Consider the following 115,343-nt stretch of genomic DNA (forward strand, 5'->3'; position numbering starts at 1 on the left):
CTCCGATCTTCGCAAAGGCTTAGACCCTTCGGCTGAGAGCTTGACCCCGTATTCAGACTCGATCTTATCCTTTAAGATTGCTTCCTCGCCACGAGAAGCCAGTTCCCGGGCTTCAAGTCGTAGGAGGAACTCCTTTCGAACCTTAAATCCATGAAAAATGGAGAAAATACAGCCAAGAAACAGACTAGTCATCATGAGATCGTACGGCAAGGTATCCTCTTGTAACATTTCTGAGAATAATAAAATAAACGGAATAGAATAAATGAGGCCCCATAAGGCCCACCGCTTATTTTTAGCTCTGCTGGCAATATAGAAAAAGGCGACCCAGTTAAACATTAATGAGAAGGTCAATAAAATCCACCACGATTGCATGATTTTCCAAACTAATCCTTTACGGGCCACTCCCATACCGTTATCCCTCCGATTAAAATCAACCATACGTATTATTGTATGATTCGCTTGGCACCGATTGATCCAACACCAAGATTTTGTTAACCCATTCAACTACTAATGCTTAGTGTAAGCACGATCGAGTTATCTTCCAGTACTTCTTCGCTTTCGATGGTCATGTTTTTTTCAGCGACGCGTCCCTTCAGCTTTTCATACACAATAGACTGCAAGCATCGCTTATAATCATCATCTACATCGGATAAGTACTCAAATATTTTACGTAAATCCGGCGCATTACGAACCTCGACATGGAAAGGACCGTCTTGGGCTTGAATAAATATCAAATGTGAATTCTCAACCTTACATTCGATACTTGATCCCCGATGAATCGGATTGACGCCAAATTCCTTAAGTGTCCGGAACAAAAGTTCGCCATCGCGAAAGTTGGTCGGAAATGTGGGTGCGGGTTTAATGGATTCGGTCAATCTTGGCTCTTGATCCAGCTCTTGCAACGGCATAAAAATGTTTCGACCAGCGACCTCGTTGATTTCAGCCATGAACCCCTCAATTTTTGGTTTAGAGTCCGACTTTCCGAAGATTGCCGTCCACTTACCGTCAACCAAGTCCCAAAAGATAAACTGATTTTCACCGTCAATATGTGTCTTTATACTACCGCCCAATCTTTCAGCATCGTAGCCTGCTTTGCGAACCGTTTGAACCAGTTCAAGTTCATTTTCAAAGGTTGTAGGGACTTTCTCCTGCATCGATTCAACCCATTTGTTGAAATTATTCTTTTCCATCACGAGTCGCAGCGTAAGTGCAACAGGTATAAGCGCAAGAGAAACAGACATTTAGGATCCTCCTTCTAGTTAACCTTATTCTGCACGTTCTGTTGCTGAAGAATTTCTAATTGTTCATTCTCGTAATATTCAGCCGTAAAATGGGAATCTACAATTTCCGCGTCGAGTAATTGTTCCAAAACCTCAGCGTAATCCATACATGATTTTCCTTTAACACCCATAACATCTGCTTTGATCTGCCCGTCAGCAAAGATTTGTATTCTAATGCTTTTCTTTGACATAGATCTGCTCCTTATCTAAGTCTACTATTTAAAAATCAACAGCTCTGCCGCCACGTTCGAAACGAATATCTTCTTCCTCCGGTTTCGGGATCTTAACTTCTGTTACCTCTTGTTTATATTCCATCCGATCTTCACGGGGCGTGGCTGCTACAGCACGAACATTGGCCCAATCTCGGATACTCTGAATTTGTTCGGCTTGAGTGATGGAGAGCGGTACCATCGTAAGAATCGATTTCTTAAAATCTTCAAGTTTAATGCTTCGATCCTCTGAAAAGGCCTCAAACAGGGAAGCGATAACAACTTGTTCCAACTCTGCACCTACGTAGCCCTCGGTTAACTCTGCTAGAAGATGAAGAATATCCTCGCTTAGTTCAAAATCACCGATGACCTTTGGGTTCTTCAGGCGTTTGCTAATATGTAGACGAAAAATATCCATTCGTTCTTTTTTGGTCGGAAGATCAACGAAAAAGATTTCATCAAATCGGCCTTTGCGCAGCATCTCAGCCGGGAGGGAGTGAATATTGTTGGCCGTAGCGATGACGAATACCGGGTTTGTCTTTTCCTGCATCCAGGTCAGGAATGTACCAAATATACGACTCGATGTACCGCTGTCTCCTCCGGTAGACATACCGCTAAATCCTTTTTCAATTTCATCAATCCACAGAATAGCAGGAGAGATGGCTTCCACCGTCTTGATGGCCTTGCGCATGTTTTCTTCACTGCTGCCGACAATTCCACTGAATATCTTACCTAAGTCTAATCGCAAAAGCGGCAATTGCCACATAGCACTTATGGCTTTTGCAATCAGACTCTTTCCGCATCCCGGCACACCGGTGATCAAGACTCCTTTAGGGGCGGGAAGACCGTATTGCGCCGCGGAATCAAGCCACGACTTGTTGCGTTTCATCAACCATCGTTTCAGGTTTTCCAAACCTCCGACATCTTCGATCTTCAGGTCCGTTTTTACAAATTCAAGAATCTCGGATTTCTTTATGATTTGTCGCTTTTCCTCTAGGATGACTTCAACATCCCCGCAGTCTAATTTTCCGTCCTCAACCATTGCACGCGCAAAAGCGTTCTCTGCTTCATGTAGTGTAAGACCTAGAGCGGCCTTAGCGAGTCGTTCCTCATCTTCCCGGGTAAGATCCATAGTAATTCTGCCACTACTTCTATTGGCCTCAATCATTTCTCCAAGCACACTTTTGATTTCCGAAAAAGAAGGCAGATCAAAATCAACAATCGTAATCTCCTTCTGAAGTTCTGTGGGAAGCACTAAATTGGGGCTCACGATAATGACATTTTTTTGATTAGCACCTTGCTTCAATGAAGGCAGTAAGTCTCGGATTTTCCGAATTACCTGATAGTCGGCCTGCCTACCACCAGCACCAAAGTAAATGTGAAAATCCTTTAAAATAAAGACTGCCGGCTGATCATAAGACTCGATGAAATCCAGGCATTTTAACGGAGCCTTGGAATCCTCCTTACCTTTCTGGCCTTCCTCCGCCAAACCGTTGGTTACACTCCAAGTAAGTACTTTTCGAACGGTTTTGATCAAACCTTCATTCGTTACGACAGAACGTATAACTGATAAAGCGCGCTCCTCTTCCCAGGTTGGTATGTATAGGAATGGAAACCGAGCCCGCATTAAATTGGCAAGGAGTGTCTTGAACTCCAGAATAGATGAGTCCCCCATATAGTAAGCTACCTCCGATTGTTAGAAATAATTAACAATGAATATTATGTTAATATTCGACAATAAGTAAAATTATCCCTCTAACAGTTGCTCCAAAAGTAAATAACTAGATCAAATAACGAACTTTCACCAACACATTTGAGTACATATTTAATAGCACCTAAAGAAGTCGATTTTAAAATAAACGCTCTCTTCCTAATGAATATGGTTAATAGATGATGTATCTCAAAAAAATACAAGCAATCAATCCATGTATTAGGAGGAAACAGACGATGGACCAATTCACAAAACAATATATTAACGGCACCTGGAAACTAGGTTCAAGCGAGAAAAGTATCGAAAACCTCAATCCTTATACAGGAGAACAAATATTAACGATTCAATCTGCGAATAGAAAGGACCTAGATGAAGCCTTTCAAGCAGCCAAAGAAGCACAGCCTAAATGGGCGGATATGATAATAGGTGAAAAACAAGAACTTTTTCAAAAACTTGTAGATGTGATGGTAGCCGAGAAAGACACGATTATCGATTGGCTGGTAAAGGAATCGGGAAGCACTCGTATTAAGGCCAATATTGAATTTGATGCCGCATTAGGGATTGCGAAGGAGTCTATTTCTTTCATAACTCGAATGGCTGGCAGCATCCTCCCTTCCTTATTCCCGAATAAGGAAAATCGAGTATATCGGTTACCTAAAGGGGTTATAGGGGTGATCGGCCCTTGGAATTTCCCTTTCCATTTAACCATGCGTTCCGTTGCACCAGCATTAGCGACAGGAAACAGTGTTGTGATTAAACCAGCTTCAGATACACCTGTAACATCAGGGCTCATCTTTGGAATGCTATTTGAAAAAGCAGGCTTTCCTCAAGGTCTTGTGAATGTTGTTGTTGGAAAAGGTAGTGAAATTGGAGATGAATTTGTTGTTCATCCTATTCCGAAACTCATTTCTTTCACAGGTTCAACTGAAGTCGGCAGACGCATTGGTGAAAATGCAGGTCGAAATTTAAAAGACGTTGCACTTGAACTAGGCGGGAATAACGCAATGGTCGTTTTAAAGGACGCCAATATAGAGCAGGCAGCAAAAGCAGCTGTATTCGGTAAATTTCTTCATCAAGGACAAATTTGTATGGCAATAAATCGAATTATTGTGGATAAAGAGGTCCATGATGACTTCGTTAACGAATTCGCAAAGTTGGTAGGTCAATTAAAATATGGAGATCCGTCTGATCCGTCAACATTCGTAGGACCCGTTATCAATAAAGCACAAATCGAAAGAATTCAGAAAGATTTGAATGACAGTATAGAGCAAGGGGCAGAGCTCATATATGGAGGAAAAGTAGAAGGATGTTTGATGCAGCCGACTGTTTTAAAAAATGTAAAGAATGATATGCCAATCGCCCAAAATGAAATTTTCGGTCCAGTCGCTGCGATTATTAAAGCAGAACATGAACATGAAGCGATCGAAATTGCCAACGATTCGCCATACGGCTTAAGTGGTTCCATTTTTACAGAAGACCGTCATCACGGGGCCGAGTTAGCCATGAAAATAGATACAGGTATGATCCATGTAAACGACCAATCTGTAAACGATGAAGCTCACGTTCCATTTGGGGGTGAAAAAGAGTCTGGGTTAGGACGTTTCAATGGAGAATGGGCGATAAACAAATTCACAACTGTTAAGTGGATCGGGGTGCAAAGCGGATACCGCGAATATCCAATATTCTAAGGTTTAAGTAAGTAAAAAAAGGAGTGTCTCGAGTTCCAAATTGGAACTTTGAGGCACTCCCTTTTTTTGCAAATCCGCTCCTAGAGCGGTTCAATTAATCTACTAACAGTGAATTGGCAATCAATAAGTCAAACTTACGAATATCTACGCCTTTTTGCAATTTCACTTTAATGTGACCTGCCCGTGTCCACAACTCGACCTCAGCAGAGGTATCAAGAAATCCACCTGCATTCTCCGTAGACCACATATTAATAGAGGAATAGGGAATTGAGTATATCTCAACTTTTTTGCCTGTAATACCTTGAGAATCCCTAACAATCAATCTTTTGTTCGTAAAAATAGCAGAATCGCGAATGGTTTTATAAGCTGCTACCGCCACTTCTCCCGCCACCAGTAATGCATTTACATCTTGTGGGATAGGACACTCACTCACTAAAGTCCATTCTAGTATTCCTTGAGTTGCTGCCATCTTCCTAGCCTCCTAATGAAATTAAATGACCAATAAAATTATTCGCCATTTGAACCTTTTTCCCTCCATCGAAAGCTAGGTAAAATCTGTTAGTAACGCTTTAATCTCCCATTCATTTCCTTTAACTATTCCATAATTTGTGTTTTATTAAGATTACTATAATACCTAGCTGAAGGAGATTTCTAGATGAAGCAACTATTGAATATCATCCCGGATAATTGGAAAAGGACTGGAATTGTCACGATCGGTGGTCTACTCATAGGAGCCGGATTTGCCGATTGCCTGATTGCCATGAACCCGCCCGATTTAAATCAAATCGCTAGAGGGTTAACGGTCTTTAGTGCTGGACTGACCATTCTAGTCATCATGGATAACTCCAAAACTCAAAAGGAGACCGAGAAAATTCAAAAAGAAACGCAGCTTCGATTGAAAAAAATAGAGGACAAGCTAGATGCCATTCATCAATCTCAGCAAATAACGAATACACAATATCTTGAAATCAAAGAGCTGATGCAACAATCCAGTTCGTAGATATCATCAACTAACAGCAGATGTGTACCCATTGTTTCCTATATAAAAAGCAGCCACCCGCAAAGGGAGGCTGCTTTAAGCATTTAATACACCCGGATTTCCACCAGCTCCGCGCAAGGAGCGCCGTTCGTTTCTTCGATGACGACGCGCAGCGCATCGGCCAAGATCGGATCCTTCAGATGGATGCGATTGCTTCTTCGCCGGTTATCCACTGTAGAAGCCACGGTACTCCACTGCCCTTGGATCTGGGCCTCGATCCGGTACGACTTCACCAGTTCCGGAATAATATCGAATGGCGTTCGATGATGGTGAAGGTTGATCAGATCTTCATTCACGTCGTCATTCCACGTCAGAAGGATTTCATTCATGGCGATGTCCTTCTCCCACGTCAACTGCAGCCAAGCCTCGTGCTCCGGACCGATTGGCTCGGATGCCCACAGATTTGGACCTCCGAACGGCCGCTTGTATCCTCCGACTGCCTTCTCCGGCACATAAGATTCGGTCGTGCCCTTGACCTTAAAGCAGAACGGCTGGCGGATAAGCGCCTTCATGCTCCAGGCCACGATAGGCTGATTCTCGTCGTGGTCCTCCAGATCGGCTGAAGCGTTAGGGATGGCGCCTTTCTCGAAAGCGAGAACGCCCGTAAGCGGTTCGGCTGCCCGGTACAAGCTGACGGCCGGATTTTCACGAATGATGACAAAGGCATTCTGCGGTACATCTGGCACCCAGGCAAGCGGCAGGGATACCCACTGCGCTTTACCCTTGGTGACAGAAATTTCCGATTCAGCCACCTTCGAATGTGGCACGTAGTTCTCCAGTCGTCCGGTATCCCATAACTCCACGGTAAGCTGAGTATCCTCGGTCACGTCTATAAGCAGCTCAAGGCCATCAAACGATGGTTCCACCGGGAACAGCAGTGCGGCATCCCTGCTTAGCTGAACGGCCGAATCCGGCTGATCGACGGCGATGATGCGGCGAACTGATGATGCCGTTACCCTCGCCGACTGGGACAAATCCTGCTCGTCTTCATGCCGCAGGCCGATGATCGAGGCATCCTGGCGCAGCAGTGTCTGCTGCAGCTCTTGCAGATGCGAGCGGTAGATATCGCGCGGCAATGCGTCTTTCGCCGCGCACAGCGAAGCGGCGGTACCGGCCGCTTCTCCCATGACCGCGCAAGTGGCCATAACTCGCGTCGTTCCAAACGCCACATGGGTAGCGCTGACGTTCCGGCCGGCGAACAGCAGGTTTCCGACGTTAACCGAGTACAGGCAGCGGTACGGAATATGATAATTGCCGTCCGCATGCGTATGCTTGGAACCGCTGGCATCGGCATACATCCCTTGCGGCGGGTGCAGGTCGATGGACCAGCCGCCAAAGGCGATGCGGTCCGGGAATGGCTCCTGTGCAATAATGTCGTTCTGGTTCAGCACATAGTCGCCAACGAAACGACGGTACTCCCTTTTTCCCGGGATGGAACCGACCCATTCCAGAGTCATGGTATCAGCTTCGAACCTCCCGGAATTTTTGATATAATCCCAAATGCCGTAAATGACCGACCACAGCTCGTCCCGGATTACTTCATTGTCATGGACTGTATCCAGTTCGCCGCCCCACTCAATCCACCAATAATGGCAACCCGAGTCGCCGCTGCGGATGACCCGCTTGATTGGGATCTGCGTCTGCGTGATGTCCTTCGCGAAGGATGGCGGTACGAATCGGACGGGGTGCCCCGCATCCTTCGTGTAGAACAGGAGTGTGCTGCCCAGGGTGATATTGTCCGCTTCCTCAGGTGCCCACTCTTCCCCGTATTCATGAGCGGCTTCCCGCCCAAGCCGGTACTGGGCACCCGCCAAGAAGCCAACAAGACCATCGCCAGTACAATCTAGGAAGACGGGGCTTTCCAAGCGGATACGCCGCTCGGAGCCCATCATCCAACCGGTTACTGACCGGATCATCCGGTTCTCCTCCGAGCCTTCCGCCTCGACTTCGTGCACATCCGTATTCAGCAGCAGCGTAATGTTTGGCTCCGCCTTTACTGCTTCCAAGATAACCAAATCCCACAGGTACGGATTTCCGTCCGGATTGCGGTACTGATTCTCAAGCAACAACTCACCCATAATGCCGGTCTCCCGGGCATATCGGTTGATGCCGTGCGCGGTCGCTCCGCACACCCACACCCGTACTTCGCTACTCGAATTGCCGCCCAGGACGGGGCGGTTGTTCACGAGCACGACCTTACTCCCAAGCCTTGCCGCCGCAATGGCTGCGCAGACGCCTGCCAGCCCGCCGCCAATCACGGTCACATCACTTTGTATTGTCTCCGTTCTCATGCTACTCACCCTTTCACTGCAGAATTAGTCAGACCTTGAATAATGTATCGCTGGCCGATCGCGAACACGATTATCATCGGGATAATTCCCGCGGATGCTGCGGCCATCATGCCGTTATAGTCCACCATGTTTTCCAGAATGAAGTTCTGAAGCCCCAGTGGAATGGTGTACAAATTCTCGTCGATCAAGAAGACCAGCGCGTTCTCGTAATCGTTCCAATGCCAAGAGAAATCGATGATGGCCAAGGTGGCCAGCGCCGGTTTGGCTAGAGGCAGAATGAGCCGGAAGAAGATCCGGAAATGACCGGCTCCATCAATGAAAGCCGACTCGGAAATCTCTTGGGGAATAGACAGGAAGAACTGGCGCAGCATAAACACGCCAAAAATCGTAAACATAGCGGGCAGGATAAGCGCCCAATGCGTATTGTAGATACCGGCCCACTCAAACATGATGAACTTGGGCACGAACAGCACCTGCGGCGGAATCATCATCATGGATAAGTAAAGCATGAACAGCCCGTTTCTCCCCTTAAATTCAATGCGGGCAAAGCCGTACGCCGCAAAAGCGGACAAGAATGTAGCTCCGACCATGCCGATCAAGGAAATTTTCAGGGAGTTCAGGTAATAGGTTCCGAAGCTCTTTGGTCCGGACCATACCTTGATATGATGCTCCCATGTCGGATTCGAGGGAATCCATTCGATAGGGTATTTAAATACCTCGGCCGGGGTTTTCAGGGACGTGCTAATCATCCATAAGAAGGGCATGATCATCACGATGGCCAGCGCCAGCATAACTATTGACGCAAGCAGCCTGCCCGGCGTGCCGGCGATCAGTCGTTTATTGAGTTTCATGATGCTTCAGGCCTCTCTTTCTCTTAATAGTGGACCCACCGTTTTTGGCCGTACCATTGGATCGCGGTGATGATCAGAATGATGATGAACAGCGCCCACGAGATTGTAGAGGCATAGCCCATGTCGTAATACCGGAAGGCATTCTGATAGACGTAGAGGGACAAGATGGTCGTGCTGTTCCCCGGACCGCCCTGTGTCGTCGCCTGAATGATGCCGAACGTCTTGATCGTCATGATCATGCCGGTCACCAGCAGTAGGAACGAGGTAGGACTGACGAGCGGCCAAATGATTTTACGGAGCAGCTGTCCTGGACGCGCGCCATCGATCTTCGCTGCTTCCAACAGCTCTGGCGACACCTCCTGAAGAGCAGCCAAATAAATGATCATGTTGTAGCCCATCATGAACCAGATCCAGATGATATCGATAGCAAACATGGAAGACGTGGTGGTCGACAGCCAGCCCGGAGGATTCTCAATTCCTATGCCTCGAAGGAATCCGTTGATCGGTCCCTGCGTCGGCTGGAACAGTAGCATCCAGACGAAGGCGACGGCCACCCCACTCGTGATGTACGGCATAAAATACAGGGCACGCAGCATCTTTTTCAAATAGAGCTTCTGGTTCAGAATTACTGCGACCACAAAGCCGAGCGCTATGGATACCGGTACCGCCAACAGGAAGAGAACCGTATTTTTTAGCGACTGGTAAAAGAGCTTATCGTCCAGCATCCGGGTAATATTATCGAAACCGACGAACCCCATGTTCGGATTCATGAATTTGTAATCCGTGAAAACCAGGCCCAGAGAGTAAGCGGCTGGTATGAGAAAAAATATCAGCACGCCGAGCATACTGGGTCCGATAAAGACGTACCCTAGCCGGCGCTGCCTTCTCATCCAATTGTTGTTCATGCGTTTCCCCCCTCATATCAAGATTTGATGTCCTCAGTCTAACAAGCCAGGGCCATCCACAGAAGGAACAAAACCATCGACTTCATATCACAAAATGATGCAAAAAAAACGCCGTGCGGCTATCCGCACGACGCTTCGTCATAAATTTGTTCTATTCATGCCTTTTGATTTATGGGTTACTTTTTCGAATTGGATTTCAAATAGTCGTTATGCCGTTTTACCATCTCCGCCACAGTCCCGTCCAGGTCCTGAGATCCTAAGAAGTACTTTTCGTATTCTTGCGAGCGCAGATCCATAACCTCCTGAGGAACAGTACGGACAAAGGTCGGAGTCTTGTTCTCGAACATGACGTACATTAGGGATTCCTGATCGTAAGTATCCCCTTTGTCGCCGAGCATGCTCTTCAATGCCGCATCCTGATCGACATCCTTAGATGCAGGCAAACGTCCACCCGCTGCCATTGGCGCCATGCCGCCGTCCGCGTACCACTTCAGAAACTCCCATGCTTCCTTTTGGTACTTGGACTGTGAGTTGATCGAGATATAATCGCCTAAACCGCCGCGAGTCATATGGTTAGCAGCATCCTCTTCCAGTCTCGGCACCGGTGCAAACGCGATTTTAAAATCGCGTGGATAATCAGTAAAGTTGTTGGAGCTGCGGAGCATCCAAGCTCCGATATTCAGCATAGGCACTTCACCGCTAAGGAACATTTGCTCGACTGGCATTTTGGACGTCAGCTGCTCGCCGAGCGGTGGTGTCGTTTTATCATCCTTCATCATGCCGTTCAATGATTCCAGCCATTTGCGCACCAACGGATGATCCAGGTTGGATGTCCCGTCAGCTTTAGTATAGCCCGCTTTGAAGAGCACAGAGTCGATCGGGTCGACAAACGGCTCAGTGTTCTGTATGAAGCCGTATCCGTCACCTTTTTTAAGCTTTTTGGCGTACTCCCTCATCTCTTCCCAGGTCCAATCCTTGGGAACCGGGAGATTTGCCGCATCAAGGGCGTCCTTGTTCAGCGCAACAAAGTACGAGCTTTTTGTCGTCGGCATGCCGTAATATTTTCCGTCGATCTTCCAGTTGGCAGCTTCAGGACCCATTTTCTCATCGATATTATAGTCTGTGAACGGGCTCAGATCAGCCGCAGCCCCCGAGGTTACCCGTTTCGCTGCCTGCGAAGCGGAATAATTGACGAACAAGTCCACATCCTGACCTGTCATAATGGCCGTATCCAGCTTCAAATTCCCTTCATCATCATTCACATACCGTACGTATTCCACTTGAATGTCTGGGTGCTCCTTGTTCCATGTGTCAATAACTTCTTGCGGACCAGCTTCCGGCGGAACACCGCCCCACATTTTCAGCTTAACGACGGAGCCAGAGGACGTTCCACCCTTCGCGTCCGCTCCCTCTGCTTCCCCTTTGCTTCCGCCGCCGGAGCAACCCGACATCACACTAGCGATTAACGCCAGCGATACGAATCCCGCTAGCCAACCTTTTTTTCTCAATTGAAACCCCCCGCATCATATATAATTTGTTTGTAGTAGCTCAAGGATAGCAAAGCGGCAGGCCACGCCGTAAGTAACAGAATCATGATTTCATGGAACAGATATACGCAGTTCAGGTACCTGTAACTGGCTAACGAATATACATTTTGTTCTATTGTTTCATTCGGTACTGGCTAGGAGTCATCCCTGTCATCCGTTTGAATATTTTAATGAAATAGTTGTCATTCATGAATCCAACGTTCTGGCAGATCCGATTAATCGGAAGGTCTGTCGTCGTCAGGAATTCGATTGCCTTCTCAACCCTTGTCCGGTGCAGATAGTGGATCAGCGTATCCCCAGTTTTCTTTTTGAACAGGGCGCTTACGTAATTCTCCCCCATCATGACGTAGCGTGCGAGTGATTTAAGTGTAATGTCCTGGTCGTAATTTTGTTCGATATAGTCGATGATTTTATTCACCTCGGGATGGGTGATCTTCTCCCTGGACGCTGCAGCCAAGCGCGCCGGACCCTCAGCTGGTGAGCGCTTAGCCGACAGCTCATTGCTGACCTTCACCAGCGTTTCCCGCAGATCCTTGACGCTCATAGATAGCTTCAAAATATAATTGGACGCGCCATACTCCATCGCTCTACGCATCGATTCGAAATCGCCAATGCAGGTCAGCATGACGAACTTGGATGCGATGCCGGCTTTCCGTGTCTCCTGCAGCAGCTCAAGGCCGTCCATCTGCGGCATGACGATATCGCACAATACCAAATCGGGCGGATCACTCTTGATCATCGGCAGCGCTTCCATACCGTTGCTCGCCTCACCGACCAGCGTAAAGCCCATCTCCTCCCAGTGGATGATCTCCTTAACCGATTCCCGCACGAACGTTTCGTCTTCCACCAGTAATACCTTCCACATATGCGCTCATCCCTTCGCGGTTTGCTAGATAATATCGGATTGTCGTCCATGGTCGTAAGGCTCAGACAACAGCACCGGTAAATGCATGCGGCACAGCGTGCCTTGTTCGAGCGGAATGATCTCAAGCTCCCCTTTGTCCTTGAACAACAGGCGCAGCCGCTCTCTCACATTTTGCAGTCCGATGCTCGGACGCTTTCGTCCTTCTTCCTGATTCCTGCCGGACTGGCCAATGCCGGCGCCATTGTCCTCGACTTCGAGCGTGAGCCGATCCGGCACCAGCGGACTGCGTCCCATCCGGATCAGAATCCGCCCGCCTTCCGCCATATTGCCGATGCCGTGCTGAATCGCGTTGTCTACCAGCGGCTGCAGGCTCAGCTTTGGCACCAAAGCATAGATTAACTCCTCGTCATAGCTGAACTCCACTTGAAAGCGGTTTCCATATCTGACCTGCTGAATATAGAGGAATGCGCGTGTGAGCTCGATTTCCTCACGGAGATGAATTAGGTCCACATCGGAGTTCAGACTTGTCTCCAATAATTTCCCGAGGGAAAGGCAAATTTCTACGATCTCCTCATTTCCTCCCCGCAGCCCGATCCACTTCATCGTATTCAGCGTATTCAGTAGAAAATGGGGATTCATCTGAGCCAGCAGCATCTGAAAATGTACCGCGTCCTTCTGCCTTTCCTCGGCTCGCAGACGCTGGACCAATCCGTTCATATCAACCATCATTGAATTGAACGTACGCGTCAGCTCCAAAATTTCGCCCGAATAACGCTTCTCGGGCAGACGAATCCGAAGATCCTTGCGGACTGCCTCTTTCATCTTCCGCTGCATATGAGACAGCGGCCTCAAAAATGCATGGGCAATCATGTACGCCACCGCAACAAACGCAGCGGTAATGGCGTAAAAGGTCACGAAATACTGCTTCTTCAGCGATTCGATCTCCTGGAATAACAAATGGAGCGGAATTCGGTCCACCAGGTACCAATCCAGAGAAGATAGGTAGGTGTAGTTGACGAGCGAATCGGACTTCTGATCGGTCCAATGCCCATTCTGCGGCAGGCTCGCGATTTCCCTCACAGCTTCCGAACTCAGTGATGAATCGGGAATGGATCTTGCGATCAACTCACCCGAACGGGTCATGATGAAGTAGGCTTGGTCGCTCTCGGATTTTTGCAGCATCGATTGGAACCAGAACGAAAAATCGATACTGATGCGCGCCAGGCCATATGGCCGGTTGCTGCGGTCCCGCAGCTCGGCGTATAAGGACAGCAGCGTCGGGCTTTTGCTAATATCTCGAGAAACATAATTGGCGTCGTCAGACACCCAAAGATAGGCACTCTTGGCCTCCTTCAGTGTCTTGAACGACGGGTCTGAAGCAATTTGGTCATAATTCAGGGACTTATTCGGCGCATACGACGTATAGACATGGCCTTCATTATCGAGCACCGTAAAATAGACGGACGGATTGTACAGAAAGAAGCTATTGTTAAGCCCTTTGAATTTATCCTCCATGATCTCTTTGTTGTCCAAGACCGTACGTTCCTCCGGCTGCTGCAGGATGCGCCTGATTTCTGAGTCCTGCTCCAAGAAGATCAGCGTTTTGAACGCGATGCTGAGCTGATCCTCAAGCGAGCGGTGTAGATTATCCAGCTGTTCGTGGCTCTGCTCGCTGATTTTATTTTGGACAAGTGTTTCTATTTTTTGGTAGTTATATAAATTGAGCACACTGAACGGAAGCAAAATGACAAGCGCAAACACGGCAAACAACCGGTATTTCAGCTTGTGGGGAATGAGGTAGCCGAGCCATTTCCGCATCACGAGAACTCCTTTACTCTTAGTTCTCCCATTATATCTCACTAGCTGTCCATAGATAATAATGTTCGTGCAATAGTGTAAAAATGTAGCGTCCGAAGACGATAAAAGCATCAAATCGTTCTATTGACATATTCCTGTCTGTTTTGGGGCTCACTCAAATCAAGAAGGGCCAGCGCACGATCTCTAATACATAGGCCTTTGCCCCCGGATAAAATCCAGATGAGATCGTTATGCAAAAAAAAGAAAGCTGCAGTTCGCAGCTTTCTTCCAATCGCAACTTTTAATATTAGTTCCTTCCATAGTACAACTTGCGGTTTAAGACGTCCACAAGATATAAAATATCGACGCCGTTGTCGTTTCGCTCCACGCTAAGCCGCTCGATCGGCTTCCCTGGCGCAATGGATGTTTGGGTCCATCCGCTGCCTGACGGGACGGCCATGAAGGCGCGGTCCGTACCGCTGCTTTTAGCGTAATATACCCGAGGCACCGAACCCGCCCACGTGATATCGATGGCCGCCTTGGTCTCCGACGCACTATACACCGTTTGCAGATTCCAACCGGTACTGCCGTAGGATGCATACTTCACGGAGAAGGTACTGCTTCCCTCTTCCCGATAGCGATACGCAGCAACGGGGTTGCCTGCCGGATCGACGGCCAGCTTGGCGCTCTGCACGCCGGGGCCTCCCGGATCACTTCCCGATTGACCATACGTTTCGGTCGGCGCAAGCGGCTGGATGATATCCGTGGTTCCAGGATTCAGTGGCAAGGAGACAGCGCTGCCGTCAGCCTTGGTGAAGCTGCCTGTCGATGGGCTGTATTTGACGTAAGACAATTCATGCCGTAGCGCGCTGGCTGCAAAAGTGGACCATTCGAACAGGATATGCAGATCGCCGCTCGCATCGAACACAAGATCGTTCGGGTAGAACGATCTGTTCAAGGATGATCCGATTACGGCCACCTTAGACCACACAGAAGCCGCATTGTCCCAGCGGAACAGCTGCCCGGACCGATAGCCGGCGGCATCTTCGCTGGAGCGGATCAAGAGGTACACATCCCCGTTCGGCGCTGTGGTCAAGACGGGATACGTACCTTTGAATGAGGCAGGCGTCGGCATGTCGGCGGAATGGTTTTGCGGCGGTCCTCCGACCGTATCGGACCGGAAATAATTCCAAGTCGTGTCATGCATCGAAGCAAACACATGGAATCTTCCGCTGCCGTCCCTTGCAATCGACGGCTGACTATGCCCTACATTGTCGGCGTACTCCGCAACCTTGCTTCCATCCATTACCGGGATGTTGGACCATATCCCATTCCCGTCCCGACGGGCGATGTAAACCTTATGCGTCGACTCGACACTGCCGGGGGCATTATAGGACATGTATGCATATTCCAACCCGGTTCCATACGTTTCAAGCGGCGTCCACCATCCCGCCTGATTGCTTGAATCCATAGCGTACGGCACCTCGGTCAATGCCGCAGCAGCGCTGCCCGCTCCTGCGGGTAGGAGCATCGCCAGCGACAGTGCCGCAAACCCTATTTTCCGGGACATCCCTTTTTTCATTTCATTATTCGCCTCCTTTGGTATATAAACTCTCTCATATGCCAAAAACATGGACTCTATCCGGCCGGAAGAGTGAAGCGCTTTCAATTTTAGTGAGAATGACGACGTCATAGATATGGTAGCACGATGGACCGCGGAGGCGTCATATACAAAATCATGCGTCCTATAGAACAAAATCACTTCATTTTCGGGTGTCGCCCGCTCCCTTACCCACTAAGAAAAACGTCTATCGACGTACTTTCACAGAAGATAGACCGTATTTAGTGGAAGTTTTTCTTGCGAGATAAGGATGGATTGCCTCAGAAGTTATACTTTCCTATCTCTTAAGAAAAACGACGCCAGTTTCGGCGCCGCCTTCTACTCTTCGAACCAGTCGGGGAAATGCTTTCGCAAATAGTCCAGCTTGATCTCCGTTTGACCGGATCCCCCGCCTTCATGCCCGTTAAAAGGATAAATGATGATATCTTTACTGCTAGTGATCCGGTTATAGGTGGCGAAGTACATCTGCGGCGGACAAGTCTCATCCTTTAATCCAACACTCGCTAACACCCGGCAAGTAATGCGATCTGCAAGGTTCATCGTATCAAAATAACTCAGGTTATCCATCACAAGGTCCGTTTGCTCTGGGTGCTTGTTCAGATATTGAGCTACGGCTGCGAAAGCCCCGTGATTTCCTTCAATTCGGCAGACGATATTGCTGTTGCTTGGCACGTCCACCATTGAGAGCACCGGCCGGTCGTCCAAAGCTGATATCGCCGTACCAATCGCTCCGCCCTGGCTGCCGCCTTCAATGACGATCTTCGATGCGTCGATATCCTCCTGGGCGCAAGCGAAGTCAATCGCCTTCAAGGCATCCATATAAGCATACCGGTAATAATATTCCCATTTGTTATGTACGCCCTTGCTAGCTACATTCACGGTATACCCGTGGGAGTAGGAAGCGTTGTTGCCCGTCCGTCCTCCCTGGTCGCGGCAGTCCACGGACAATACGGCCATCCCCATCATCACCCAGTGCATCAGTTCGGAGGGTCTTCCCCTGCTGCCGTTAAAGCCGTGATAATGGATCAGGCAGGGATGTTGTTCCCTTTTCACAAATGCCGGAACGATCAGCCAGCCATGAATTCGGGTCTCATCCATTCCACAATAAGAGATTTCGTATACCTTCGCATGGCGGGCCGGGTAATCGATCCGTTCCCTGTGCGGGTCAAGCGGGACTTCCTTAGCCTGCCTAATGGTGGTGTCCCAGAACTCATTAAAGTCATCCTGCTTCGTAAGAGGGGGAAGATAGCTGTACAGCTCCTTCGATACCTCGTCAATGTAGCCCATCTTGTCATCCTCCTTCATAACTAGCAGTATAGCGGATGAAATCCCCATTTACATTGATCATTTTGGTGATATGTTTATGTTTGACAAAGTCGTAAATATGTTAAAACTACTCATGCCTCTTCTTTATATTTGATTATGCAAATAAAAAAGGTGCCCCTCGGCACCTTAATTTTTCTCAAAAATTTTATTTCACAAAAAATCCTTCAACTTGATCCAACATAATATTGGCAGCTAGTATGCCACCTGCAGTATTCCAAATGACATCATCTACTTTGTGTGCGTTGCCTTTTTGGACAGCCGTGAGGTTCTTCCAAAGTGGATCTTCTGTCCACTCTTGTTCAGTTGATAATGCTGAATCATCACCCGTTGGCATGTATGTGAAGTAGAAAATAACGTCTCCATCCATTTGAGGAATGGCTTCCTTTCCTAAATCAATGGCCAACTTCCCTAATTTCGAATCATCTTTGAATAAGTCTGCTTGGGCTGGTACACGTTTAAATCCTAAGGCCTCAAAAATAACACCTGAGAATGAATCTGTGTAATAGATACGAGATTTATCTGCCATGAAACGTACGAAAGAAATTTCTTTGTTCGTTTGATCACCAAGTTTTTCTTTCAGCGCTTGTAATTTATCATCGTAAGCCTTAAGCACTTCTTCACCTTTTGTATCTTGATTTACTGCTTTTGAATATAATGTAAAGTTCTCTTTCCAGTCACCACGTAATGTTTCTGAGAACACGGTTGGAGCAATTTTGCTTAGTTTTGCGTAATCTTTTTCTTGTCTTAGTTTATTACCAATAATTAAATCTGGCTTTAAAGAGGCAATCTTTTCAATATTAACTTCATGCTCAATACCTACAACTTCTACACCATCCATTTGATCCTTAATATGATCATACCATGGATCGCCTGCCCAAGATTGTACTGCACCGATTGGCTTGATACCTAAAGCTAAAAGTGCTTCTGTCCCTTCATTCGTCAGTACTACAATACGTTCTGGAGTACCTTTCACCTCAGTTGTCCCCATCGCATGTTCTACAGTGTAAGCATTATTCCCCTTAGAGCTAGAGCTTTCGTCATTTACATTTTCTTTAGAATTACCACATGCTGCAAGAACAAAAATAGCAACTATAGCTAGTAAAACTAACGACTTCCGGAATGATTTTTGCACTTTTTTTCCTCCATTGTATATGATAGAATACTTTGAGAATGATTATCATTTTTACTTAGTTTAGAACGAGATCAATCATATTGTAAGAATTTACTACTGTCAATATGGTTTTTTCTAAGATGCAATCATCTATTAACAGAAAGAGTATGAATACATATGATTCTTAAAAACAATTCTTCTAAATCCATAGCGTTAATCATAGGAATGCTACTTTTATGTCTATGTATGGGAATAAGTATTGTATATGGATATGCCGATACCTCTATTCACACAACGATTGAATCCTTTACAAGTTTTAATAATTCTAACGAACATATTATTATTCAAAATGTTCGTATTCCTAGAGCCCTTATTGCTACTTGTGTTGGTGCTTCCTTAGCTATTACAGGCGTACTCATGCAGACATTAACCAAGAATCCATTAGCATCTCCAGGAATATTAGGGATCAATAGTGGAGCTGGCTTTGCAGTCGTATTTGCGATGATCTTCTTTCATATATCTGGTCTGCAATCCTTAGCATGGATTGCTTTTTTAGGTGCTGCTATAGCTGCTTTAGCTGTTTACGGAATTAGCTCATCTGGACGAGATGCTATAACTCCCGTCAAGATTACTTTAGCAGGAGCTGCGATTAGTGCCCTCTTCGCTTCTTTTACACAAGGTTTACTTGCAACAAATGAAGCAGAATTGGAACAAGTACTTTTTTGGTTAGCTGGAGCTGTACAAGGGAGAAAAATTGAAATTCTCTATTCCGTGCTACCCTATCTAGTATTTGGTTGGATTGCAGCTTTAATGATCTCTTCGAAAATGAATATTCTTGCTCTCGGTGATGATATAGCAAGAGGTCTAGGACTACCCTTAGGGTTAATGAAATGCACAGTTGGCGTTATAGTCATTTTATTAGCTGGGGGGTCAGTTGCTGTTGCAGGTCCTATAGGATTTGTCGGAATCGTTGTACCTCATTTTGCGCGTAAGTTTGTTGGTACAGACCATCGTTGGCTGATCCCAATGGCTGCTCTATTAGGGGGTATTCTTTTATTATTAGCTGATGTAGGAGCCCGGTATATAATTATGCCTCAAGAGGTGCCGCTCGGTGTAATGACAGCTATCATTGGCACTCCATTCTTTATTTACCTTGCTCGAAAAGGCGGAAAATAATAATGAAACGTTTAAAAACAATACGTTTATTTCAAAATAAAATATCCTTTTTACTAGATATAAATGCCTCTAAAAAACTAATATTTATTAGTATATTGACCCTTTTTGTTTTTTTCTTTAGTGCCTCATTAGGTGATTCATTTATTAATCCACTAAAAGTGATACAGGTGATGTTCGGCAAGGGGTCTGATTTTGATCAATTGATTATTATTGATTTCCGAATGCCAAGAATCTTTATTGCTGCTTTTGCTGGAATGGCCTTAGCCGTAGCAGGTGCAATATTACAAGGAATCATTAAAAACCCATTAGCATCCCCCGATATTATAGGTATTTCAGCAGGTGGAGGAGCTGCAGTCGTTGGTTTTTTAGCTATATTTTCGGATTCCAATCATTCTCTAACGGTTAGTATTGAATGGCTTCCCCTTGCAGGCTTTATTGGTGCAACGATAATTGGTCTTATTGTGTACGTGTTTGCCTGGAAAGATGGTGTAAACCCAACTAGGCTTGTGTTAATTGGTATTGGAGTTTCTGCATTTATGCAAGCCATTACAACCATGTTGATGGTCATCGGCCCAATCTATCAAGCCAGTGAAGCGAATAAATGGATTACAGGAAGCGTCAAAAGTGCAGACTGGGATCAAGTTCAAATTATAGTTCCGTTGATTATACTCCTTCTACTCCTAACCTTTTTTATTACTCGACAGTTAGATGTTCAAGAATTGGGCGATGATACTGCCGCAAGCTTAGGCCAAAGTGTACAAAAAACACGACTCTACTTCATTCTTTTAAGTTCAAGCCTAGTAGCTAGTGCTATTGCATTTGCAGGCGCGATCGGTTTTGTAGGATTAATGGCACCACACATTGCCAGACGAATTGTCGGTCCTTCATTTAACGTTTTGATACCAACATCAGCTGCTATTGGTGCTTTACTTGTTATGGTTGCAGATGTCATTGGACGATCTGCATTTAGTCCTTTAGAAGTACCAGCAGGAGTGTTTACGGCTGCCATTGGTGCTCCTTATTTTATCTATTTATTATTGAGAAACCCTAAAAAATAAAGGAGTCCCAGTGTTATGACTATAACCTTAGAAACGAAATCACTTACCCTTAACTACGGTGATACCAACATCATTGAAGATCTAAATTTATCCATTCCAATGAATGAAATTACGGTATTGATTGGAGCAAATGGTTGTGGAAAATCCACTCTCTTACGATCTATTGCTCGATTATTAAAACCAGTACATGGGAATGTTTTATTAGATGGAAAAGATGTTTTTAAACTATCTACGAAACAAGTAGCTAAAAAACTGTCCATCCTTCCTCAATCACCCGTGGCACCCGAAGGATTAACGGTTCTACAACTGGTTAAACAGGGACGATATCCTCATCAAAGTTGGCGGAAGCAATGGACTGAAGAAGATGAAGAAATCGTTTTGAGCGCCTTAAAAGCAACCAGTGTTTTTCATTTACAGGATAAAGCTGTAGACGAACTCTCAGGTGGACAACGCCAACGAGCTTGGATTGCCATGACTCTTGCCCAAGATACAGATATTATTCTTTTGGATGAACCTACGACTTACTTAGATTTAACACATCAAATTGAAATTTTAGATTTACTCTTCGAATTAAATAAACAGAATAAAACGATAATTATGGTTCTACATGATATTAATTTGGCGTGCAGATATGCTAATCACATTGTTACGGTTCGTGATCGAGGGGTGTATCAAGAAGGAAAACCTGAAGAAATCATGACAACTTCTTTAGTGAAACATGTTTTCGATTTAGATTGTCAGATGACAAGAGATCCTATTTACGGTACGCCTTTATGCATACCCTTCGGTAAAGGAAGAGTTATCTCTTAGTGAAGGAAATGTTGAATAGGAAAATATTTGATTTAGATAGCAAAAAACCGCTCATTGAGCGGGTTTTCTGTAGGTTGGCGAGGAACATCGAATCCCTCCCTTACTAAAGTGAAAAATCGGTAACACCCTTCTTAGCTGCATATTTCAGAGTATATGTTTCTTCTTTTCCATAAGGCATAGTAGCGATTTTAACACGAGTATACTCGAGCCTGCTTTCTCTTAAGACTCTTTTCACCAAGGCAATACTTCGTTCTTCTTCCTTAACAACACAAAATATATTAAGAGCATACTTTTTAGGGTCGGAAATGCATTTCCCCATATCAAAACCATCCAAATAGCCTAAGTTAGCATCTGCTAGAGATGTCTCCAAGTATTCCATTACTTTATCTTTTAACCAGTGGTCTCGTTGACTGCCTTTGGCACTTTTCAGCGGGTACTGCACTACTAACCAAAATTGTTCACTCATTCAGATTCACCATATAATAAAGATTCACAGGGTTATCCTTTGTAATGGTATGTGTGCCAGGAGCAAGTGATATGCTGACAATACCATTCGTTATTGGATAACTGGATCCATCAATTTTAATTTTCTTTCCATCTCCGTCTTCGGAGTTAAATACTAAAGTTAATGTTGAAGCTTCCCTCGTGGTAAACCCAATAAGGGTTGAGTTCTCGATTTTAAGACATTGCGTTAGCAACAAACCATTATACTCCATCGTTCCCTTACTTGACGAAAGATTTCCCTTTATATCAAAGAAGTCGCTATCGATTCCGGATACGGTAAAGTTATGGACCTGTTCTTCAATTACTGGACCTGGATCTGGTGTTGGATCAGGGTTCGGTGTTGGGTCTGGATCCGGTTCTGGTGTAGGTTCCATAAAGATCGAGTTACCCCCGACAGAAATAAGCTGAGTCGTATAGCTTCTGATTTTAGCCATTAGAGCTGAATTGAGAGTATGCGACGCGTCGTCAACAGAATTATCAAATTCCCAGGTGAAGTCTCCATTATTCAGACGTCCGGCTTTTGTAGTCACGATTTGTTCAACATCGCTTACGTTATCAATATCAGCACTACTTACACCTGTATCCACTTTTGTATCGAAGTTATTATACGCCGTTCCACCTTTTAATGCTTTGAATGTACTTGGTACAGTTTCATTTCTCGACGAAGCTAGATACGCATCAAATGAGTTTTTATTTGCTGGAACTGTCCCGTCATTGGAGTTGGCATAAATCATACTGGCAGCATCAACAATAAGATTGTTGAAGGCCTTGATCATGCCTCCGTTTTCTCCTGAGAATGTACCTGCCCCTAAAGTATCCGTACCTTGCAAAGAACTCAGCATCGGATATTTCGTATTTCTGAAATAATTAGCCTCTACAAAGGCCGATGCCCCTGTTGTAACGCCAACGCCATATTTGGAAATGCCATCAAAGAAGTTATTATAAATATGAACCGATGCCACTCTTATACGTGGATGACGGGAATCTGAATGATCAAACCAGTTATGATGGAAGGTAGCGAAGAATTCTGCCGATTCACTAAGACCGACCAGAGCTGCTTTACCTGAATCCCAGTAATGGTTATAAGAGATCGTAATATTCGTTGATCCCTTCTTAAGATCTGTAGATCCATCGCCCTTGGCTTGGTCAGCATCTCCACCAGCAGAACCGTAGAATAGATCGTTATTATGCACCCAGACATTGGCGTTTCCTGTATCCATGGATATACCGTCGTCAGGGAACAACATGAGACCTAGATTTCTCACTTCCACATTTCCTACATATCTAAGCAGGATCCCCCATCCGTAAGCATAAGCATCGTCTCCGATCCCCTCAATCGTCATATTCATTTCTGAATAATTACTCTTGCCTTTGATTTGAAGGTATCCACTGCTATTAAGTTGCCCTTGCATGTCATCAGCTGTAACTTTTCCAATAAATCTGATGGCCAGTGGTGTTGTATCATAGCCTTTTTGTCTTAAGTTCATGATCTCGCCTAGACCAACACCTGTCTCTACGCGACCTGAGCTATTCGTAATCACATCAAGGGTCACAGTTTGCACAGTCTCAGATGTTATGTACAGAACCTGAGCTCCATTCTTAAGTGTTCCGTCATCATTGTAAGCACCTGATCCTGTTCCAAATACCGAGTTTGATGCGAAAGCAAACCCAGATCTATCATGTGATGTCACAGATAGCACATCTGAAACAGCACTTACTGTCGAACCATCTTTTAGCTTGGCTTCAACCCTCATTACATAATCTCCAGCTGCCAGACCTACAGCATCAGCTCTCCAATACGAAGGATATTCTCGGATCAGCTCGCTATCAATCTGTTCATAGGAAGATATTGACGCACTTACAGGCTTAACATATACGTTATATCCCTGCACATTGCTCTCAGGCAACCACTCTACATACGCAGTTTCGCTCCAGCCTCCACCTCCGATGATGGATAGACCGGCAGCATAAACCGTTTTGTTAGGAAATCCGCCTGGTATCAGAGAGATTGCTAGTGAAAGCATTAGGATAACACTCGTTATTTTAGATATACGTTTCTTCATTATGATCCTCCCAAGTCTGATTTGTTTGTCACCCTTTAGCAAAGAGCCGTCAATCCCTAAATCAACTCCTCCGTGTAATCAGCGCAACGCTCCATGTTATGTATTCAATTCATATGCATATGCTTGAGTTGCTCCCCCTATCCCCTCAGGCAGCCTAAATTGTAGGGTTCACCTCTAAATATCTCATCGACGTTCGTTGTCAGTTTATTGAGTTTTTTGCAAAGAATCATTTGAAAATGAATCTATAGAACCATAGCCCTTTGACCGAAAATAACGACAACAAAAGCTTCTATGGGGCCGTAACATCGCAAGCAGCATCCAGATTCACCACTATAATGATAGGAAAATATACCCACTTAGAAGATTTGTGCTAATATTTAAGAAGCCATTACATAACGCTCATTATTCAAATCCCTTTACCAACGACGGAGGTTCTTACTCATGAAATTTTTAGTTCGATCGCGTTTCGTTCCACTCTTATTCGCTTTTATTCTGATAGCCGATATGTTCTATCTTCCCAAGCCTTCCACTGCAGCTGCATATGAATTTAAAGGACAAGACTTGATTGCAGAGTGGGCTAAAAAAGAATATCAGGGAAGACAGGCAGGGACTGCAGGTTATTCCAAAGCCGTAACCGACCTACAGACGCGAATGATTTCGGCTGGAATGCTTCCTGCATTCGGTGAATCTGAGTACCGACAAAGCTTTAAAACAGGGACGGCCATGTTCCAGAAGGAGTCCGTCACCATTAATAATAAGCCACTGAAACTAATGAAGGATTATATGCCGTTCGCAAGATCAGCAAGTGGAGCGTTTTCGTTTAAAAATCTGTATTACACAGGAGCAGGGACAAAAAACGATTATCCTACCAAGGTAGATGGAATGGTTGTTTTCCACTGGTACGATAAGCAGGGACGTTTCCCTGAGGGGGCTTTAGATCGGATTCAACGTGCAGTCGACAAGGGTGCAAAAGGCGTTATGATTATTACCAGCGGAGAGCTAAAAGTCGGAAATTACGAACATCCGCTTAATGACCAGAAACTCAATGTGCCGGTTCTTTACATCTCCGAAGAGGTCGCTGCCGATTTAGGTGTAACTAGCGATTACACTCCGGCTGCTCTGAAAACCAGTAATGTCCTCATTTCACTGAAGATTGATCGGTCAGTTCAAACAGCTGAAAATCTTGTAGGGGTAATACCCGGGAAAAACGAACAAAAATCCATACTGTGGGTAACCAATATCGATGGATTCGGAAGTCTGCCTGACGGTAGATGGTACGAGAGTGCAAAATCGGGCGCGGCAGCAGCGGCGATGATGATCGATATGGCTCGGTATTATAAAGAAAATACACCCGAATATACGATGATATTTGCTTTCGTCGGCAGTAAGTGGAAGCAGCAGGAAGGGATTCAGGCACTCGCCAGCAAGTTAAACTTCGATCATATTACATATACTGTAGATTTATACGCTATGGGCGGCGATGGGAATTTGAATAGCATGTATATCGGTTACACGGACCCTTCTTTTACCGATGAAGCTAAAGCTGTGTCAGGAACAGCTCAGTTAAACACCGATTTAGGTAATTCCCTGTCCTCCGTTCTGAAGAACAAAACCAATAGACTGTTTATGGTGAGGGATCGAAATACATGGCTGGATGATTCATTAAGCGACAAAGCCGCATCCATATCCCCTGCTCAATACGAAGCAGGAATGAACTCATTACTGTCTCTCTCGGACCGAATGATGGCCATTTCTTCAAAAGAAGCAGACTACAACTATTCAAAATCGGTAGTTAGCAAAGTAAATCTTCAAACTCCTAAAGTAACACTTAACCAGATCGAGTCCAAATATTTCACCATCTACTCCGATGACAGCAATATCAGCCTTATTACACCGACCGTCTTAAAAGAGATGGATTCTATTTATAAAAGAGTGGCTATGTACAACTATTATCCGGCTCCCGCGGAAAAAGTGATTGCTCTGTTTATGGACAATGGGGAGCTTGCTGCCCAGATTTCCGGAAGAAAAGACTTGGAGAAAAACTCTGCAGCGGCCGGAGGTGGATTCGCAAACGTTTATAACGACCGTATGTATATTTACATGAGAGGTTTGTCCTACGAAACCATCGCGCATGAATTGAATCATGCCCTGGCGACCTCCAATCCATATGCAGGGGATAATTTTGAACTGCAAGAATGGCAAGGCCAGAGTCACTTCGTAAGATATATGATGGTAAATGGTCAATTTGTCCACCCTGAGACAATGAATTCAATGATCCAGAACAGATTTCTCTCTAATCAAGAAGTGCCAAAACTCAAAGAAATGGCAGCCAATTATACGAAGTCTCTGGATTGGTCTTGGTATACAAAACAAAACCAAAATCCAAACGGACACCTGTATACCTATTATCTAATGGGCTCCATGTATGCTTTCCTGAAAGACCAATACGGAGAAGAAGCTTCACGACGAGCTATGTACCGCAATTATGTAGACGTGTCTAATATTCAGAACAATTTGATCAAAGATACGGGTCTGTCTCTCGATTCATTTCTTAAAGCTTGGAGCAGCTGGCTTGTGGCAGGTGGAAATGCCTCTCATAGCAACAACACTGTGTTAAAGAAGGGCAATAATAGTTTTGATTATATGATGCTCTATGTTCTTCCCGACAAAAAAATCAGCGGAGATACGAATGAATCAGTGACTACTCCAGGCACCAAAAAAACGAATGGAACCGTTAATTATCAGCTGGATGTAAGCAGCAACGATTTGAACATCCGTTCCCTTAATATCTATAAAACCAAAGATGGCGCCTCTGTGGAAATCAATTATGAGAGCAAAGAGGCTAGGTTTGTAAGCTTGTTCGATCCTCCGAATGGAAACCAACTCAATAAGTTTCTGAAAAATGGCATCGTTCCGGGCAAAGGCAAGGTTACCCTTAAACTTAACAGCAAGGAAGTTAAAACCATGCTCAAGCTGCCAATGGTTACACTGAGGTTTGGTGAAGGGGAGGATTTCGCTTATATTGTGAATGAGGAATTTATCAGGATCCTGAAATGAAAAGTACGAAGATGATCGAATGCTTCTAGAAATCCTCTAGAATTCGAATGGAGTTGTCAGGTACACAAAAAGCGATGAGAAGAAAGAATTCTCATCGCTTTTTGGCTATGTTTTTGAGTTCTAAAGCTCTCTATAAGCTGGCTGCATCATCCCTTGAGTAGGCTGGTCCTCTAGATATTCATAATATTCCGGCTGAACCGTCGCATGTATTTGTGTTTCCACTAGCTCTGATGGCTGCGGATATGGCTCATCCACATACATGATTCTGCGCTGAATTTGCATGAGTCCATTCACAACGCGAAGCGCGACCCAAAAAAGTACAAGGCCAATTCCTAGGTACAGCAGATATTGCTGGTTATATGTCCAATCTATATGAAAATAACTAAACAAACTATTCTCCAAAATATCTAGCTGCATTTCATTCATCAAAATGATATGCACGACGGGAAGAGCCATAAATCCTAGGCCTAGTGAAATCATCGTTACCATAATAATAAAGAACACAATGCCTGTTACAAATCTTAGGAATACGAGTAGCAGGTTTCGAATGAATAGCCCCCCGTCAAAACCTCCCAACATTCGCTTTAACCAGTTCTGCCCGGCTTCAGACTGTCGATTGGGGGTATGAGAAACAGGAGGAGTAGGTAAACCTAAAATTTGTCTAATGATGTTTTGTTCAAAATTCACAATTCCACCCAGCAGTTTAGCTACTCCAAAAAACAGCGGTATTCCGATAAGTATTGGAGTTAAACCGATTGACAATGCAAGTCCCGTTATCGCTACTGTAAAATAGATAATCCCTAACGGGAGAGATAGCAGTAAATAGAGAATTGTTGCATAGGTTTTTGAATTAAACAGCACCCATTTCACCTTACCTGCCTGTGCCGTTGCTGTCGCTTCTCTTGCCTTCATATTCAAGCACTCCCTTGCTTCATAAATCACGCTCTGAGTTATAAACCCATTATATCCGCCTTAATCGCCTGACAAAACCGTCTTAAGATGTGTCTGAAGCTAGACTTTAGGCTAGGACCGATCCTGTTGACATTATTACAAAGAAATTAAGCAGATCTTGACGGAAGATGCTTGGCAGAAGCCATAAGAAGCGAGACTAACGCTGCTGTCTATAGATCACGCAGCACGGCAAAGGCAGCCGATCGTTCTGATCGACTGCCTTTCACAATTTATATTTAAATCGTGTTATTTTTTCAACAGGTTGATATGATCCAGATCCGTACTGCTGTTAAAGATGAACTCGATCTTGTAATCACCGCGGTTATAGGTTAGCTTGGTTTGCGTTTTTTTGCCGTTTTTGAACTTGCTCACAGAGCTGGGGGCGTACCAGTTCTGTTTAACCATGCTTATCGTAATGCCTCCAATATTGGTATGCCGTTCCACATTGGTGCCGAAATAGCGCATTTCTTGGATTTTGTTTGACTTATAAGAGAAGGAATAACCTGGATTACCCATATTCGCGCCGTAAACGTCAAAAGAGCTTGCATTTTTACCTGGCTGCGTAGGCTCACCAATCTTTTGGATGACATTCTGCTTGGTGCTTTTACCGATCGTGAGCCCGCTCACCACTCCTGGGAATTGACCTTTCAGGGCTGGCTTGTAAAAGCTGTTCAGCGTTTTCACAGCAGATGGAACCGCATGCTCGCTTACCCTTGCGGGTGAGGCGTCCGCCTGATGGCTCGGCAGTATCCCTTGTTCCGCTCCGATGGAGCCCAGTCCGACAACGGCGGCCATGCTGGTCGCTAGCAAGACTGTTTTTGCAGGTTTTATATTCATGGTAGATCCTCTCCTTGTAGCATGTATTTACCACATATTGTTTATTATAAACATTCCATGCGTTTGATTTACATTATATTGCAAACCGGGGTCGATTGAAGCAATGACTCATTGTCTATCTGGAGCCTTGAATGAATCAGCGCTCTGGATTGCACAAATGCTAGATTATAAGCAATCATTGGCGGGCACCAAAATCATCATCTCCAATATGTTGAATGGTTTTAGGAGTTAAGTTGAATGAGCTGTAGTGCAGTAGAAAACAAAAACCCACAACCTAATAAGGTTGTGGGTTTTTTATGGAGAAGCGAAGGGGTGTCAGCGAATCAATTGTTTTTTATCCGTAATCTATAAATAATGATAACCGTAGCCAAGATAAGAATAATGCCCGTGGATATCAAAACAATCCAAGCTATACTAAAGCCGCCGCGTTCCTCCCAATAATAGCTTGTCTCATTCCCATGGCTATCACGAAGCATCAGCTTAAGTGACTTCTTCACATCAGTTATTTGAAAATAGCCTGACTCATCTGGTGTATATTCCTTTCCTTGATAAAAGACAATAACATCCGTATCCGTGAAGCCGCTGGCTATTCCATCTTTGAGCTTCATATGACTCGCTTGAGGCTGAATCATCGTTAAGGCTGGCGAAGTTCGGTCTATTAAATACCTCTTCTCTTCCGTCATCATAGAGCCGCCCTTATCTTCCATCACCAATGTAACAATATGGTCTCCTTCTGTGAGAGGCACAGTAATCACATCGGCATTTGTAGACGAAACTTCGATGAGTTGATCAAAAAGCACACCATCCGCACTATCCAGCACTTGAACCTGCGCTGCAGCCTGTAATTCTAAGGTTAATTGTAGCTGCTTTGCATTTGTTTTCTCACTTTCAATAGACCATGTAATAACATCCTTGCTCCAATCGCGCTGCTTAAGCTCAAATGCAGGCAGCTGAACGATCGAGCTTATTCCTCCAGTATCGAAAACTAGTTGTAGAGCTCCCTCCTTATACTCCCCCTCAGGAAGTGCTACTGTCCAACTGTATAGCTTCAAGTCTGATCCTTCCGTCTGCTCAAGCGGATAAACATCTAGAGATGAGCCGGATACCTCAATGGCTTCTCCCGCTGCTGGTACAAACCGAGCAAGAGCCTCTGTAAAAACAAGAGCTTCGGGTAATTCAAACTGAATTTCAACCTCTTCACCCTTCGGTACAACCTTCTTCACCTGGAAGGAGGCTGCATCATCAGCATCATCTTGATTAACAACAATCGTAACCTTAGGATCAATGATCTGTCCCTCTTCGGTCTTATTATCTGCGATCACCCGAAGCTCATACTCGCCATTTGCCAATTGACCAGCGAAGGAAAGAGAAGCTTCGTTCGCTCCCAATGGAGCTTCTCCTAGCTTAATCCATTCCCAACCATTCGTATTCTTCACATAAAATTGGATGGAATCCTCAGGCGTATAATCACCTGCTGCCTTCCAAGATAAAGATAAACCTTCGGTAGGTGTAAGCTTAGTATTCATTGGTGATATCCAACTCACACTTGGCCTTACCTTCTCCTCCTTAACTGAAATATCATATCCTTGAGCTTCGCCTTTTAGATGAAGTTTATATTCTCCTGGTTTTGCAACGTTGACAATCCATATCCGCTCACTTGTATCCATGGTTAAATATAATACTTCATTAGCATTATAAGAATCATGTGCATAGATTGTGCCATTAGGCATTTCCAGATTCGCTTCAAAGCCGTAGCCGGAATTTCCTTTTATAACAATTTGAATATTATATTGTTCACTAGAGAGCTTTATAGACTCTGTAGTAGTTACCGGTGCCGCAAATACTGCTACAGGATAAAATAAATAGAGTCCCACAGCTATGACCAACAAACGAATCACACGCCTCAACTCGCTCATTCCTCTCTTACTAAGCTATCTATACTGTTACTTTAACCACGCCTGGACATACTTTACTGCTTGTTCATCATACTCCTGTATCCTTTTACCGCTGTGACTCTCAAGTTGTCTTAACAAATGATGAAAATGACCATTTAGCAGCCACGATTGAGGAATTTGAATAATCGTATGACTAAGAGGAGAGCGCTCCTTCTTGATCAACAGCGTAAACCGATCGGTATACAAATCCTTAGCCTCTTCAGGAGGATAATCTGGATATCGCGCATTAAATATTGCCACTCTCTGTTCCTGACGGGCAGGGTAAGCCTTACCGCCAGTATAGTAGCGAAGTTCCTTCGTGATATCCAGTTCTATGCTAGTTATGCCCTCCCAGGTTATGAATGGCATAACCCTCACATCCTCATTATTATAAAAATTCACGGATAATCCCCTGTCATCCAGTATCAAATAACGAACAGAGTCCGTCGTTTGAGGCATTACTAAGGCTGTACCGCTTTTTAGAAGCGAACGTATAAAAATGAATGCACCGATCGCGATTCCTAGCGTAATAGCCGCACCTTTCATCCAGCTGAATTGATCTCCAAAATCAGGAACCAAGAAGGCGAGTACATAATATACAGCTAATAGAAGGATCCATACCAAGATCGTTGTAAGACAGCCCACAAAGGGGCTTCTCCTTGCCCCTCGATCACTTCCACTTACACTAGAAAACAATCTAGAAAACTCCCATTCTCTAGCTGAGCAAGTATATCCCATACTCTTCATTCGCCTCTCCCCTTCTAACGATATACCTCTGCATCTGCTCCAATATGGATATGCGGGCTGTACAGCCAGCTTTCGGCTTTAATATCAACATACGATTTTTTAAACCGAATCGCATTGACGAATAGAACTAGCTCCGCATCCAGTCCCTTCCAATCCAGCGTGCCCTTTGTGGTCATCGTAAGATCTTTATTATATTTTTTATCTCTCCATAGCAATCGATTATTACCTTCTAGGCTTAAGTAGTTAATACTTATTTTAGTTGCGATCTCGTTGACATCAATGTACGTATTTCCATTAGCAGCTTCAAATCCGATAACTTTTAAAGCTAGGGCACCGTTAAGCGACCAGTCGCTCGTGCCTAGACTTTTGGCAGCTGCCTCTCCTTCAACACACAATACACAGACATTCTCGTTCATATCAAAGAAAGGCACTTTATTGATGAGTTTAATGACTTCCTGTGCGGGGCCATCAACAGCTGAACCTATATCAAGACCTACTAAGCCTCCAAAGCCATCCCTTGTATCTATTCCTACCTTCACCATTCGGACCGTCATCCCCGTCGTCCCTAGCGGGACACCCTTAGGACTGCCAATTAATACTTCACCAGCCTTCGGCATTAGACTGCCCTGCCAACCAACCTGAAGACCAAAGCGATTTACCGGAAGTCTGCTAAGATCAAAAGAAAATGCACGGAATTGACCACTGAAATCCTCAATCTCAAGTCCTAAATCCAGTTTAGCGGTTCCATGCTCATATCCTGCCTTCAGATTCACAGTACCCGTTTCTAACAGAGTTCCTAAATTTAAAGACGCGCCAACTTCACCATTAACTGCAATTTTGTCCTTCTCATACGCCACACTCAAAACCGCATCCGTTGGCATAAACTTTAGTGATTGGGTCCATTTTTCTGCAAGTCGATCATTTAAGGCTGTAAGCGCCGAGAAGCCTTTAATACCTGCATTAGCCGTCAATGTACCGTCATCATTATTATATTTAGCCTCATACGTGAACTGCGGCACTAAATTGACCTCTAAACCGAATTTACCTAGCGTAAATTTATCCGGTATAGCCGTTACAGCATTCGTTCGCTTCAGTACAAATGTTTTCTGGTCATCATTGACGGTCATCATGACCTTATCGGGTAAGTATCTCTCCTCCACATTTTGAATAGAGACACCCAAGGAAGCTATGATGCCAAGCTTCGTCCGATCTACTTCTAGTTGCATACCTCTAAACGCTAGCTCTTTGCCACCTGTAAGTGTCATGCTTCCTTTGGAATCATAAATAAAATGATCCACGGAAGTATTACCTTTTAAAGTAGAGTCTCCACTTTGATCCTCTATAAAGTCTCCGTACACTTTAGCATCACCAAACCAACGGAACTCCTGATCCCCTGTCTTGGTCACCGATAGTTGATACACATCCTCACGCTGATCCGCTGCGATAACCTTTAGCTCATGAATACCTATGGTTTGATTGTTTGATAGCTTCATCTCTATTTCTGTATCACTGAGCTTGGTAAACTTCATCGATTTTCGATCCAATAACAATTGGTCTGTTTGTTCTAGACCTATTCCTGTAATCTTCAAGGTTGTTGTACCCGTTGAAGAGGCCGTAATGCGATTCGGAACCGTACCTGTTATTCCAAATTCGTTGTTCTCATCTTTATCCGCTTGCTCTTTATCCTTGCTTTGATCACTTTCGCCCGCTTCACCAGAGATCACATAACTTTTCGTCGTAGACTTGTTGCTATCGTCAGTAATTCGCACACGATGCAGCCCCTTGTCCATCGGATCCAACTTATATGAGATTTTATAAGAGCTCTCTATCGTTGCTTTAATATCTTCAAAACTAGTTAATAGCGCATCCATGCCAGATGCCGCAATATATTGACCTCCAGTAGCATCCGCCACATCCCGCAGCGTCTCATAACCTGATGCAAAGCCAATCGCAAAGATCGTCACACCTGCCGCATTAGCACGTTCAATAATATCCATCCTGACACTAGCCTCAGAAAAAGTCGGGTCCTCGCCATCTGATAGAATAAATAGAATACGCTCGCCCGCCTGGTTTTCAAGCATAGATAGTCCCGCATCGAACGATTCAGATATATTGGTGCCTCCATCCGCCTCAAGCTGAGCAATGGCCTGATTGCTAGCAGCGCGATCACTAGACAAATTTTGCACGATTTCTGCGGCATCATCAAAGGCAACAAGCCCTATCTGTTCATTGCGATTCATTGAACCTACAAAGTTTTGTAAAGCAAGCTTTGCCCCTTCAATTCTTTCACCAGCCATGGAACCGCTGCGATCCACTAACAGTACAATATTACGCTCATAGGTCGTGGATTCACTCATCTTCTCAATGGTGAAAGGTGATACATTCTGTTCATTATCTCGAATAAATACATTTTTAGTCGTCAAATTTTTAAAATTTCGAGCTGAAACATATAGATCAACTTCACCGCTGTCCTTTGCTTGTATAGTGGAAATTTGTAAAGATGAACGATTCAAGGAAATGAGCTCATTGCTTAGGTACACAGCGAATCCTTTTTCTACCTCAGTAAGCTCTGCGGTTTGTATCCGCTGGCCATTCAACACTTTAAAGCTAGAATAAAGCTGCGTTGTCATCTCGTTCCTAGCCTGTAAATCATCCATACTCATCGCATTTCCTTCTGGCAGTGTCTGCAGCTGTTGAAAATAATACTGCTGCGCAACTGTCAGGCTAGAAGGATCTTCTGCTAGCTGCTGAATATATGATGAAGATTGATCCAATTCCTGTGTTTGAAAATAGTAGTTGGATAGCAGGAAGGCTACTTGTGGCTCCTCCTGAATGTTTTGGGCACTCAATAGTGCATATGCTAAATGAGGCTCAATTTGTGTTTGCGCTTTAATTTCCTCCAAGCGTTTCTCAACAACTTGAGCTGCTTCGGCATCACCAGGGCTAACTTGAGCAGACCATTCACTTAACAGCTTGCTTTCCTGTTTCTGCAAATCCAGCTTCGCCTCCGTATAGGAAGGTAATGCCTGAAGCTGCTGCTCTGTTAACGATGTACGTCCATTGAGAAGCATTTCGCCAAGCATAATCGAAGGCTCAGCTGCAGTGGCATATTTCTCTATTACATCTACTAGTAAAGATTGTGCCACTTGATCATCATTCATATAAACTGCCGTTTTTGCCAGCTCAGAAGCTAATAAATAATATTGATCATCGTTCATTTGAGCCTTTGAGATTCCTAGGTTTAGTTCTGCTGTTTGAGCAGAGTCATCCAATTCCATAGATAGAGAGTCTACTACTCGTTCAGACCTTTGCTCTCTCACCGCTTGAAGCTGCTCTACGGCCTGTTTATAGAGCTTTTGCACTTCATCTTTCTGTTCCTCTACAGTTTCTAACGATGCGGAGGAAGAGGAATGATACATATATTGAAGACGATCCGGATCTAATTTCGCTAACAACTCCATGGTTAGCTCCTGCTGATCATTCATTCGACCAGATAGCCCATCACTAAGCTGTGTAAGCAATTGCCCTGTTAAATTTTGAATAGCTGAACGTGTACTATCCGCATTATCTGAATCAGCAGCTGTACCCACAGTCAGCTCCTCTAATTGTTTAATATAGGATGCAAGCTGATTTTTTTCGAGATAGATTTCTGAGCCCTTCACCTCAGATAATTCTTGCAGCACTCTAATTCCTTTATTCCATTGATCAGCTTGAATATAAGCAAGACCCAATGCAAGCTTACTAGAAGCATCCGTCTGTTGTTCCCAGAGCTTTAAAGCTTGGGATAAAGCAAATTCAGCATTTTCATGCTTCAGCCAATATACCTGCTTATATAGCTGTTCATGTTTAGTTAAAGTAGGTAGCTCATCAGAGCGACTATTATTCAACATTTCAATGGAGGCAAGCCCAATCACAAGACTGACAATAATTAAGGCTGTAATCGGTCCTCCAAGTTTTGTTGCTGGGCGATACCACTTTACACTAATAATGAGCGCTAAGGCACAGACAACCGCAATCAAATAAATCAACAAGGTGACCGTCAGCCAACTAAGATTGAGCATGTTTTCCCCTCCTTGCTGCCCATAATTTTTGAATCACATACGAGGCTGTTAAACTAACCGCAACAAGAATGCTTACAGATAGCAAAACCTGCAGGGGCTCAAATCCAATAAAGGTAGCTGTTTCTTCGCCATATATGACCTTTACATTAAAGTGCACAGCGATAAGTGTAGAAGCCAAAATAATACCAATAATAGTTGCTATATAGTTAATCAAGCTAGTAAAACGGATACGAGTTAAGGCATACAAAAATATAAGAATAAAAGCAAAGTGATACCAGTTAAAGCGCAGATCCTGCTCTAGCTGTGCAAGATGCTCTTCATTTAGTATGCTGGAGTTATCTCTTTGTTCTATGCCCGCTTGCTCTCCATACTGTAGCTCCCCTTCAATACCTGACCACATATTTAACCTGATGGGCCCCTTCATTCCTAGGATCTCAGCAGACGCTTGTCCAGAAACATTCCATGTCCCACCAACAGAGTATGCAAACTCCTGTAAAAGCACATTGGGGATAATTGCATATAAAGCAGGCTCCTTTTTATAGGAACCCCAAGCAGCGCCTAACGTAACAATCTCAGTACTATGTAATTTATTCTTGCCTGCTACGGACCAGTTGACCACCATAAGGCTGCTAATTAATATCGTAAACATTACAAGAAGTAGCATAAAAGTGCGTATACTTTTGATCCAGCGAAGCCAGATGTCATTTGTGAAGAGCTTCCAGCCCCCGAGTCCCACTGCTGATGCAAGTAAGCCGCCTGTAAATACGGTTAATGCATGCTTCCAAACCACAATTCCCATCTCCAAAGTATAATGCTGAGCTCCAAAAACAAATCGAAGATCTGGGTTCAAGAACATCGTTACCGCTGTCATAATCAAGGCATATACACTGCTGAAACCCATTAGCCATAACAAGCGCTGCAGTCTGGATTTAATCAAGCGATTCATTGGAGCTCGAAGTACTCTTACTACGATATAAATGATTAGAAGCCCGGCTATCGTATTGAAAACCAATGGCACATGCAGCTGAAAAGCTAGAACTTCCGTTATTTCCAGACCATTATATGCTGTATAATCCCCGTGAAAAGCTCCGCCCTGTAAAAGCTGTAATTGAACCCAGAGGCTCTGGCTTAAGCGACCTGAGAAATAGGCTGCTTGCTCTACGGGTATATGCACAAAACTTTTCATCATGTGATAGATTAGTTCCTCTGCAAATTGTCCCCGGCCCACCAGCCAATTCAGCACGAAGGCAAGGCCCAGCATCATGACTGTCGATAAAACCGCCGCTACGCTAAAGCCTATGAATAAATGTGAACCTTTGCTTGTACTGACTAAGTCTGCTGCATGGCTCTCTTCCGCAGAGTCCGAATCGTTGTTTAAAGCATTTTCCGAAGCTACCACCACTTCAGTGTTTACAATTTCCTCTTCTGTTTGAAGAACTGGCTCTTGCTCGAACGCCCGCTCAGTTTCCTGTTCCGCAGACTGACCATCGCTGCTTATCGCTTCGACTTCAGTTCCACATTTACCACAGAATTTCCCCTTTACGTCTGTACCACATTGCTTACAATTCATACTGAGCGATTACCTCCAAGCTTGTCACTTTAATAAAATAAAAAAGATGCCGAGAAGGCATCCAATAATCCCATCCATCATCTTATTTTGCGTCCAGCACATCAGATTCCAGGGAGTATATAAAAGCACCATAAGCTTTATCGGGAGTTACTAAATAAGCAGTTCTTACACAAACACACTTCCTAAACCGCCAAATAACTCATCTACTCTCTCTATTCTATGTAAGCCAGCAGTCTCAATAATTATGTATAAATGAAATAACCTTCTCTTGCTGAAAATAATAATATTTTACGATCTCTAACAGCCTGCTGACCCAGTATTAGTTCAGAAGAACCAATAAAGTGATTCATAAATCCTATTTATACCATGTTTCTCAGAATATATCTATAATTCTACTAAAAAAGATAAAACAACCATTTATTCGATCATCTGGTGACATCAGAAAACCTCCTAGCAATTCATGTTACTGTGATTATCACAAAACACTGCTTCGGAAGGATATTGATTCGTTTTCATACTCGGTATAGCCACAGCAAAAAAAGTTCGTATTTGATCATTTTTAAAAACTGAATGCTTTCTCTACTTTAAGGAAGTTCTGCCGTTATTATTTTTTTGATCCTTTATCCATTGTAGCCAATAAGAAAACTCACACGCTAAATGCATTTGATGCGCTTTAATAAGTCTAGTAGGACAAAGTGCTGGAAATTCAACGCTAGCTCTTACTTCAACGCCTTTGTCAGTATTTTTGAATTGGTGTCGAACTCCACCGATAACAGTACCGTCTTTCATACGTGCAACACCTGCTGATTGGTAATGATAAGAGCTATCTCTAGGTGTTTTTAATCCTGTTTCGTCACCATAAACAATAAAAAATTGAACAGGGAAGGGGGAATTACCAGTAAATTCAATGACCTCTTGTCCATTTTTTCCGTAAGGTTTTAATACATAATGATCAGGACAAGCAGATAAATTCACTAAATCGTTTTCTAATAATTGCTTTAGCATAAGATTATCAAATCCACTTAAAAATTCCTCTGCCGTAATACCATCTACATGAAAATCTGTTTTACAAATTTTTCGTCTATCTCCCGAAAAAGTAACGAAGGCACGCATGACTTTTCCGCCTAATCTAAGTTTAGATTCTAACTTATCGTACATTTCGTTGTAGGAATAACGCATCTTTAGTTCAGTTAATTTTTTTACCAATACGTCCGTATCTTTTACTTTTGGCTCTTTATGTCCGAGTATACGAAATGTCTTTGTAATTCGTTTTCTTTTCCATTTTGTAAGGTGTTCCTTTGAAATATCGTTTCCGTTAATATAAATCTTCATATGAATTCTCCTTGATTCTTAATCAGCTTAGAGGTTTTCTTTTTGGATCGTATTTCAGTGTGGTTAAAACCAAATTACTCACCTCTTGCTTAGTATCATGATTCATCTCTAACTTCTCCGAATGGGCTATGCTGCTAATACCGTATAAAATAAATCCGGAGGCTAAAATTGAGTTGTCGGTTTGGAAAATCCCTGTACTTACCCCTTCTTCAATTACTTGTTGTAATAGTGGTTGTAATTGTACGAGTAATTTCTGCTCGAGCTGAAAATGCTGTTTTGTATGAAATGAGCTCACATTTTTATATGGTGCTAGCTTTTCAGCAAATGTCCAAAATATCTCTAGAGAATTTGTCATCTTTTGCATAACTGGCATTTCATTTGAAGTAAGTATTTGTTGGATTTCCTCCACATTTTTCAAAATGAAATTATTCAAAGTCTCATCTACAAACTCTTCTTTAGATTTAAAGTAATAATAAAATAATCCTGTCGCTACGTTCGCCTGATTAACGACATCCTTTATGCTAAATCTCCCCATACCATTTTTCATATAAAGATCAAAGCCAATATCAATTAACTCTTGGCGCCTTATATCAGGTTCTTTTGATATTCTCTTCATAATCTATCTCCTTAATGTATTATTTATTGTGACTGAATCATGTTCAATCATAATTGACTGAACATTATTCAGTCAAGATGAACACCTATTTTTAAAAAGCGTAAATAAAATAAAGAGAGATAAAAATGCCCCTCTAGAAACAAATCTAAAGGGGCATTTTATAGATTTTTTTTATAACATTTACTTTTATATCATTACTATGCTGCTTCAAATTGGCTGTTATATAGATTTGCATAGAATCCTTGCTGTTTCAACAATTCATCATGTGAACCCGTTTCTATCACATTACCATCTTTCATCACCAAAATTACATCTGCATTTTTAATTGTAGATAATCGGTGTGCAATCACGAAAGATGTTTTCCCGCTCATCAACGTATCCATGGCTTGTTGAATCAGCATCTCTGTTCTCGTATCGACTGAACTCGTTGCCTCATCTAATATTAATAGCGGCGCATTCGCAACTATTGCTCTAGCGATTGTAATAAGCTGCTTTTGACCAACGGACAACGTAATATTTTCATCTAATATCGTATCATATTGCTGTGGCATTGCTTGAATCATATGATGGATGCCGACTGCCTTGGCAGCTGCTTCAATTTCTTTTTGTGAGGCATGCTTGGCAACATAAGCAATATTTTCTTTCACTGATCCTTCAAACAACCATGTATCTTGCAAAACCATACAAAACTGATCATGTACTTGCTCACGCGTCATATCTTGAATGGAAATGCCATCAATTTCAATTGTCCCTTTATTTACTTCGTAAAACCGCATTAGAAGATTGACTAATGTTGTTTTTCCCGCTCCAGTTGGTCCAACAATCGCAATCTTTTGACCAGCCTTTACATTTAAGTTGAAGTTTTTAATAATCGGTTTTTCATCATAGCCAAAGTTCACGTCTTTAAATGTAACATTCCCTTTTATCGATGGTAATGCGATAGATTTTTCTTTTTCATCAGCCAATTCCTCTTCTTCAAGAAACTCTAATACGCGTTCACCTGCCGCAGCCGTTGACTGAAGACTTGTTGCTGCTTGAGCCATTTGCGCTAAAGGCTGAGTAAATAATCTCACATAAACCATAAAAGCCACGATAACACCAATTGAAATCGTTCCTTTTGTTACTAAAATCGCGCCAACCACACAAATCGCTACATAGCCAAAGTTCCCGATAAATTGCATAATTGGCATCATCAAGCCTGATAGAAACTGTGACATCCATGCATTGCGATAAAGCGCGCTATTCACATTATGAAACTTTTCTTTCGCTTGCTTTTCACCATTATAGGCAGTTACGATATGATGTCCTGTATACATTTCTTCAATATGCCCATTTAACTCTCCAAGTTGTTGTTGTTGTGCAACAAAGTACTTTTGAGAAGAACCAATAATGACACCCATTAGTCCAAAACCGATTAAAGTAGCAACGATCCCTGTAATGGCCATAATCCAATTCGTATATAACATCATGAAAAACACACCGATAAAGGTAACTACAGATGTTACTAGTTGTCCAAGGCTGTTGTTAAGTGTTTGCCCGATTGTATCTACATCATTGGTTACACGACTTAATACATTACCTACACTTGTTTGATCATAATATTTTAAAGGCAGACGGTTCATTTTATTCGCTAAATCTGTACGCATTTTTTTGGTAATCCGCTGCGTAACAGTTGCCATGATAAAGCCCTGTAAATAACTAAAAACGAAGCTAAGCCCATACAATACACATAATAATATACCGATTTTCTTGATCGCATCTAAATCAATGCCAGCAAATAAACCCTTCTGGATCTCGTCAGTCATATCGCTTAAAAGACTAGGGCCGTAAACTGTAAAAACTGTGCCAATAATCGCTAACACTAATGCAACTACAACATAAGGTAGAAATCCTCTACAATACTTTACAAGGTTTTTTAATGTTTGTTTTAAGTCCTTAGCTTTTTCAGTTGAAACCATCGAAGGAGGACCAAACGCAGGCTCAGAGCTGTTTTTTTGCTCTTCGATATCTGTATGCTGATGCTTACTCATGTTCTAATTCCTCCTTTGAAAGCTGTGAATACGCGATTTCTTGATAAGTTTCGCAATTTGCTAACAACTCTTCATGTGTACCATTACCTACAATCTGTCCTTCATCAAATACTAAAATACGGTCAGCATCTTTAATCGTACCAATACGCTGTGCAACGATGAATGTAATGGCATCCTTTGTTGATTGCTTTAACGCAGTTCTTAGTTTTCGATCGGTAGTGTAGTCCAGTGCAGAGAAAGAATCGTCGAACAAATAAACAGATGGTTTTTTATATATCGCTCGAGCAATAGATAGTCGTTGCTTCTGTCCACCCGAAACATTTTTACCACCTTGTGAAATGGATGACTCGTAAGTGTTTTCCATGTTCTCAACAAACTCTGTACCCTGTGCAATCGCAATGGCTTCTTGCAGCCAAGCTTGATCATCTTCACTTGAACCATATTGCACATTTGATTTTACTGACCCTCTAAATAGGAATGCTGTTTGTGACACATAACTAATTTCATCGCGTAAGGTATGCAGATTATAATCTTTAATGTTTTTCCCGTTAATGGTCACTTCGCCTTCAGTAGTATCAAAAAATCTTGGAATTAATTGAATAGCTGTTGTTTTACCACTACCCGTTGAACCAATTAACGCCACTGTTTCCCCTTTTCTCGCCGTAAAATCTATATCCTTCAATACATTTCCTTCACCATTTGGATAATGGAAAGAAACATGCTTAAATTCAATTTCTTCGATTCCTTGATCATCAAGTGAAAGAGTGCCATCGTGAACGCTGTTTTCAGTGGATAGTACTTCTACTATACGTTTGGCTGATACTTGTGCACGCGGCAGCATAATAAAAATCATACTAACCATCATAAATGCCATAATGACTTGCATTGCATATGAGGAGAAGACGACCATATTAGAGAAAAGCGTTAATTTATCTAGCTGATTTGCACTATCAATTAAATAAGCACCAATCCAATAAATCGCTACACTAAGTCCCGACATTAAAAACATCATAGTCGGTGAAATGAGTGCCATCACACGGTTAACAAATAAGTTCGTCTTTGTCACATCTTCATTAGCATTTTCAAACTTGTTCAATTGAAAATTGTCTGCATTGTAGGCGCGAATAACACGAAGACCTGTTAGATTTTCACGCGTAATACGATTTAGATTGTCGGTCAGCGTTTGAATAACTTTAAACTTCGGAATAGCGACCGTTACAATCGTTAAGATCAATAAAACTAGAAAGACTAATGCAACACCTGTAGCGGCTGTCCACTCTAAATTTTTATTATAAATTTTAATAATTGCCCAAACTGCAAGGATCGGAGCCTTAATAATAACTTGCAGCCCCATTGCAACAATCATTTGGATTTGAGTGATATCATTTGTAGAACGAGTAATTAAACTTGGTAAAGAAAAACGGTTCATCTCTGCCATGGAGAAGGATAAGGTCTGGTCAAATACCATTCCTCTAATACGCATTGCTAATCCCGCTGCAATTTGTGCTGCAAAATAACCTACAATAATCGCTGTAACCATACTACCAATTGCACAGAGTACCATATATATTCCTGGTTGCCACAAATCAGATACACTCGTGCCTTCGGTTTGAATTAGCATTGTAATTTCAGCCATATAGTCTGGCAACTTCAAATCAAGCCATACTTGCAAGACTATAAAGACTAAACTAATACTTACAAGAAACCATTCCTTTTTTGTTAAGTAGCCTAAAATCTTTAACATGTACTCACCTTTACCTTCTAGTGTAAGATATCCCGTTGTAAAAAAGTAGCTTTACCCTAGCTACTCGGTAGGAGAAACTTTTTGGCAAGCGTAACAAACTGCTCCGCTTCTTCCAAAGTTAATTTTTTTAGATTTTCTGTGAAATGAGCTATTACTTCTGCCCTTTTGTTCAGAATAAAAGTTTTTCCATCATCTGTAATGTTTACTATTACTTTTCGTCCATCGTTCGGATCAGATTTCCTCCTTACTAATTTCTTCTTTTCCAGTGTCTTTAATGCTGTTGCAATTCGACCTGTCGTTAATTTCAATGCATCACTTAACTCACCAGCACTGACATTGTTTTTATTCCCTTCTACTAAATAAACTAATATTCCTACCTCTCCCTGTGACAACTCATTGATATTGGGAGGAGGAACGTGATTTGGATGTGAAGCAGTCATTGCATCAATAAATTCTTCAGCTAGCTTTTGATAGTCCATCTGCATCACCTACTATTAGAATGAATTTATCTTACACTAGAAGATAAAACTTTACAATAAATATTTATAGAAATTTCTTTAAGCACTTTCCTGATTATCTTATTGAAATAACGCAGATATTGCATCTTTATATGCTTTGAAGATTACGATATACCATTTCTGGTTTAAGAAACCTACTTTCCATTTGTTTGATTATCCTAAAGCAAAAAATCCACAACCTCATTCGGTTGTGGATTTTAATTGTATGTATGGAGGCGAACCATGGCTGTGCAAAACCACAATTCCCCGGCGTGTGATGCTGAGATTGTTTGAGAGGTCTCGATCCTTGGATTCATTCCTTAGTACAGTACGTAAAACGTTAATTTAACGTTATATATTTACATACAAACTGTATGTATGTTATGATTAGACCATATTATGGTAAGGGGGAATTTTCCAATGATCACTACAAGTTTCTACCCTGTTATATTGACAGACAAAGTTGCCTTGAGTTCAACATTTTACACAACCTATTTTCAATTTGAAAAGGTATATGAAGCCGACTGGTACGTAAGCCTTAGAATAACTACTGGTAAAATCCCTTATGAATTAGCTCTCTTGGACGCATCACACCCTACCATCCCCCCTGTTTACCAAAAGAGCGTCCAAGGTTTGATTCTGAATTTTGAAGTAGATGATGTGGATTCAGAGTATAAGAGACTTATTATAGATGAAAAGCTCCCCTTACATCTCGATATTCGTAATGAAGAATTTGGACAGCGACATTTCATAACTAGCGACCCGAGTGGAGTATTAATTGATGTCATACAAATCATCCCTCCATCCGAAACAGAGAGTGCTAAATATGCAGATCAGATATGGTTGAGTAATAACGATGGTATAGTCGAATGACCTGATTAATGGATAAGTAAGAGATCGAGACAGGAGACAAACCGTTTATGAGAAGAAACAAAGAAGATACGAATGAAACCATCAAGAGATTGATAGAAGTTGCCAGAGTTTATTTTACCGAACATGGGTATGCAAACTCTGCTTTGGAGGATATCGCCAAGGAATCCGAGCTAACGCGGGGGGCACTCTATCATCATTTTAAGAATAAAAAAGGTCTCTTTCATGTTGTACTGGAATCGGTTCAGAAAGACGTTGCAGAACGAATTGAGACGGAAGCAGCGAAAAGTGAGGATGTATGGGAACAGTTGCTCCTTGGGTGCATATCATTTGTAGCTGCCGCAGTTGAACCTCAGAACAAGCGCATTATGCTCGTGGACGGACCGGCTATATTGGGATGGGAGACATGGCGGAATATGGACGAACATAACTCCATGCGACTACTACGTGGGCAACTACAAATTATGAATGAGCAAGGATGCCTCAAACCGGGGTCGATTGAAGCAATGACTCATTGTCTATCTGGAGCCTTGAATGAATCAGCGCTCTGGATTGCACAAATGCCCGATTATGAGCAAGCATTGGCGGAAACCAAAATCATCATCTCCAATATGTTGAATGGGTTTCGGAGTTAAGTTGAATGAGCTGTAGTGCAATAGAAAGTAAAAATCCACAACCGAATGAGGTTGTGGATTTTAAAATTTTTGTATGGCGGCGAACCGTGACGCGATAAGTCCTCAATTCTCCGGAATATGATGTAGAGAATTTCTAATGAGACAGGTAGATGTGCCCCCACTTAAATAACAACACAAATGCTTAAGCAAGTTTCATAACGGATGGTGCGCACAGTTTATTGCGTCTTGAAACAATACACTTTCAATTATTGTAACATCATGGGGTGCTGTTAAGTCGTTCATGGACGACATCCTGAAATCAGGGGAATAATCCCATGGTGTCACGATTGCTAGATCTATATCTGAGGGTTCCTCTTTGTTAGTGACATAACTTCCATCTATCAACAAATGACAGCAGGGTATGCCAGCCCTTTTTATCTGTTCAACGTACAATAATAGCTGTTCAAATAATTGCTTCCTTTTTTCTTTATTCGGAATCGATGTAAATATGTCTCTTAGCTCATCTAAAGTACAATCATACACGCCGTCTGGAAGTAAACTATTACCATCCTTCAAGCAGTTTATACTTAAATAATCAAATACCGCCTCACTGAATCAATTCGAACAGTTTCCTGTAAAAAATAGTCTCTAATGTCTTCTATGCAACACGTTTTTAGAGCCACTATGTATTGAAACGCAAGAAGACCACCTTCTCAGGTGGTCTCATTAATACTATGTATGGAGGCGAGGGGAGTCGAACCCCTGTCCGAAGATAACGACAACACAAGCTTCTACGGGTGTAGTTACAGGTTTGATGTCGCCCGAGTAGCGCCCTGTAACCGGCTCTACGTTGGGTCAGCCTGATTGTCTTCTTCAGCACACCCCAGGCGGAGATGTGACAGCGTATCCCACTAAAGTTGAGCCCTCATCCCGGTACATGGGCGATACAGAGCGAGAGCACGCTCACAGGTTATTAAGCTGCGAAAGCGTAGTTGTTTTGTTGTTTGCCGTTTAATTGGCTTTAGCGTTGATGAAGTGGACGCGTCCCCACTACCCGCTACTCATGCCCGAACTATCCCCGTCGAATCCAAAAACGCCCCCTTAATATGAGAAACAGCAATCATCTTAATGAAGATGAACTGTCCGCTCAAAAGGGCTTCCGGATTAGATCAAAGACGATCAGCCATGGCAGATCGATCTATTCCGCATTCTTTCCCTCCAAGAAAGAATGACGAAGCTTAAAGCTTGTTTTCAATGATCTTGTTGATCTCTTATATCACTTAGTATATCACATTTTGCTGCATTGTCATATATATTTAGCAGGGAAAGCAGCTAAAAGCTGCCATCCCCTGTCTATATCATTACACGATATGCTTATCATTCAAACATTATGCAGAGCTTATCTCGCGATCTTCTGCTTCTCACGCAAAGCACGCTGAATATCACGCTGAGCATCCCGCTTCGCAGCTGTATCCCGCTTGTCGTACTGCTTCTTACCTTTACCCAATCCGAGTAAGAGCTTCGCATAACCATTCCGGACATACACTTTAAGCGGTACGATTGAGTAACCATCCTGCTTGGATTGACCTAGCAGCTTGCGGATCTGTTCCTTATGCATCAAAAGCTTCCGGGTCCGAGTCGGATCTGTCGGATTGTTCCGGTTCCCTTGTTCAAAAGGGCTAATGTGCATGTTATGGATGTGGATCTCGCCATTTCGAATCGTAGCAAACGCATCCCCGATATTCGCACGGCCATTACGTATGGATTTAATCTCCGTACCTGTCAGCACCATGCCGGCTTCATACGTATCCTCGATGAAGTAATCATGGGAAGCTTTTTTGTTCTGGGCCAGAACCTTCCCGTCACTTTTCTTACCCATGGTCTCACTCCTTAGTCAGCATCATATGCCTTCATTATTAGTCAAAAAGAACTTCCGGTAGATCACCTAAAAAGCAATCGTACCAGAAGTCTATTGTATCAACAGAAACCGTCAAAAGCAAGAAAGGACAAGCGATTCCGCCGTTTTCGAAAGGGGGAAATCTTACGGTTGAAAGCACCCTTTGAGCATCCACGGCAAGCCATAGAATCTATTCAGCACGCTGTCCCTTCCGCGCTTCTTAATACCTCTTACTTTTTCTTCTTCCGTACAAAAGCAGCTGTACTGTTTCCGCCTTTTTTCTTCCGCTTGCGACCGCCATTGCCGCCGTTCGCTCCGCCAGTGCCTTGGCCAGGAGTCGGTCCATCACCGATAAAGACCCCGCTGCCGCTTGTCTTCTTACGGCGACCTTTGCCGCCAGCCCCGCCGCTTCGGGCATTGCGATCAAACCCAAGCGTACCACCGCTCTGAGAGCTGTACCCGCCTTTGCCTGAACCAAAAGCAAAGCTGCGCTTCTCTTCTCCGCCAGCAAAGTCTGGAGCAGCCGCTTCACCCTTGCTGATAGAGATGCCCTTGCCAGCTGGCCCAGATCGGCCAGCTTCGCCGCCACGCTTACCACGGCCACCGCTTGCGTTACCGCCGCTCTCGTTGCCACGGGCAGCCGCATCGCCTGCGCCGCGCTTACCGCGTCTGCCGCTGAAGCCGGCATTCTCACCGGCCCCAGCTGCCGCATCGCCACCACGCTTACCACGGCCGCCGCCTTTAAGACCGGCGCCTTTACCGCCGTCACGACCACCGCCAAAACCGCGGCCACCAGCGCCAGCTCCACCTCGGTTGCCTCCACGGCCACCGCGCGGCTTCATGTCCACCATCTCGAAATCGATGGTGTGCTCGGCCATGTTTACGTTCGCTACGCGAACTTTCACCTCATCGCCGATTCGGAACACTTTAGATGTCCGTTCGCCAATCAATGCCATATGCTGCTCATCAAAGTGGTAATAGTCATCTGTGAGTCCACCAAGACGGATCAATCCTTCAACGGTGTTCTCCAGCTCGATAAACATACCAAAGCTCGTTACGCTGCTGATAATACCTTCGAATTCCTCGCCGACCTTATCCAGCATATACTCTGCTTTCTTGAGCGCTTCCGTATCCCGCTCTGCGTCAACTGCTACGCGCTCACGCTCGGACGATTGCTGTGCAACATCCGGCATCTTTTCCGCCAAATACTCCTGCCGCTTCTCAGACAGCATATTCCCGTTCTCAAGCACTTCCCGAATAACCCGGTGAATGACAAGATCCGGATAACGACGAATCGGCGACGTAAAGTGGGAGTAATACTCCGCAGCAAGCCCGAAGTGTCCGGTACTCTCGGCATCGTACTTCGCCTGCTTCATCGACCGAAGCATCATCGTACTAAGCACCGTCTGCTCTTTCGTCCCTTGAATATCTTCAAGCAAACTTTGAAGCGCACGCGGATGAATCGAGTTACCACGGCCTTTCACGTGATGCCCGAAATTCGCAGCAAACGCCATGAAGTTCTGCAACTTCTCCTGATCCGGGTCCTCATGGATCCGGTAAATGAACGGTACCTTGAGCCAGTGGAAGTGTTCTGCTACTGTCTCATTCGCCGCAAGCATGAATTCTTCGATAATTTGCTCGGCGATGGAGCGCTCTCTTTTGACAATGTCCACCGCTTTCCCGTTCTCATCCACAATGACCTTGGATTCTACAAAGTCAAAATCCACTGCACCACGCTGCATCCGGCGCTTCCGCAGCTTGAGTGCCAGCTCACGCATCAATCGGAAATCATCAACCAAATCGCTGTAACGTTCAATCAGCTCAGGATCTTCGTCGATCAGAATTTTACGGACATTGTTGTAGGTCATCCGCTCTTTTGTGCGAATTACACTCGTAAACACATCATGCTTCACAACCTTCATCTGCTCGTCGAACTCCATCTCACAAGACAGCGTAAGCCGATCCACCTGAGGGTTCAAACTGCAGATGCCGTTAGACAGCCGGTGTGGCAGCATCGGAATTACCCGATCCACAAGATACACACTACAGCCGCGATTATATGCTTCAATATCCAAAGGTGAACCTTCCCGTACGTAGTATCCTACATCCGCAATATGTACACCTAATTTATAGTTGCCGTTTGGCAGACGCTCTACATTAACTGCGTCATCCAGGTCCTTAGCGTCTTCGCCGTCTATCGTTACGATGTTCAGACCACGAAGATCTCGGCGCCCCTGCTGTGCAATCTCTTCCTCTGTAATAGAGTCCGGTGCATTCTCCGCAGCAGCCAGCACTTCCTCCGGAAATCCTTCCGGCAGCTGATGTTTACGGATAATCGACAAGATATCGATGCCTGGATCATCTTTATGACCAAGGATCTCCACAATCTCACCCTCGGCAGCCGCACGTCCTTCTGGATAGCTAACCAGCTTCACAACGACCTTCATGCCATCTACAGCTCCATTAATAGCATGCTTCGGCACAAAAATATCCCGATTAATTCGCTTATCATCAGGCAGCACAAAACCGTACGCCTCATGATTCTGGAATACGCCGACCACTTGAGTAACCGCGCGCGTCACGATGCGAACGACTTCGCCTTCGAGCTTACCGCCAGCAGCACTCTTGGAATGAACACGCGCAAGCACAATATCTCCGTTCATCGCGCTTTTCAAATCGTTCGCGTGAATGTATACATCTGGATGCTCGCGGTCATCCGGAATGAGGAAAGCGAACCCCTTGGAGTGAACCTGAAGTCGTCCACGCAGAAAATCAAGACGCTCCGGTACCCCATAGCGCTGGTTGTTAGTAAGTAGAATCTTTCCGGACTGCTCCAGTTCATTTAATAGCTTCAAAAAATCGCGGAATTCGTGCGCGTCACTAATGCCAAAATGCTTCTCTAACTCCTGATACGTCATCGGTTTATAATCGTTTTGCCGCATCAAATCTAATATAATTTCTTCTGTTATCATCCTTATCACCTCGAGGGAACGTGCAAACCTGTTCGTTCTAAATACAAACTAAATACAAATGCCGTCCATTGTTTACCTTCTTAATACTCATACCCTAGTATACACGAATTTAATCTCGGGTATCCTTATCACCAAATCGTATATAACATACCTTATGTACATGATTTCACACTTAAAAAATATAAAAAAACCCCCGCTCTTCCATAGTCGAAAAAGCGAAGGTTATGTTTGTATGCTATTTCAAAACCGCTACGACAACTGCTAGAATGAAAAATGCCGCTGCAACACCAACAGTTACACGCTGCAATACGAGCTCCATGCCGCGGGCTTTCGTCTTACCGAAAAGATGTTCCGCACCGCCGGAGATGGCACCGGAAAGACCTGCACTTTTCCCTTTCTGCAGAAGAACAATTGCAATCAACGCGACGGAGAAAATAACAAGCAGCACCTCAAAAAACATTACCAATACTTCCACCTCCTAAACGAGTAGACATCCAAATGTATTGCAATAAGTATACTTACAGATTCACATATAAAAACAGCATTCTTATTGTAGCATAGCTGCAAAGGATTGACAAGACAGACATGGTGATTTCAGGAAGTTATTCGCATTAATTTCACCTTTCCCCAACAACGCAGGAAGTGGCCTCCCCCTCTTCATCATTATGAAGAATGACAGACCACTTAAATTCCCTTCTATAGAGAGACGAAACCACCCCTACTGTCCTGAATATCTAAATGTACTATTTCACCCGAAAAGACCCTGTGCTTATCGCTACCAACTCACCATTTTCGTGCGTAATCCGAGACTCAGTCGTCATAGAACGCCGCGTACGGTGCATGATATTCGCCTTCACCGTCAGCCGCCCTTCTTTTGCCGGGGTCAGAAAATGCACATTCAAATTGCTCGTAACGGTTGATTCGCCGGGTCGCTCCATCATTACCGCAATCCCCATCGCGTTATCCATTAGTGATGAGAGGACACCACCGTGTACAATCCCCATCATATTCATATGATGCGGCTGCGTATCCAGCGTGATGATCACCGCCTCCTCGCTAGCCGACTCCATTTCACACCCCAGGTACCCCCAAAATGTCGGTTCAGCAGCCTTACTCATGGCCTGCATATATGCCTCTCGTTCTTCAGCAGTTGGTTTCTGTTTCGGATTCATGCCCGGTCCGGTATCGGCATTGTTCATAGGCTCGGCACCTCCTTCTTTGTCATCCGTTCCCTTATTCATGATATCTTAACCGAAGTGAGTCCTGCTCAAGCGATAAGCAGTGCGGTACGGACCAGTCGGCATGCTTGCCTTGGGACATGACTCATCTGAATGAACGACTCAAGTCGTTGGTTTGCCGCCTTCTCCCTCTTCCTCTTCTATTAATTTGCGGCGCAGCACCTTACCAATCATTGTCTTAGGCAACGATTCCCGGAACACGTATTGCCTTGGAACCTTATAAGCAGCAAGCTGGCTGCGGCAGTAATTCTCCAAATCTGCAGGGTCGGCCTTCGCCCCGTCCTTCAACACGATGAATGCTTTGACGGTCTCTCCCCGGTACTCATCCCTTGTTCCGATCACAACCGCTTCTTTGACCGATGGATGTTCGTACAAGACTTCTTCAATTTCACGCGGATATATATTGTATCCGCTCGCGATGATCATATCCTTCTTCCGGTCGATGATTTTAAAATACCCCTCTTCATCCATCGTCGCCATGTCCCCTGTAAACAACCAGCCGTTTCGGATCGTATCAAACGTATCATCTGGCCGGTTCCAGTATCCCTTCATGACCTGCGGGCCCTTCACCACCAGCTCACCGGGCTCACCAAGGGGCACTTCCTCCCCAGTATCCGGATTCACGACCATCGCCTCTGTATCCGGCATCGGCAATCCGATCGTGCCAAGCTTGCGCCTTTCCCAGATCGGATTCACATGGGTGACAGGTGAGGCCTCGGTAAGACCATAACCTTCGATTAAGCGCCCCTTCGTCAGTTCCTCAAATTTATCTTGTACCTCTGCCGGTAAGCCTGCCGAGCCACTAATGCACGCATTCAATGAAGACAAGTCATACTCCAGAATACGTGGATGATTAATGAGGGCGATATACATCGTAGGAGCGCCAGGAAAGAGTGTCGGCTTTCTTTTTCGAATCAATTCCAGAATCATGGTGACCTCGAACTTCGGTACGAGCAGCAGCTCACCTGCCCGGTAAATCGCCTGATTCATCAGTACAGTTAGCCCAAACACATGGAAGCAAGGCAGTGCTGCCAAATAGCGTTCCTTGCCCTCTTCCACCTTGTAACACCAGTTAGCACTCTGAAGTGTGTTGGCAATAAGGTTCGTGTGTGTGAGCATAACTCCCTTGGGAACACCCGTCGTCCCTCCCGTGTATTGAAGCAGTGCCAAATCCTTATCTGCGTTAATCTTCTCGCACACGGGTATGTCCGCGGAGGCGGCGATCAGCTCTTTGAAAGAATGCACACTTTCACTATAGGTGACAACGGGAAGCGGACCATCTTTTTTAGCCTTGATCGGATACAGCAGGTTTTTAGGAAAAGGGAGATAATCCGCAATGGATGTCACAATCATATGCTGCAGCTTTGTCTCCGCAATCACCTTCTCCACGCGATGTGCAAACATATCCATGGTGATCATCACTTTAGCGCCTGAATCCTTCATTTGATGCTCAATCTCCCGCTCCATATAGAGCGGATTCGTCATGACGGCAACCGCACCAGCGAGCAGTGTTCCATAATAGGAGATGACCACTTGGGGACAATTGGGCAGCATAATCGCCACTCGGTCCCCTTTTGCTATGCCTTTACCTCGAAGTGCATGGGCCATACGGTACGACAATTCGAGTAGTTTTTTGTAACTGATACTCTTACCCATGAAATACAGGGCCGGCCGATCAGGATATTTCTGCGCGGAAGTTACGAGGAATAACGCCAAATTATGTTTCGGATAATCAAAAGTGGGAGCTACTTCAGCCGGGTAAAACGGCAGCCAAGGCTTTGCATTCATACAAAACCATCCCTTTCCTGCGGAATGCTGTAAAGCTTCCTTCACTCCTCCTCCAAGTTGAAACAACTCCGATATCCTTATCCAAGAAACGTTTGTATCTGGCTCCTACACCGTATATCTCTCGTTCTTCACCACACGCGCTGCAATATTCCGCTTTAGAGCCACCGTGTCTGCCGGCGTAGAGCGTGTCAGCTTCTTCAATACGGACAGCTGCATCCGCAGCATATCTCCATCCTCCACGGAGGCAAGTGTTTCTTTCGCCAATGCTTCCATGCGCTGGAATACCTCATACGCGAATACCTGTGTCATTTCAATCATGTTGGCTGCCTTCTCTTCCGAAGTGCGGGCGATATGTTTGCGGGTACGCAGAAGTGCACTTTCCAGGGCGTAAATGTCGATCATCATATCGGCAAGATTCGCGAGTACTTCCTGCTCCTTATCGAGCTTCGTGCCGAACTTCTGCACAGCAAGACCGCCAGCGAGGAGAAAGATCTTTTTGCTCATATCGAGATAGTGGGCTTCTTGTTCCAGTGGGCGTTCGAATGTCTGACCCGGCACCAGCTGCAGAAGCTCTCCTTGAAGACCTTGAGCCTTTTCCAAAAGCTTAATCTGGCCTTTCAGCGCTTTCTTGATGAGTGTGCCCGGTATGAGCAGTCGATTGATTTCATTCGTCCCTTCAAAAATACGGTTAATACGGGAGTCTCGATATATCCGCTCAATTTTGTACTCTTGTATATATCCATATCCTCCGTGGATTTGAACCCCTTCATCGGCAATAAAATCAAGCCCCTCGGAGGCGTAAACCTTGTTAATCGAGCACTCGATCGCATACTCGGATACGGCCGCTGCCACCTGAGTACCCGCGTCATCGCTGTTGTAATCGATATCCTGCATCGCTTCATCCAGAAGTCCAGCGGTACGGTAGACCATGCTTTCCATCACAAAAGAGGTAATGTTCATTTCGGCGAGCTTCTTACGCATTAGTGGAAAGTTCGAGATCGGGGTTTCGAACTGCTTACGGGTATTCGCATATTTAGCGCTCAGCTCAATCGATTCTTTGGCAGCCCCAACCGTTCCAGCCGCGAGCTTGTAACGTCCGATATTCAGAATGTTGAATGCGATCCGGTGACCTTTGCCGATCTCGCCAAGCAAGTTCTCTTTCGGCACCTTCACATCCTCGAAGAAGAGCGGACGAGTGGAAGAACCCTTAATGCCCATCTTCTTCTCTTCCGGACCGAGCGAGAATCCTTCCAATCCCTTTTCCACAATGAATGCGGTGAAATGCTCGCCATCGATTTTGGCATACACAATGAACACATCCGCAAATCCAGCGTTTGTAATGTACAGTTTGGACCCGTTCAAAATATAATGCTCTCCGTCATCTGACAGACGGGCCGTCGTCTTTGCACTCATGGCGTCTGAACCGGATGTCGGTTCTGTGAGGCAGTAGGCAGCGATTTTGGCACCTGTCGCAAGGTCCGGCAGGTATTTCTGCTTCTGCTCCTTGGTGCCGAAGAGCACGATCGGAAGAGTGCCAATCCCGACATGAGCACCAAAGGAAAGGGCAAACGAGGAGCCTTTGGCAAGGGATTCATTAATAATCGTGGAGCTTACCTTGTCGAGTCCAATGCCGCCGAATTCTTCAGGCACATCCGCACCAAGCAGGCCAAGATCTCCAGCTTTGCGAAGCAGCTGAACGGTCAATTCATAATCCAGCTTCTCAATATGTTCGTCCTGCGGGACGATTTCTCCATCGATAAAATCACGTACGGTATCACCAATCATGCGGTGCTCTTCTGTAAAATCCTCTGGTGTAAGGATGCGGTTAACATCCGGGTTGTCGATAACAAATCCGCCGCCTACAATCTTAGGTTGTTTCGTTTGATGATTGCCCATGCTTTCGTTCCCCTTTCACCATTGTGGATGAACTCACTTTAGACACGGTGTACTTCAAACACACCTGCTGCACCCATGCCTCCCCCAATACACATACTTACAACACCATAACCGCCGCCCCGGCGGCCCAGTTCAGAGATGAGGCTGGTTGTCAGCTTGGCACCCGTACAGCCCAGTGGGTGACCTAGAGCAATTGCTCCGCCATTCACATTAACGATATTCTCATCGATACCTAGCTCTCGAATGATGTGTAAACACTGAGAAGAGAAAGCTTCATTAATCTCGAACAGGCCCACCTGATCTAGCGTGATACCCGCCATGCTAAGCGCTTTCGGGATGGCTTCAACCGGTCCAACGCCCATAATTTCCGGATCCACACCAGCGAGAGCGAAGGACCGGAACGTCGCAAGCGGTGTAAGACCCAGCTCCTCTGCTTTCTCGCGGCTCATTACCGCTACGGCTGCGGCGCCGTCACTCGTCTGGGATGCGTTACCTGCGGTAACTGTTCCACCGAGGGCAAAAGCTGGCTTTAGCCGAGAGAGAACTGCCAGTGAAGTATCAGGACGAACCCCTTCGTCAGTATCGAACGTAAACTCTTTGCTTCGAATCTGCCCCTGTTCATCGGACGTTGTCAGCTTCACATTTACAGGTACTATCTCATCCCGGAACTTGCCTTCCCGGATCGCTGCAGCAGCCTTCCGGTGACTGCTGACAGCAAATGCATCCTGATCCTCACGGCTTACGCGGAACCTTCTGGCTACCTCTTCCGCGGTGTGCCCCATGCCCATGTATACTTCAGGCATCATCTCCACCAGTCCCGGATGTGGGGCCGGCTTAAAGCCGGTCATCGGCACATGGCTCATGCTCTCTACGCCGCCCGCAACAATCACGTCAGCATGACCGAGCATGATGCGCTCTGCAGCGAAGGCAATAGACTGCAGCCCTGATGAACAGAAACGGTTAACCGTAAGCGCTGGAACCGTTACTGGATACCCTGAGTGGAGCGAAATAATTCGAGCTACATTGAGCCCCTGCTCCCCTTCAGGCATCGCACAACCAAGAATGACATCCTCCACATCGTCTTTCGTAAGACCCGGAGCACGTTCAATAACGGCTTCCAGTACTGCCTTCCCTAAATCTTCAACCCGTGTCTGGGCTAAACTTCCCTTCTTCGCCCTGCCGACCGCCGTTCGCGCAAGGGATACGATCACTGCCTCTCTCATGCCATTCACCTCTTCCACCTGTACGGTTTATTAGTTGCGAAGCGGCTTGCCTTTGGCTAACATATGCTGCATGCGCTGCTGGGTCTTTACTTCACCGAGCAGACTCAGAAAGGCCTCCCGCTCCAGATCGAGCAGATGCTGCTCCGTGACAATCGTTCCAGCAGGTACGTCCCCCCCTGTTAAAATATGCGCGAGCTTCTTCGCAATCAGAAGATCATGATCGCTAATGTATCCGCTTCTCTTCATCCCAAGCGCGCCCAACTGCAACACAGCGCGGCCATCTCGGCCGACAACACGGGCACGGCCCGCTTGCTGTGGCATATAACCAGCTCGATCCATGGCAAGAACGGCCTGTTTCGCTTCATAGATGCGGTAATCCGGGTTCATTACCACCACATCCGTTGATCGCCCATATCCCATTCGGACGGCATCATGTCCGCTAGTGGATGTCTTTGCTAGCGCAATGGTCTCGAATATGTGATTGATTGCAGGCTGGAGATCTGCCTCCGGGTCAGGCTGACTGTTACTGATGCGAAGAGCCATTTCCTTACAGCCGCCACCGGCAGGGATCAGGCCAACACCTGTCTCCACAAGTCCAAAATACGTTTCGGACGAGAACACAATACGGTCTGCCGGCAGACACGCTTCCACCCCGCCGCCGAGTGTCATCCGGTGCGGAGCCGCTACCACTGGCTTTTCCAGTCCCTTAAGCTTCATCATGCTGCTCTGGAACAAGCGAATGATGTCATCCACCTCATCCCAATCCCCGCTTTGAGCTTCCATCAGCATAAGCATCAGGTTCGCACCCACGCAGAAGTTGCGCCCTTCATTAGCGATGACAAGCCCTCTGTAATTAGCGCGAACTTCCTCGACGCTTTGCTGGATCATAACCAAGATATCGCCACCGATTGCATTATTCGGCGAAGTAAACTCCAGACAAGCTACCCCGTCCCCGATATCAATTAGGTTCGCCCCTGTATTGGAACGGATGATTCGATTCTGCGACTTCAGTGCCTGCAGGGAGATGATCTCCGGCTTCTCCTCTATGCCTTTGTACTCACCTTTAAAATAATGAAATAACTGTCCATCTTTCTGCTTATAGAACGAGTCATTTCCAGCCTCAATCCAGTCCTTCACCCATGACGGAACAGCTAAACCTTCAGCTTCCATACGTTGTACAGATTTGGCTAGACCGATCAGATCCCACGTTTCAAAAGGTCCGAGCTCCCAATTAAAGCCCCATTTCATTGCATTGTCGATGTCTTCAATTGAATCAGCGATTTCACCAAGCTTCTCAGCTGAATACACCAGTATCTGTTTCATCACGTTCCATGCTAACTCGGAGTAGCGATCTTCTGTACCTAGGAACGCTTTGATCTTCTTTTTGGCTCCTTTGGATGCCTTGGCTGCTTCCAAGGAAGCGGAGCTCAGTTTAGCGCTTGGGTTGTACTCCATCGTGCTAAGATTCAAGGATAGGATTTTACTGCCGTACTCTCCCTTTATTTTCTTATAAAAACCTTGACCGCCCTTCTCCCCAGTCCATCCGCGGGATACAAGCTCATTCATTACTTCCGGGACGGTAAACACGTCCTTCTCTGGTCCGTCCGGTACGTTGTCATACACATTCCGCGCCACGTGCACGAAGGTATCAATGCCGACCAGATCAAGTGTGCGGAACGTGGCACTCTTGGGCCTGCCCAGCGCAGGTCCCGTTGCAGCATCCACTTCCTCCACCGTATATCCGTTCTCAATCATTTCTTTGAGCGTGACCAAGAGCCCGTAAGTACCGATCCGGTTAGAAATAAAGTTGGGGGTATCCTTTGCCAGCACGACGCCTTTACCTAGCCTTTTTTCGCAGAACTCGGACATAAACGCTGTAATTTCAGGAGCTGTATCCAAGGTAGGGATGATCTCCAAGAGCTTCATATGACGTGGTGGATTAAAGAAGTGTGTCCCTAAGAAATGACGACGGAATTCCTCGCTGCAGTCCTCTGCCATTTCATTAACGGAAATGCCGGAGGTATTCGTGCTGACTATCGCCCCTTTCTTGCGCACGCCTTCAATAAGCGAGAGAATGTTCTTCTTAATATCCAGCCGCTCGGTGACCACTTCAATAATCCAGTCAGCTTCCGTAAGCAGGTTCAAGTGATCTTCAGTATTCCCAGGCGTAATCCGCCGGGCAAAATCCGGCGTATAGAGTGGAGCGGTGCTAGCCTTGGATAGTCCAGTCAGCGCTTTGGTCGCCAATCGGTTGCGAACCTTCGGATGATCAAGTGTAAGTCCAGCTTTTTCCTCATCTATAGTTAACGATTGTGGGACCAGATCGAGCAGGAGGCATGGAATGCCCGCATTTGCTAGATGGGCGGCGATGCCCGATCCCATAACACCCGAACCAATAACAGCTGCTCTGGCTATCGTTCTGCTTGGAATGCTGAATTCGCTCATACCCTCTTTCGTTATGGTATTGCTCATTATGCAGCAACCTCCCCTATCTTAGATTGATGACGGACCGAACACGGATAACTCCAAAATTTCTGCGATATCGCGTGTCTTCACGCTTTCTTCCACTTCTTTTTCCTTCGTGCCGTCTTCAAGCATTGTCAGGCAATACGGACAAGCAGAGCTGATCATCGTTGGAGACACCGCCAATGCTTGCTCGGTTCGGGCCAGATTCACCCGCTTGCCCTCATCCTCCTCCATCCACATACGTCCGCCTCCGGCACCACAGCACATCCCATTCTCGCGAGTGCGCTCCATCTCTGTCAGCTTCACACCCGGTATCGCACGCAGAACATCTCGCGGCTGATCGTAAACGTTGTTATAACGTCCGAGATAACAGGAATCGTGATACGTAACCGCCTCGGGGACTTCATATGACGGTGTCAACCGGCCTTCTTTCACCAGCTGATCCAGCAGTTCAGTGTGATGCAGCACTTCGGCTTCCAGCCCGAAGTCGGGGTATTCGTTTTTCAATGTATTGTACGTATGCGGACAAGCGGTGACGATTTTGCGGACGTTATATTTCTGGAATAGCTCGATGTTCTCGGTGCACAATTGCTGGAACAGGAACTCGTTACCCATGCGGCGCGGCGTATCACCTGAGTTCTTCTCTTCGTTGCCAAGAATCGCGAAGCTGACTCCCCCTTCATTCATCAGCCGTACGAAGGCGCGGGTAATCTTGCGACTGCGGTTATCATAGGAACCCATTGAGCCAACGAAGAAGAGATATTCAAAATCCGGATTTTCCTTTACTGTCGGGATACGGAGTCCGAGACTGCCGACCGGATCGACTTCGTTCACCCACTTGTTCCGGTCGCTTCGGCTAATACCCCATGGATTGCCCTGGCGTTCGATGTTCATCATCGCCCGCTGACCTTCCTGTGGTACACTGCCCTGCATCAAAACCAGATGACGCCTTAAATCAATAATTTTATCGACATGCTCATTCGCCACAGGACATTGATCCTCACAATTTCGGCATGTCGTACAGGCCCATATTTCTTCCTCGGTCATAACACCGCCGAGCAGCTCGACATCTCGAGCTTCTACTCCCTTCACCTGATGCCATGCACGCTTCTGAATCGCCATCGTCTGTCCGATGTCGGTAATGCCTTCTCCCTTCCACTGCGAATAGGATTCTTCCCCTACTTCCATCATGTGAACACCCGCAGAACCAAACACCGTAGCTGGTATCCATGGAGACTTGGAGGTGAGTGCAGCTCCCTTATCCGTCAGGTGATCTCTAAGCTTCACAATCATGTGCATCGGTGAGAGCAATTTACCGGTATTCGAGGCAGGGCATACATTCGTACAACGGCCGCACTCGACACAAGCGTAGAGATCGAGCATTTGTTTTTGCGTGAAATCCTCGATTTTGCCAACCCCAAACTCCTCCGCTTCTTCATCCTCTAGATCAAGCTTGGTTAGTCGCCCTACAGGTTCCGTTCTGCGTACTAAAATATTGATCGGTGCTGTAATGAGATGAAAGTGCTTCGACTGCGGCACATATACGAGGAAGGAGAGCAGAATGATGAGGTGAATCCACCAGAATAAATAGTAGAAAATCGTCGTGCCGGTATGCGGCATCCAAGCAAACATAGCGGCAATCGCCGACGAGATGGGTGCAAATCCAGACGCGGGCAGCCCTTCCCGCAATCTCTCAAAAGCCATCGTCAGCAGGACAGATATCATAAGCGAAGTGATAAAGAAAATGACAAGGCTTGGCTTCCACCCTCGCTTCAGCCGCTTCAGCTTCTCACCGTACCGCCTGTAAGCGGCATAGAAGATGGCCAGAAGTATGAGCACGACCGTTATTTCCTGCATTAGAATAAATCCGGCGTGCCCGGGAATCGGCAGGTTGTAACCGGAAAGTCCTTTCCAGATGAGGTCAAGCGCCCCGAACTGCAAAATAATAAAACCGTAAAAAACGATAAAGTGCATGATCCCACTCTTGCGGTCCTTGAATAACTTCTTCTGGCCGAACACCTGGATAATAAATTGCCCTAAGCGCTCCTTCATTTCTGTGTCCAGATCAACAGACCGTCCCAGACGGATATACAAATACCGGCGATACACGACGCTTGCGAACATGTAGATTGCCCAGCCGGTGATCAAGGCGAAGAGCAGCGCATGGATCATTTGCCAGATCATCCTCATCAGCCCCTTGCGTTATTAGTCCCAAAATGGTTGCGTATTCATAACTCCTAAGACGAATAGCGGTCATACTACCGACCGGGAAACCATCCCTCCTCTATTAAGATAGTGGTGCACTCAAGTTACGATGCATTTAATTTTCATCAAACAACGCGTTGACAACGTTTATAACGTATCTTATGATGTGTTCAAGAAATGAATGATCATTCATTCATAATTTTAGTTTTATTTCTATCATCGGGGTGATCTTATGACAGCTAAAAAGAATGATAAATACCAACTCATACTCCAAGGCGCCTTGAAAGTGTTTGCCGAGCATGGATACCACCGCTCTCAGGTGTCGAAGATCGCCAAAGCCGCGGGCGTCGCTGACGGAACAATCTATTTGTACTTTAAAAGAAAGGAGGATATCTTGATCCGCCTGTTCCAGGAAAAACTCGGTGAGCTCGTCGGGAAATTCCACGCTAGTGTGGAGGGTATTACCGATCCAGCCGAAGCGCTACGTAACGTGTGCTATATCCATTTCTCTGAGCTAGAGAGTAGCCCCGAGCTCGCTTATGTTACGCAGATTGAACTGCGTCAGAGCGATCTGGAACTTCGTAAGGAAATTGGCAACGCACTTAAGCCATATATTGTGCTGATCGAGAATATCCTGAAACAAGGTGTAGATGAGCAGCGTTTCCAGCCGAACTTAAATATCAAGCTGGTACGCAACCTGATCTTCGGGTCGATGGATGAAGCGGTAACCTCTTGGCTGATTTCGGGACGCAAATATTCTTTAAAAGATCAGGTCGATGACACACTGTCCTTTTTCCTGCATGGTGTTTCCAGACAGGAATAAGTTAACCCGGACGATGCGTAGATTCTCATATTGAAGGGAGAGCGAAGGCCGATGAAGATTGTTGTGTTGCTCAAACAGACGTTTGATACAGAGGGAAAAATCACAATTGAGAACGGTAAGATCACCGAAGATGGTGTGAAATTCGTCATTAATCCCTACGACGAGTATGCTGTGGAGGAAGCAGTTAAACTGCGCGATGAGCACGGCGGCACCGTTACCCTCCTCTCTGTCGGACCGAGCCGGACAGTGGAAGCGCTAAGAACCGCACTGGCGATGGGTGCTGACGATGCGGTTCTAATCTGTGATGAGCGAATACCAGATGACGAGTACGCCGTATCGAAGGTACTGCATGCCTATCTAACGGCTGAAGAAAATGTCGATTTGATCCTCGGCGGCAACTTCTCCATCGACAGGGGATCCAGCCAAGTGGCCGTTCGACTTGCCGGGATGCTCGGCATTTCACATGCCGGTTCGATCACAAAACTGACCATCAGCGGCGGTAAAGCTGAAATCCACCGAGACACCGAGGGGGACCTTGAAGTGCTTGAACTCCCACTCCCGGCGCTGTTCACGGCCCAGCAAGGATTGAACGAACCGCGGTATCCTTCGCTTCCCGGAATTATGAAGGCGAAGAAGAAACCTTTTAAAACACTGACTTTAGATGATATTGGCCTTTCTTCTGATGATGTGTTGCCTGCAACGAAGCAATCAGGACTGTCTCTTCCGCCGGAGCGGAGCGCAGGAAAGATATTAAAAGGGAATTCGGCAGAAATGGCTCATGAGCTCGTATCCCTGCTCCGTACCCAGTCCAAGGTCATCTAACGGGCGCTTTACTCTGATTGTATGGCTCAAGGGCCGTCCGTCATACCATCCTCTTAAGTGGTTAACCTTGGACGTACCCTTGATTGAGGCACCTAAAGGTAATATGAGATTGATTCATTACTGAACTCAATTCTATATTGAGCCAAGGAGGTCATGTTATGAGCAGGACCATTTTGATTTACGCCGAAATCCGTGACGGAAAGCTGCGCCAGGTAGCACTGGAAACACTGGCAGCCGCCCGCATTCTTGCCGCAGACGGTGACAGCATTCGCATCCTATTAGCAGGATCTAATATTTCGGAAGCTACTTCCGCCCTGATTCCTTATGGTGCAGATACCATATATACAATCGAGCACGATGATCTGGAGAACTATTCACCTGATGCTTATATGGCAGCTGTTCATGCAGCCATCAGAGAAGCTCAGCCGGATATTGTACTGTTCGGTCATACTGCTATCGGCCGGGACCTCGCTCCATTAACTGCAGCAGCTTTAAGTGCCGGACAAATTTCCGACGTCATCTCAATTGAAGTCAAGGATGGTGAAGCTTCCTTTACCCGCCCTCTTTACGCCGGCAAAGCATTCGAGAAGCGTGTGTTCCAGTCCGAAGGATGGGTCATAACCATCCGCCCGAATAATATTCCAGCAGCAGAACCCCCAGCAGATACCGGAAACCCGAGCATTGTAAACATCGCCTATCCCTCTCCTTCTCTTCGCTCCATTGTAAAAAATGTCGTACGTAAAACATCCGGTAAAATTGATCTAGCAGAAGCCAAAATTGTCATCTCCGGCGGTCGCGGTGTCAAAAGTGAAGCAGGCTTCAAGCCGCTCGAAGAACTCGCCGATCTGCTCGGCGGAGCGGTTGGAGCCTCCCGTGGTGCTTGTGATGCAGGCTATTGTGATTACGCACTTCAGATCGGTCAGACAGGCAAGGTGGTAACACCCGAGATCTACATTGCCTGCGGAATCAGCGGCGCAATCCAGCATCTTGCTGGCATGAGCCAGTCGCGCGTCATTATCGCGATTAACAAAGATCCGGAGGCACCGATCTTCAAGGTCGCCGACTACGGCATTGTCGGTGATCTGTTCGAGATCGTACCGCTGCTGACAGAGGAGTTCAGGAAGATCCTCGTATAACGAGCTGGACAGGATCAACAAGTTAGGCCCCTAACGTAACTCCTTCCTACTAATAAACGTTTACTCATCGATAGACTAATTCATATAAGATTCCAAGGAGGTACGATGAAAACAAGCACAGGCTCATGGAAAAAACGTCTCATTCTCACTCTCCCTGTTTGGCTAGTATTACTTGTGAGTTTTTCTTATACCTATTGGCTCTCAGACGTATTCATATCATTCGGTTTAGAACCGATGAAGACATACTATCTCTTTCTGGTTATGATGATCACGTTTATGATTGGTTACTTCGCAGGAGAGCTTCGGGCCTTCTTACAGGCAAAATTAAAATAATAATGTATGAGGTAATAACCTTAGCCTATATGCGATCAGGCTAGGGTTATTTTTCGTCTCAAAGTGATTGAGTTGATGTCATTTTAACGTGGAAATTAACAGTCATATTTTAACATCTGCAATTAAGAACCATTTATAGTACCATGAGTAATGGCTTATATGAATTACTAGATTAGAAGATTAAGGGATGAATAACAAAGTGAACAGAAGGAAGAAATTACGGCGGCCTGTTTGGGTTCTCAACTTTATTCTACTTGTAGGTGTAATCATAGGAATCGGCCTGATCATGCAGGATGTCAGGGCAGGAAACAACGATGAAAAAGAGACCTTTAAAGTTTCTTCCAGTACATATCCTGGACTAAATATCGAAACAAGAACGAAGGAAGCCAAACATTATACCATGTCAATCAGCAGCCCTCTCACGAACAGTGAAGAGATAAATATACCTATTCAAAAATGGATAAAAGAACAAGAAACTGAATTTCTAGACGAAGTAAAAGCGAATCAAATAACGCTTCAAGGCGATCATCGCGGCGAACTAAATATTAAGGTAGATACGAATAAAATCAATGATCATATGTATAGTTTAGTATTCACTTCTTCTAAAGTAACAGGTGGAGCTAACGGAAATGAGGTCATTAAATCATTTAATATCAACACGGCTGAGAATAAGATTTTAGCCTTATCGGACGTTATGACTTTAGACAAGTCCGCTATCGACCATATCATAACCATCGTAAAAAAAGACTTACAGAACCAAAAAGACGTTGCTGAATATGTATTCGATGAATACCTTCAGGAGGTATTGGAGAGCCCCTCTCAGTGGAAATGGTCCCTCAGTAACAAGGCATTCAGCTTATACTTCGATAAATTTGAAATTGCTGCTGGGGCAGCCGGATCGATCCATGTGAACATTCCTTTAGAATCTTTACGTTCATATATGGACGAGGAGCTTCTCAAGGAATGGGACATCCTTAAAAAGGATGACACTGAAAAAGAAACAGAAGCACAAAAACCGAATTTAGCGCCACTTGATCCTAAAGGAAAATACGTCGCTCTTACTTTTGACGATGGACCTCATCCCAAAGTGACACCTAGAGTTCTCAAGACTCTTAAAAAATACGACGCGAAGGCCACCTTCTTCATGCTGGGTGTACAAGTAGAATATTATCCTAAGATGGCCAAAAAGGTTGCCGCGGCCGGACACGAGATCGGGAATCACTCTGAAAGCCACCCGAATCTGGCCAACATGAACCTGAACGAAGTACGCAAGGAGATAACCAAAGCATCCGATCGAATAGAATCTGCAACGGGAGCAAAACCTACGCTCTTCCGCCCACCTTATGGCGCTATTAATGACGCGGTCAGAAAAGTTGTCAAAGAACAGAAGACGCCTATTATTCTATGGTCCGTCGATTCTTTAGACTGGAAGAGTAAAAATGCACAGGCTGTAAATAAAGAAGTTATGAAAAATGTCAGACCTGGATCCATCATATTAATGCACGATATTCACTCTAGTACTGCGGATGCTCTGCCTCAGTTACTCGAATCTCTGAAAAAACAAGGTTATCAATTTGTTACGGTATCCCAGCTGTTATCGCTGAATGAATTCAAAGGTATTGGCCCTTATTATAATAAATAATTGGCACAAAAAAGAGGCATACACCTTAGTCTTACCTAGGGTGTGTGCCTCTTTTTAATTTATCAATATCGCTTATCTCTTTCGTATGCACAGCATGGAATTGGCATTTTGCAAAAATTCATACGGAACTCTGCGTTCCTCCGTCTGCAAGCCCTCTTCCTGTAATTCTGCCACGAGCCGATCCAAATGCTCATATCGGGTTCCTGTCAGATCAACGAGCGGAAAGATCCGAAGCTCACCCGCTGTCACCCGAAGCAGTTCTCGAATGGTCTCCCGATGAAACGCATAGTCCAATCGATCGCCGTACATAAACAGAAAATGCGCGGACAGAACCAGATCAAACTGGCTTTCTTCAAATGGAAGCTTCGGTAGTGTCGCAGCAACATACCGCTCAGAGTTCTCCCGCATATCCTTCACGCAATCATGAAGAGCCTGATGACGATGCTTACCAAGACCCTGTACATTCTCATAAAAGTCCCAGATAAAAATATCCTTTGCTCTTTCCATCGTTTCCATCGCATGCTCCGTATCCTGTAGCCCCTTGCGCTCCAGATCATCGACAGGATGATCATAGGCAATGTCGCATGCTGTAATGTTCAGTCCCTGCCTACTGCCAATAGCAGTAAATGAACATGCACCGGCGGGACAATCGAGAATGCTCTTACCTTTCAGTTCCTGCAATTCAAGATCAAACATCTGCATGTACTCTTCAAACGTTCTCCCGATAAAAATAATACGCTCTAATTCCTGCTTTCTCTTCTCAGCTCTACTCATCTCTTCTCACCTCAGCTCATGAATTGCCGCGGAGCAGCGGCAGCCTGTGCCGACTCCGCTCGCTCATCAATATTACCATATGATGGAATGAAGTCCTATATATCATCTTATACAAAGAACTAAATTTAAAATAAAAAAGAAGCTGTAAAGACAGCTTCTAATCATTGTGCTTATTGAGACGGCTGCCCAATACCATTCAATACAAAAGATACCATTTCATCGATTTCATCATCACGAATAGACTGAATATCCAACAATACAAAGCGAGAAATAAAGAATCCTGCTAAAAATGTTCCTATCATTTTCAGAATGGACATGCTAGGTACTTGAATGAGCTCACCACGTTTTTGAAAGAGCTCTATAATATTTATTAATCGCGATGTAACATTTTCGAATATATAAGGAAGTAATTCGTTTTTCAAATCTTCTTTATAGATGACTTCCTTTATAAATACTTGGAAGATCTCTTTGTTTTCCAGGAAAAAAGCCACCCGATTTTTTATTAGAGCTTTCAGAAATTGTTCGAATGATACAGCATCATTCATAATTTCTTCTATTAATTCATCTGCCATTGAAGGGAGAAAATCTTTTATAAAGGATGCCATAAGAGATAGTAATAAATTCTCTTTTGTGCCGTAATGTTTAAAGATGGTTCCCTCTGCTACCTCGGCCATTTTTGCGATTTCAGAAGTTGATGTATTCGAATATCCCTTTTCAGCAAAGAGTGTAATAGCAGACTCAATTATTCTTTTTTGTTTAACCGTTGGCTTGCTGCTTTTTTTTATGATTTCAGCCATCTCATTCAATATATTATCATTAAACATTTAGTCACCAACTTCTTAACACGTTATCAATTTATTGTGTTTACAGTTTACGATACTTTTTAAGTGCAAACAAATTCAATACGATAAATACAGCAGCAAAGGCTATTAAAACGTACAGATCACCACTAATATCGAATAAGCTCAATCCTTTATACATAACTCCTTTTAATGCATCCGCTGCATAATATAAAGGCATGAATTTAGCAAACACCTGTAACCAATCAGCCATTCCTTCAATTGAGAATATTCCTGAGAAGAAAACTTGAGGAACAATGACCAGTGGAATGAACTGCACCATTTGAAACTCTGAACTCGCAAAAGTAGACAATAATATACCTAGTGACAATGCTACTAGAGCAACAATTACGTTAATTAACATCACATTCCAAATGGAACCCACTAGGATCATATCGAGCACATTTATCGAAAATAGAACGATAATGATCGTTTGCACGACTGCTAATATACCGTAACCAATAAGATAAGCAGAAACAATTTCTCCTCTTCTGATCGGTGTTGCCATGAGACGTTCTAAAGTACCCGTTGTTCTTTCATTTAACAAACCTATACCGGAGATTAAGAATACGAAAAAGAAGACAAAGAATCCAACCAGCACAGGACTAAAGGTATCAAAAACCTCGGTATCACTACTTCCATACACATATTTGGTTTGCAAGATATCTTGTGAAGGCATTTCTCCTTGTATTTGGTTAGGACTCATCAGTAGTAATTGAGCTTCTTTGCTAACAATTTGCTTCACTTTCATCTCTAAACTTTTAGCTATTGTGGGATCATCATTAAGCAGCGTTATTGCCCAGTTGTCCTTTTCAATTTGTAAAAACCCATCTAAATCATGATTTACTATAGCGTCATTTACATCAGAAACCTTCTCATACTGTTCCACTATAATATCTGCATCTTTTAATAATGCGATGATTTGCTCATTTCCATTCTCAATGCCTAGAACAGGCTCCACTTGTTTCCCGTTAAAGACCAAGTTCATAAGCGTCAGGATTAATAAGGGGGCAATAAATAGTAGAGCCAAGGTACGTTTGTCTCGAACCACTTGCAGCAATATTCTTTTGATCAGCGCCAAAGTTCTCATATTACTTCTCCCCTGCTTTCAAGAATACTTCGTCCAAGGTATTCACTAAATATTGTTCCTTCAATTGAACAGGTGTGCCATGAGCAATGATTGCACCATCACGAACCATTGAAATGTAATCGCATTTCTCAGCTTCATCCATGACGTGAGTGGTTACAATAATCGTTTTTCCTTCTTCTTTCTTTAATCGCAGCAATTCATTCCATATACTTAATCTCAATTCAGGATCAATGCCTACGGTCGGTTCATCTAAAATTAGAACTTTGGGGTTCTGAATTAAAGCAATCGCAAGAGACAGCCTGCGTTTCATTCCACCAGAGTATGCTGATACTTTCTTATCCAGGTCTGCAGTTAAATTGACTAGATCTGCAGCATACGCAATTCGTTTCTGACGGTCTGCTTTGTTTAGTCTGAAGAGTGATGCAAAAAACTTAAGATTTTCCTTGCCCGTAAGGGCAGTATATAAAGCATCCGACTGAGCCATATATCCTATCTGTTGCAATATATCTAGATTAGGCATTTTTTCTCCTAATAAGTGAATAGAACCTTGATCTGGAACATCCATTCCAACAATCATCTTTACTAAGGTTGTTTTCCCAGCCCCTGAAGGACCGATAAATCCGTAAATGCGGCCTTCTTTAATCTCAAAAGAAACATTTTTAAGCACGACTTTTTTGCCGAAACTTTTGCTTACATCTTGGATAATAACCGTATCTTCCATTCGTCATCTCCCCCTCTAAAAAAAGTGAGTGTTTAATCACTTTGTAAAGATTATATATGCATTTAATGCTGATTTCAATAAAAAAGTGAGTGATCACTTTATTATTCTGATAAAAAAAGGGATAGCAGAGCTCATTTTTCAAGCCCTTCTATCCTTCTTCTAATGAAAATGTGTAAGAGTAGCAATTATACGGTAACAAGACCTCTTCCTGGCCGATTTCCAGCTGCGATCAGCTTATTAATGCTATCAATTAATCCGGGAAGCTCGTTCATCGTTCGGATCGTGAAGTCAGCACCACTCTCTACAAAAGACTGCTCTGTATTCAAAATCGCATCTTCCTGCTCCTTAGGTAACAGCGCATTATATTCATCCAAGCTTAGTCCCATCTCGGAACTTCCAACCGCTACACCAACAGACCATACACCTGCATTGACTCCCTCCCGAATATCAGAGGTCGTATCTCCGACTTTAACAACCTTCCAAGCTGCCGATAGTTTCAACTGCTCCATATTTCTGTAGATCATATAAGGGTAAGGTCTCCCGCAGGAATTCGTTGCGTCCGGTGTCACATAACAGTCAGGGCTATATCCTTTCTTCAGAGCATTAGAGACGACAACTTCCATCATCGAGTTCGTGTAACCTGTTGTTGATCCCAGCTTCAGTCCCTGATTACGCAAAACTTGAACGGTCTCAATGACACCAGGAATAGGGTCTGTATATTCTGACAAGGAAGCCATGAGGGCGGGCTCAAACTCTGTATATAAGTTCTCTACATCCTGCTCAGTAAAGGCTCTTCCATACTGTTCTTTCCACAGGGCAGAGACTCTTGGCATGGACAACATCGCACGAATATGATCAATCTTCAACATCCCCATCGGCGCTCTTGCTTCATCCATCGTCACTTCAACACCTGCGTTTCTAAAAATATCAACAAATACATTTACCGGTGCAAAACATCCGAAATCAACCGCTGTTCCTGCCCAATCTAAGATTACGCCTTCGATTCTATTCATACGCTCACCACTCCCATGTATTGTTCAATAATTGTGCATAAGGTGTTGATATCTTCCTCATAGATTTCACCAATATTCCCGATCCGGAAGGTGTCTACATCCGTCAGCTTGCCCGGGTAAATGACATACCCTCTTTCTTTCACGTAGGCGTAGAAATCCGCAAAACTGAAACCTGTATTCGGGAACAAAAATGTAGTTATGATCGGAGATTGCTTCTCATCCGAGATATACGCATGAATGCCTGCTTGCGCTAGTCTTTCTCGAAGTAAATGATTATTACGCTGATACCTCGCGAATCTGGCGGATACGCCACCCTCTTCTACCAGCTCATCCAGTGCTTTCGAGAATGCCGCAACAACATGTGTCGGTGAGGTATAGCGCCATTTTCCAGACCCATTCATCTCTTTCCATTGATCATACAGATCCAGCGAAAGACTGCGCGCTACCCCTTTACATGCGGCAAGCTTATCATTCTTAGCAATGACAAAGCCAAATCCGGGTACACCTTGAATGCATTTGTTCGCACTGCTAATCAAGTAGTCAATACCTAATCCCGGCACATCGATTTCAATACCACCAAAACTGCTCATCGCATCGATAATCAGAGTCGTTCCGTATTCCGATGAAATGCTCGAGATCATCTCCAGCGGATTCAGAATTCCCGTTGTCGTCTCACAATGCACCATTGCGATATGCGTAATGTCCGCGTCCTCTTCCAGAATAGCTCTGATTTCCGCTTCGTCTGGATAACGATGATACTCCACGCTGTATTCCGTATAGTTCAGTCCGATATAACTCGCCATCTTTACCATACGTTCGCCGTAAGCACCATTCGTAATGATAAGCAGCTTATCATCGCTTGATATTGTAGAGGTGAACACAGATTCAACAGAAAACGTACCACTTCCTTGCATGAGTACAACGGTATATTGCGTCTGATCCGCACCTGCCAGTTCAAGAAGCTGGGACCTGATTTTTTGCGTAATGCTTTTATAGTCATCGTCCCAGGTACAGCGATCATAGAGCATTTCCTGTTTCACGGCACTTGATGTCGTGAGCGGGCCTGGTGTTAACAATTTATAAGTGTTCATCTCCACACACTCCTCATTGTAGAATTTCTGTATTCTGTCTTGTATAACAAACTTATTTAGCGGAGTTAAAAATTTGCTGATGAAGCTCCAGCAGTTCTACCGTCAACGGTTTTTCAAAAGTCATGGCGTGAGCCGGTTTGTTCATATCAGACACGGTCTCACCTTCGTAAAGAGCAACCGGATAATTTTGAATTAATTCTTTTCTTGCATCTTTAATGATTGTCTCCGCCATCTTCATCGCAAGATCGGTCGTTTCACTCTCTTTGTCCACAACAGCAACTGACTCTGTAAGCGAGAAGTTCCCTTCTGCTGGATCGATATAATCAATGGGTGCCCCTGACTCCTTAGCCACAACCGCTTGGTGACGAAGTCCAAAACCAACAGCAACCTCTCCAGCTTGAACTTTCTTGATTGGACCCGAGCCAGAGCTTTCAAGATGCGGCCCCACATTTGCGATCAGATCTTTGAGAACGCCTCTCCCTGCTTCTTCGCCATATTGATTCAATATTGCTTGAACAAGCAACCAGCCTGTCGAGGAATCCATAATATTCGGAATCGATACCAAACCTTTAAATTCCGGTTTTGTTAAATCGGTGATAGACGCTGGAGTTTGAAGCCCCTTTTCTTTAAGCACCTCAGTATTCACAAAGATCGCGCCCGTATTCGCAAGAACGGGTGTGTAATAAGCTGGATAATCGTTGATAGCATTCGTTTCAAAAGTAAGGTCTTTAAACATCGAATGTTTGCTCTGTGCGCTTTCGATAAAGTAAGAACTCATCGTAACGAGATCAGCTTCAATCTTGTTTCCTTCGGCAATCAATTTGCCACCAAGTTCTGAAGTGCCAAGAGACTGAAGAACATACTGACCTTCAAAACCTCCGTTGTTTAGTGAAGTCTCCATAGACTTTACCGCTTCTTCATCCCCATTCGTATAGATGACAACCTTGTCCGATCCTGCCGCCTTGCCGCTGCATCCTACCATTGTGAGCACCAAGCTTGCAGCAAGTAATGTTAGCAGCATACCTTTCATCGTTTTGAACATAGAATTCATCTCCTTATAATGTAGTTCTTTCAACACTCCGAATGCGGATTATTCTTCCGATCGCTGTTGTCCCTGGATTTCTTTTGAATTATTTCTTAGTCGTTGAAATCCATGGACAAAGGCGACCGCTTCGCTTCTTCAGAATAATTCCGCCTTCTCCGTTGAAGAAATTACTTCAATAACAAGCACAAACTATCTTCTAACGATTTATCGAGCTTCTCTTCTGCGCATAGTCGCACAGAATCTTGACAAGCAAGTTCGTGAAGAAGATCAGCATCGACAGGACAAAGATTTCATTAAACTTCGCAAAATGCTGCAGCTCCTTGATCTTACTGGCAACAAGCGACGTCTGAGCCGATACCAGAAAGATAATGCCGCTGACAGTAACCATCGCGTTGATGAAGAAGTAGCTGATCATCTCAATGACCGTTGAAGCGGAATTCGGTAAAATAACACGCCATACCGTCTTCAGCCAGCTGTCTCCGAGCAGCTCGCCTGTTGTTTCCCAAGAAGGGTTCATATTGGAGAGCGAGTTCTTGGCCATCAGATAAGGCGTCGTAAAGAAATGAACGATATTGCACAGCACGATAATGATAAACGTACCTTTCAAACTGCTTCCATTAAAGAGCAGTAAATAGGATATACCTAGCACCATACCCGGTATGGTGTTCGTCATCATGGATATCACATCGAACGTGGACTTCGATTTAAGTGAGGTCCGGACATTCAGAAGTGCCGAGCTGTACGCAATCAACGTACCGAAGACAGCTGTCAATATAGCAACCCACAGTGAATTTTTATAAACTCCTGATAAATCACTCGATTGGAACACATTCACTACGTGTTTGAACGTGAACGTCAGATCATAGGGATAGCTGTTCAGCCAAGGAGCAATGAACATGATCGCGAAGATCGAGAGCATTCCTAACAAAATAATGATCGAAACAATCCCAAAGGCCACATCTCTGAACTTATGCTCCGGCAACTCCGTCTCGGTCGTCTTGTCATAATGGAAGTTCCGTTTCTCCAGATAGCTCAGAAGCCATATACCGAACACGGCTGGAATCAGCATAAGGACAGCGATAACCGCACCGTTATTAAAATCAGGAATCGAGCCTAGCATGACCTGATACAGCTGTGTCGCAACTACCGAATACGTCCCTCCCACCGAAGCCGGTATTCCGAAATCGGTAAAACTGAGAATAAAGGAAAGAACGAAAGCGCCGCCGAGTGAACCGGATAACGGACGAACAACCGTATTTCTAAAACTTCTTAATGTGCCGTCACCCATCAGTTTGGAAACGATGATGAATTTTTTATCGATATACTTAAATGCGTTATGGATCAGGAGAAATGCTGGTGGCAGCGTGTAAATTACATATCCGATTAATAGACCGTTAAATCCATAGATATTGAATACGTTCTGCCCTATGATTTTGGTGATTAAGCCCTGATTACCGAATGAATACATAATTGCAAAACCGTATGTAATGGTAGGCAGCAGCATGGGGACAACGATGCCGGTTCTCAGCACACTTTTGATCGGACTGTAAATTTTGGTGCAATGAATCGCATACGCCAGCGTAAAGGCTAAGATCGTGGTGATCACAGCCGTCAAAGCCGACACTTTCACACTGTTACCGATCGCAATCTGTAATTCCTGATTCGACCATATCGATAAATAATTCGATAGAGAAAGCCCGTCATTTGTCTGCAGAGATTGAATGAATAAAATGACCAGAGGGACGAGCAGGAAACCGGTAAATAGCAACAGGATGAATGTAAACATAACTCTCATTTCAGGCTTAGTACTACGCATATTGTTCACCGAATAAGTGATAGATGTTCCGCCTCTTAATCTGCAGCTGTCCAATAATGAACTCCTTCACAAAATCATTACTTGGTTGATGCATGATCTCTTCCGGCGTTCCGTACTGAGCAATATGTCCCTGATTGATGATCAGGATTTTGTCTGACAACGTTAACGCTTCTTCTGGATCATGCGTCACGATAATTGTCGTCAGCTTAAACTCTCTCGCAATGGATTGAATACGCTGCTTAATCGACTCCTTAATGACGCCATCGAGTGCACTTAACGGCTCATCCAGCAGTAATATGTTCGGTTTTGTTACAAGCGTTCTGGCCAGTGCCACTCTCTGCTTCTGTCCTCCCGATAACTCACCAATCTTCTTATTCAAATGCGGTGTAAGTTCTAGAAATTCGATATATTCCTGTACCTCTTTCTCTGTGATTAGGCCCTTTTTGTTTTTAAGAGCATATACGATATTCTCGTACGCATTCAGGTTAGGGAACAGTGCATAGTCTTGAAAAACGATATTAAATCCGCGGTCCTTCATCCGGACACGACTTAAATCCGTATCATTAAAAATGAGCGACCCGTGATCGGTCTTGGTTAATCCTAGAATGACGTTCAACAATGTCGTCTTACCACTTCCGCTCGGACCCAGTAGAGAGACTATCTCTCCTGTGTTAATGACAAGATCAATGTTCTCCAGAACAACTTTGCCATCAAAATGTTTGCGTATATTTTGCAGTTTTAGCAAACCTTGCACCTCCCTTAACACAACCTCAGTATAAAGTGGAAATGTAAGGGTAAATCCGCATCCGTGTAAAATCTAGGTAAATTATGCATATATCATAACTACATCATTACTAACTCTTGAACAACTTGAACTAAATTTGCGTATAAGTTAACGAATACAAGAGGTAAATCTATTGAATGTGGGGATCGCTATGAGTACACTAGGAGTGAATCAATTCCAACAAATGACATGACAGGTCGGGTGATAGCATGTTTCCACTGGAGAGGCAGCAGAAGATTCTAGATCTGCTCCAAATCAAGAAGGTGTTGAAAATATCAGAATTGACCGAAGAGCTGAATATTTCGGTTGATACCCTGCGCAGAGATCTGAATACGCTGACGAAACAAAAGAAAATCGAGAAAATCTATGGTGGGGTTAAGCTGATCGAATCGAAGTTTGCTGAATCCTCAATGGATGAACGGATGGTTAGCCATCTGGAGGAAAAAGAAATGATTGCGCGCAAGTGCGCCGAATATATCGAAGATGGAGACTGCATTTATTTAGATAGCGGCTCTACCACCTATCAAATCGCTAAATACATCAAGCATTTCAAGAACTTGACCGTGGTCACGAACTCTATTCCTGTCGTTAATGAGCTAATGAATAGCCATATGGAGCTTGTTATTATCGGGGGAAAAGTAAGACTTAATGAGCAATCCGTCGTAGCCTATGATTATATGTTTAACTTTAATCAGTTGAACATTTTGAAAGCCTTTATATGTGCCAGCGGTATCACGATTGAGAAGGGCATCTCCGACTATAATCTTGAAGAGGCCATCACCCGCAAAAAAATCATCGAAATATCCAAAGAGATCTACATTGCCGCTGACAGCACCAAGTTTGGTAAAGATGTTACGGTCTCCATCGCGCATCTTGATCAAATTGATACTCTTGTGACGGATACCCATCTGAACAAAAATACGATCCAGCAATTCCGCAAAATAAACACGAACCTAGTCATTGCAGAACCCTAGTAGTAGACGACTAAAAAAAGAGAATACAACAAATAACCTCCTGTCAGGTTGAAGTGTAGTAGCCTGTGCATCACTACGTATGCGGATCATTCTTCCGATCACTGTTGTCCCCAAATTTCTTCTGAATTTTTGTGAATAATGTTGAAATCCGGGGACAAAGGTGCACGCTTCGCTTCTCCAGAATGATTCCACCTTCTCCGTTGTAGATTCAGATCTCTTTTTTATGGCAACGAAGACATCGTACATCCACAACTTAACAACTGAAGGGTTTATCTAATCGACTTCTTCATTTTATAATTCGTTAATTGCACGTCTCCACGTCATACGGTTTGCGCCTGTAGAAGCTCATACCCCCGGCGTTCAAAGAATGGTCTAGCCGTAATACTTGCATCCGTCTCAATGCTGGACAGTCCTAATCTTTCGCCATCCTTCTCCAGTTCCTTCACCAAAGCGGAAGCGATTCCCCTGCCTTGAAAGTCTTTATGTATGTAGAGCCGATCCAGATAACCCTCAAGGGTCATATCGGCAAAACCTACAAGAATACCGTCTAATTCCGCAACATACGTAATATTCTGTTTGAGTGAAATGCCCCAACTCCTCATTCTGGATTCCTTTTCATCCATCGATGCCCAAGCATTCAACTGCTCTTGCGAATAATCTCGGGCGTTTACACTATGAACCGTTTCGTAAAATAGGGTGACGACCAGATTGATATCGTCGTCACGGTACCTTCGTAGTTCCATTTGGCTTCTCCTTTCTGCCCAGTCTCTTACGACATCTTATCAGGACAAATAAGAGGAGCGCCATAGCGCCCCCCTCCCTATAATTCATTCACTTTTTTCCTGAGTATAGACTTTCCTATGATCTATCACACTTTATCCCTATTCAAAGCCTCTTCAAGCCGCTGGAATCGTTTCAGATCAGCTTTACGAATAGGCAAAGGTTCCTTTCGCAAAAGCTTAACCATGGCCACAATCAATAGTAGCAACAGGACAGTGAACGGCAATGCCGCAATCAACGAGGCCGTTTGCAACGCCTCAAGTCCTCCCGCAAATAGCAGCACACCGGCAATAGCGGCCATAAGCGTGCCCCATACGATTTTGGCAGCCATCGGCGGGTTCAAGTTTCCAGATGTAGTCATACTGGCTAGAATATACGTCGCTGAATCGGCAGAAGTAACAAGGAACGTCAGAATAAGAAGGATCGACAAGATGGACATCACCGTCGACAACGGCAAATGAGCAAACATTTGGAACAACGCAGTGGTTACATCCGCATGCACGGCTGCAGCAATCCCTGTACTTTCATGCAGATCGAACCAGAGTGCCGTTCCCCCAAATGCCGCAATCCAAATACACGCGATAAGGGGCGGAACAACCATAACGCCGACAATGAATTCTCGAACCGTTCTTCCTTTGGATACTCTCGCGATAAAAGCTCCAACATAGGGTGACCAAGCGATCGCCCATGCCCAGTAAAATATCGTCCAGTCCCGTACCCATGTTCCTTCGGCATACGGCTGAAGACGTAAACTGTATTGAATAAAGTTCGTAAAGTAATCGCCAATGGCTAGTGTAAACGTCTCTAATATGAAGACCGTTGGCCCTAGTGTTAACACAAATACTAGGAAACATAGGGCAAGTGCCAAATTCAGATTGCTCAGATGTTTAATTCCTTTGTCCAACCCAGTTGTTGATGAAACCATATAGGCAATAAAAACCAATGCTAATATGCCGAGCTGAATCAGTGTACTACTTTCGACACCCGTAACGATATTTAGCCCGCCGCTCATTTGCATCACACCAAGACCAATAGATGTAGCGATCCCCATGACGGTTGCAACGACTGCCAGTATATTAATTGTATTTCTCACGGTCGTTTTCTTGCCCACTACGGGTTCAAGCGCCGTGGATACAAGTCCATCCTTCTTCTTTCGGAATTGAAGAAAAGCGATGACAAGGCCTACAAGAGCAAACACAGACCATTGACTGATCCCCCAGTGAAAGAATGAATACCCCATGGCTACACGCGCAGATTCCGGGGATTGCGGTTCTCCCCCTGCAAAAGGGGTCGTGAAAAAGTGGCTCATCGGTTCCGCGACACCCCAGAATACGAGACCTACACCAAAACCTGCCGAGAACAACATCCCGATCCAAGTGAAAAAAGGATAATCTGGCTTCTCTTTTTCACCGCCTAGTCGAATATTCCCATATTTACTTGCAGCTACCCAGATAAGAAAAATAATAATGACAAAAATCGATAGCAGATAAAACCAGCCAAAATTATTCGTCGTAAAATTGAACAAGTACGAAGCAGCATCGCCGAATGCTTGCGGCATGACCGCTCCCAATATGGCAAGAACAGTAATAATCACCGCAGACACGGTAAATACTGTATTCTTCAGTAATTTCCCTATCACTTACTTCACCCCAACCAATTTATTGATCAAAACACAGTACAATTGTTTTTAACCAATTTTGAAAGGGTTAATCGTTTTTGATAAAAAAAGCACAGGGATTTATTATGATCCCCGTGCTCTACTGATGCTTCGTGGAAGAAGCTACTCCTTTAACGCCCCGGCCAATCCTTCCAGATCAAGCCCATCGATCGCAAACGCGGTTCGAATTAGCTCAGGCGCTACAAACTCATCATACTTACCGAGGTAGGGAGCTTCATCTGGATCCAGCAGTGCCTCTGGACCTGCAGCCTCACATTCGCTCAGCTCGGACATGATTTCATTCATCATCTGGTTCGCATCCGTCTTGCCCGAGACGACCATATAATAGGGCTCCATCGGCACGATCGAACGAAGAGCCAGACGGTCCGTCAAATTATGCTTCAGCAGACGTTCCAGCGTACGAAATTGTTTACTGCCTGCCCATGGCAATATGAACATGGAATCGCCTCCTGCTGGGATGACGACACTCTTCAGCAGTCCACTCTCTCGGGCCAGACGCCGAGCCCGTCCCAATCGATTTACAGCTCCTGGCGCTAAATATGGATACAGCGTGCTGTCTGCGAGCACCTCACGCATCTTACGAACAACACGGGTGTGCACGTCACCGCCTGCACCAAGCCACAACGTATCGACCTTCCCTCTCGCGGATTTAACATACAATGCCTTATGCTTCGTATCCACTTCTTCCACCTTCCACAGCTTGCCGGCCAGTGAGAAGCAGTAACCGGGAGGCGGCACCGTAGTAATCGAACCGATCTCCTCAGAGCCGTTATAAACGACATGCTCCTCATCATCCTTGAAGACAGCATAGAAACGGAAGTTATTCACGATGCGCTCTCCCGTCAGACCGATAATAAGCGGGCCCTCATCTGTGCGCTGAATATGGTCAGTCTGTAACAGATAATTGAGGAAAATCCGATATTCTTCAGGTTCAATCCCGCGAAAGGCAGGCAGCGTCAACACCGCCCGGGCCAATTCAGCAGGCTCAGCCTCTCCCAAGCTTTTGAGAATACTCATCGTCTGGTGATATAACAGACCCATCGGTTTTTCCCGCAATGTTAGCGGTTCAACCCATTTATCCCGTACATACAGTTCAATAACCGCGATCGCTCGCAGCAGCGTCCAAGGCATTCGTGCTGGCAGTTGCGCTTGTTCATCCTCTTCCTCCGGGCATAAGAACATCATCTCCGATGCCTGTCCCCGGCGCCCCGAACGCCCAAGGCGCTGCACAAAGCTGGAACAGCTATAGGGTGCCCCAAGCTGAACAACCCGCTCCAGCTCCCCGAGATCGATGCCAAGCTCAAGGGTGAGCGTGGCAGCAGCAACCGCCGGACCGGGGCCGCTTCGCAGAGCTGCTTCTGTTTCTTCACGCAGCATAGCCGAGATGCTACCGTGATGGACGTGGAATACATCCCGCTGCTCACGCTTCGCGGCAATTCGCCTCATCTCCAGCGTGGTCAGTTCCGCATCCGAACGAGAGTTGGTGAAGATGAGCGCTTTTTTCAGATGCGTATGGTCATACACAAAATCATAATATGCCTTGCGTGCATGCTCCAGCTGCTCGGCCTGCTTCTCATCCCGTGCATCAGGAAAGGAGAAATGCTCTACGCTCAGTCGCAGCTTCCGTCCACCCTGAGGAGACACCACCTCAACGGGATACCTCGTTCCGGCGGCAAGCCAGCCGGCTGCGGTCTCATAATCGCTAAGTGTTGCGGACAATCCAATTCGCCGGGGCGAACAGGATGCCATCCGTTCGATCCGTGTCAGCTGACTCAGTACCTGAATGCCCCGGTCCGCGCCCATAAAGGCGTGAACCTCATCAATAATCACGTACCGAAGATCTTGAAACAATGCCGGTATCGCATTCGGCCGGTTCATAAGCAGCCCTTCCAGAGACTCGGGCGTAATCTGGAGGACGCCAGAAGGCTTTTTCATCAGCTTGGTCTTCTCAGCCTGAGAGACATCCCCGTGCCAATGCCAGACGGGAACCTCACCCTCTCGTAATAGCTCACGAATGCGCTCAAACTGGTCATTGATAAGTGCCTTTAGCGGCCCAATGTACAGAATACCAACCGAGGAAGAAGGGCTCTCGTACAGCTGTGTAAGAGCCGGGAAGAATGCAGCCTCCGTCTTACCCGATGCCGTACCTGAAGCGATCAGCAAGTGGTTCGGCGTATCGAATAGAACCCTGCAAGCATCCACTTGTGCTTCCCGCAACGTATCCCATTGTTTCCGGTATATATATTCCTGAATAAACGGCGCAAGTCTTGAGAATGGGTTCATGTTCATAGTTCAAACTCCGCGAGGAAGTCGCCCATATCATCGGAATCCTCTGCTGTATTCCCCCCATCCTTAGACGCGGGCTGCACAGCCATTTCACCGAGCAAATGCTCAAATGACGTGTCTGGATGCTGATGCAGCGTATGCAGAAGATCCATAAAGTCACGGACGACCTCACGGGTCGTAAGTAGCTCCTCCGCGCCTAGGCGTGAGACGGCATTTTGCATAAATGAAATGAGCTGTTCATCGGTGAGTACAGCCTCATATTGAAAGTGCAGGGCATGGATGTCCCTCAGCTTTTGCAGCAAGATGAGTATTTCCTCATACGAGAGCATGTCCAGCTTCAGAATAGGCGAAGTATAGGTCTTCAATCCAATGCTGTTATAACGGCCGTCAATCAGACGGGAACGCAGTGCATCATAGCTGAATAGACCACGCCGCTCGTCCTCCACGAATTGAGGTGTACCGCCCATAAAGATGCCTAAATGCTCTGCCTTGCCTTGCATAGTGTCGTTAAACATCGTCAGCAGCTTCTCATAGTTACTCTGACGAGAGATCGAGTTCGTGATTTTATACAAATTGACGCCTTCATCGATGAATAACAGCAGCCCTTTATAACCTATGGCCGCCGTAAATTCCGACCACAGCTTCATATAGTCGTACCAGCTATCATCATCAATAATGACACCAACACCAAGATCTTTGCGCGCTTCTGTTTTAGTTGGGTATTCCCCACGCAGCCAGCGAAGAGCAGCCTGCTTACGGTCATCATCACCTATCTTGTAACTGTTCCAGTACGCTGCAAGAACTTTAGCAAAATCAAACCCGTGCACCAGGTTCTGCATGCTGTTCGTTACCGCATAAATCCGCAGCTCCACCTGTTCGTTCAGAGCTGCATCACCCGGACGAAGCCCCGACTCTTGCATAATCTCCTGCTGAAGCGCCGCAATCCATTTTTGCAAAATCATCTCCAGCGCTCCGCCATCCGGGCGAGTACGCGTCGAGAGATGTGTCATTAACTCTCGATAGGTAGCGAGTCCTTGGCCCTTGGTGCCAACCAGTCTCCGTTCAGGTGACAAGTCTGCATCAGCCACTACAAACTCCCGATCCATCGCGTAATTACGAATGATTTGGAGAAGAAAGCTTTTCCCGCTGCCATAGCGTCCCGTAATCAGTTTAAAGGCTGCTCCACCTTCGGCAATGTTGTCCATATCGCGCAAAATTGCTTCCACTTCCGGCTTGCGACCGACCGCGATATGCTCTAGTCCGATCCGCGGCACTACCCCAGCCGTTAAAGAATTGACCAGTGCGGTAGTCAGCCGTTTCGGTATTTTTAGTTCTTTCATCGTTTGATCACCTCTTCAATGGATCAAGCATCATTATATATTCATCCACGATGGTCTCACCGTCGATTAACAGATCACCAATGGTCTCCATCGCAGCTTCATTAATCTCATCTATAAGCAGTGCTGGCATCGAGCCAGCTCGTTCTGCTGCCGCATGAAGCGCGGCTAGGTCTGGACCTGTCTTCAGCGCATACAATACTTCCAGATGTTCGAATTTCAACAGCGCTGCCAGCTCACGCCACTCTTCATCCAAAGCATCAGTGTCCCAAACAACATCCGTAATTGCCCCTTTGATGGTTGGCAGAGACTCATCATCCGTACCGGCGACTATTGTTGTTTCTGTAAGAGAGGACTGACTAGATACTTCATCGTCCTTACCTGCACTCATCATGGAACGAGCTCCATCCCCCTCCGGATTTCCATCGTTCACAACGGATTTCATCGGCAACGTCCACTCCGTAACTTCGTCCAATGGTATATCATCGGACAAAGTATCGATTATAACGTCATCTTCAATAAGGCTAACTTCAAATATATCCATCTGAAGCGGCGCGTGCTGAGCCTGTGTTTTCTGCGTAGATTTTTTGGAATTTGCTGAGATATCCGCTTGTTCTGATCCTTGTAATCCTTGAGATTGCAGCCCTAGTTCCGATTCATCCAACAGCAGCATATCTCGAACATCATCCGATTCTTGCTGGATACGCCGCAGCTTCGCACGATCGATCCGCACTTCTGGAAGAGCCTTTTCTTTCGGATCATCCGGAGGCTGCAATTCCTTCTTCAAAAACCGTGTTACCAGCTCCTCGATCTCCGGCTCCACCTCAATCCCGCGCAGCCTTCCCTTAAATCCGCGCAACTCCCGTAGCTTATTCTCCATCATTCGGAACAGCTGCGTAATATAATGGCGAAGCGGAACATGCGAGCTGATCGGCAGCGTCATAACCGAAGCGGTACGCCCATATATATCATAGTCATATACAGCACTGCGAAACACATATCTCTCTGTCATCTTTTCTCGCGGCCTGAATCGATCAAGGAGACGTTGACCTTTGGTTTTGCCAAGATAAGCATCCACGAGAGCGATCACTTTCGGTCCATATTTCCTTATGTCTTTGCGTCCACCTTCCTGATAGAACCGACTCTTATCCGGTTCATAGTCTATCAGGTCAATGAGTAAATCCCAGTTCAGCATTAGTGGTTCAGTGGAAAAAATCCGCAACCACTCCAGCTCCTTCAGCTCACTGGACAAGCTGCGCGGTATGCGGTTGTAAGTTTCCGTGATTGGCATATCCAGCCCATGAATTAATGAAAAATCAAACAGCCATTCTCTCGTATACGTATCCAGTTTCGAATATCGCTGCCGGTATGCATTCCATACCTTGTTTAGCAGCTGCCATCCTTGCATAGGATTACTCCAACCAATCCCGTTGATCAGCTCATACATATATAGAAACAAATACGATAAGTCAGTGTCTGGATATCGGCCCGACCGCACTTCCTCCCGCCAATGGAAATACCATTTATATTGTTCGGAAGACATATTATCGTAAGTAGGCCAGTAACTCTTAAAAGGTACAAAAGGGTGCTCCGGCTCCACATGCCATGCCAGCTCCCGAGCTCTCATGACAAATTGTTGCTCCCGAGAATAATAGCGCACACCCTCATAGGATGAATACTCGGAGGAATTCGGGGAGTTCTGCGTACTATTCGATGAATAGGATGGTGTGCTTGGAACAGACGAGCGATTAGGTTCTTTTTGATCCCAAAAGTTCAAATCGTCCATCGAAAGCTCAACTGCAGAAGGATCCCCTTGGACCACAGCCTCGTTACGTATTTCATCTCGGGACGTTACCGGTTTTCTCGGCGGAATTAGCGTATTCTTCTCTTCGCCGCCCAGCTCATACTCAGCGAACCGGATATGGTTACCTTGCACGATGGTATGCCGGATGTTATCTATGTTCATTTCATTATTTTTTCTGAAATATTCCATTGATTTGCACCTCCATCACTCCACCAATTATACCATTCCCGTTCTTTTATAAAGCCGTTTCTTTTACAATTTATGGTCTGCCATCTATACTACTATTAGAAAAAGTTTTACCGTCATCAAAGGAACGTATGTTCCATTTTATCATAGGAAAAGGTGTACTGTCTGCTGCTCTTGAACAAACAGCTTTTCCCTGTTTATAAGCGTGCATAATATATTCAGGGCTTACTCTTTTAGCTTAAGAGAACTTTATCCGAAAGGAACTCTGCTATGAATAAATGGCTCAAAACGATTTTGTATCTCGCTCTGGCAGCTACTCTAACCCGGTTCATCCCCTTCTCCTCTTGGTTCCGCATTATGGACACGATGATTCATGAACTTGGGCATGCCGTCACCACATTGATGCTGTCAGGACGTGTACTCAGTATCGCATTAAATCCCGATCACAGCGGCACAACTCTTTCCGTTCTTGCACCCGGATGGAGGACGACTCTGGTCTCTGTGTCTGGTTATTTATCCGCCTCTTTATTCGCCGTGCTGATGTTTTATGGCTATGCCAAACGCAAGCAAGGAGAAGGCTTGTTACTTATTTCAGGGATCGCCTTGCTCATGATCCTGTTATTCGTACGTAATGGCTACGGTCTGATCTGGCTCACCATCTTTATCGTCATTACACTCGTCTTTTACTTTCTTGGAACACACATTCGGAACGCCTATTATCTTCTCCTCGCCTTCCTCTCTTTGGAGGAATCGGTCATGGGGCCTTTTTCGCTCCTGGTCTACTCCTTCCGTCAACCAAGCGGAGCAGGAGATGCTGCGAACCTAGCATACACAACGATGCTGCCCGCATGGATATGGTCTCTGTTGTTTCTGGTGTTTGCTTTATGGTGCGCAAAGCTCGCACTATCGCTGTTTTGGCGTAAGCGTCCCGCAGTACAGTCGCGCACACGAAACTCATATTGATCGACATATCTAGTACCATTAAATAGAAGGCTTCCTTATTTATTAGGGAGGTCTTTTCTTTTGCTTTTTTATAGAAAATATTTGAATTTTTGGTTAGTGAAAAAAATCACTTAATATTTTTTTAATATAAGGTACATTAACTTTGCCCAGTTTGAATGCTTCAAATTGAGGGCAGTAAATCTTAACATACATATATCAGGGGGACATCATGACTTTAAAATCCAAACGAATAAAGTTCGCAATAACAATGCTCGCAGCAATAATGGCAATTTCAATGTTCACAGGTTGTTCCAACTCGAAAGAAAACGCGCAAGCAGAACCTTCCAAAACGGAGGCAAATGCTAATACCAATACAAATGCTAACGCTAATGCTAGCGACAAAACCGATTCCACATCCGGTTCTTCTGTAAAAGCCGTAGAAATGACAGATCTCGAGTGGACTGCTCAACCGAAACTAGGGCTGATCAAGGGCGATTACTATAAGATCGAAGAACGTTTTAGACAAGGTCACTTAGGAATCTTGGAAGTGGTCAAAGAAGGCGATAAGCTCGTTCATATCGAATTCAACGAGATGACACGTCCAAACTACTACAACCGTTACTACCAGAATGTATCTAAACGCTGGTCTGCTTATAACTTCTCTATGGGTGAAGCTAAAGGTGCCGCTTGGATTCAAGGTGTTCTAAAAGCAGAAGAGCAAATGCTAGAGGCACAAAGCCTCACAGCTGAAGTCGATACCGTATCCGGTGCGTCCAACAGTGTATTGCAGTCCATGGTACCGATGGCAGAGGAGCTCGCTCCGTCGCTTGAAAAAGCATCTGCCCAAAAATACTACGGCATTGCGGAAGAACTGGGCGGTGGCTTAACAGGTCGTTTGCAGGTTGTCGTTGAAGATAGCAAGATTATCGACCTGCGCTATGACGAAATTTTTGCAGATACACCAGATGAAATCGAAGAGCCTAAATTGAAGCAGTTCTACAGACAATCCAAGTATGAAAGTGTGGATTACGATGAGCCTTCCCGCATCGGCTTTAACGTTCAGATGGATGCGTTGAAAGAAAAAGTACTCAAAACACAAGATATGCTTGACCTGACCGACCTGCCAGCTATTGAGAACACAGGCGACTATGGCAAGTCTGGGTACACCACTCGCAATACTGCTTGGGACAACTACCTGATGCTTGCGGAGAAGCTGCTTAAAGAAATGAAAGCATATGGCGTACTGAAATAAGCATTCATTCAATTAAAAAGAGGCGGTATCCTTCACTTAGGGTGGAGATACCGCCTCTATGTTTGTGGTAAGCAAGCATTTTCCTATGCTTTACTGCGAACGAACAAAGAGACGTCCTCTCTGTCCTTTTCGGACATGCTGGACGTCTCTTTGTGATTACTTCTCTATCCCCAATTCCAAGCATCTACAAATTATACTGATTGGTAACGGTCAACTGTCATGAGTTAAAGTTCCTTACTCATTAGCTGCATTTAAAGTTATGTTCTTCAGATGCAGTTTAGCGGTTCCTCCGTCATTACTGATCCCCTCGATCTTGATGCCAATGACTTTGATATCCTTCAGATCAGATCCTTTTGCTCCCTCTTCCTGGAACGCTTCCGGCAAGGAGATAGACAACGTTTTGTAGCCACTTGAGTCGATGTCTAGCATATCGCTGTCAACCCAGACCCAGTCTCCGCTTTTTATGAAAAGACGAGCTTTCGCGGTTCCTGTGCTTAGCTTTACGTCTGCTGAAATACTCGACAGACCTGTCAGATTTAACCCGGAAGGTGTTTTTACAAGCTCGAATTCTTCATTTGATGCACCATTCGGCTTGTTTCCTGTACTGATTAATGAAAATTCGACACGAAGTGTCCCCTCTCCATTGTCAAATACCGGATCCTTCGCTGCAGCAGTGTTGTTTGCTATCTTCCAGCCATCCATATCCGAAACGGACTTGAACTCGTACAGAACACCTGGTTCTGTACCTCCCTGTCCTCCGCTGTTATCCGGAAGGTCAGGAATACTATCATCGTGCACAGCTCGAATATCGTCAAAGTGCAGAACCCCTTGATGACTGCCCTGGTCCATAGCATTGATATAAATATTAAAGTTCGTTACTTTACTTAGACTTTCCTTAGAAACCGGCCCGCCTGAGCTCCAAGGTGCCACAACGAACTCACTAAATGGAATCGTCAACTCATACTCCTTCGAAGATTCCAGTACCGGGTAAGCTTCATAAGCAGTGCCGTTCATGTTGATTTGGATAACCAGCTTGAGCGGTTTGCCCTCTTTAGCATACGCGTTACCATTGTCTGTTGTTACCCACATATGAAGCGCGTTGCTATCCGACCAATCTACTGTGCCGAGGCTTTTGCCTATGCCCGTATAACCGGCCGTGTTGATTCCATACTCTAGCTGCATCCCGTAATCACCGGAAAGCTTCTGATCCGGGCTAAGGGATATGCTCACATCATCGCCGCCTGCTTTCGGATATTTAGCCGCTAGAGCATCACTTGATCCACCGTAGGATTCAAAGTCGTCTACCAGGCTTGTATCAAGAATCGGTGCTGTGTAGGCATTATACAAGCCGATTTGATCAATATAGATGGAAACTGGGCTCTCAGCCTGTAAACCACTGCCCACCAGAGAGATCGCTAGACCGGTTGCCTTGGATGCAGCTATGGCATCATCCAATTCGATGACAGGCTCGTATTTGTAATAAGTAGCTCCTGAAACCGTCACCTGCTCCAATTCCGCCAACGTTTTCTTCGTATCAGTACCGTATTTATGTTCCTCAGTTCCCGGATACATGGCAACCGCCTGAATCGCTGCCCCCTCGCTTGCAAGTGATGCTGGAATCAGCGCCGACAGCTTGAGCCGCTTGACCGTGGTCAAGTTGACTCCTTCCAATGCTTTGTCAGTTAGCTGAAGCTTTAATTCCTGCCATGTCTCATCAGCAGTTAAACCTTCTGAGACCTGAAGCTCAAGCTTCCCATCTCCGCCTAACTTGCTATGATTCAGAGCCATCTCAATACCATCAGGATAAGTGCCGTTACTCTCGATCATCTCCAAACTTTCAGCCGTATCGAAGGTAAACTGCTTTACTTCAACCTCACGCACCTTCACAAATACAGATATCGTTTGCTCTAGTAGCGTTCCACCAGCCAGATATGCACGTACCTTAATCTCAGCGGACTTACCGTTCAACTCCGCCTCCGGTATCCAAGGCGCCGAATAATAACCGTCGTTATCCAGAGTCATGTCAGCCTCAGGTCCATTCTGACCGATGCTGTAAGTAACCTTTGTCGGAGCTGTATGAAGTACTTTTGCTCTGATTACGGTAGGTGATTCGCTTGCCGTACCAATATTGGTTGGAGTCACGATATGCATAAACGGCTGCTCGGAAGCTGAGTTCACTGATCTTCCGTAGACGTTTTTCCCTTTTAACTCTTCTACAAATGAAGTATAAGGGTCATTATAAAAGTTGATGAAGTCCTCTAGCAATTCATGACTGCCCTTTCCTTCAACATCCTTATACGGAACGAAGAGATTGTTGCCTTCACCGAAGTTAGCCCACGTCAGCATATAGGCAATTCTCTTGGCATCCGGATCACTCTTAATGGCATCTGTAATTTTAGTGAACCACTCTTTTTCATTGTTACCCGTAGTCTCCATTCCTTGAGCACTATAGCCATACTCTGAAAAAGTAGCAATTTTCGCTTTTTTGTCCGCCAGCAAGGAGATCATTTTCAAATCCTTGACTAATCCGTTCAGGAACGCTTCACTTCCGGCATTATCCTTGTTGTCATACTGGTCCATGCCCAGAATATCAACAAACTCATCACCCGGATAAGTGGTCAAATACTGGCTTTCATTTCCGTTGAATGAACCGTTCGGCGAGTAAACATACAGGAAGTTACGTACATTTTTGACGTCACGTAAATACTCGACAGTATAACGGTATAATTCAACGTATTCACTCTTCGTGGTCGTTGCTGCTCCCCACCAGAACCAGCTTCCGTTCTGCTCATGGAACGGACGGAATAGAACAGGAATTAACTTACCGTCATCGTCTTTCAACTGGTTAGCAAAAGAAGCAATCCGGTCCAGGTATTCCCGAAACGCTGCATTCTTGTCTCCGCCAGGTAAAATACGGGTTACGACTGACTGCTCCGCACCAGGCGTATTACTGGTATCATTGAAGTCGCCTCCGGTTGCAAAATTGTATGGATGCGTACTTAAAGTTACGATTCCGCCCAGCTCATAGGCATGCTTCATCGCTGCCGACAATCCGAGGCGACTCGCTTCATAATTCCCTTCAACTCCTGGAGGAGTCTCATGCCCATCCAAGCTGAGCGTATCCCAACCGAATACTGCTGGATAATCACCAACCGAATTCTTCACATCGGAGATAACATTGCCCTGATCATCCTTCCCGGCAAAAGAAACGGTAGTATCATGCTGGTGGCCGAACAACACGGCTTTGCCACGCGTTTCATTCAGGAATGCAAACAAAGACTTCGTTTCAGCTGTTGCCTTGGAATCCACCAAATTTACAGCGGTGACACCAGGAGTCCCCGTATCAGTTCCCGAATTTCCTGAACCATCCGATCCTCCCGTTCCACCTGACCCGGCTGATCCACCTGACCCGCCACTACCAGAGCCAGCATTGCCAGATCCGCCTCCTGCCGAAGGAGTAACCGCTTCGAGCTTGCCATCCTTAAAAGCATAGACTCCGCCTTTAATTACAGCCTGACCATTAACGCTAACATCGCTGGCCTGTACAGTTATTTCTCCAGCCGCCCCCCGAATGTCCAGCGCCGAGCCAGCAGCACCGCTGCCAATCAATAAGCTAGAGAGTGCAGAACCTTTCTCCAACACGAGATCGGTCGCTGTATTTACAGAAGTTTCGCCGAATGTTGATGTCCCAGACACAACGACGCGAATCTTACCTTCAGCCCGTTGAACAATAACCTTTGAAAGGCTAGAGTCTGTAATATGTATAGATTGTTGACCACCCCCTGATACATACGTAGTTCCTTTAACCGTCACATGATCCAGGCTCGCGTCACCGTCTGCAATGCCTGGAGCCAAGTATAGATTTCCGGAAATCGTAGTATCTTTCAGGGCCACACCGCTTTGATTAATAATGACATTTCCTTCAAGCGATCCATTCGTGGTAGCGCCTGTCTTATTGTAGATCTGTGCCACCAAGCGATCGATAACCTTCACCAGCTCGGCTCGTGTCATATTTTCAGTAGGGCGGAACGTACCATCTGGATAGCCGGAGATAACGTCACTTAGCGCTGTAACCGCGTCACGAGCATAGTCACTGATTTTGGATTCATCAGTAAAAGGAAGTTTATTGTATGCGCTATCATTTTTCAGTGTAAATGCCTTTGCAATTAAGCTAGCGACATCCTGCCTTGTAACTTGCTCTGTTGCTTTGGACAAGTTTCCAGGGAACCCTTCATAATATCCCGCTTTCTTAGCGATGCTTAAAGCTTCTGCATACCAAGCAGAGTCAGAAATATCCGAAAATTTGATATCCGACTTATCATAGAAGGCAAAGAGACGGTTAATTATAGTCACTAACTCGGCTCGAGTTATCTTTTGGTTAGGACGGAAGGAACCATCGCTATATCCCTGAACCACCCCATGGCCAATCCATTTATCAATACTTGCCTGAGCCCAGTGAGCTCTGCTCTCATGCTCTGCCCCCTGCTGTGTTGATGCTCCAACAAGAACAGTACTTGCTTGCAACGAAGCAGGGAAAGTAAGCGATGCAGATAAGACAATAGCTAAAAGTGCAGTCGTTTTCTTTTTGAATTTGCTCATATTCTTCACCTCTGATTACGATTTTCTCTTCCTAATTACATGAGTCACTAATCGGATAAGCTTTACTCACCTCCTTTCAATCTTCTTTCTTATAGTTTGAACAACGTAAGCTTCTCTTTGAGGTGAGCTGAAGCGAGCTCCAGTTTTCCTGACAACTCAACCAATAGATGACTGACATCTTGCAGTTCTCCACTAAGAGAAGCTACTTCTTCCGAAGTCACGGAAGACTGCTGCGCCACGGCACTTACGCTTACCATAGCTTCTGTAAGCACGGACTGAGAGTTGTTTAACTGGTCAATCGATGCGGTGACAGATTCCAAACGCTCGATAAAACTCTGCATCTGTTCTTGCACAGAGTAGAAAATTCCGTTCGTTTCCTTCACGGCATCCCTTTGTCCGATGAATAACGGCGTCACCTCAGATAAAACAGCAACTGTCTCATTCATCTCACTCATAATTTCATCTGCAATCCCGGTAACCATGTCGATAGACTGGTTGGACTGATTGGCCAATCCGCGTATTTCATCGGCAACAACCATAAAGCCCTTTCCAGCCGTTCCGGCTCTTGCAGCTTCAATCGCAGCGTTTAATGACAAAATATTCGTTTGCTTGGTGATATTCTGCATCACTTGCAAAATTTTAAGGACAGAAAAAGTTGTTTCTTTCAGACCATTCACGCGTGTAACAAGCGCTCCTATTTGTTGACCTGTATGATCGGTCTTCAGTTCCAGTGCATCCAGCCGCTCAATACCGTGTCCACTGGAATGGCCCACATTTATAGCCGCATCTTCCATCTGACGGTTCACTTCAATAAACTGATGGATTTGCATGGACATACGATCTGCTAAATCGTTGCCTTTGTCTGCTCTCCCAGCGAGATCTGAAGCTCCACTCGCAATCTGTTCTGTCGCTGCGGCGATTTCTTTAGCGGAGTCGGCTGTCCTACGCGATGCTTCACTCAGTTCCTGTGCAGTTTCCAGCACCTCTATCGCCGTCTGATTTGTCTGATGGACAAGTCCGGTAATCTGCCCCATCATCTCGTTAAATGAGATGGATAAGTCACCGATCTCGTCCCTGCTCCGCTCTTCCATTCTGACCTTTAGATTCCCTTTAGAAGCTTCATTCATGAGACCCTTCATCTTCACGAGAGGGCCGGCAATGGTTCTAGCCATCCAGATCCCAATGGCAATAGCAATTAAGGTAACAATCAGTACGGACAAATATGTAGTCAGCAAAATCTTATTCGCATCCTTCATCAATTCATCCAATGGAATGACACTCATCAGCTTCCACTTGGCTGCGCCTAATGTGCTGTAAACGGTCAGAACTTCATTTCCGGACGTATCTTTCCCCTCGAAACTGCCTTTCTCCAACTCAGCCTGCATATCACTCAGAACCTGACCATATCCGTCTTGTCCTTCATCAGAGGATGTGGCAATTAGTCTCTGACTGGGTGAAACGAGCTGGACCACTGATTTCCCATCCATATTTATTTTTTTTAATTCCTCGGTCAGGATAGAGCTTTTTATATCAGCGACGATTACATAGCTTTTCCCTGCCTGCCCCGGTAGTGCTTTTGCAAGCCGGAACAGCGTTGATGGACCGGCTTCTTCCGTACTGCCATCATCCGACATCCAAAGCGACTGCTTAGCATCCATCGCCTCTGTAAACCAGGCAGCTTGCCTTACATCTCTCAGAAATTCATCACTTACCATCCCACTCGTCATATTCGGCATAACGTCAACCTGAGGAATCAAGGCAACACCAACAACTCCGGAGTTCGAGAACACCCAGTTGCCCAGAGCTTCTGTCAACTTTTGTTTGATGACGATATGCTGGCTAGCGTCCGTACTTTCCAGTGATCCTCGCCTGACCAAATCCTGTACTTCTTTACTAAAAAGAGATGGTTGAAGCGAATCTTCATAACGTTTGAGGACAAGTTCCAGCTTTTCCGCCGTCTGATTCACCGTTTGCTGATTGCTAACCGTGGCATTGTTTTGAATCGTGCTTTTCGACATTTGATACGAAATCAGTCCTAAACTAAACACAAAGACAAGCGTGGAAAGAAAATAGATAATAAAAAGACGGGCCCCAACAGATTTAGACGGATGAACTCTCATATGCTTAAGCTGTGTAAGGGCATTTTTTTTCTCTACTTTAGAAATATCCTTCATTTTGCTCCCCCTGTAGCCATGCTCTCACGAGCCCTGATTACAGCTTCAAGACCTCCTGTAATACACGGTCGCTCAAATAAGGCAAATATTCATGACCATATTCATGGTAAACGACAAGTTCTTTCTCAGACTTTATCTTGTTATAAGTAGCAAACTGCGTATATGGCGGGCACACCGAATCAGCTAATCCCGTAGCGAACACCACTTTTGCCTGAATACGGTCCGCGAGATTCTGGATATCAATATAGCCCAGCTTATGGAACACTTCTTCCTGCCGCGTGTGCAGCGGATCCATAAATCGAAAATAGTATGCAATCTCCTCGTAGGCCGAAGTCATAATATCCATTTCCCAAGCTTTCTTGTAATCGCTCAAGAATGGGTAGACTGGTATTGCAAGCTTGACTGACGGTTCCAGCGCTGCACAGGCAACAGTCAAAGCGCCGCCTTGAGAGCAGCCGTGAACAGAAATTTTGTCCTCGTCAACCTGTGACATAGACTTTAAGATCCGGACGGTGTGCACTAAATCAAGAAATACATTACGGTAATACAGCTTGTCTGGATCTTCTTCATCAATCCCACGGATAATATGACCCTTAAGAGTCGTTCCCTTCGCGGTCAGGTTATCCTGAGAAAGTCCACCCTGTCCGCGGCAATCCATGGCGATTACAGTGATTCCATGGGCTGCATAGGTTACCTTATCAAACCAGTCTCCGCTTCCAGAATGATATCCGTGAAACAGTGCCAGACCCGGTCCTTTCCCATCAGAATGCCTAGGCTTAACATACTTCGCATGTACTCTCGCACCACCGACACCGGTAAAATACAGATGGTAACACGCTGCAAGCGGGGTCTGAAAATCAGCTTCCACCAATTCATAATCCATCGGCTGTGCATCTAATTCCTTAATTGCTCTATCCCAATACAGATCAAAATCCTTAGGTTTGGGACTAATTCCTGCGTATTTCAGCAGATCCTCAACTTTATCGTTAGCCATGTTGTTCCTCCTAAATGACGAAACGGATAACCCGTCTGCTGATTATCCGTTTCTATGGGTATTCGTTTTCTTTTCGTAGATTACATAATTCCAATCTCGGCGTCGTCGCCTACTTCTTCATGTGTTGCTTTCACATAATCCACGATCTCCTGAACTGTGGTGTAAGCAACTCCCACATAAGTATCAGCGGCGCCGTAGTATATTGCGATTCTTCCGGTTTCAGCGTCAGTTAAGGCAGCGCAAGGGAATACAACGTTCGCTACAAACCCGCGTTCCTCATACCATTCTTCCGGTGTAAGCACATACGTACTTGAGCGGTATTTCACTTTAGACGGCTCATCTTTGTCCAGAATCACTGCCCCCATGCTGTACACAAGACCATTACATGTTCCGGTCACGCCGTGATAGAACATCAACCAACCCTCAGAAGTCTCAATCGGTGCAGGACCTCCGCCAATTTTTACGGATTGCCACCAGCCTTGACCTCCCTTGGTCATTACATGGCGATGTTTTCCCCAATATACGAAGTCCGGGCTTTCGCTAAGAAACACATCTCCAAATGGCGTATGACCGCTATCACTCGGACGGGAGAGCATAACAAAGTTGCCGTTAATCTTCTTCGGAAACAGTACACCATTACGGTTAAATGGTAGAAATGGATTTTCCAGACGAACAAAGGTTTTGAAATCCGTTGTTTTCGCCACTCCGATGGAAGCCCCATAAAAATCGGTACACCAAATGATGTAATATGTATCCTCAACCTTTACGAGACGAGGATCATATGCGTAGTTAGGCTGGAACGGCTCACCTTGTTCATTTACAAAGGGAATTCGTTCTTCCTCGATTGTCCAGTTCAGTCCATCCTCACTGCGTCCCATATGCAGATGCGGGCGTCCATTGATGGTCTCCGCACGGAATACACCTATATATTCACCTTCATAAGGAACGACCGCACTATTAAAAATCCTAGCGATTCCTTTAGCGGGATTTCGCTTTACAACCGGATTTTCACTATGTCTCCACACGGGCCCTACAGCGCCCTCCGGTTTGTTTTGCCAAGGAATATTCGGCAGGTTATCCCCAATAATTTTAACTGTTGCCATGATGTAATCTCCTTCCAAAAATGCAAGTATGGTTTTCTATTTAACAGAACCCTGTGCAAAACCGTTATAGATGTATTTCTGCAGCGATAAGAAAATAATTAAAATCGGAATAATCGTAATCATAATACCAGCGCATATGACTTCCCACTGGGAGCCATAAGGGCCTTTAAATTTAAAGAGTGCCGTCGAAAGAACTTGTAAGTCTTCACTTGGCATATAGAGAAATGGCGTATAGAAGTCATTGTAAATATTGACGCCCTTTACGATGATCACGGTAACAATCGCAGGTGCAAGCAGCGGCAAAATGATTTTCCAGTAAATCGTAAAATACGATGCCCCATCCAACATGGCGGATTCATCCAAAGATTCTGAAATGGAATCCAGAAACTGCATAAAAATGTACACCGCTATAATATCTGTACCGAGATAGAGCAAAATAGGTGCAAACCGAGTATCAACCAAGTCAAAGAAATTAATGATACGGAAAGTGGCGACCTGAGTTGTTACACTCGGAATCAAGGTAGCAAGCAAAAAGGCTCCCATCAGAAGCTTATTGCCTCGAAACTTGAAACGATTTAGCACAAACGCAATCATGGAACCGATCAACGTAGCGCCAACAATAGAAACTACAAGGATAATAAGCGTGTTTCCAAAGCCGAGCAGCATTTTTCCGTTGACAAAGGCTTTCGTATAGTTGGCGAAGTTAAACCAGTTCTCCGGAAGTGTTAAAGGACCCGTAGTGCTGTATTCCTCATTTGTCTTAAATGAAGCAAAGAACACTACAAGAATCGGAATAAGTGCTGCAAACGCACCTAAGAGCAAAGTGCCATATTTAAAAACATTCGCCGCGGTATATTTAAGTCTGTACATGGTTTACTTCTCCTCCTTGATGAACAAGCGTTGCAGCAAGGTTACAATGATGACAATCAAGAGCAGCACAACAGCCATAGCAGATGCAAGACCAAGCTTGTTGTACTTAAACGCGGTGTTCACGGTCTGGATAACAAAAGTGTTACTTCCGTTGGAACCACCGGTCATGATATATGGAATATCGAACGCACTAATCGCGCCGCTTATGGCCAAAATCATATTTAACTGTACAATTTTCTTAATGCTTGGGATGATAATATGGCGGAATTGGTGCCAGCGGTTGGCTCCATCAATTTCAGCAGCTTCATAAATGTCCTTACCGATTGAGGAGATCGCTCCCAAAAAGATAATGAAGTTGAACCCCATGTATCTCCACAAAGATGCGCCTGCCAGCGAGACGTTAATAATATTCGGATTTAGTAACCAGCCCTGTGTAAAATTCCCGAGTCCCAGGACTTGCATTAAAGTGTCGAGTGTACCATCCGGTCTGAAGAAAAATAAGAAGATAAAACCAATTGCAACACCATTAAGAAGATAAGGGAAGAACATAACCCCTTTAAAAAAGTTTTTGAGGCGAGCATTAAAGCTTAGAATCGTAGCAAAGTACAATGCCAGACCCATTTGAACAAAAGAACCTAAAAAATAGTACAAGCTGACTTTAAATACAGTGAAATATTTAGAATCGGTAAATATGGTTTTATAATTCTCTAATCCCACATAGGAATAGTCCGGACTGTATCCATTCCAATCTGTAAAACTGTATTTGAACATATTAAAGACGGGTAAATACGCAAAAGTAATTAATAGAGCTACCGGTATCAGCGAAAAGGCGAAAATAATGATCTTCCGCTGCGTTTTATAACTTAGGTTCTTGAACACCACTCACACCTCCAAGGACTTGCTGCTCTAAGCTTTTCTCTCTTTTTTTATATAAGAGAAACGCACTTTCCGTGCGTTTCTCTTATGTTTGCTTTAATGCCTATTACTGTACAACTTTCGCGCGAGATTTCACCCAGTCGTCGTTCAAGTCTTTCATAATATCATCGTAAGATTCATTCAGGTTTCCGATTGCAGCTTCAATGATGCGTTTTTTGAATTCTGGCTGCCAAAGTCCGATTTCTGCATCCTTATCGATCTTATCAACCCAACCTTCTTGACCCGCCTGTGCAGGCGTCTGCAGTTCGAACTTCACATCTGTACCTTCGAATTGTTTCAGTGTTTCAGGAAGCGCAGCGCCTACAACCGGACTCATACCGCCAGCTTGTTCTGTTGGATAGCCGGATTCTTTAATAAACCAGTCAATCCATGCTCTTGCAGCTTCTTTGTTTTTACTGTTTTTATTGATACCAAGCGTATAATCATCAGCCAGTGGCATAATCACTTCGCTAGCATTCGTAGGGAATGGCATGTAAGCAATGTCATCTTTGTTTGGAGCCAAGTCTTGAACTTGACCGATAGCCCAGGAACCAAGAACCATAGCACCGATTTTGCCGTTTGCCATATCTGCTTTGGAAGCTTCCCAGTTTGTAGTGGTAGGGTCTGGCTCGATCAAGCCTTGTTTTGCAGCATCATACATAACTTTGTAAAGCTCATAATGCGGCTTTCCTGGAACAAAGTTCTCATCTGTATTCGGTTGGTCAATGTTAACGTAATCAACACTGCCCGCAACCGTAGTTAATACAGCCTCCCATTGTGTCAAAGGCCAGCCGTCTGCATAGTTCGTGTAAAGCGGAATTGCGTTCCCTTTATCTTTAATAGCCTGCAAAGCAGCCAAGAATTCATCTGGAGTTTTTGGAGCTGTAGTTATGCCAGCTTCATCAAAAACCTTCTTGTTATAAAGGATCCCCGAGAAGTTAACAGCTGTAGGAATACCGTATGCCTTTCCATCAACAGCTCTCTCTTCCAGACCGATATACTCCTTGCTCATTTCAGCCAGGTCACCAAGTGGTTCAAAGAATTGAGCCGTATCAGCGAGTGGGATACTTGTTGGAATAAGAAGAACGTCACCATAGTCAGTGGAGTTCATACGAACCATAATCTGACCTTCATAGTCAGATAATGCTTGGAAATTAACTTTAACATCAGGATACGTTTTGTTAAATTCAGCAGCGTACTCCTTAAATACCGTATCTACGATATCTGTTCTCTGCGTAATAACGGTAATCTCACCAGACGGACCTTTCTCTGTCTCTTTCTGGTTATTCTCTGTGTTGTTTTCTGTGTTGTTTGCAGAAGAACTGTCGTTCTTAGGACTACAAGCAGCAAGCATTGTAAACACTAATATTAAAGCCATAAAACTAATTAACTTATTACTTCTCTTCATTCCCTTACCCCCTAATGAAAAATAAAGTTATCGATAAACTACTTCTTAATTCTATTTTGTATGCGTTTTCCTGTCAACAATTAAATTTATTTAGTTTATAAAAATAACTAATTAATTAAGTTAATTATGTGTTTTGGATATATATATCCTTTATATTATTTAGTTATAAATGTATACTGTATTTAGTATTCAAGAAGCTGATTCGGCATTAAGTTACAGGATGGTGAACGAAGTTAATGAAAAGCAATATTACGATGAAAGACATCGCAAATAAAGTTGGGGTTAGCAGTGTAACCGTATCTAAAGCACTTAACGATAAAGAAGGTGTAAGCGACAATTTAAAACTAAAAATCAAAAAAGTCGCCGTTGAGATGGGATACCGTATGAATTCAGCTGCTAAATCCATCAAAGATGGCCTCTCATATAACATTGGAGTACTCATTCCACAGCGGTTTACTGGAATGAACGACTCCTTCTACCTACGGGTATACCAGCAAATAGCCATCCATCTGGATCATTACGGCTATTTTGGAATACTTACTCTACTAAGTGCAGAGGATGAAGAGAAGTTAAGCTTTCCGAGAGTATATAGCGAGAGCAAAGTCGATGGGATTATCGTACTGGGCCAAGTCAGCAAAGAGTATATTGAAACGATTAAGAACATGGATTTGCCCAAGATATTTCTCGATTTCTATGATGAGCATGCGGAAATTGATTCGATTATAACGGACAACTTTTACGGTGCGTACGAAATAACCAACTACTTAATTCGACATGGACACCGTGATATCGCATATGTAGGTAATATTTATGCTACTAGCAGTATTCAGGATCGTTTCCTCGGTTACTATAAATCCCTACTAGAACATGGACTTACCTTCGAAGAACGTCTTCTGTTAAATGACCGTGACGAACGCGGAGCGTTTATTGATATCCAGTTGCCGGACAAAATGCCGACTGCCTTCGTCTGCAACTGCGATCAGGTAGCTTTCAACCTGTACGAGCAGTTATCATCGCTAGGCTATCAAGTGCCAACCGATTGTTCTGTGGTAGGATTTGATAACGACGTTTATGCCACATTAACCTCACCTCCTCTAACTACAGTCGAGGTGGATATCGATCAGATGGCTCGAACAGCTGTTAAATCCATTATGGAGAAGATATCAAATCCGAATCGTAGAAACGGCAGAGTACTAGTTCAAGGCAAGATTATATATAGGGAATCGGTGCAACAGCTGGATTCTCCGTCTGAAAATTCGGATAATTCTCAAGCCTAATCACCTAGCAAACTTTCAACCAACCTAACCGCCTTTCATAGGCGGTTTTTTTGTTAAGTAACGATAAAGTAATAAATAATAAAAATTAAGTATTGAACCAAACAAGAAATAGAATTATAGTGAACAGTAAATAACCGAGTTGTTATCATAACAATTAACTAACATATTGTTGTTAGCGAGATTTCATACTAACGAGGTGATACTGTTTGAATTGGTCAGAGCAATATATCGCTGGCATGACTTGGGGGTTCATGGGGGTAAGAGGCACTTGGATGACAGAGTCTGCCTCGATGTCCATGAGAACCATGGCTGAAACTACCGGAGTTAATTGGACAGCAATTGCATTTTCCGCTTGGCAAGCCACAGCCTTCTCAACGGAAATCCCTTACTGGAAGGACCTGACAGTTACTGACGAAGAAGTAATTTGGGCAATTCAGAATGCCAAATCTCTTGGGCTTAAAGTCTGCCTGAAGCCCATCGTTAACTGTGAGGACGGCACATGGCGAGCGCATATAAACTTTTTTGACAAGGACGTTCCCTGTGAGCCTAAATGGCGGGATTGGTTCGCTTCTTACCGTAATTATATCCTTCACTTTGCACAAATCCCCGAACAGACGGATTGCGAGATGCTATGTATCGGCTGCGAAATGGTGCAGACCGACCGTAGAGAAACCGAATGGCGCGATCTTATTTCCGAGGTGCGAAAAGTTTACAGTGGGTTGATTACCTATAATTGCGATAAATATCAGGAAGATAATGTAGCTTGGTGGGACGCACTGGATGTTATTAGCTCCAGCGGTTACTATCCAATCCACGATTGGGACCAGCAGCTGGATCGAATCGAAAAGGTTGTACAGCAATTTAACAAACCTTTCTTCTTTATGGAAGCTGGCTGTCCGAGCAGGACCGGATCCTCTGCGATCCCTAATGACTGGACACTTGAGGGAGAGGCCAATCAAGCTGAGCAAGCAGATTTTTATCGTATGATGTTTGACAAATGCGGGGAGCGGGATTGGGTCCGTGGTTTTATGCTATGGGATTGGCCTGCACAGCTGTACGAACGTGAGCAAGCGGCCATCGATGACGGTTATTGTATATATGGGAAGGAAGCTGAAGCGATAACCGCACAGGCGTATGCCGCGAAACGCTCTGCAATGAAATCATAAAGGGGGCTTGATCTTGGTGGACGTACAACAATGGAAAGAACAACTGCAATCAGAGCTGCAGGATAACATTCTGCAATTCTGGATTCAGAAGACGGTCGATAGGGAGCATGGCGGTTTTATCGGAGAAATGGATCAACACCATCAAATCAACAAGCAATCGGATAAAGGGCTGGTACTAAACGCTCGAATATTATGGTCCTTCGCTTCTGCTTACAGACTCCTCCCCTCACCTGAATATATGGAAATGGCTGACCGTGCCTATGATTATTTAAAAACTTATTTTATGGATCAGGAGCACGGAGGATTTTTCTGGATGGTCGATTATTTAGGACAGCCATCTCAGGACAAGAAGCAGGTTTATGGGCAAGCCTTTGTTATGTACGCATTTGCTGAGTATTATCGTGCGACAGGCCGGCAGGAAGCACTTGATCTTGCAATTGATATTTATCATGTATTGGAAAAACACACTTATGATCCAGTACATAAAGGCTATATCGAAGCCCTCTCCCGTGACTGGCAGCTAACCGGAGATCTTAGCCTGAGCGAGAAGGATCTGAACGAGAAAAAGTCAATGAACACTCATCTTCATGTCCTTGAAGCTTATACGAATTTATATCGAGTCTGGAAATCAGAAGAACTGAAAAAGAGTTTGACCGAACTGATTCAGATAACCATCGATCATATTATCGATCCAAAAAGCAATCATTTTCTGTTGTTCTTTGATGAAGCATGGCAGGTGAAGAGCCATCACATCTCTTATGGCCACGACATTGAAGGAAGCTGGCTGCTATTAGAAGCTGCAGAGGTTCTTGACGATCCTCACCTGCTTCGGCAAGTTATTCAAACGGCAGTGGCTATGGCTGAATCCGTTTACAAGAATGGCGTCGATAAAGACGGCGGCATATGGAATGAAGCGGATCGGAGCGGCCTAACCGATACGAACAAGGACTGGTGGCCTCAGGCCGAAGCAATGGTTGGATTTTATAACGCTTATGAATTAACCGGCGACAAAAAATACAAAACTGCTGCACTGAATTCCTGGAGATTTATTCAGAACTATATCGTGGACCAAGCGCATGGCGAATGGTTCTGGGGAGTAGACCAAGGAGGCACCCCGCTTCCTAATGAGCCTAAAGTAAGTCCATGGAAATGCCCATACCACAACAGCCGTGCTTGCATTGAAATGTTGGAACGCCTGAATCGCCATAACTAGAACATTATTGGAGGGAATAACATGAGTTTATTCGAGGAAAGAAAGAAGCAACTGACCGAACGTTATGAAGCCCTATTGAATCGTCCGAACGAGATCTCGCCTAATGGCAACGGGGTATATGATCGTTATAAATATCCTGTCCTTACAGCTGAGCACGCTCCATTGATCTGGAAATATGACTTCAACCCAGAAACCAATCCCTTTTTCTCCGAACGTCTTGGAGTGAATGGCGTGTTTAACCCAGGAGCAATTCAATTAAACGGAAAATTTTATTTGGTTGCTCGCGTTGAAGGTGTTGATCGCAAATCATTTTTTGCTGTAGCAGAAAGCGATAACGGCGTAGACGGCTTCCGTTTCTGGGATAAACCTGTCCTACTGCCGGAAACAGATGTACCGGATACGAATGTTTATGACATGCGCCTGGTACAACACGAGGACGGCTGGATTTATGGATTGTTCTGCACAGAACGGAAAGATCCAAATGCTCCTCACGGAGACCTTTCAAGCGCTGTTGCTCAATGCGGTATTGCCCGGACTAAGGATTTAATAAGCTGGGAACGTCTCGCTGATCTGAAAACACCATCTGCACAGCAGCGAAATGTCGTACTGCATCCGGAATTTGTAGAAGGAAAATACGCTTTCTATACACGTCCGCAAGACGGATTCATCGATACTGGTTCCGGCGGCGGAATCGGTTGGGGATTGTCGGCTACAATCGAGAACGCGGTAATCGATCAAGAAATTATTATCGATGAGCGTTACTATCACACAATCAAAGAAGTGAAGAACGGCCAAGGACCTGCACCCATCAAAACTGACCGTGGATGGCTCCATATTGCACACGGCGTTCGAAATACGGCGGCTGGCTTAAGATATGTTCTTTATGCCTTTTTATCTGATCTGGAGAAACCTTATGAGGTTACACACCGTCCCGGCGGTCATCTGATTGCTCCTAATGGAGAGGAACGCGTTGGTGATGTATCCAATGTCGTCTTCTGTAATGGGGTTATCGCAACTGATAATGGCAACGTATATATTTACTATGCTTCTTCAGATACTCGAATCCATGTGGCTGCTACAACTGTAGAGCGTCTTCTCGATTATGTGCTGAATACACCAGAGGATGCGATGCGTTCTTATGCCTGCGTTGAACAACGACTCGAACTGATCAATCGGAATTTATCACTTTAAAATATCATCATATCCCAAAAAAGACTGCTCCCCTGCCTATTCAAGCTGCTGGGGAGCAGTCTTTTCCTATTGTGAACAAGTAAAGAACCTTATTATTTCATCAGCTTCTCAAAACAATTTTGCAACAGCACATAGGTCTGCTCATAAGTAAGCTGTCCTTTAGGATTAAATTGATTCTTGCCTGTACCATTCATCAGTGACAACCCTACTGCTTGGTACACCTGACTCTTCGCCCAGGAAGAGATTGTATGATCATCTGTGAATGATGAAGAAGTTCCAACGGAGCTGGTTTGCACCTGCTTGCCTTGGAGTTCAAGCGTTTTGGTATAAAGATTGAGTATGAGTGTCGCTGCCTGTTCTCTTGTAATGGTTGCGTCTGGCGAGAAGGTCTGTGCTGAAGTTCCTTTTATGATTCCGTTCTGACTAGCCCATGTTACCGTCCAATCATCTATATCCTTAAAGGGAGACTTCGTCTCCGCCATATCAAAATAGAGATCACGACCGAGCATTGTCTCAATCATATGCACTGACATTTCAGTAAACTGATAGCGTTGTATCGGTTTTTGGTAAGAATGATCGAACGGCCATCCAATAATACCATTACTCTTCGCCTTATTATAATCCGCTAAAGCCCAATTGCTAACTTTCCCCTTCGCTGGACCATCTGTTACGTTAATATAAACCTGGCTTCTGATATTCCAGTAATCGTTAACCGAAATCCATGTTGATCCTTTAGCGACAGCCTTCACCTGCCCGCTTTCGTTAATCGTAACGACCTTGCTGTCTCCGCTCTTGAATGTATTCCCACTCGTCTGTGCCCCTTCCGAAAGACCGATTTGGAGCGTCTCTCCTTTCTGGAGCTCAATGTCATAACGTGCGAGTAAACTTGGCAGCATTCTGAACATGGTGGTGCTGAATTCAATCTGCTCTTCTGTGCCACTGACGCCATATATGCCTGTGATCTCTATGTTGAATACATCTTCTTGAGTAAACTGTCCGATCCCATCCGGTCTAAAAATAACCGCGAACGGTACCCCATAATTACTAGTCTGTACATTAAAATACTTGCCTTTCTTGTCCTTGTCCTGGTTATAGAATAACCATTCCTTACCGTCCCTTGCTCTAGTCAATTTCACTTTAATCTGGTCTGTTCTATTTTTGTCGTACTTCGCAGGATTAAGAGACACGGACCAAGGATCGGTTAAACCAAATACTTCCGAAGGAAAGTATCCGGCAGATGGCCAAGCGATATAATCGTATTGTACTTCCGATGCCGAGCGGTCCTTATTAAACGCAGCCATCGCCGCATGAGGTGTTCCTTCGTCCGTAAATACCATACCGAATGTGGTCTTCTTCATCTGCGGATTCAAAATCCATCTCCGGTGCCCTACACGGTCAATATTCGACGTACCTTGGTCTGCCATATAACCAAGTACATTCGCATAGAAGGTTCTGCTTCCGTAATACAGATTACTTGACTTCGTCCCCGTACTTCCCAGCGTAAACATCGCATCACTCATCCCTTGAGGCTTAGCTGGATAGTGGCTCATCTGTTGATTTACTGCGTTAATCAGCGCTCCGGTCTGTACTTGTGGGGTGAGCGCTCCGTCCACTACAACATCATCTGGCAATCCCGCTAAATATCGAACAAAATTTACGGCGTTAATGCCATCTTCAAGATACTCCGATTTAATTACACCTGCAGCGTATGGTGCTTTGATGTTCGGCTTCTCCACATATATACGCTCTGGCGCCATATAGGACGACCCTGTATCCATGGGTTTATATTGCTGCCACTTATTCAGAATATCCTGCTTCGTTCTTTGCTCTGTTAGCTGCTGGACGCTGGCTGCATTAGTTTCAGAGATGCTCAGAAAGGTTGCAACCATCATTGTTACAAGCAGTAGTAACAGCTTGCCTGGATGTTGAAGTGATCGTTTCATCGATTAGAACCACCTTATCTCGTATATTTTTATGTATATTGCTGTAGGCACTGTTATCGATTATACAGGAAAATATAGGTAATAGTAACTATAATGTCGAATAAATAATAGGCTCTATGATCTAAACCGTACATGATAGAGATGCAATAACAGGTGAGAATCTTTTAACGGAGAACTATATTATAGATTCAATATTTGGAGAAACAATGAATGGAGGCACTGCAACTATGTTCTCATTGAACAATAAAATAGCGATCATTACCGGAGCAAGCAGATCCACGGGGATTGGAACAGCGATATGCCGCTCGCTTGCGAACCTTGGCGCAGATATCTTTTTTACACATTGGCATACGTTTGATGAAACGGAAGGGAATGGCGGAGAGAGGGAGTGGCCTGAACAATTTTGCAAGGAATTAGAGAGTCTAGGGGTAAGAGCAGCGCATATGGAAGCAGACCTCTCTAGCCCTGATATGCCTGCACAGATTATGGATAAGGTAGAGAAGACACTCGGAGCTGCCACAATTCTAATTAATAATGCCGCTTACTGCGCACCCTCCAATTATAAGAGCCTCCATATCGACCTATTAGATCAGCACTATCTCGTAAACAATCGAGGAACGATATTACTCAGCACCGAGTTTGCCAAAAGATTTGAACAGCATCAGCCGAAAGGAACACCCGGACGAATTATATTCCTGGTTTCAAAAGGCCCCGATCCGAACAACCTCGCGTACACTTTAACAAAAGGCGCATTGATTGGTTTGATCGAGCCTCTGTCTGTTGGTCTAGCTCCGCTTCATATTACAGTGAACGGATTCGATCCAGGGCCTACGGATTCAGGCTGGATCACCGAGGAGTTGAAGGAACACTTCCTGCCCATGTTCCCCATGGGACGGATCGGACTACCGGAAGATGCCGCCCGGGGAATTAGCTTCTTAGCAAGCGATGATTCACAGTGGATCACCGGGCAGGTGATCCGGTCGGAGGGCGGGTTTTTGGGGAAATAATCCCCAGCCTCCCTCCCACCAAAAGCCCAGCTCGTGCCTTTAGGCACCGAGCCGGGCTTCTTTTGCGCCTCCATGAGATGCTCACATGGGCTGCACACCTCTCCCCTGCAACAGGTGCGTGAATCGGTCGGAGGAGCAACGCGTTCGCCTTTAAAATCGGAAAACTACACTCCCCCCCATTCATTCCAAGTTTTCCGATTTTAACAGCGACCGTAGACGATTCACGCACCGCCCACACAACGATAAGAAGTGTGCAGCCCTTGTTCTTGCCTTTGCACTTGTCCCTTGCACTTGCTCTTGCTCTTGTCCCTCCGTCCCATTAAAAGCCCAGCTCGTGCCTTTAGGCGCCGAGCCGGGCTTCTTTTGCGCCTCCATGAAATGCTCACATGGGCTGCACACCTCTCCCCTGTAACAGGTGCGTGAATCGATCGGAGGAGCAACGCGTTCGCCTTTAAAATCGGAAAACTTCCTCAGCTTCAATACATTCCAGTTTTCCGATTTTAACAGCGACCGTAGACGATTCACACACCGCCCCACAGAACGCTAAGAAGTGTGTAGCCCTTTAGCCCTTAAGCACTTCCACTCCCCTCCCATGACAACGCAAAAAAAAGCCCAGCCTCCCTAATAGCAGGAGCTGGGCTTTCATCTATCTTATTAGTTTTGCTTCAAGTTGTAGAAAGACTTCAAGCCGTTGTATTGAGCGAGTTCACCCAATTGATCTTCGATGCGAAGCAATTGGTTGTATTTCGCAACACGGTCAGTACGGGAAGGAGCACCTGTTTTGATCTGACCAGCGTTTGTAGCAACCGCGATGTCAGCGATTGTGCTGTCTTCGGACTCACCGGAACGGTGGGAGATAACAGCTGTGTAACCAGCGCGTTTAGCCATTTCGATTGCATCGAAAGTTTCAGTCAATGTACCGATTTGGTTAACTTTGATCAGGATGGAGTTACCAATACCTTCTTTGATACCTCTTTCCAGACGCTCAGTGTTCGTAACGAACAAGTCGTCACCAACGAGTTGAATTTTGTTGCCCAATTTTTCAGTGAGCAATTTCCAACCATCCCAATCGTCCTCGGAGCATCCGTCTTCGATTGTGATGATAGGGTATTTATCAACCCAAGAAGCAAGCAGGTCAACGAACTCTGCAGGCGTGTAGGACTTGCCTTCGCCTTCAAGAACGTATTTACCATCTTTGAAGAACTCAGTGGAAGCTACGTCCATACCAAGGAATACATCTTCGCCTGGTTTGTAACCAGCTTTTTCGATTGCTTCGATGATGGAAGACAATGCATCTTCGTTGGAAGTGAAGTTAGGAGCAAATCCACCTTCGTCACCAACCGCAGTGTTCAAGCCTTTAGCTTTAAGTACGGATTTCAGGTTGTGGAAGATTTCTGCGCCCATACGAAGTGCTTCTTTGAAGCTTTCAGCGCCAACAGGCAATACCATGAACTCTTGAACGTCAACGTTGTTGTCAGCGTGTGCACCACCGTTAACGATGTTCATCATAGGTACTGGAAGTTGTTTTGCGTTGAATCCGCCGAGGTAAACATAAAGTGGCAGATCAAGAGCATCAGCAGCTGCGCGAGCAACAGCCATGGATACAGCCAGGATTGCGTTAGCACCCAGTTTGCCTTTGTTTGGAGTTCCGTCCAAGTTGATCATCAGTTTGTCGATGCCAAGTTGGTCCAAAGCATCCATTCCGATAACTTCTGGAGCGATAATTTCATTTACGTTCTCAACTGCTTTCAGAACGCCTTTACCCAGGTAACGGGATTTGTCGTCGTCGCGAAGCTCAACTGCTTCGTGAACACCAGTGGAAGCACCGGATGGCACGATTGCGCGTCCGATTGCACCGGATTCTAAGTATACTTCAACTTCTACTGTCGGGTTACCACGAGAGTCAAGGACTTCGCGTGCGTAAACGTCGGAAATAATAGTCATAGATATAGTCTCCTTTTAATGTGATTTATTTCGATTTATTTACGGGATGCAATCATGGAGGTTCCTGTCATTTCTTCAGGTTTCTCAAGCTGCATCAGGTCAAGAATGGTTGGTGCGATATCAGCAAGAATACCGCCTTCACGCAATGTGATGTTCTCGTCAGTAACGATAAACGGAACAGGATTTGTTGTATGAGCTGTAAATGGACGTCCATTCTCATCAAATACCATATCCGCATTACCGTGGTCGGCAGTAATGATAACAACGCCACCCTTAGCAAGAACAGCATCCACTACTTTACCAACACATTCGTCTGTTGTTTCCACCGCTTTAATGGTAGGCTCAAGCATACCGGAGTGACCAACCATGTCTGGGTTTGCAAAGTTCAGGATGATTGCATCGTGTTTATCCGCTTCAATCTCCTTCACACAAGCATCTGCCACTTCATAAGCGCTCATCTCAGGTTGCAAGTCATAAGTAGCAACCTTCGGCGAGTTGATCAGCACACGAGTCTCACCCGGAAGTTCTACATCACGGCCACCACTGAAGAAGAAGGTAACGTGTGGGTACTTCTCGGTTTCAGCAATACGCAGCTGTTTCTTGTTGTTCTGAACAAGAACTTCACCAAGCGTATTGTCGAGGCTCTTCGGTTTGTATGCAACGAAGCCTTCTACCGTTTCGCTGAACAAAGTTAAGCAGACAAAATGTAAGCCTTGCGGAAACTTAGGTCCACGCTCAAAACCTCGGAAATCTTTGTTCGTAAATACTTGGGACAGCTGAATCGCACGGTCCGGACGATAGTTCAGGAAGATAACGGAGTCTCCGCTTTCGACCAGACTCACCGGATTGCCCAAATCATCTACAATAACAGTTGGCTCTACGAACTCGTCGTAGATTGATTTCTCGTAGGATTCATTGATCGCTTTCAGCGGATCGGTGTATTTCGGGCCTTCGCCATATACCATCGCACGGTAAGCTTTTTCTACACGATCCCAACGTTTGTCGCGGTCCATCGCATAGTAGCGCCCTGAAATGGTAGCAATTTTGCCGACGCCGACTTCCTCAATTTTAGCAAGCAGATCTTTAACAAACTGCTTACCACTGTCTGGAGCTACGTCGCGTCCATCCATGAAACCATGGATATACACTTCATGCATATCTTCTTTCTTAGCAAGATCCAGCATAGCGAACATATGCTCAATATGGCTGTGAACACCACCATCAGATACCAGACCGTACAGGTGGAGCTTCTTATTGTTTCTCTTTGCGGCACGAACGGCTTCAACCAAGGTTTCATTCTCATAGAATTCACCTTCGCGAATCGACTTCGTAATCCGGGTCAGGTCTTGATAAACAATCCGGCCAGCGCCGATATTCAAGTGACCAACTTCGGAGTTACCCATTTGTCCTTCTGGAAGGCCTACTGCTTCCCCACAAGCTGTCAGCGTCGTATTTGGATACTGCTTCAAATAACGATCATAGTTCGGCTTGTTTGCCTGAGAAACTGCGTTCCCTTCCGTCGTGTTACGCAGACCGAAACCGTCCATGATGATGAGTGCTACTGGTTTTGGTGCTGACATCTTACTTCGCCCCCTCAACGAGTTGGATGTAAGAAGCCGGTTGCAAGCTAGCACCGCCAACGAGCGCGCCGTCGATGTCGCTTTGTCCCATGTACTCAGCTACATTCTCAGGCTTCACGCTACCGCCGTACTGAATACGTACTTGGGCAGCCACGTCTTCACCATACATTCCTTTCACAAGGTCACGGATGTACGAGATTACTTCGTTAGCGTCCTGTGCTGTAGAAGACTTCCCTGTTCCAATCGCCCAGATCGGTTCATAAGCAATTACTACATGCACAGCCTGATCTGCAGGAATACCTGCAAAAGCAGCTTCTGTCTGTACTTTACATACGTCCTTAGTTTGTCCTGCTTCACGCTCTTCGAGCTTCTCACCAACACATACAATTGGAAGAAGTCCGTGACGGAATGCTGCATGGACTTTTTTATTCACGATCTCATCTGTTTCGCCAAAATATTGACGACGCTCTGAGTGTCCGATAATGACATAATCCACACCCAGATCTTGAAGCATAACGCCACTGATTTCACCAGTGAATGCGCCATTTTCTTCAAAATGCAGGTTTTGTGCACCAATCTTGATGCTAGTTCCTTTAGCAGCTTCAACAAGCGCAGGAAGGTTTGTAAACGGCGCGCAGATCACGGCTTCAACGCCTTCGATTTCCGCTTTTCCTTTTACTTCTTCGAAGAATGCTTTCGCTTCCGGAACAGTTTTGAACATTTTCCAGTTGCCGGCAATGATAGGTGTTCTCACACAGTTCACTCCTTTACTCCCCCCATATCCGGGGTTTGCTTCTTTGCAATAACTTGCTCTATACAAGCAGAACCGCCTGTTACACTTCATTCTCAGAAGGTAACAAGCACTTCTACAAAAATATTACTACTTATCGTTCAGTGCCACAACACCAGGAAGCTCTTTGCCTTCCATGAACTCAAGAGATGCACCGCCACCTGTAGAGATATGGTCCATCTTGTCTGCCAAGTGGAACTTCTCTGCTGCAGCTGCGGAATCACCGCCACCGATAATCGTGTAAGCCTCAGTGTCTGCACATGCTTGAGCCACTTCACGAGTACCGTTAGAGAACGGTTCAATTTCAAATACGCCCATAGGTCCGTTCCATACGACTAGCTTAGAGTTTTTGATCACTTCTGCATACATCGCACGTGTCTTAGGACCGATATCAACGCCTTCCCAATCTGCAGGAATACCGTCGATATCAACAATTTTAGTGTTTGCATCTGCACTGAAATCATCCGATACCACAATGTCGATCGGGAGGTAGAAGTTCTTGCCCAATTCTTTGGCTTTCTCGATAAAGCCCAGTGCAGTATCCAGCTTGGAATCATCACACAGGGACTGACCGATTTCATGTCCTTGAGCTTTGAAGAACGTGTAAGCAAGTCCACCGCCGATAATGACGTTGTCAGCAAGTGTAAGCAGGTTATTGATCACATCGATTTTGTCTTTAACCTTCGAACCGCCAATGATAGCAGTGAAAGGACGATCCGGGTTCGAAAGAGCTTTGCCGAGTACGGACAATTCTTTCTCCATCAGCAATCCTGATACAGCTGGAAGAAGATGTGCGATTCCTTCAGTCGATGCGTGTGCACGGTGTGCTGCACCGAAAGCATCGTTCACGAACAGATCAGCAAGCTCAGCGAATTGTTTCGCAAGCTCTGGATCATTCTTCTCTTCACCAGGATAAAAACGAACATTTTCAAGCACAAGAACGTCGCCGTCCTTCATGTTAGCAATTTGTGCTTTTACTGCATCCCCAACTGCTTCATCTGCCTTAGCTACAGGTTTGCCAAGAAGCTCGGACAAACGTTCGCTTGCAGGCGTCAAACGCATGGATTCTACCACTTGACCTTTCGGACGACCCATATGGCTGGCCAAAATAACTTTTGCGCCTTTTTCCACCAAATACTTAATGGTCGGCAGGGTTTCACGAATCCGAGTATCATCGGTAATCTTCCCATCCTCGAGGGGTACATTGAAATCGACGCGGACAAACACCCGTTTGCCGCTTACTTCCACATCACGTACACTTTTCTTGTTCATCTCCACGTTCCTCCTAAGAAACTATTTCCTCGCCGACAGCATAGCTGCTCTCTCTATTTAGAGTCCGGTTCTATCTATTCTTCCCAGTACTCTGGCATGAAAACATTTATAAACAAGTTTTATATTTTCACAAAATCAAAGAGGAGCGCCACAAGGAACCCCTCTTCGATTCGTGAATCAGATCAATTACAGACCTTTGCTTGCGATATAAGCAGCGAGGTCAACAACGCGGTTGGAATAACCCCACTCGTTGTCATACCAAGAAACGACTTTAACCATGTTGTCGCCAACAACCATTGTCGACAAGGAGTCGATTGTGGAAGAAGCTGGGTCTGTATTGTAGTCGCTAGATACAAGCGGCTCTTCAGAATAGTTCATGATACCTTTCAGAGGACCGTTAGCAGCTGCTTTCAGAGCTTCGTTAACAGCTTCTCTTGTTACTGGCTTAGAAGTTTCGATAACCAAGTCAGTTACGGAAACGTTCTTCGTAGGTACACGCATAGCCATACCGTTCAATTTACCTTTCAATTGTGGCAGAACCAAGCTAACTGCTTTAGCTGCGCCAGTTGTGGAAGGAATGATGTTCTCAGCTGCTGCACGAGCACGACGAAGGTCTTTGTGTGGCAGGTCAAGTACTTGCTGGTCATTCGTGTAAGAGTGAACAGTAGTCATCATACCTTTTTCGATACCAAAGTTTTCGTCAAGAACTTTTGCAAATGGAGCAAGGCAGTTCGTTGTGCAAGAAGCGTTGGAGATTACTGTGTGGTTAGCTGGATCGTATTTATCTTCGTTAACACCCATAACGATAGTGATATCTTCGTTAGTAGCTGGAGCGGAGATGATAACTTTCTTCGCGCCACCTTTCAAGTGAGCTTCAGCTTTTTCTTTAGCTGTGAAAATACCAGTGGATTCAACAACGATTTCAACGCCGTATTCTCCCCAAGGCAAAGCTTCTGGGTTGCGCTCTGCAAATACTTTAACTTCGCGGCCGTTAACGATCAATGCGCCTTCTTTAGCTTCTACTGTAGCATTCAATCTGCCGTGAGTTGTGTCATATTTCAAAAGGTGTGCCAGCGTTTTAACGTCTGTCAAATCGTTGATTGCAACGATTTCTACATCCTTGTTGTCGAGCGCTGCGCGGAACACGTTACGTCCAATACGTCCAAATCCGTTAATACCTACTTTAACCATGAGTAATTCCCTCCATATAGTGAAAGTTTTTTTATTTATTCAAGACAGACCGTGAGGTCCATCATGACAACAAAGTTAGTAAAGATGCTTTTTAGTCATTTCTTAATGCTCCGCCGTTAGATCCAAGCCCTTTGCAATTTCCAGAGCTGCGGCCTCATCCGTAACGAGAATATCCTCGTGTCCGAATTTAAGTACGGCGTGTATCGCTTTGGCCTTACTTCGTCCACCGGCAATTCCGATAATCGTCTCTGTTCGCATAATATCCTCAAGCCTAAGCCCAAGGGTAAGCATACGATGAACGACTGTTCCCTTTTCACTGAAATAGTAGCCAAAGGATTCGGCAATCGCTCCCTCCGCGATCAGATCCTTAATAGAAATCTCATCAAGCTTGCGGCGGTGGGCCATCTCCATAGCATCCCCAATACCGTGGACAATAACGCAGGATCTGCGTATAACATTCACAATTTCCTGAATGTGATGATCTTGAACCAGTGATTGGTAAGCATCATCACTCAGCAGGTCTGGCACGTGCAGCAACCGATATTCGGCTCCCACCTTCTTCGCCATCTTGGATGCAATGGTATTCGCTTGAATCTCCATACTCTCACCCAAACCGCCCCTTGCAGGTACAAACCATGAACCTGTTAAAGGACCATCTGACGGCGGTGTCATCTGCTCAGCTACTTGAGCGAGCGTTGAGCCACCTGTTACCGCGATGATGTCTCCGCTGTGAACAAAGCTAAGAAGTGTTCTTGCACCAGCTTTGCCAAGTTCGCGTTTCACATCGGCTGAAGATTCACTGTCACCAGGGACGACAACAACTTTGCGAAGGCCGTAAGCCTCTCGAATCTTCTCTTCCAAATCGGCTAATCCGAACAGGTCATTCATGACAGGTTCTAGTTGATCAAGCAAATTCTGTCCAGTACTACTGATCCTCATCCCAAGCGTCTCAATCTCGATGAGCCCCTGTGCTTTAAGCAGGTCCGTTTCGGCCCTCAGCACACGTTCAGTCATTGACAGTGATGCCGCGAGCGTCCTGCGCCCAACCATTCCGGATAACATGATCTGATGAAGGATCGTATACCTTCGCTTGAGAATGTCCATGAGATCGGGCAGAAGCTGCTCTTGTAATTCTAATAAGTTACGCATGCTTTCCACTCCTGCAACTTCGTCTTGGACCTCTTACCGATGGTCGCAAAATGTCCCAGTCAAGCGTTTTGAGTCCCACCCTTATTCTAACCAATATTTATAGAGGTTGCAAGTGTTCCGAATGTATATTTCTCAACCCATGTCATTCTTATTCATCGGTAACGAAGCTTTCTATAAGTGGATATAAAACTGTCAAACATTCAGGTAGCATTACCTAATAAAGTGTGAAAAATTTTATATCCTCTAGAAATCACAGCTCTCTTATGGCTAAGGGTCGATTAGAAACTTTTTCTTGTTCCTTGTCTTTTAGAAAAAGATGCGGTATAATCATCTTCGTTGCTATTTTGCGCCCGTGGTCCAATGGATATGACGTAGGCCTCCGGAGCCTGAGATCGAGGTTCGATTCCTCGCGGGCGCGCCATTTTTTATCAGAACTTCTATATATTGTTTACCCACAAGTGCCCATGACGGCTCTTTTTTTTACCTAATAGTTTGACTATCTTTGACTTTATGGTTGAAATTGTTTATGATGTGGGTAATACGGTAACAGTATTTTAATGAGGAATGCATTTAAGAGGAGGTTTTTCTATATGAGTTTTATACCTATGGTCGTAGAACAGAGCAACCGTGGTGAGCGTGCGTACGACATCTATTCCAGATTGTTGAAAGATCGCATCATCTTCCTCGGCTCCGACGTAAATGACGTGGTTGCCAATGCCATCATTGCACAAATGCTGTTCTTGGCAGCTGAAGATCCTGAGAAGGATATTCATCTTTACATCAATAGCCCTGGCGGATCCATAACTGCTGGTATGGCGATTTTTGATACAATGCAGTTTATTAAACCTGATGTATCCACCATCTGTGTCGGCATGGCCGCTTCCATGGGAGCTTTCCTGCTGAACGCTGGTGCTAAAGGCAAGCGATTCGCGCTGCCTAATAGTGAAGTTATGATTCACCAACCACTTGGCGGAGCTCAAGGTCAAGCGACAGACATCGAAATCCGTGCCCGCCGCATCCTGAAGATGCGCGACAAGCTGAATCATATTCTTGCAGAGCGCACAGGCCAACCACTGGAGCGTATTGAGAAAGACACCGATCGTGACTACTTCATGACCGCTGCTGAGGCAAAAGAATATGGTCTTATTGACCAAGTGCTGGAGAAAACTCCACCACAAGGGATCTAAGATAGCGTCTATAACATCAAAAGGCTAATATCCGGTAGACACGGATATTAGCCTTTTTTGTTTAGAAAGATTAGACATCATGCTACATCAGTGGATATAATTGGTATAATATACCGTCTGATCGGAGTGATGAGTAAGATGGGTACCCGAATATCCTTAATACTACTTCTGTTTCTCTGCTCGATCCCGTTTGCCTTTATCAATATGGTCCCTGCATTTAAAGGGAATATGCCAGATCCCCTTCATATCACGACCTCTGTAATTGCCGTTATACTACTATTCCTCCTTGGCTTGCTGCTGGGGTTAAAAGGTGAGTCTTATTTCGTTCGCTGGTACTCCCTCTACTGGTTATTCGGCCTTCTGTTTTTCGGACTCGGTTATGCTACAAAATCCTTTATAATTCTTCTCCCCTTCGCCTTTATCTATTCCTTTCCTCTCTACGGACTTAGGTACTTTCTGAATATCCCTTCGGATCTATTTCTTGTACTCTTCTGCATCTTGATTGCCGTCGCAGCTGGATTGCTCGGATATTCCATTGGCCGTTACTGCAGCAAGAAGACATTCTCTGTCACAGAGCATTAAAGGAGCTTTCGCCCACTGATACTTAGAAATGAAGTAAAGGACAGGCGCCATTACCCGGCGTCTGCCCTTTCTTTATTATCATTAAATTATTGATTTCAATAATTCGATCACAAACTGCCCTATTTCCAATCCTTTAGTTTCAACTCAAATTCAGGAAAACCATACGCATATGCCGTATAATCATACAATTGGAAGTAGAGCACAGCAGCATTATCCTTCAGAT

At 44.9% G+C, this 115,343-nt stretch carries 91 protein-coding genes, 1 tRNA gene and 1 other RNA gene (2 of these 93 running past the window's edge); 25 read left to right on the forward strand and 68 right to left on the reverse strand.

The window, feature by feature from the left end; all coding sequences use genetic code 11:
* The 4 genes from ACFQV5_RS09200 to ACFQV5_RS09215 all read right to left on the reverse strand — a co-directional run.
* On the reverse strand, positions 1–408 hold the 5' portion of the coding sequence (locus tag ACFQV5_RS09200) for a ComEA family DNA-binding protein (protein ID WP_379245902.1). 396 nt of this gene lie to the left of the window's left edge; 408 of the gene's 804 nt are visible here — the first part of the coding sequence; the start codon lies at positions 406–408; the stop codon falls past the left edge of the window.
* Between the two features lie 92 nt (positions 409–500).
* On the reverse strand, positions 501–1,241 hold the full coding sequence (locus ACFQV5_RS09205) for a hypothetical protein (RefSeq protein ID WP_379245904.1): 741 nt from the start codon (positions 1,239–1,241) through the stop codon (positions 501–503).
* A 14-nt stretch (positions 1,242–1,255) separates the two neighbouring features.
* Positions 1,256–1,471: a DUF2997 domain-containing protein gene (locus tag ACFQV5_RS09210; protein ID WP_379245906.1), complete on the reverse strand. Its 216-nt coding sequence runs from the start codon at positions 1,469–1,471 to the stop codon at positions 1,256–1,258.
* 28 nt (positions 1,472–1,499) lie between these two features.
* Positions 1,500–3,164, reverse strand: a complete 1,665-nt coding sequence (locus tag ACFQV5_RS09215; protein ID WP_379245908.1) for an AAA family ATPase — start codon at positions 3,162–3,164, stop codon at positions 1,500–1,502.
* Positions 3,165–3,436: 272 nt separating this feature from the next.
* On the opposite strand from ACFQV5_RS09215, the gene ACFQV5_RS09220 reads away from it, so the two are divergent.
* Positions 3,437–4,888 carry an aldehyde dehydrogenase family protein gene (locus tag ACFQV5_RS09220; protein ID WP_379245910.1) on the forward strand — a complete coding sequence of 484 codons (1,452 nt, stop codon included), beginning with the start codon at positions 3,437–3,439 and terminating at the stop codon, positions 4,886–4,888.
* A gap of 94 nt (positions 4,889–4,982) precedes the next feature.
* On the opposite strand, the gene ACFQV5_RS09225 is transcribed toward ACFQV5_RS09220, so the two are convergent.
* Positions 4,983–5,357: a PH domain-containing protein gene (locus ACFQV5_RS09225; RefSeq protein ID WP_379245912.1), complete on the reverse strand. Its 375-nt coding sequence runs from the start codon at positions 5,355–5,357 to the stop codon at positions 4,983–4,985.
* A gap of 186 nt (positions 5,358–5,543) precedes the next feature.
* On the opposite strand from ACFQV5_RS09225, the gene ACFQV5_RS09230 reads away from it, so the two are divergent.
* On the forward strand, positions 5,544–5,888 hold the full coding sequence (locus ACFQV5_RS09230) for a hypothetical protein (protein ID WP_379245914.1): 345 nt from the start codon (positions 5,544–5,546) through the stop codon (positions 5,886–5,888).
* A gap of 83 nt (positions 5,889–5,971) precedes the next feature.
* Here ACFQV5_RS09230 and ACFQV5_RS09235 read toward each other — a convergent pair whose 3' ends face one another.
* From ACFQV5_RS09235 to ACFQV5_RS09275, 9 genes are all read right to left on the reverse strand, one after another.
* The gene (locus ACFQV5_RS09235; RefSeq protein WP_379245916.1) at positions 5,972–8,218 is read right to left on the reverse strand and encodes an FAD-dependent oxidoreductase; all 2,247 of its coding nucleotides are present in this window, start codon (positions 8,216–8,218) and stop codon (positions 5,972–5,974) included.
* Between the two features lie 5 nt (positions 8,219–8,223).
* Positions 8,224–9,009, reverse strand: coding sequence for a carbohydrate ABC transporter permease (locus tag ACFQV5_RS09240; protein WP_379246197.1), 786 nt, complete (start codon positions 9,007–9,009; stop codon positions 8,224–8,226).
* 83 nt (positions 9,010–9,092) lie between these two features.
* The gene (locus ACFQV5_RS09245) at positions 9,093–9,974 is read right to left on the reverse strand and encodes a carbohydrate ABC transporter permease (protein WP_379245918.1); all 882 of its coding nucleotides are present in this window, start codon (positions 9,972–9,974) and stop codon (positions 9,093–9,095) included.
* 176 nt (positions 9,975–10,150) lie between these two features.
* Positions 10,151–11,482, reverse strand: a complete 1,332-nt coding sequence (locus ACFQV5_RS09250; protein ID WP_379245920.1) for an ABC transporter substrate-binding protein — start codon at positions 11,480–11,482, stop codon at positions 10,151–10,153.
* A 151-nt stretch (positions 11,483–11,633) separates the two neighbouring features.
* A complete protein-coding gene (locus tag ACFQV5_RS09255) occupies positions 11,634–12,386 on the reverse strand; it encodes a response regulator (RefSeq protein ID WP_379245922.1) in 753 nt (250 codons plus the stop codon).
* Positions 12,387–12,410: 24 nt separating this feature from the next.
* Positions 12,411–14,204, reverse strand: a complete 1,794-nt coding sequence (locus ACFQV5_RS09260; RefSeq protein ID WP_379245924.1) for a cache domain-containing sensor histidine kinase — start codon at positions 14,202–14,204, stop codon at positions 12,411–12,413.
* 286 nt (positions 14,205–14,490) lie between these two features.
* Complete coding sequence (locus tag ACFQV5_RS09265) at positions 14,491–15,765, reverse strand: BNR-4 repeat-containing protein (protein ID WP_379245927.1); 1,275 nt, start codon at positions 15,763–15,765, stop codon at positions 14,491–14,493.
* 357 nt (positions 15,766–16,122) lie between these two features.
* Positions 16,123–17,091: an acetylxylan esterase gene (locus ACFQV5_RS09270; protein ID WP_379245929.1), complete on the reverse strand. Its 969-nt coding sequence runs from the start codon at positions 17,089–17,091 to the stop codon at positions 16,123–16,125.
* 184 nt (positions 17,092–17,275) lie between these two features.
* On the reverse strand, positions 17,276–18,262 hold the full coding sequence (locus tag ACFQV5_RS09275) for an ABC transporter substrate-binding protein (protein WP_379245932.1): 987 nt from the start codon (positions 18,260–18,262) through the stop codon (positions 17,276–17,278).
* Between the two features lie 156 nt (positions 18,263–18,418).
* Here ACFQV5_RS09275 and ACFQV5_RS09280 point away from each other — a divergent pair, with 156 nt between their 5' ends.
* Genes ACFQV5_RS09280 through ACFQV5_RS09290 form a run of 3 tightly spaced genes read left to right on the forward strand, consistent with a single transcriptional unit; the run spans position 18,419 to position 21,285 of the window.
* Positions 18,419–19,417 (forward strand): FecCD family ABC transporter permease, encoded by a 999-nt coding sequence (locus ACFQV5_RS09280; RefSeq protein ID WP_379245934.1) that lies wholly within the window; start codon positions 18,419–18,421, stop codon positions 19,415–19,417.
* 2 nt (positions 19,418–19,419) lie between these two features.
* Positions 19,420–20,475 carry a FecCD family ABC transporter permease gene (locus ACFQV5_RS09285; RefSeq protein WP_379245936.1) on the forward strand — a complete coding sequence of 352 codons (1,056 nt, stop codon included), beginning with the start codon at positions 19,420–19,422 and terminating at the stop codon, positions 20,473–20,475.
* A 15-nt stretch (positions 20,476–20,490) separates the two neighbouring features.
* Entirely contained in the window at positions 20,491–21,285 is a 795-nt protein-coding gene (locus tag ACFQV5_RS09290) for an ABC transporter ATP-binding protein (RefSeq protein ID WP_379245939.1), read from the forward strand.
* Positions 21,286–21,388: 103 nt separating this feature from the next.
* Here the strand turns inward: ACFQV5_RS09290 and ACFQV5_RS09295 are convergent, their stop codons facing one another.
* Together ACFQV5_RS09295 and ACFQV5_RS09300 are read right to left on the reverse strand one after the other, a co-directional pair.
* The gene (locus tag ACFQV5_RS09295; RefSeq protein WP_379245941.1) at positions 21,389–21,751 is read right to left on the reverse strand and encodes a hypothetical protein; all 363 of its coding nucleotides are present in this window, start codon (positions 21,749–21,751) and stop codon (positions 21,389–21,391) included.
* The gene (locus ACFQV5_RS09300) at positions 21,744–23,852 is read right to left on the reverse strand and encodes a pectate lyase family protein (protein ID WP_379245943.1); all 2,109 of its coding nucleotides are present in this window, start codon (positions 23,850–23,852) and stop codon (positions 21,744–21,746) included. The genes ACFQV5_RS09295 and ACFQV5_RS09300 overlap by 8 nt, the downstream gene beginning before the upstream one ends.
* A 441-nt stretch (positions 23,853–24,293) precedes the next feature.
* On the opposite strand from ACFQV5_RS09300, the gene ACFQV5_RS09305 reads away from it, so the two are divergent.
* The gene (locus ACFQV5_RS09305) at positions 24,294–26,909 is read left to right on the forward strand and encodes a hypothetical protein (RefSeq protein WP_379245945.1); all 2,616 of its coding nucleotides are present in this window, start codon (positions 24,294–24,296) and stop codon (positions 26,907–26,909) included.
* Positions 26,910–27,029: 120 nt separating this feature from the next.
* Here the strand turns inward: ACFQV5_RS09305 and ACFQV5_RS09310 are convergent, their stop codons facing one another.
* Complete coding sequence (locus ACFQV5_RS09310) at positions 27,030–27,821, reverse strand: sensor domain-containing protein (protein ID WP_379245947.1); 792 nt, start codon at positions 27,819–27,821, stop codon at positions 27,030–27,032.
* Between the two features lie 285 nt (positions 27,822–28,106).
* Positions 28,107–28,670: a YjgB family protein gene (locus ACFQV5_RS09315; protein WP_379245949.1), complete on the reverse strand. Its 564-nt coding sequence runs from the start codon at positions 28,668–28,670 to the stop codon at positions 28,107–28,109.
* 130 nt (positions 28,671–28,800) lie between these two features.
* On the opposite strand from ACFQV5_RS09315, the gene ACFQV5_RS09320 reads away from it, so the two are divergent.
* Complete coding sequence (locus tag ACFQV5_RS09320; protein ID WP_379245951.1) at positions 28,801–28,929, forward strand: hypothetical protein; 129 nt, start codon at positions 28,801–28,803, stop codon at positions 28,927–28,929.
* A gap of 91 nt (positions 28,930–29,020) precedes the next feature.
* Here the strand turns inward: ACFQV5_RS09320 and ACFQV5_RS09325 are convergent, their stop codons facing one another.
* From ACFQV5_RS09325 to ACFQV5_RS09365, 9 genes are all read right to left on the reverse strand, one after another.
* Positions 29,021–30,595, reverse strand: coding sequence for a hypothetical protein (locus tag ACFQV5_RS09325; RefSeq protein WP_379245953.1), 1,575 nt, complete (start codon positions 30,593–30,595; stop codon positions 29,021–29,023).
* A gap of 45 nt (positions 30,596–30,640) precedes the next feature.
* Positions 30,641–31,378: a hypothetical protein gene (locus ACFQV5_RS09330; protein ID WP_379245955.1), complete on the reverse strand. Its 738-nt coding sequence runs from the start codon at positions 31,376–31,378 to the stop codon at positions 30,641–30,643.
* 14 nt (positions 31,379–31,392) lie between these two features.
* Complete coding sequence (locus tag ACFQV5_RS09335; RefSeq protein WP_379245957.1) at positions 31,393–35,439, reverse strand: VWA domain-containing protein; 4,047 nt, start codon at positions 35,437–35,439, stop codon at positions 31,393–31,395.
* Positions 35,426–37,009 carry a hypothetical protein gene (locus ACFQV5_RS09340; RefSeq protein WP_379245959.1) on the reverse strand — a complete coding sequence of 528 codons (1,584 nt, stop codon included), beginning with the start codon at positions 37,007–37,009 and terminating at the stop codon, positions 35,426–35,428. The genes ACFQV5_RS09335 and ACFQV5_RS09340 overlap by 14 nt, the downstream gene beginning before the upstream one ends.
* 579 nt (positions 37,010–37,588) lie before the next feature.
* Positions 37,589–38,341: a hypothetical protein gene (locus ACFQV5_RS09345; protein ID WP_379245961.1), complete on the reverse strand. Its 753-nt coding sequence runs from the start codon at positions 38,339–38,341 to the stop codon at positions 37,589–37,591.
* A 22-nt stretch (positions 38,342–38,363) separates the two neighbouring features.
* On the reverse strand, positions 38,364–38,957 hold the full coding sequence (locus ACFQV5_RS09350; RefSeq protein WP_379245963.1) for a TetR/AcrR family transcriptional regulator: 594 nt from the start codon (positions 38,955–38,957) through the stop codon (positions 38,364–38,366).
* Positions 38,958–39,154: 197 nt separating this feature from the next.
* Positions 39,155–40,987: an ABC transporter ATP-binding protein gene (locus tag ACFQV5_RS09355; protein ID WP_379245965.1), complete on the reverse strand. Its 1,833-nt coding sequence runs from the start codon at positions 40,985–40,987 to the stop codon at positions 39,155–39,157.
* Positions 40,980–42,731, reverse strand: a complete 1,752-nt coding sequence (locus ACFQV5_RS09360; RefSeq protein WP_379245967.1) for an ABC transporter ATP-binding protein — start codon at positions 42,729–42,731, stop codon at positions 40,980–40,982. The genes ACFQV5_RS09355 and ACFQV5_RS09360 overlap by 8 nt, the downstream gene beginning before the upstream one ends.
* A 56-nt stretch (positions 42,732–42,787) precedes the next feature.
* Positions 42,788–43,210, reverse strand: a complete 423-nt coding sequence (locus ACFQV5_RS09365) for a MarR family winged helix-turn-helix transcriptional regulator (RefSeq protein WP_379245969.1) — start codon at positions 43,208–43,210, stop codon at positions 42,788–42,790.
* Between the two features lie 438 nt (positions 43,211–43,648).
* On the opposite strand from ACFQV5_RS09365, the gene ACFQV5_RS09370 reads away from it, so the two are divergent.
* Positions 43,649–44,101, forward strand: coding sequence for a VOC family protein (locus ACFQV5_RS09370; RefSeq protein ID WP_379245971.1), 453 nt, complete (start codon positions 43,649–43,651; stop codon positions 44,099–44,101).
* A gap of 47 nt (positions 44,102–44,148) precedes the next feature.
* Complete coding sequence (locus ACFQV5_RS09375) at positions 44,149–44,733, forward strand: TetR/AcrR family transcriptional regulator (protein ID WP_379245973.1); 585 nt, start codon at positions 44,149–44,151, stop codon at positions 44,731–44,733.
* 192 nt (positions 44,734–44,925) lie between these two features.
* Here the strand turns inward: ACFQV5_RS09375 and ACFQV5_RS09380 are convergent, their stop codons facing one another.
* From ACFQV5_RS09380 to ACFQV5_RS09430, 11 genes are all read right to left on the reverse strand, one after another.
* A complete protein-coding gene (locus ACFQV5_RS09380) occupies positions 44,926–45,288 on the reverse strand; it encodes a DUF6932 family protein (RefSeq protein ID WP_379245975.1) in 363 nt (120 codons plus the stop codon).
* Positions 45,289–45,448: 160 nt separating this feature from the next.
* Positions 45,449–45,813, reverse strand: a transfer-messenger RNA (tmRNA) gene (ssrA, locus tag ACFQV5_RS09385).
* A 298-nt stretch (positions 45,814–46,111) separates the two neighbouring features.
* Entirely contained in the window at positions 46,112–46,591 is a 480-nt protein-coding gene (smpB, locus tag ACFQV5_RS09390; RefSeq protein ID WP_379245978.1) for an SsrA-binding protein SmpB, read from the reverse strand.
* 248 nt (positions 46,592–46,839) lie between these two features.
* A complete protein-coding gene (rnr, locus tag ACFQV5_RS09395) occupies positions 46,840–49,581 on the reverse strand; it encodes a ribonuclease R (protein WP_379245981.1) in 2,742 nt (913 codons plus the stop codon).
* 235 nt (positions 49,582–49,816) lie between these two features.
* Positions 49,817–50,047, reverse strand: coding sequence for a preprotein translocase subunit SecG (gene secG, locus ACFQV5_RS09400; protein WP_379245983.1), 231 nt, complete (start codon positions 50,045–50,047; stop codon positions 49,817–49,819).
* 277 nt (positions 50,048–50,324) lie between these two features.
* A complete protein-coding gene (locus ACFQV5_RS09405) occupies positions 50,325–50,780 on the reverse strand; it encodes a PaaI family thioesterase (RefSeq protein WP_379245985.1) in 456 nt (151 codons plus the stop codon).
* A 141-nt stretch (positions 50,781–50,921) separates the two neighbouring features.
* Positions 50,922–52,607 carry a long-chain-fatty-acid--CoA ligase gene (locus ACFQV5_RS09410; RefSeq protein WP_379246199.1) on the reverse strand — a complete coding sequence of 562 codons (1,686 nt, stop codon included), beginning with the start codon at positions 52,605–52,607 and terminating at the stop codon, positions 50,922–50,924.
* Between the two features lie 105 nt (positions 52,608–52,712).
* Positions 52,713–54,503, reverse strand: a complete 1,791-nt coding sequence (locus ACFQV5_RS09415; protein ID WP_379245987.1) for an acyl-CoA dehydrogenase family protein — start codon at positions 54,501–54,503, stop codon at positions 52,713–52,715.
* 38 nt (positions 54,504–54,541) lie between these two features.
* Positions 54,542–55,726, reverse strand: a complete 1,185-nt coding sequence (locus ACFQV5_RS09420; RefSeq protein ID WP_379245990.1) for an acetyl-CoA C-acyltransferase — start codon at positions 55,724–55,726, stop codon at positions 54,542–54,544.
* Between the two features lie 30 nt (positions 55,727–55,756).
* Entirely contained in the window at positions 55,757–58,198 is a 2,442-nt protein-coding gene (locus ACFQV5_RS09425; RefSeq protein ID WP_379245992.1) for a 3-hydroxyacyl-CoA dehydrogenase/enoyl-CoA hydratase family protein, read from the reverse strand.
* Between the two features lie 21 nt (positions 58,199–58,219).
* On the reverse strand, positions 58,220–60,376 hold the full coding sequence (locus ACFQV5_RS09430; RefSeq protein WP_379245994.1) for a (Fe-S)-binding protein: 2,157 nt from the start codon (positions 60,374–60,376) through the stop codon (positions 58,220–58,222).
* 253 nt (positions 60,377–60,629) lie between these two features.
* Here ACFQV5_RS09430 and ACFQV5_RS09435 point away from each other — a divergent pair, with 253 nt between their 5' ends.
* The 5 genes from ACFQV5_RS09435 to ACFQV5_RS09455 all read left to right on the forward strand — a co-directional run bounded on the left by ACFQV5_RS09435 (position 60,630) and on the right by ACFQV5_RS09455 (position 65,153).
* Positions 60,630–61,220, forward strand: a complete 591-nt coding sequence (locus ACFQV5_RS09435) for a fatty acid metabolism transcriptional regulator FadR (RefSeq protein ID WP_379245996.1) — start codon at positions 60,630–60,632, stop codon at positions 61,218–61,220.
* 51 nt (positions 61,221–61,271) lie between these two features.
* Entirely contained in the window at positions 61,272–62,042 is a 771-nt protein-coding gene (locus ACFQV5_RS09440) for an electron transfer flavoprotein subunit beta/FixA family protein (protein WP_379246201.1), read from the forward strand.
* Between the two features lie 158 nt (positions 62,043–62,200).
* Entirely contained in the window at positions 62,201–63,178 is a 978-nt protein-coding gene (locus ACFQV5_RS09445; RefSeq protein ID WP_379245998.1) for an electron transfer flavoprotein subunit alpha/FixB family protein, read from the forward strand.
* 105 nt (positions 63,179–63,283) lie between these two features.
* A complete protein-coding gene (locus ACFQV5_RS09450; protein WP_379246000.1) occupies positions 63,284–63,511 on the forward strand; it encodes a hypothetical protein in 228 nt (75 codons plus the stop codon).
* Positions 63,512–63,698: 187 nt separating this feature from the next.
* Positions 63,699–65,153: a polysaccharide deacetylase family protein gene (locus ACFQV5_RS09455; RefSeq protein ID WP_379246002.1), complete on the forward strand. Its 1,455-nt coding sequence runs from the start codon at positions 63,699–63,701 to the stop codon at positions 65,151–65,153.
* Between the two features lie 72 nt (positions 65,154–65,225).
* Here the strand turns inward: ACFQV5_RS09455 and ACFQV5_RS09460 are convergent, their stop codons facing one another.
* From ACFQV5_RS09460 to ACFQV5_RS09500, 9 genes are all read right to left on the reverse strand, one after another.
* Positions 65,226–65,927 (reverse strand): class I SAM-dependent methyltransferase, encoded by a 702-nt coding sequence (locus ACFQV5_RS09460; protein WP_379246004.1) that lies wholly within the window; start codon positions 65,925–65,927, stop codon positions 65,226–65,228.
* 170 nt (positions 65,928–66,097) lie between these two features.
* Positions 66,098–66,751 (reverse strand): TetR/AcrR family transcriptional regulator, encoded by a 654-nt coding sequence (locus ACFQV5_RS09465; protein WP_379246006.1) that lies wholly within the window; start codon positions 66,749–66,751, stop codon positions 66,098–66,100.
* 40 nt (positions 66,752–66,791) lie between these two features.
* Positions 66,792–67,856 (reverse strand): ABC transporter permease, encoded by a 1,065-nt coding sequence (locus ACFQV5_RS09470; RefSeq protein ID WP_379246008.1) that lies wholly within the window; start codon positions 67,854–67,856, stop codon positions 66,792–66,794.
* Position 67,857: 1 nt separating this feature from the next.
* Positions 67,858–68,577 (reverse strand): ABC transporter ATP-binding protein, encoded by a 720-nt coding sequence (locus tag ACFQV5_RS09475; protein WP_379246010.1) that lies wholly within the window; start codon positions 68,575–68,577, stop codon positions 67,858–67,860.
* 185 nt (positions 68,578–68,762) lie between these two features.
* Positions 68,763–69,590: a phosphonoacetaldehyde hydrolase gene (phnX, locus tag ACFQV5_RS09480; RefSeq protein ID WP_379246012.1), complete on the reverse strand. Its 828-nt coding sequence runs from the start codon at positions 69,588–69,590 to the stop codon at positions 68,763–68,765.
* A complete protein-coding gene (phnW, locus tag ACFQV5_RS09485; protein ID WP_379246014.1) occupies positions 69,587–70,681 on the reverse strand; it encodes a 2-aminoethylphosphonate--pyruvate transaminase in 1,095 nt (364 codons plus the stop codon). Before phnW ends, phnX begins: the two co-directional genes overlap by 4 nt.
* A gap of 52 nt (positions 70,682–70,733) precedes the next feature.
* Positions 70,734–71,723, reverse strand: a complete 990-nt coding sequence (locus tag ACFQV5_RS09490; RefSeq protein WP_379246016.1) for an extracellular solute-binding protein — start codon at positions 71,721–71,723, stop codon at positions 70,734–70,736.
* Positions 71,724–71,922: 199 nt separating this feature from the next.
* Positions 71,923–73,542 (reverse strand): ABC transporter permease subunit, encoded by a 1,620-nt coding sequence (locus ACFQV5_RS09495; protein WP_379246018.1) that lies wholly within the window; start codon positions 73,540–73,542, stop codon positions 71,923–71,925.
* Positions 73,535–74,287: an ABC transporter ATP-binding protein gene (locus ACFQV5_RS09500; protein ID WP_379246020.1), complete on the reverse strand. Its 753-nt coding sequence runs from the start codon at positions 74,285–74,287 to the stop codon at positions 73,535–73,537. Before ACFQV5_RS09500 ends, ACFQV5_RS09495 begins: the two co-directional genes overlap by 8 nt.
* 248 nt (positions 74,288–74,535) lie before the next feature.
* Between ACFQV5_RS09500 and ACFQV5_RS09505 the strand changes: the two genes are divergently transcribed.
* Complete coding sequence (locus ACFQV5_RS09505; protein WP_379246022.1) at positions 74,536–75,300, forward strand: DeoR/GlpR family DNA-binding transcription regulator; 765 nt, start codon at positions 74,536–74,538, stop codon at positions 75,298–75,300.
* Positions 75,301–75,620: 320 nt separating this feature from the next.
* Here the strand turns inward: ACFQV5_RS09505 and ACFQV5_RS09510 are convergent, their stop codons facing one another.
* The 5 genes from ACFQV5_RS09510 to ACFQV5_RS09530 form a co-directional block, all read right to left on the reverse strand.
* The gene (locus ACFQV5_RS09510; RefSeq protein WP_379246024.1) at positions 75,621–76,043 is read right to left on the reverse strand and encodes a GNAT family N-acetyltransferase; all 423 of its coding nucleotides are present in this window, start codon (positions 76,041–76,043) and stop codon (positions 75,621–75,623) included.
* Positions 76,044–76,168: 125 nt separating this feature from the next.
* A complete protein-coding gene (locus ACFQV5_RS09515) occupies positions 76,169–77,719 on the reverse strand; it encodes a BCCT family transporter (protein ID WP_379246026.1) in 1,551 nt (516 codons plus the stop codon).
* 141 nt (positions 77,720–77,860) lie between these two features.
* A complete protein-coding gene (locus tag ACFQV5_RS09520) occupies positions 77,861–80,047 on the reverse strand; it encodes a DEAD/DEAH box helicase (protein WP_379246028.1) in 2,187 nt (728 codons plus the stop codon).
* Positions 80,044–81,384, reverse strand: a complete 1,341-nt coding sequence (locus ACFQV5_RS09525; protein ID WP_379246030.1) for an ATP-binding protein — start codon at positions 81,382–81,384, stop codon at positions 80,044–80,046. Before ACFQV5_RS09525 ends, ACFQV5_RS09520 begins: the two co-directional genes overlap by 4 nt.
* 7 nt (positions 81,385–81,391) lie before the next feature.
* On the reverse strand, positions 81,392–83,374 hold the full coding sequence (locus ACFQV5_RS09530) for a TerB N-terminal domain-containing protein (protein WP_379246032.1): 1,983 nt from the start codon (positions 83,372–83,374) through the stop codon (positions 81,392–81,394).
* Between the two features lie 267 nt (positions 83,375–83,641).
* On the opposite strand from ACFQV5_RS09530, the gene ACFQV5_RS09535 reads away from it, so the two are divergent.
* Together ACFQV5_RS09535 and ACFQV5_RS09540 are read left to right on the forward strand one after the other, a co-directional pair.
* Positions 83,642–84,334, forward strand: coding sequence for a M50 family metallopeptidase (locus ACFQV5_RS09535; RefSeq protein WP_379246034.1), 693 nt, complete (start codon positions 83,642–83,644; stop codon positions 84,332–84,334).
* Between the two features lie 208 nt (positions 84,335–84,542).
* A complete protein-coding gene (locus tag ACFQV5_RS09540) occupies positions 84,543–85,565 on the forward strand; it encodes a hypothetical protein (protein ID WP_379246036.1) in 1,023 nt (340 codons plus the stop codon).
* 234 nt (positions 85,566–85,799) lie between these two features.
* Here ACFQV5_RS09540 and ACFQV5_RS09545 read toward each other — a convergent pair whose 3' ends face one another.
* The 7 genes from ACFQV5_RS09545 to ACFQV5_RS09575 form a co-directional block, all read right to left on the reverse strand.
* Entirely contained in the window at positions 85,800–90,164 is a 4,365-nt protein-coding gene (locus tag ACFQV5_RS09545; RefSeq protein ID WP_379246038.1) for a glycosyl hydrolase, read from the reverse strand.
* An 89-nt stretch (positions 90,165–90,253) separates the two neighbouring features.
* Positions 90,254–92,338 carry a methyl-accepting chemotaxis protein gene (locus tag ACFQV5_RS09550; protein WP_379246040.1) on the reverse strand — a complete coding sequence of 695 codons (2,085 nt, stop codon included), beginning with the start codon at positions 92,336–92,338 and terminating at the stop codon, positions 90,254–90,256.
* Positions 92,339–92,375: 37 nt separating this feature from the next.
* Entirely contained in the window at positions 92,376–93,332 is a 957-nt protein-coding gene (locus ACFQV5_RS09555) for an acetylxylan esterase (RefSeq protein ID WP_379246042.1), read from the reverse strand.
* 80 nt (positions 93,333–93,412) lie between these two features.
* Positions 93,413–94,435, reverse strand: coding sequence for a glycoside hydrolase family 130 protein (locus ACFQV5_RS09560; RefSeq protein WP_379246044.1), 1,023 nt, complete (start codon positions 94,433–94,435; stop codon positions 93,413–93,415).
* Between the two features lie 36 nt (positions 94,436–94,471).
* On the reverse strand, positions 94,472–95,305 hold the full coding sequence (locus ACFQV5_RS09565) for a carbohydrate ABC transporter permease (protein WP_379246046.1): 834 nt from the start codon (positions 95,303–95,305) through the stop codon (positions 94,472–94,474).
* A 3-nt stretch (positions 95,306–95,308) separates the two neighbouring features.
* Positions 95,309–96,184, reverse strand: coding sequence for a carbohydrate ABC transporter permease (locus ACFQV5_RS09570; RefSeq protein ID WP_379246048.1), 876 nt, complete (start codon positions 96,182–96,184; stop codon positions 95,309–95,311).
* Between the two features lie 103 nt (positions 96,185–96,287).
* Positions 96,288–97,628: an ABC transporter substrate-binding protein gene (locus tag ACFQV5_RS09575; protein WP_379246050.1), complete on the reverse strand. Its 1,341-nt coding sequence runs from the start codon at positions 97,626–97,628 to the stop codon at positions 96,288–96,290.
* A gap of 236 nt (positions 97,629–97,864) precedes the next feature.
* On the opposite strand from ACFQV5_RS09575, the gene ACFQV5_RS09580 reads away from it, so the two are divergent.
* The 4 genes from ACFQV5_RS09580 to ACFQV5_RS09595 all read left to right on the forward strand — a co-directional run bounded on the left by ACFQV5_RS09580 (position 97,865) and on the right by ACFQV5_RS09595 (position 102,475).
* Positions 97,865–98,905 (forward strand): substrate-binding domain-containing protein, encoded by a 1,041-nt coding sequence (locus ACFQV5_RS09580; RefSeq protein WP_379246052.1) that lies wholly within the window; start codon positions 97,865–97,867, stop codon positions 98,903–98,905.
* 236 nt (positions 98,906–99,141) lie between these two features.
* The gene (locus tag ACFQV5_RS09585) at positions 99,142–100,071 is read left to right on the forward strand and encodes a glycoside hydrolase family 113 (RefSeq protein ID WP_379246203.1); all 930 of its coding nucleotides are present in this window, start codon (positions 99,142–99,144) and stop codon (positions 100,069–100,071) included.
* A gap of 16 nt (positions 100,072–100,087) precedes the next feature.
* Positions 100,088–101,284 carry an AGE family epimerase/isomerase gene (locus tag ACFQV5_RS09590; protein ID WP_379246205.1) on the forward strand — a complete coding sequence of 399 codons (1,197 nt, stop codon included), beginning with the start codon at positions 100,088–100,090 and terminating at the stop codon, positions 101,282–101,284.
* 21 nt (positions 101,285–101,305) lie between these two features.
* Positions 101,306–102,475 (forward strand): glycoside hydrolase family 130 protein, encoded by a 1,170-nt coding sequence (locus ACFQV5_RS09595; RefSeq protein ID WP_379246054.1) that lies wholly within the window; start codon positions 101,306–101,308, stop codon positions 102,473–102,475.
* A gap of 92 nt (positions 102,476–102,567) precedes the next feature.
* Here the strand turns inward: ACFQV5_RS09595 and ACFQV5_RS09600 are convergent, their stop codons facing one another.
* A complete protein-coding gene (locus ACFQV5_RS09600) occupies positions 102,568–104,418 on the reverse strand; it encodes an S-layer homology domain-containing protein (protein WP_379246056.1) in 1,851 nt (616 codons plus the stop codon).
* A 227-nt stretch (positions 104,419–104,645) separates the two neighbouring features.
* Between ACFQV5_RS09600 and ACFQV5_RS09605 the strand changes: the two genes are divergently transcribed.
* Positions 104,646–105,425 (forward strand): SDR family oxidoreductase, encoded by a 780-nt coding sequence (locus ACFQV5_RS09605; protein ID WP_379246058.1) that lies wholly within the window; start codon positions 104,646–104,648, stop codon positions 105,423–105,425.
* 180 nt (positions 105,426–105,605) lie between these two features.
* Here the strand turns inward: ACFQV5_RS09605 and ACFQV5_RS09610 are convergent, their stop codons facing one another.
* The 7 genes from ACFQV5_RS09610 to ACFQV5_RS09640 all read right to left on the reverse strand — a co-directional run bounded on the left by ACFQV5_RS09610 (position 105,606) and on the right by ACFQV5_RS09640 (position 113,351).
* Positions 105,606–105,800 (reverse strand): hypothetical protein, encoded by a 195-nt coding sequence (locus ACFQV5_RS09610; RefSeq protein ID WP_379246060.1) that lies wholly within the window; start codon positions 105,798–105,800, stop codon positions 105,606–105,608.
* A gap of 279 nt (positions 105,801–106,079) precedes the next feature.
* A complete protein-coding gene (gene eno, locus ACFQV5_RS09615) occupies positions 106,080–107,369 on the reverse strand; it encodes a phosphopyruvate hydratase (RefSeq protein ID WP_379246062.1) in 1,290 nt (429 codons plus the stop codon).
* Positions 107,370–107,404: 35 nt separating this feature from the next.
* Complete coding sequence (gpmI, locus tag ACFQV5_RS09620) at positions 107,405–108,949, reverse strand: 2,3-bisphosphoglycerate-independent phosphoglycerate mutase (protein ID WP_379246064.1); 1,545 nt, start codon at positions 108,947–108,949, stop codon at positions 107,405–107,407.
* A gap of 1 nt (position 108,950) precedes the next feature.
* Complete coding sequence (tpiA, locus tag ACFQV5_RS09625) at positions 108,951–109,703, reverse strand: triose-phosphate isomerase (RefSeq protein WP_379246066.1); 753 nt, start codon at positions 109,701–109,703, stop codon at positions 108,951–108,953.
* 126 nt (positions 109,704–109,829) lie between these two features.
* Positions 109,830–111,011 carry a phosphoglycerate kinase gene (locus ACFQV5_RS09630; RefSeq protein WP_379246068.1) on the reverse strand — a complete coding sequence of 394 codons (1,182 nt, stop codon included), beginning with the start codon at positions 111,009–111,011 and terminating at the stop codon, positions 109,830–109,832.
* Between the two features lie 186 nt (positions 111,012–111,197).
* Positions 111,198–112,202: a type I glyceraldehyde-3-phosphate dehydrogenase gene (gene gap, locus ACFQV5_RS09635; protein WP_379246070.1), complete on the reverse strand. Its 1,005-nt coding sequence runs from the start codon at positions 112,200–112,202 to the stop codon at positions 111,198–111,200.
* Between the two features lie 102 nt (positions 112,203–112,304).
* Positions 112,305–113,351, reverse strand: a complete 1,047-nt coding sequence (locus tag ACFQV5_RS09640; RefSeq protein WP_379246072.1) for a sugar-binding transcriptional regulator — start codon at positions 113,349–113,351, stop codon at positions 112,305–112,307.
* 346 nt (positions 113,352–113,697) lie between these two features.
* Here ACFQV5_RS09640 and ACFQV5_RS09645 point away from each other — a divergent pair.
* From ACFQV5_RS09645 to ACFQV5_RS09655, 3 genes are all read left to right on the forward strand, one after another.
* Positions 113,698–113,772: transfer RNA gene (locus tag ACFQV5_RS09645), tRNA-Arg, on the forward strand.
* A gap of 169 nt (positions 113,773–113,941) precedes the next feature.
* A complete protein-coding gene (clpP, locus tag ACFQV5_RS09650; protein WP_379246074.1) occupies positions 113,942–114,538 on the forward strand; it encodes an ATP-dependent Clp endopeptidase proteolytic subunit ClpP in 597 nt (198 codons plus the stop codon).
* A gap of 57 nt (positions 114,539–114,595) precedes the next feature.
* Complete coding sequence (locus tag ACFQV5_RS09655; RefSeq protein WP_379246076.1) at positions 114,596–115,120, forward strand: hypothetical protein; 525 nt, start codon at positions 114,596–114,598, stop codon at positions 115,118–115,120.
* A gap of 119 nt (positions 115,121–115,239) precedes the next feature.
* Here the strand turns inward: ACFQV5_RS09655 and ACFQV5_RS09660 are convergent, their stop codons facing one another.
* On the reverse strand, positions 115,240–115,343 hold the final stretch of the coding sequence (locus ACFQV5_RS09660; RefSeq protein WP_379246078.1) for a PdaC/SigV domain-containing protein. The gene runs 979 nt beyond the window's last position; 104 of the gene's 1,083 nt are visible here — the last part of the coding sequence; its start codon lies beyond the right edge, outside the window; it ends in the stop codon at positions 115,240–115,242.

The sequence above is a fragment of the Paenibacillus sp. GCM10028914 genome (genome assembly GCF_042666275.1).
Lineage (GTDB): Bacteria > Bacillota > Bacilli > Paenibacillales > Paenibacillaceae > Paenibacillus_AQ.

Bases quoted from the DNA above. Each gene is read 5' to 3' on its own strand.
- ACFQV5_RS09265 (WP_379245927.1), bottom strand. From the start codon at position 15,765: ATGAAAAAAGGGATGTCCCGGAAAATAGGGTTTGCGGCACTGTCGCTG.
- ACFQV5_RS09235 (WP_379245916.1), bottom strand. From the start codon at position 8,218: ATGAGAACGGAGACAATACAAAGTGATGTGACCGTGATTGGCGGCGGG.
- ACFQV5_RS09525 (WP_379246030.1), bottom strand. From the start codon at position 81,384: ATGAAAGAACTAAAAATACCGAAACGGCTGACTACCGCACTGGTCAAT.
- ACFQV5_RS09425 (WP_379245992.1), bottom strand. From the start codon at position 58,198: ATGAGCAATACCATAACGAAAGAGGGTATGAGCGAATTCAGCATTCCA.
- ACFQV5_RS09610 (WP_379246060.1), bottom strand. From the start codon at position 105,800: ATGGAGGCGCAAAAGAAGCCCGGCTCGGCGCCTAAAGGCACGAGCTGG.
- ACFQV5_RS09365 (WP_379245969.1), bottom strand. From the start codon at position 43,210: ATGGACTATCAAAAGCTAGCTGAAGAATTTATTGATGCAATGACTGCT.
- ACFQV5_RS09270 (WP_379245929.1), bottom strand. From the start codon at position 17,091: ATGGGCTACATTGACGAGGTATCGAAGGAGCTGTACAGCTATCTTCCC.
- ACFQV5_RS09345 (WP_379245961.1), bottom strand. From the start codon at position 38,341: ATGAAGATTTATATTAACGGAAACGATATTTCAAAGGAACACCTTACA.
- ACFQV5_RS09475 (WP_379246010.1), bottom strand. From the start codon at position 68,577: ATGGAAGATACGGTTATTATCCAAGATGTAAGCAAAAGTTTCGGCAAA.
- ACFQV5_RS09605 (WP_379246058.1), top strand. From the start codon at position 104,646: ATGTTCTCATTGAACAATAAAATAGCGATCATTACCGGAGCAAGCAGA.
- ACFQV5_RS09230 (WP_379245914.1), top strand. From the start codon at position 5,544: ATGAAGCAACTATTGAATATCATCCCGGATAATTGGAAAAGGACTGGA.
- ACFQV5_RS09255 (WP_379245922.1), bottom strand. From the start codon at position 12,386: ATGTGGAAGGTATTACTGGTGGAAGACGAAACGTTCGTGCGGGAATCG.
- ACFQV5_RS09640 (WP_379246072.1), bottom strand. From the start codon at position 113,351: ATGCGTAACTTATTAGAATTACAAGAGCAGCTTCTGCCCGATCTCATG.
- ACFQV5_RS09330 (WP_379245955.1), bottom strand. From the start codon at position 31,378: ATGAAGAGTATGGGATATACTTGCTCAGCTAGAGAATGGGAGTTTTCT.
- ACFQV5_RS09310 (WP_379245947.1), bottom strand. From the start codon at position 27,821: ATGAAGGCAAGAGAAGCGACAGCAACGGCACAGGCAGGTAAGGTGAAA.
- ACFQV5_RS09540 (WP_379246036.1), top strand. From the start codon at position 84,543: ATGACTTTAAAATCCAAACGAATAAAGTTCGCAATAACAATGCTCGCA.
- ACFQV5_RS09555 (WP_379246042.1), bottom strand. From the start codon at position 93,332: ATGGCTAACGATAAAGTTGAGGATCTGCTGAAATACGCAGGAATTAGT.
- ACFQV5_RS09375 (WP_379245973.1), top strand. From the start codon at position 44,149: ATGAGAAGAAACAAAGAAGATACGAATGAAACCATCAAGAGATTGATA.
- ACFQV5_RS09455 (WP_379246002.1), top strand. From the start codon at position 63,699: ATGAATAACAAAGTGAACAGAAGGAAGAAATTACGGCGGCCTGTTTGG.
- ACFQV5_RS09530 (WP_379246032.1), bottom strand. From the start codon at position 83,374: ATGGAATATTTCAGAAAAAATAATGAAATGAACATAGATAACATCCGG.
- gpmI (WP_379246064.1), bottom strand. From the start codon at position 108,949: ATGTCAGCACCAAAACCAGTAGCACTCATCATCATGGACGGTTTCGGT.
- ACFQV5_RS09220 (WP_379245910.1), top strand. From the start codon at position 3,437: ATGGACCAATTCACAAAACAATATATTAACGGCACCTGGAAACTAGGT.
- ACFQV5_RS09290 (WP_379245939.1), top strand. From the start codon at position 20,491: ATGACTATAACCTTAGAAACGAAATCACTTACCCTTAACTACGGTGAT.
- phnX (WP_379246012.1), bottom strand. From the start codon at position 69,590: ATGAATAGAATCGAAGGCGTAATCTTAGATTGGGCAGGAACAGCGGTT.
- ACFQV5_RS09545 (WP_379246038.1), bottom strand. From the start codon at position 90,164: ATGAGCAAATTCAAAAAGAAAACGACTGCACTTTTAGCTATTGTCTTA.
- ACFQV5_RS09585 (WP_379246203.1), top strand. From the start codon at position 99,142: ATGACTTGGGGGTTCATGGGGGTAAGAGGCACTTGGATGACAGAGTCT.
- ACFQV5_RS09450 (WP_379246000.1), top strand. From the start codon at position 63,284: ATGAAAACAAGCACAGGCTCATGGAAAAAACGTCTCATTCTCACTCTC.
- ACFQV5_RS09405 (WP_379245985.1), bottom strand. From the start codon at position 50,780: ATGAACAATGCCGATACCGGACCGGGCATGAATCCGAAACAGAAACCA.
- ACFQV5_RS09225 (WP_379245912.1), bottom strand. From the start codon at position 5,357: ATGGCAGCAACTCAAGGAATACTAGAATGGACTTTAGTGAGTGAGTGT.
- ACFQV5_RS09430 (WP_379245994.1), bottom strand. From the start codon at position 60,376: ATGATCTGGCAAATGATCCATGCGCTGCTCTTCGCCTTGATCACCGGC.
- rnr (WP_379245981.1), bottom strand. From the start codon at position 49,581: ATGATAACAGAAGAAATTATATTAGATTTGATGCGGCAAAACGATTAT.
- ACFQV5_RS09465 (WP_379246006.1), bottom strand. From the start codon at position 66,751: ATGTTTAATGATAATATATTGAATGAGATGGCTGAAATCATAAAAAAA.
- ACFQV5_RS09300 (WP_379245943.1), bottom strand. From the start codon at position 23,852: ATGAAGAAACGTATATCTAAAATAACGAGTGTTATCCTAATGCTTTCA.
- phnW (WP_379246014.1), bottom strand. From the start codon at position 70,681: ATGAACACTTATAAATTGTTAACACCAGGCCCGCTCACGACATCAAGT.
- ACFQV5_RS09435 (WP_379245996.1), top strand. From the start codon at position 60,630: ATGACAGCTAAAAAGAATGATAAATACCAACTCATACTCCAAGGCGCC.
- ACFQV5_RS09510 (WP_379246024.1), bottom strand. From the start codon at position 76,043: ATGGAACTACGAAGGTACCGTGACGACGATATCAATCTGGTCGTCACC.
- ACFQV5_RS09335 (WP_379245957.1), bottom strand. From the start codon at position 35,439: ATGCTCAATCTTAGTTGGCTGACGGTCACCTTGTTGATTTATTTGATT.
- gap (WP_379246070.1), bottom strand. From the start codon at position 112,202: ATGGTTAAAGTAGGTATTAACGGATTTGGACGTATTGGACGTAACGTG.
- ACFQV5_RS09420 (WP_379245990.1), bottom strand. From the start codon at position 55,726: ATGAGAGAGGCAGTGATCGTATCCCTTGCGCGAACGGCGGTCGGCAGG.
- ACFQV5_RS09495 (WP_379246018.1), bottom strand. From the start codon at position 73,542: ATGCGTAGTACTAAGCCTGAAATGAGAGTTATGTTTACATTCATCCTG.
- ACFQV5_RS09560 (WP_379246044.1), bottom strand. From the start codon at position 94,435: ATGGCAACAGTTAAAATTATTGGGGATAACCTGCCGAATATTCCTTGG.
- ACFQV5_RS09350 (WP_379245963.1), bottom strand. From the start codon at position 38,957: ATGAAGAGAATATCAAAAGAACCTGATATAAGGCGCCAAGAGTTAATT.
- ACFQV5_RS09580 (WP_379246052.1), top strand. From the start codon at position 97,865: ATGAAAAGCAATATTACGATGAAAGACATCGCAAATAAAGTTGGGGTT.
- ACFQV5_RS09535 (WP_379246034.1), top strand. From the start codon at position 83,642: ATGAATAAATGGCTCAAAACGATTTTGTATCTCGCTCTGGCAGCTACT.
- ACFQV5_RS09415 (WP_379245987.1), bottom strand. From the start codon at position 54,503: ATGGGCAATCATCAAACGAAACAACCTAAGATTGTAGGCGGCGGATTT.
- eno (WP_379246062.1), bottom strand. From the start codon at position 107,369: ATGACTATTATTTCCGACGTTTACGCACGCGAAGTCCTTGACTCTCGT.
- ACFQV5_RS09205 (WP_379245904.1), bottom strand. From the start codon at position 1,241: ATGTCTGTTTCTCTTGCGCTTATACCTGTTGCACTTACGCTGCGACTC.
- ACFQV5_RS09600 (WP_379246056.1), bottom strand. From the start codon at position 104,418: ATGAAACGATCACTTCAACATCCAGGCAAGCTGTTACTACTGCTTGTA.
- ACFQV5_RS09445 (WP_379245998.1), top strand. From the start codon at position 62,201: ATGAGCAGGACCATTTTGATTTACGCCGAAATCCGTGACGGAAAGCTG.
- ACFQV5_RS09565 (WP_379246046.1), bottom strand. From the start codon at position 95,305: ATGTACAGACTTAAATATACCGCGGCGAATGTTTTTAAATATGGCACT.
- ACFQV5_RS09305 (WP_379245945.1), top strand. From the start codon at position 24,294: ATGAAATTTTTAGTTCGATCGCGTTTCGTTCCACTCTTATTCGCTTTT.
- ACFQV5_RS09595 (WP_379246054.1), top strand. From the start codon at position 101,306: ATGAGTTTATTCGAGGAAAGAAAGAAGCAACTGACCGAACGTTATGAA.
- ACFQV5_RS09210 (WP_379245906.1), bottom strand. From the start codon at position 1,471: ATGTCAAAGAAAAGCATTAGAATACAAATCTTTGCTGACGGGCAGATC.
- ACFQV5_RS09280 (WP_379245934.1), top strand. From the start codon at position 18,419: ATGATTCTTAAAAACAATTCTTCTAAATCCATAGCGTTAATCATAGGA.
- ACFQV5_RS09520 (WP_379246028.1), bottom strand. From the start codon at position 80,047: ATGAACATGAACCCATTCTCAAGACTTGCGCCGTTTATTCAGGAATAT.
- ACFQV5_RS09245 (WP_379245918.1), bottom strand. From the start codon at position 9,974: ATGAACAACAATTGGATGAGAAGGCAGCGCCGGCTAGGGTACGTCTTT.
- clpP (WP_379246074.1), top strand. From the start codon at position 113,942: ATGAGTTTTATACCTATGGTCGTAGAACAGAGCAACCGTGGTGAGCGT.
- ACFQV5_RS09260 (WP_379245924.1), bottom strand. From the start codon at position 14,204: ATGCGGAAATGGCTCGGCTACCTCATTCCCCACAAGCTGAAATACCGG.
- ACFQV5_RS09340 (WP_379245959.1), bottom strand. From the start codon at position 37,009: ATGAATTGTAAGCAATGTGGTACAGACGTAAAGGGGAAATTCTGTGGT.
- ACFQV5_RS09460 (WP_379246004.1), bottom strand. From the start codon at position 65,927: ATGAGTAGAGCTGAGAAGAGAAAGCAGGAATTAGAGCGTATTATTTTT.
- ACFQV5_RS09505 (WP_379246022.1), top strand. From the start codon at position 74,536: ATGTTTCCACTGGAGAGGCAGCAGAAGATTCTAGATCTGCTCCAAATC.
- ACFQV5_RS09360 (WP_379245967.1), bottom strand. From the start codon at position 42,731: ATGTTAAAGATTTTAGGCTACTTAACAAAAAAGGAATGGTTTCTTGTA.
- ACFQV5_RS09215 (WP_379245908.1), bottom strand. From the start codon at position 3,164: ATGGGGGACTCATCTATTCTGGAGTTCAAGACACTCCTTGCCAATTTA.
- ACFQV5_RS09355 (WP_379245965.1), bottom strand. From the start codon at position 40,987: ATGAGTAAGCATCAGCATACAGATATCGAAGAGCAAAAAAACAGCTCT.
- ACFQV5_RS09550 (WP_379246040.1), bottom strand. From the start codon at position 92,338: ATGAAGGATATTTCTAAAGTAGAGAAAAAAAATGCCCTTACACAGCTT.
- ACFQV5_RS09320 (WP_379245951.1), top strand. From the start codon at position 28,801: ATGACTCATTGTCTATCTGGAGCCTTGAATGAATCAGCGCTCTGGATT.
- ACFQV5_RS09370 (WP_379245971.1), top strand. From the start codon at position 43,649: ATGATCACTACAAGTTTCTACCCTGTTATATTGACAGACAAAGTTGCC.
- ACFQV5_RS09240 (WP_379246197.1), bottom strand. From the start codon at position 9,009: ATGCTGGCGCTGGCCATCGTGATGATCATGCCCTTCTTATGGATGATT.
- ACFQV5_RS09410 (WP_379246199.1), bottom strand. From the start codon at position 52,607: ATGAATGCAAAGCCTTGGCTGCCGTTTTACCCGGCTGAAGTAGCTCCC.
- ACFQV5_RS09490 (WP_379246016.1), bottom strand. From the start codon at position 71,723: ATGTTCAAAACGATGAAAGGTATGCTGCTAACATTACTTGCTGCAAGC.
- ACFQV5_RS09575 (WP_379246050.1), bottom strand. From the start codon at position 97,628: ATGAAGAGAAGTAATAAGTTAATTAGTTTTATGGCTTTAATATTAGTG.
- ACFQV5_RS09470 (WP_379246008.1), bottom strand. From the start codon at position 67,856: ATGAGAACTTTGGCGCTGATCAAAAGAATATTGCTGCAAGTGGTTCGA.
- ACFQV5_RS09440 (WP_379246201.1), top strand. From the start codon at position 61,272: ATGAAGATTGTTGTGTTGCTCAAACAGACGTTTGATACAGAGGGAAAA.
- ACFQV5_RS09630 (WP_379246068.1), bottom strand. From the start codon at position 111,011: ATGAACAAGAAAAGTGTACGTGATGTGGAAGTAAGCGGCAAACGGGTG.
- smpB (WP_379245978.1), bottom strand. From the start codon at position 46,591: ATGGGTAAGAAAAGTGACGGGAAGGTTCTGGCCCAGAACAAAAAAGCT.
- ACFQV5_RS09285 (WP_379245936.1), top strand. From the start codon at position 19,420: ATGAAACGTTTAAAAACAATACGTTTATTTCAAAATAAAATATCCTTT.
- ACFQV5_RS09295 (WP_379245941.1), bottom strand. From the start codon at position 21,751: ATGAGTGAACAATTTTGGTTAGTAGTGCAGTACCCGCTGAAAAGTGCC.